Here is an 86246-nt window from a genome sequence, read left to right as displayed (position 1 = left end):
AGCGCCGTCGCTCAACGGATAAAAGGTACCCCGGGGATAACAGGCTGATCTTCCCCAAGAGTCCGTATCGACGGGATGGTTTGGCACCTCGATGTCGGCTCGTCGCATCCTGGGGCTGGAGTTGGTCCCAAGGGTTGGGCTGTTCGCCCATTAAAGCGGTACGCGAGCTGGGTTTAGAACGTCGTGAGACAGTTCGGTCCCTATCCGCTGCGCGCGTTGGAGTCTTGAGAAGGGCTGTCCCTAGTACGAGAGGACCGGGACGGACGAACCTCTGGTGTGCCAGTTGTTCTGCCAAGGGCATGGCTGGTTGGCTACGTTCGGGAGGGATAACCGCTGAAAGCATCTAAGCGGGAAGCCTGCTTCGAGATGAGGACTCCCACCCACTTGATGGGGTAAGGCTCCCTGTAGACCACAGGGTTGATAGGCCGGAGATGGAAGCCTAGTGATAGGTGGAGTTGACCGGTACTAATAGGCCGAGGGCTTGTCCATAGATGCTCGCGTCCACTGTGAAGTTCGTTGTACGGCCACGCCTTTTAGGGTTCCGGTGGTCATGGCGAAGAGGAAACGCCCGGTTACATTCCGAACCCGGAAGCTAAGCTCTTCAGCGCCGATGGTACTGCATGGGGGACCGTGTGGGAGAGTAGGTCGCCGCCGGACAATTATTGATAAAGCAGAGGGCCTTGTCGGAATTATCCGTTCCGACAAGGCCCTCTTGCTTTCCGCTACGGTGTGCCCATGAGCGGAGAAGCGCGTCTGCTGTGGGACGAGAAGGTCACACGCTACAACTTCGGGCCCGGCCACCCCATGGATCCGGTGCGGCTGAGCCTGACCATGGCCCTGGTCGAGGCGCTCGGCCTCGACCAGCGGATCGCCGTCAGCGGGGCGTCCCCCGCGGACGAGGCCACCCTGGTGACCGTTCACCGACCGGAGTATGTGACCGCCGTTCAGCGGGCCTCCCGCCAACCCGAGGACGCCGACGAGAAGTTCGGGCTCGGCACCGCCGACAACTGGGCCTTCGCCGGAATGCACGAGGCATCAGCGCTGATCGCCGGCCAGTCCGTCGCGGGAGCCGAAACCGTCTGGCACGGCCAGGCCGCGCACGCCGTGAACTTCGCCGGCGGCCTGCACCACGCGATGCCGGCCTCCGCCTCCGGGTTCTGTGTCTACAACGACGCCGCCCTCGCCATCGCCCGCCTGCTCGAACTCGGCGCCGAACGGGTCGCCTACGTGGACCTGGACGTCCACCACGGCGACGGGGTGCAGAGCGTCTTCTGGTCCGACCCCAGAGTGCTCACCATCTCCGTCCACGAACACCCCCGCACCCTCTTCCCGCACACCGGCCACCCCGAGGAGACCGGCGCCGAACAGGCCCCGGGCAGCGCGGTCAACATCGCACTCCCGGCCGGAAGTTCCGACGAGGAATGGCTCCGCGCGCTGCACGCCGTCGTGCCCGAACTGCTGGCCGAGTTCCGCCCCCAGGCGCTGGTCTCCCAACACGGCGCCGACACCCACTTCGAAGATCCACTCGCCCATCTCACGCTCAGCCTTGACGCTCAGCGGCTGGGCGCGGAGGCTGTTCACGCGTGGGCGCACAGCTATGCGGACGGTCGGTGGCTCGCCCTCGGCGGCGGCGGATACGCCGTGGTGGACGTGGTACCGCGGATCTGGAGCCATCTCGTCGGCATCGCGGCCCACGCCCCCGTGGCGCCGGAGACGCTGGTCCCCGAGGAATGGCAACAGCGCGTCTACGCACTGACCCGAGGGATCGGGCCGCAGCGGATGACCGACGGTCGGTCTCCTCGTTGGTCGGAGTGGGGTGCGGGATACGACCCGGCGGATCGGGTGGACCAGGCCATCCTCGCCACCCGGCGCGCGGTCTTCCCCCACCACGGTCTACTCGCCTGAGCGGATCAGGAGCTACGGCATCCGGTCCCCCCGGGGTAGTTGGGGCTGCCGAGGTTTCGCTGCGTCCACCGCAGGGGGATCTATCGACAAAACGACCTGATTGGTTCTACGTCCGGTGCGTCGGTTCCGACCGGTCCCGGGGCGAGACGATCCCGTCGACGAGCCCGTCACCGCTTGGTCATGCCTTCTCCTTCACTCGTTCAAGGGGTGTTCCCGGGCGTGGAATTGACGGCGTGACGGTTGCCGCCCGCGGGGGGTGGGAAATGCCTTCCACGCAGGTCAGCGTCGAGCCGGCGGGGGTGGGGCGGCGGAGGCTCTTGGTCCCGGAGTCATGGGTCGGGAGCCGGGTGACGGCCGGGGCGGCGGCGCCCGTCGGCGCGGAGGGCGGAAGCCGAGCCGGTCGCTACGCACCGCGTACGTACTATGTGACAAAGGGGGTTCTCTGTCATGGTAAGGGCCGGCTCGTTGGATAAGGCCGGTTGAGGCACCTCTTCCCCACTCGCATCACCCGCCCCTAATCTGGGGAGGAGCGCACATGCGAGAGGGAGTCACCGGAGGGGAAGCCGGTGTCCGACATGTGCGGAAGGTCAGGTGTGACATGGCTGCTGGTGAAAGGCTTCTGAGCGAGGCCAAGTTCCTGACCGTGGCGGAGGTCGCCGCGGTGATGCGAGTCTCCAAGATGACTGTGTACCGCTTGGTGCACGCCGGTCATCTGCCTGCGATCCGAGTGGGAAGGTCCTTCCGAGTTCCCGAGCAAGCCGTTCATGAGTACCTCCGAGAGTCCTTTGTGGGCGTCGAAAGCGCCTGACAACGGACGGAGCCTCTCGATGCCCCTCGATTAACCCGCATGACCCGGTGACCGGTAGGCTGAGCCCATGTAGGTCGTGTGGGCTCGGACGCCCCGCACCGAGTAATCGAAGTGAGCGAGGGTAGTCGTGGGCTCTGTTATCAAAAAGCGGCGTAAGCGGATGGCGAAGAAGAAGCACCGCAAGTTGCTGAAGCGCACTCGCGTGCAGCGTCGCAACAAGAAGTGAGCGAACGCTGCTGACCGGCCCTCCCGCCCCCGTGGCGGGAGGGCCGACGCGCGTTTTGAGGGGGTTCGATGGGCAGGAATGTGCTGGTCACCGGGGCCGCCGGGCCTCTGGGAGGCCGGCTGCTCCGCTTTCTGCGGAGGGACAAGGGGGTGGCGCGGCTGATCGGGGTGGACAGCCGCGCACCGGTGAGCCCCGTGCCGGACACGGAGTTCGTGCGGATCGACCTCGACGGGCCGACGGTCGTCTCGGTGCTGGCGGAATGCGCCGTGGACACGGTGGTGCATCTCGATCTCCGTGAGGAGTCGGGGGCGCCGGCGGGCCGCGTTTCGGCGCGGGAGGCGAACGTGCTGGGCACGATGCGGCTGCTCGGCGCCTGCCAGCGGGTGCCGGCGGTGCGGCGGCTCGTCGTCCGTTCCAGCACCCGGATCTACGGCGGTTCGGCGCGGGAGCCGGCGGTGTTCGGCGAGGACAGTCCGCCGAGGGCGCCGAGCGGTGAGGGCTTCGCCAGGGATGTCGCCGAGGTCGAGGAGTATGTCCGGGGCTTCGCCCGGCGGCGACCCGATGTCTCCGTCACGGTGCTGCGGTTCGCGCATCTGTTGGGGCCCGGCTCGGCCGCTCCGCTGGCCGCCTACTTCAGGCTGCCCGTGCTGCCCACGGTATGGGGCTACGATCCCCGCCTCCAACTGCTCCACGAGGACGACGCGCTTGAGGTGGTGGGCCTCGCCTCGGGGGAGCCGGGGCTGGGCGAGGGCGGGTTCACGGTGTTCAATGTGGCGGGTGAGGGAGTGGTGACGCTCTCCCAGGCGGCGCGTCGGCTGGGGCGGCCCACGGTGCCCCTGATGTCGCCGTTCGCCCCCTGGTTCGGCTCGACCCTGCGGGCCATGGGGATCGCCGGCGTATCGGCGGAGCGGTTCCGTTCGCTGCTGGCCGGCAGGGTGGTGCGGACCGCGCGGCTGCGGGCGGCGATGGGGGGTCCGTTGCCGCACAGCACGGCGCGGACCATCGCGGACTTCGGCGCCGTCCATGGCCCGGGGCTGCTGCCGCCCGAGACCGTCTCACAGGCGTTCGACCGGTTCGAGGAGGCGTTGCGCCGTGGCTGATGCCAAGGTGATCCCGTTCGACGAGGGCGAGCGGCGCTCCCGGCGGGCGACGGATGTCGGGCCGGTTCCCGAGCCCGTGGAACAGGCGGAGGAAGCCGGCGGAACAGCCGGGGGGACGGCCGGCGGGGCCGGCTGGGACGCGGCGTTGGCCCGGGGACTGGCCTTTGTGCGCCGGCGGTTGTCCGGTGACTACGAGGTGGACGACTTCGGCTATGACGAGGACCTCACCGACGAGGTCCTGATGACGCTGCTGCGCCCGGTGTTCGAACGGTACTTCCGGGTCGAGGTGCGCGGGATCGAGAACGTGCCGGACGAGGGCGGCGCGCTGATCGTCGCCAACCATTCGGGCACGCTGCCATGGGACGGGCTGATGACCCAGGTCGCGGTGCGCGACCGGCATCCGGCGGGGCGCCGGCTGCGACTGCTGGCGGCCGATCTGGTCTTCCAGCTGCCGGTGGTCAACGAGCTGGCGCGCAAGGCCGGGCACACGCTGGCCTGTGCGGAGGACGCCCAGGAGCTGCTGGAGCGTGGGGAGTTGGTCGGCGTGATGCCCGAGGGCTTCAAGGGGATAGGCAAGCCCTTCGCCGAACGCTACAAGCTCCAGCGGTTCGGCCGGGGCGGGTTTGTGAGCACGGCGCTGCGCGCGCGGGCGCCGATCGTGCCGTGTTCGATCGTGGGCGCCGAGGAGATCTATCCGATGGTGGGCAACGCGCGGACGATCGCTCGGCTGTTGGGCCTGCCGTACTTTCCGGTGACGCCGACGTTCCCGTGGTTGGGGCCGTTGGGCGCGATACCCCTGCCGACCAAGTGGACCATCCAGTTCGGCGAGCCGATCGAGACGGGGGACCTGCCGCCGGAGGCGGCGGAGGACCCGATGCTGATGTTCCAACTGACCGATCAGGTCAGGGAGACCATTCAGCACACCCTCTACAAGCTGTTGGTGGCTCGTCGTTCGGTGTTCTTCTGAGCGCTCTTCCCGCCGTGAGCGCTCTTCCCACCGCCCACCCGCGGTGGCCGGCGCGGCCGTTCAGTCTCCGGTGTCGTCGGGTTTGACCTCCAGGCCGAGATCGGGCAGCAGCTCGTCCAGCAGGGGCGGGATGGTGATGTCGTTCGCCTCCTGCGGGTGCTGGGACTCCGGGGTGCTGGACGGGCTCCCCGACCGGGGCTGTTCCTCGGGGGCGATGGCGTCGAGCAGCCCCGTGTCGCCGAGCAGGCCGCCGCTCTCCGCCGGGGCCTCGGGGCTGGCCGATCCCGCCTCGGCCTCGGGGGCGGCCTCGGTGGTCGCGCCGGACAGGGCCCGGCTGGGCGAGGCCATGGGCTCGGCCTCGGCCGTGGCCGGGGGGCCCATGGAGGCGTTTCCGCGCTCGTCCGCGAGGGCGCTGCTCTGCGGCTCGGGGGGAAGCAGCGAGCGGAGCGGTGCGATGTCCTCCTGCATGGCGTCCAGCACGTCGGTGACCTCGGCCTTGACATCGCCCAGCTGGGGCGGGAGCAGCCGGCGGACCTCGTTCCAGGTGGTGCTCTGGCCCTCGAAGAAGCTGGAGAGGGACTGGATGGAGCCGATGGCGCCGTCGGTCTCGTAGGCGCGGGTGAGCAGCAGGTGGCCCTTGGCGGCGTCGTCGCGCATGTTGGAGAGCGCGCGGCGGATCTCGCCAAGCCGTTCGTGGTCGGGCGTGCCGTCGTGTCGCTCCTGGGCGAGCAGCTGTTGGGCCTCGTGGAGGCGGGTGGCGGCGTGGTCGAGATAGACCTGGCCCCGGTCGGCGTCGCCGCTGGTGAAATCGAGGCGAAGATCCTCCATGCCGCGTTTCAGGCCGTACAGGGTGTCGCCCGGCAGGGCGTCCCCCGAGGCGGCGGCGACGCCGCCGAAGGCGCCGGCGGCCACTCCGGCGGCGAGCCCACCGGCGGCGAGCCCCTTGGACAGCCGGGACCTGGGGCGCAGCCGGCCGAGCGGCCCGGCGGCGAAGCCGCCGGCGCGCTCCCTGCGCTGTTGCTGGGGGACCCGGGCCTGGCCCGGGGCGGCTTCGGCGCCGCCCTCGGCCCCGGTGTCGTTCATCGCGGTGAGCAGCGCGGCGCGCTGGGCCGCGCGTGTCTCGGCGGACAGCTCGGGCCTGGGCAGGGCGGTCAGCCGGTCCACCACGGACAACAGGGCGGACTGCTCGCCCCCTTGGGCGGAGCCGGCTTCGGGCCTGGCCGCCGCCGGGGGCACTTCGTCATGCCGGGGCTCTTCGCCGCAACGGTGCTCCTCGGGTGGGCGAGCCTCTTCGAGAAGCTGGGCGAAGGCAAGGGCGCGGCGGTTTGCCGACACGGAACCGATCACGGACGGCACCTCCTCTCGTCACACGAAGGACTCCCTAACGGGTATGGAAGTTTCGGGCTTCTGCCAGGAGCATCCGGATGAGTGAAACCCCTGGCGGAATGTGGCCGTAGGGAGTCCGCGAACTCGACAACGAGCGGACAGGCAGTCGGGTTACGGCTGAAAGATTATGTGACTGATTGACTGCTCATGCCTACACCCCGTCATCTCCGGGAGGAGGGGGTGTGCGGCGGAGGCGCGGGGGTGGTGTGGCGCCGCGCGCCCGGGGTCACCATGCCTTGAAGTGCGGTTGTGTGCCGCGGTGTTCAGCGTGCGTCGTCGGGGAGGAGCCGGGCGAGGGTGCGCACGGCGCGGTACTGCAGTGTCTTGATGGCGCCCTCGTTCTTCCCCATGACCCGGGCCGTCTCGGCGACGGAGAGCCCCTGCAGAAAGCGCAGCGTGACGCACTCCTGCTGCTGGGGGTTGAGCTTGTGCACCGCGTCCAGCAGGGCGGAGTTGGCCAGCGACTCCAGCACCGACTCCTCGGGGCTGCGCTCCACCTCGTTGGCGTCCAGCATTTCGCCGGTGGTCACTTCGAGTCGGAATCGGCTCGACTTGAAGTGGTCGGCGACCAGGTTGCGCGCGATGGTGACCAACCAGGCGCCGAAGTCGCGGCCCTGCCAGGTGAAGGTGCCGATGCGGCGCAGCGCGCGCAGGAAGGTCTCGCTGGTGAGGTCCTCGGCGGTGGCCCGACCGCCGACGCGGTAGTAGATATAGCGGTAGACCGTGTCCGAGTAGTGGTCGTAGAGGCTGCCGAACGCCTCGGACTCGCCATTCTGGGCGCGTTCGACCAGATCCATCATGCGGCGGCTGTCGCTGTCGGCGGCGGGACGCCGGGCCGTCGAGGCGCCGGCCGAGCCCGAGCGGGCGCGTCTGCCGACGGTGGTGCCGCCGGCGGCGGCTTCGGCCAGGGCGTAGGCGAACGGCCCCGCGGGGACGGGTGTGGCGAAGGCAGGGGTGGAATACGCGGCGGGGACAAGGTCGCGCAGCCGGTCGAGGACCGTCGTGCGCAGCGTAGCCAGGCCCGAGGCGACAACCCCGACGTGTGGGTACACGGGACTCCCAGAGGCAGAGCTTCCAAGACGAGCGGTACTTGGTCCGGTGCCGTCACCTGGCTGGGGACGGGTGGGGACCGGAACGCGTCTGAGGAGAATAACGCTTCGTGAAGACAGCGCTACGCCCAGTTGCGGAAATCGCCGATTCGGTTTGAAGAGTTACGCGTTGTGTTCGCCGCGCCACGGTAACGCCAGGGGGAAGTTGACAATAAGGATCATGTTCTTGATAGCGCGATGACCGATATTGATCGATGGAGCAGGGGGCACCCGTCTCGCCTGGGAGTACGTCGAAAAGAGAGATGAGCGCCGCATGTCAGCGGCGGACCGGCCGGGAGCGGGGAGCGTGGGTCAGCCAACCCAACGACCTGACCAGGGGATAGTCACACCCGACGCGTTTTCGCCGGGCGGAACGGGCGACTTCGGCACCGACGCCGGTCGGTGACGCCGGTCGGTGGCTTCGGCGGAGGCTTCAGCGACGGCGGCGGCGGTGGACCGCGACCGCCGCGGCGGCGCCGCCGACCACGGCGCCGGCGCCGGCCGCCGCCGGCACCCCGATGCGGACGGCCTTGCGGCCCCTGCGGTAGTCCCGCAGTCGCCAGCCCATCTCCCTGGCGTGGGCTCGCAGTTGGCTGTCCGGGTTGATCGCGTAGGGGTGGCCGACCAGGGACAGCAGCGGGATGTCGTTGGCGGAGTCGCTGTAGGCGGCGCAGCGGGCGAGGTCCAGGCCCTCCGCCTCGGCGAGCGCCCGGACCGCCACGGCCTTGGCCGGGCCGTGCAGCGGTTCGCCCACCAGACGGCCGGTGTAGACGCCGCCGACGGATTCGGCGACGGTGCCGAGCGCGCCGGTCAGGCCGAGCCGGCGGGCGATGATCGCCGCCGTCTCGACGGGCGCCGCCGTCACCAGCCACACGCGTTGGCCGGCGTCCAGGTGTGCCTGGGCGAGGGCCCTGGTGCCCGGCCAGATGCGGCCGGCCATGTACTCGTCGTAGATCTCCTCGCCGATGGCCATGAGATCGGCGACCCGATGGCCCTGGACGATGGAGAGGGCGCTGTCCTTGGCGTCCGCCATGTGTCCCGAGTGCTCGGAGCCGGCCAGCCGGAAGTACGCCTGCTGCCAGGCGAAGCGGACCAGTTCGCGTTTGGTGAAGAACTTCCGCTTGTAGAGGCCGCGTCCGAGGTGGAAGATCGCCGCGCCCTGCATGACCGTGTTGTCCAGGTCGAAGAAGGCGGCGGCCCTGGGGTCGCCGGGGGTGGGGAAGGCGGGCGCGTCCTCGGCCTCGTGCGCGGGGGCGTGCGCGGCCCGGCGCGCGGCCTCGGCCGCCGCCTCACCTGCCAGCACGCTGCGTTCGGTCGCCGTGCGGCGGCGTGCGGTGAGCCAGCTCCTCGGACGGGCGGCCCATGAGGTCAGCGCGGGAAGGCCGGCGGAGCCGGGGAGACCCGGAATCCATGGGAGGCCGGGGACGCCGGGGACGCCGGGGACGCCGGGGAAGCGGGGAAAGCCGGGGAAACGGAACCTGGCCATGGTGTCGAGCATAGCCACCCCGTCCGGCCGGCCCGATGGGCCCCACATGGCTCGTCGATGGCTTTCGGGTGGCGTCGGGATGGCGTCCGGGGCGTCCGTTCGGCGGCAGAATGGGCGGCATGAGTCTGCTGCGTCGTGCCTCCCGTAAGCGTCCGGTCGCCGAGCGTGTGGTGACGTTGATCGGTCGGTCGGGCTGTCATCTCTGCGATGACGCCCGGCGGGTGGTCAGCGAGGTGTGCGAGGAGCTGGGCGCCCGTTGGGAGGAGCGGGACATCGACCAGGACGCGGAGTTGCACCGCAGGTACTGGGAACAGATCCCGGTGGTGCTGGTGGACGGGGAGCAGCACGATTTCTGGCGCGTGAACGAGCAGCGGCTGCGGCGCGCTTTGGGAGCTTGACCCGATTTGGATTAGCATCCGGGGTTGATTTTTCCATTCAGGGGCGTATAGGCGAGGAGTGTGACCCGGTGTCCGTGTTGGTCCATGTGGCACCGGTCACTTTGCCGGGACAAACCGGACACAATCTTTGTGCACGCGTTCACAAAGGCATAGCCTGGGCACGGTTGAGCGGTTGTGGCGCAGGTGCCACAGGTAGCCGCCTTCCGGATGGCCCGACCGGCAGGAGCACCGTGGCAACTGGCCGAAATCACCGACCGGCGACTCGAAGCCGAGGAATTCCCGAGGCGACGGTCGCCCGGCTCCCCCTGTATCTGCGGGCGTTGACGGCGCTGTCCGAACGCTCGGTGCCCACGGTCTCGTCGGAGGAGTTGGCGAGCGCCGCCGGAGTCAACTCGGCGAAGCTGCGCAAGGACTTCTCCTATCTGGGCAGCTATGGCACCAGGGGCGTCGGCTATGACGTCGAGTACCTCGTCTACCAGATCTCGCGTGAACTCGGTCTCACCCAGGACTGGCCCGTGGTGATCGTCGGGATCGGTAACCTCGGCGCCGCGCTCGCCAACTACGGCGGATTCGCCTCCCGGGGATTCCGGGTCGCCGCGCTGATCGACGCCGACCCCGCGCTGGCCGGGCGCCAGGTGGCCGGTATTCCGGTGCGTCATGTGGACGATCTTGAGGCGATCATCGACGCCAACGGGGTTTCCATCGGTGTGATCACCACCCCGGGGGGCGCGGCCCAGCAGGTGTGCGACCGGCTGGTCGCCGCCGGGGTCACGTCCATCCTCAACTTCGCCCCCACCGTGCTGACGGTGCCCGAGGGCGTCGATGTGCGCAAGGTCGACCTCTCCATCGAACTGCAGATCCTCGCCTTCCACGAGCAGCGGAAGGCCGCCGAGGCCATGGGCGGCGAGGTGCCGGAGGCGCCGGCGCCCGGCTCGGCCGCGCGGGGGGCGGGCCGTGAGCAGGGCCCGGAGGGGGATATTCCGGCGGTGATGCCGGCATGACCCTGTTGGTCGTGGGGCTCAGCCATCGCAGCGCTCCGGTCAGCGTGCTGGAGCGCGCCGCGCTGAACGCGGAGGCGGGCGGCGGGCTGCTCCGGGAGCTGCTGGACGGCACGGCGCTGGAGGCGGCGCTGCTCTCCACCTGCAACCGCATCGAGATCTACGCCGAGGTGGACCGCTACCACCCGGGCGTCTCCGGGCTGACCACCGTGTTGGCCCGGCACACCGGGGTGTCCGTCGACGAGCTTTCTCCGTACCTCTATGTCCACTACGAGGAACGGGCGGTGCGGCATCTGCTCACCGTGGCCTCGGGGCTTGACTCGATGGTGGTCGGCGAGGGGCAGATCCTCGGCCAGATCAAGACGGCGCTCGCTTTGGCGCAGGACGAGCACACCGCGGGTCGGTTGTTGAACGACCTGTTCCAGCAGGCCCTCCGGGTCGGCAAGCGGGCCCACAGCGAGACCGGAATCGATCGAGCGGGACAGTCCCTGGTCACTTTCGGACTGCGGCAGTTGGCCGGCGCCGAGGAGGTGTCGTCCTGGGCCGCCGGGCGCCGGGTGCTGGTGATCGGCGCCGGCTCCATGTCCTCGCTGGCCGCTTCCACCCTGGCCCGGGCCGGTGTGGCCGAACTGGTGATCGCCAACCGGACCTTGAAGCGCGCCGAGCGGCTGGCCGAAGCGCTGGCGCAGAGCGGGGTCAAGGCCAGGGCGGTGCCGATCAACGCGATCTCGGTGGCGGCCGAGCTGGCCGTCGCCGATCTGGTGGTCTCCTGTACGGGGGCCACCGGTCTGGTGCTCGGCACCGAGACGGTGGCCCACGCGATGCGGGAGCGGGAACGGCCGCTGGCGGTGCTCGACCTGGCCATGCCACGCGATGTGGACGCCGGGGTGCACCGCCTCGACGGGGTGCGCCTGGTCGACATCGAGTCGCTGGCCGCGGCCTCGGCCGACGCCCCGATGGCGGCGGACGTGGACGCGGTGCGGAGCATCGTCGCGGACGAGGTGGCCGCGTTCTGCGCCGCCCGCCGCGCGGCGCACATCACGCCGACCGTGGTGGCGCTGCGGGAGATGGCGTCCGATGTGGTCGCCGCCGAACTGACCAGACTGCACGGTCGCGTCCCCGATCTGGACGACAAGCAGCGAGCGGAGATCACCAGGACGGTGCGCAGGGTGGTGGACAAGCTGCTGCACGCGCCGACCGTACGGGTCAAGGAGTTGGCCGGTGAGCCGGGCGGCGACCACTACGCGACGGCGCTGCGTCAGCTTTTCGATCTCGACCCGCGGGCGGCCGTCGCCGCTCGTAACCCGGAACAGGAGCGGTCATGAATGCCCTGCGGCTCGGAACCCGGCGCAGCCAGTTGGCGGTGGCGCAGTCACGCGGCGTCGCCGACCGGCTGACCCGGTTGACCGGGCAGCCCGTCGAGCTGGTGGAGATCACCACCTACGGGGACGTCTCACGGGAGAGCCTGGTGAGCATCGGCGGCACCGGGGTCTTCGTCTCGGCGCTGCGCGACGCGCTGCTCGACGGGGAGATCGATTTCGCGGTCCACTCCCTCAAGGACCTGCCGACCGCGCAGCCGGCGGAGTTGACGCTGGCCGCGGTCCCCCAACGGGCCGATCCCAGGGACGCGCTGATCGCCCGCGACGGCCTCGACTTCGAGCGGCTCGCGATGGCGGGCGGCTCGGAGGGGCCGGCCAGGATCGGCACCGGATCCCCGCGTCGGATGGCGCAACTCAACGCCTGGGCAAGGGCGTTGGGGCGGGACATCGAGACGGTTCCGATTCGGGGGAATGTCGATACCAGGATCGGGTACGTGCACAGCGGCGAACTCGACGCGGTCGTGCTCGCCGCCGCCGGACTGAGCCGGTTGGGCCGCAGCGCGGAGATCACGGAGTTCCTGGCTCCCGACACGGTGCTCCCGGCCCCCGGGCAGGGAGCGTTGGCGGTGGAGTGCGCCGCGTCCCGCGTGGAGCTAGCCGCCCAGCTCGCCGGGCTCGACGATCCGCACACCCGGATCGCCGTGGCCGCCGAGCGAACCCTGCTCGCCGACTTGGAGGCCGGTTGCAGCGCCCCTGTGGGTGCCTTCGCCGACCTGCTGGCCGACGGGCAGGCCGTCACCGAGCTGCGTCTGCGCGGCGTCGTCGGCACCACCGACGGCTCCCAGCTGGTGCAGCTGTCCACCACCGGTCCCCTACCGGCGTCCGTGGCGGAGGCGGTGGCCGTCGGCCGCCAACTCGCCGACGAGATGCTCGCCAAGGGCGCGGCCGGTCTGATGGGGGAGCGAGCGTCTTGAGCCCCACCACCGCGCATGTCACGCGCGCCAAGCCGACCGTCAGCGCCCTGGGACACGTCACCTTCCTCGGTGCGGGACCCGGAGATCCGGGCCTGTTGACCCTGCGCGCCGTCGAGGCGTTGGCGCAGGCCGATGTGCTGGTCGCCGACCCCGCCGCCTATGAGGTGGTCCGGGCACACGTCAAGCCGGGCACGGACACCCCGTTGCAGAACACGGCCGAGGGCGAGCCCCCGACCGCCGTGGGTGACGATGTGGCAGATCTTGTCATGCGGGCCGCGAGCGCCGGCAAGCGGGTCGTCCGTGCCGTGGTCGGCGACCCCGGCATGGACACCGACGCCACGGGGGACATGCTGGCGCTGGCCACCGCGGGCATCACCTTCGAGGTGGTGCCCGGAGTGGCGAGGGCGGTCGGCGTGGCCGCCTACGCCGGGGTGCCGCTGCGCGATCCCGAGGGCGGCGATGTGCGTTTTGTTGACGCGCGTACCGCCGACGAACGCTGTTGGACCGAGGTCGGCGGCAGCGACGCCACCGTGGTGATCAGCTGTGTGCTGGAGACGGTGGCCCAGACGGCCGCCCGGCTGATCTCCTCCGGGCGCAAGCCCGACACCCCGTTGACCGTCACCGTGGCCGGCACCACGACCAGGCAGCGCACCTGGTCGGCCACGCTGGGCACGGTGGAGCGGACGTTGAAGGCCGCCAAGGTGCTGCCGCCCGCCGAGGGGGAACGTCCGGTCATAGCCGTGGTCGGCGAGCGGAGCGCGCCCGCGCTTCGGGACCAGCTGGCCTGGTTCGAGTCCAAGCCGCTGTTCGGCTGGAACGTGCTGGTGCCCCGCACCAAGGAGCAGGCCGCCTCGCTCTCCGACCAACTGCGGTCCTATGGCGCGGTGCCGAGCGAGGTGCCGACCATCGCCGTCGAACCGCCGCGCACCCCGCAGCAGATGGACCGCGCGGTCAAGGGCCTGGTCACCGGGCGCTATGAGTGGATCGCCTTCACCTCGGTCAACGCGGTGCGGGCGATCAGGGAGAAGTTCGAGGAGTACGGCCTGGACGCCCGGGCGTTCGCCGGGATAAAGGTCGCGGCGGTGGGCGAGCAGACGGCCGCCGCGCTGGTCGAGTTCGGCGTGCGGCCCGATCTGGTGCCCAGCGGCGAGCAGTCGGCCGCCGGCCTGTTGGAGGACTGGCCGCCCTACGACCCGGTCTTCGACCCGATCGACCGGGTGTTCCTGCCGCGCGCCGATATCGCGACGGAGACCCTGGTGGCCGGCCTGGTCGAGATGGGCTGGGAGGTGGACGACGTCACCGCCTACCGCACGGTGCGGGCGTCGCCGCCGCCGGCGGAGACCAGGGAGGCGATCAAGGGCGGCGGCTTCGACGCGGTGCTCTTCACCTCCTCCAGCACGGTCCGCAACCTCGTCGGGATCGCCGGGAAGCCGCACAATGTGACGGTTATCGCGTGTATCGGCCCGGCGACGGCGGCGACCGCGCAGGAGCACGGGCTGCGGGTCGATGTGCTGGCGCCGGAGCCCTCGGTGCACCAACTGGCCGAGGCGCTGGCCGAGTACGGCGCGGAGCGGCGGGCGGCGGCGCTGCGCGCCGGCGAGGTGCTGAAGCGGCCGAGCGAGAAGCGGCCGCAGCGGCGGCGCGCGCGGACGTCCTGAGGTACCGCCCTCGCCTGTTGCGCGGACGGCGCGGGCCCGTGTCGGTGGAGACGGCGAGCGCCCTTGCCGGCGGGGACGGCGCGCGTTGCTCGGACGGCGCGCGCCTCGGTGGCGCGCGCCGGCGTCGGGGGCGTACAACCGGGGCACGGGGCGTAGAAGACGACTGAGTACGGAGCGGTTTCGTTGAGTGCAGAGAACGGCGCGTTTCCCGATGTCCGGCCGAGGCGGCTGCGTACCAGCCCGGCGATGCGCCGCATGGTGGCCGAACACCGGCCGCATCCGGCCGATCTGATCCTGCCGGCCTTTGTCCGGGAGGGCGTTGACCGGCCGGTGCCGGTGTCCAGCATGCCCGGGGTGGTCCAGCACTCGCTGGACTCGCTGCGGGCCGCCGCCGTCGAGGCCGCCGAGGCCGGGGTCAGCGGGCTGATGCTCTTCGGGGTGCCGGAGGACCACAAGAAGGACGCGATCGGCACCCCCGGGACCGATCCCGACGGCATTCTCCAGGTGGCGCTGCGCGCGGTGCGCGCCGAGGTCGGCGATGCGCTGGTGGTGATGGCCGACACCTGTCTGGACGAGGTCACCGACCATGGGCACTGCGGTGTGCTGGACGCCGAGGGCCGGGTGGACAACGATGCCACGCTGGCGCGTTACGCCGAGATGGCCGTGGTCCAGGCCGAGGCCGGCGCACGGGTGCTGGGCCCCAGCGGCATGATGGACGGTCAGATCCGGGTGATCAGGCGGGCGTTGGACGCGGCCGGGCACCAGGATGTGGCGCTGCTCGCCTACACCGTCAAGTACAGCTCGGCGTTCTACGGCCCGTTCCGGGAGGCGGTGAACTCCTCGCTGCGCGGCGACCGCCGCGGCTACCAGCAGGATCCGCCCAATGTCCGTGAGTCGCTGCGGGAGTTGGCGCTGGACCTGGCCGAGGGCGCCGACATGGTGATGGTCAAGCCGGGGCTGCCCTATCTGGATGTGCTCCGCCAGATCGCCGACCGGTCCACGGTGCCGGTGGCGGCCTACCAGATCTCGGGCGAGTACGCGATGGTCGAGGCGGCGGCGGAGAAGGGCTGGCTGGACCGGGAGCGGGCCATCGAGGAGACGCTGACCGCGTTCAAACGGGCCGGCGCCGACCTCACGTTGACGTACTGGGCGACGGAGTTCGCCCAGTGGCTGCGCGCCCGGTACTGACCGGCGGGTGAGCGGTGGCGGCGGCCGCCCGGTGACCGTTGCTGCCCATCTGGCGATCATTGCTGCCTTTTCGGCGCCGGTCTGGTGATGATGGTGGCGCCGCGTCCGTCCGACTGTTCCATCCGGTTGTTCGGTCCGGTTGTTCCGTCCAGCGTTCTCCAGGAGGCCATGTGTCCACTCCAATCGCCGTCGTCACCGGGGCCAGCAGCGGCATCGGCGCCGCCACCGCGCGACGGTTGGCCGCCGCCGGCTACCGGGTGGTGCTGACCGCGCGGCGCCGGGACCGGATCGAGGCGTTGGCGGACGAGCTGCGGACGGCCGGGCGGGAGGCCGAGGCCCATCCGCTGGATGTCACCGACCGGGCGGCCGTCGACGCGTTCGCCGGCTCGTTGGACCGCTGCGATGTGCTGGTGAACAACGCGGGTGGCGCGATCGGCCTGGAACCGGTGGCCGACGGGGACCCGGCGGACTGGCGCGCCATGTACGAGGTCAACGTCCTGGGGGTGTTGAACCTCACCCAGGCGTTGCTGCCCGCGCTGATCGCCTCGGGCGCCGGCACGGTGCTGGTGGTCACCTCGACGGCGGGGCACGGCACCTACGAGGGCGGCGGTGGCTATGCGGCGGCCAAGCACGGCGCCCATGTGCTGGCCAACACGCTGCGGTTGGAGATCGTGGACCAGCCGGTCCGGGTGATCGAGATCGCGCCGGGGATGGTGCACACCGAGGAGTTCTCGCTGACGAGGTTCCGTGGCGACGCGGAGCGGGCCGCCGCGGTGTACGAGGGCGTCGCCGAGCCGCTGACCGCTGACGATGTGGCCGACACCATCGTCTGGGCGATCACCAGGCCGCCGCATGTCAATGTCGATCTGCTGGTGTTGCGCCCGCGTGCCCAGGCGTCCAACAGCAAGGTGCACCGGGCGCCGGTGGGGCGTTCCGACTCATGAGCGGGGATCTGCGCGGGGCGCGGGTGCTGCGTTTCGGGGACGCGGGGGCGGCGGGTCTTGACCCGTCCGCGATGGAACAACTGGTGCCCTGTGTCGAGGAGTTCCTGACCGGTCCCGAGCCGGCCTTCGCCGGGTTCGCGCTGCTGGCCGCGCGGAACGGGGTGGTGGTGGCGCATGCCGCCGGGGGCCATGCCGTGCGGTACGCGGTGGCGCTCGGACGGGACGGCCGGGCCGCCGAGGAGGGCGCCGTGGTCGAGCTGCCGGAGGCGGACCGGGTGCCGGCGGCGCCGGACACGGTGTTCGATATGGCCTCGGTCTCCAAGATGTTCACCGCCCTGGTGGTGGTGTGCCTCGCCGAACGGGGCGCGTTGGGGCTGGACGACCCCGTTTCCCGCTGGCTGCCGGGGTTTCCGCCGCTCAGCGTGCGCTCGTTGCTGACCCACACCGCCGGCTGGCCGGCCGAGATCGATCTGGGGCCCTATCCGGACCGGGACGCCAGGCTGGCGGCGATCGGGGCGCGGCGCCCGGAGTACCCGCCGGGGACCGGCTACCGCTATTCGGACCTGGGGCCGATGGCGCTCGGCGCCGTGGTGGAACGGGTCGGCGACGCGCCGCTGGACGAGCTGGTCCGCCAACTCGTCACCAAACCACTGGGGTTGACGGACACCGGCTATCGGCCTTCGCCGGCGCTCCGCGAGCGCTGCGCGGCCACCGAGTACCAGCCGTGGACCGGGCGCGGCATGATCCGTGGCGAGGTGCACGACGAGAACGCGCACTATCTGGGCGGGGTGGCCGGTCATGCCGGGGTGTTCTCCACCGCCTGGGATCTGGCCGTGCTCGGCCAGACGCTGCTCAACGGGGGCTGCTACGACGGGGTGCGGCTGCTGGGCGAACGCTGGGTGCGGGAGATGCTCACCCAGCAGAACGCGGGTCTTGGCCGCGATGCCGCGCGCGGCCTGGGCTGGCAGCTCGACCAGCCCTCGATCATGGGGGAGTTGGCCTCCCCGACGGCCTTCGGGCACGGCGGCTACACCGGTACCAGCCTGGTGGCCGACCCGAGCAACGGGGTGCTGTGGGTGCTGCTGACCAACCGGGTGCATCCGAGCCGCGACCGGGGCACGGACGGTGTCTACCGCCGTGCCCCGGCCGCTGTGTTGGCGCGGGCGCTGCGCGCCGAGCGCTAGCGGGGAACAGCCCCGGGCGCTCGGCCCGGTGGGGTCAGCCCACCTGGAGCAGGTCGGCCGTGGTGGCGGCGCCCGGGTTGGAGACGGCGTCAGCCGCGGCGGCGGCCTGGATCGAGGCCAGCACGTCGTCCGGGGTGGCGCTGGTGTCGTCGGCCAGCACCAGCGCGGCCACGCCGGCCACGTGCGGGGCCGCCATGGAGGTGCCGGAGATGGTGTTCTCGGCGGTGTCGCCGGTGTTCCAGGCCGAGGTTATGGCCTCGCCGGGAGCGTAGATGTCCACCACCGAACCGATGTTGGTGAAGAAGGCGGAGCTGTCGTCGTCGCTGCTGGCGGCGACGGTGATGGCCTCGGGGACACGGGCGGGCGAGTAGTTGTCCGCGTCCGCGCCGTAGTCGTTGCCGGCGGCGATGGCGTAGGGGATGCCGGCGGCGATGGACTCGCTGACGGCCGCGTCGAGCACGCTGTCGGCGCCGCCACCCAGGCTCATGTTGGCCACGGACGGGCCGGTGGCGTTCTCGGTGACCCACTCGATGCCGTCGACCACGGTCTGGGTGGTGCCGGAGCCGCTGTCGTCGAGGACCTTCACCGAGACCAGGGTGACGTTCTTGGCCACGCCGTACTCGGCGCCGCCGACCGTGCCGGCGACATGGGTGCCGTGGCCCTGGCCGTCACTGCCGTCCCCGCCGAAGGCGTCGAAGCCGAACTCGGCCCGGCCCTCGAAGTCCTCGTGGGTGTAGTGGATGCCGGTGTCGAGGATGTAGGCCGTCACACCCTCGCCGCCGTGGTCGGGGTAGGTGTAGGAGTCGTCCAGCGGCAGAGACGGCTGGTCCAGCCGGTCCAGACCCCAGGAGGGGACGGGGGACTGGGTCTCCGCGATGGTGAACGTCTGGTTCTGGACGACCTCGGAGACGGCCGGGTCGGCGGCCAGGGCCACCGCCTGCTCCTCGGTCGCGGTGATCGCGAGGCCGTTGAACACCGTGTCGTAGGTGCTGGTGATCTCGGCGTCGTACCGGTCGGCGAGCGCCTCGGCGCCGGCCGATTCGGCCCGGATCGAGCTCTCGTCGAGCACCACCAGATAGCTGTTGTCGACCGTGCCTTCGGCGCCGGCGTTGGCGATGACGGCGGTGGCGTCGACCGTGGTGTCGTTGGCCGAGGCCATGGTGGGCAGCAGCACGCTGGCGCCGAGGCCAAGCGCGGCTGTCGCGGCGACGGCTGTGGTGCGGGTGATACGCATCCCTGCCATTGAGGGGTCCTCCTCAGAGGTGAAGCGCGAACAGTGTGGGGGAAGTGCTCTGAGTAACGGGTGTGAGCATGACAGCTCGTTCTTCGCTCATCACCTGTCAGCTCGAAAGGTTCGTCCACCAAGAGGAATTGGGCAAGGGGGCCTCGGTGTAAGAAACTTTTTTGTCATGTGACTGTAAAAGCTAGCGCGTGGCTTCAGGCGGGAACGCTCAGAAAAGGGCGAAATGCGCGTAGACGGACGTGAGTTGTGGAGGGGAGGCACGTTAGACGGAGACGGAGGGTGACGCCTCGGGCGGAGCCCGCCGGGACGATCCGGGGAGGAGGCCGCCCTCGGCGCGGTGAGTGACGGGGCGGGTGGTGCCGCCGGCGAGGGACGCGGCGCGACGGGGTGCCGTGTAACGGGGTGCGGGGGACGGTTTTCGAGGTGAAACAATGGCTCGGTCGTCAACCGCCAGAAGGAGAAGTGCCAGCCGTGGCCCAGACCCCCATGGAGACCGACTGGGTCTCCCGACTCGCTGACGAGGTCATCGCCGAGGCGGAGCGTCGTGCCCCCGGCAAACCCGTCGTCTGCGCGTCCGGGCTCAGTCCATCGGGCCCGATCCACCTGGGGAACCTCCGCGAGGTCATGGTGCCGCATCTGGTCGCCGACGAGATCAAGCGGCGTGGGGTGCCCTGCGTCCACCTGGTCTCCTGGGACGACTACGACCGCTTCCGCAAGGTGCCGGCCGGGGTGCCCGGGGTCGACGAGAGCTGGCAGGAGCACATCGGCCGCCCGCTCACCGCCGTCCCCCCGCCCGCCGGCAGCCCCTACGCCAGCTGGGCCGAGCACTTCAAGGCGCCGCTGCGGGCCGCGTTCGACGCGATGGGCATCGAGGTCCGGGAGATCAGCCAGACCGAGCAGTACACCTCGGGCGCCTACCGCGAGCAGATCCTCTTCGCGATGCGCGAGCGCCGGCGGATCGACGCGGTGTTGGAGCGCTACCGGACCAAGGGCAAGACCTCCCAGGAGGCCGCCGTCGACGCCAGCGAGGACGAGGCGGAGCGGGCGGCCGCCGAGGGCTCGGGGGCCGCGACCGAGGACGACGGCGGAGCGGGCGGCGCCGGCTACTACCCGTACAAGCCGTACTGCGGCGTCTGCGGCCGGGACACCACCACCGTGACCGCCTACGACGACGAGAGCACCGAGCTGCGGTATGTCTGCGACTGCGGCCACGAGGAGAGCGTCAAGCTCTCCGAGTTCAACCGGGGGAAGCTGGTCTGGAAGGTCGACTGGCCCATGCGCTGGGCCTACGAGGGTGTGATCTTCGAGCCCGCCGGGGTCGACCACCACTCTCCCGGCTCCTCCTGGGTGGTGGGTGGTCAGCTGGTCTCCGAGATCTTCGGCGGACTCCAGCCGATCGGGCCCATGTACGCCTTCGTCGGCATCAGCGGGATGGCGAAGATGTCCAGCTCCAAGGGCGGGGTGCCCATCCCCGCCGAGGCGTTGGAGATCATGGAGGCGCCGCTGCTGCGCTGGCTCTATGCCAGGCGCCGGCCCAACCAGTCGTTCAAGATCGCCTTCGACGGGGAGATCCAGCGCACCTACGACGAGTTCGACGCGTTGGCCCGCCGGGTGGCCGCCGGCACCGCGCAGCCGGCCGACGCGGCCGCCCACAGCCGCGCCGTGCGCACGGCCAGCGGCGAACTCCCCACCACCGAGCGGCCGTTGCCCTATCGGATGCTTGCCTCCGTGCTGGACATCACCACCGGGGACGAGGAGCAGACGCTCCGCATCCTGAGCGAGGTGGACCCGGAGCAGCCCGTGCGTTCGTTGGCGGAGGTGCGCCCCCGGCTCGACAAGGCCGCGCGGTGGGTGGAGACCCAGCTGCCGACCGAACAGCGCACCTGGGTGCGGCAGGAGCCCGACGCGGAGCTGTTGGCCTCGCTCGAAGAGGAGCAACGGGCGTCGCTGCAACTGCTGTTGGACGGCCTGGACAGCCACTGGTCGTTGGACGGCCTCACCACCCTCCTCTATGGCGTGCCCAAGGTGCGGGCCGGGCTGCCGCCGGACGCGAAGCCGACCCCCGAACTCAAGGTGGCCCAGCGGGGCTTCTTCGCTCTGCTGTACCGGCTGTTGATCGGGACCGAGACGGGCCCCCGGCTGCCCACGCTGCTGCTGGCCGTCGGCGCGGACCGCGTGCGCCGGCTGCTCGGCGGCTGACCACGGGCGCCGCGCGCCTGAGGCGCGGACCGGCCCCGGAACGGCGGCCGGCCGCGCACGCCGCCGCGCCCCCGCCCGGCTGAGGCGGGGAACGCGGCGCCGGGCGATGCCCCGGGCGGGGACCGGCCCCATCGCGAGGGCAATCGCCACAACCGCCGCCATCCCGAGGGCGAGGGTGAGAGCGGGGGCCGGCGGAGCAAGCTGCGCCGGAGCCGCCGCCAGCAGAAGCGCCGCCAGCAGAGCGGGCACCAGCAGCGACAGCGACAGGGCCAGGACCAGCGCGAGGGGCAACGCCAGAACCGGCGCGAGGACCAGGACCAGCGACGGGGACACGGCCGGCGCAGCGAAGGTGTGGGCCGCCGGGTGAGACGGGGCCCGGCGGATGGGCGGAGTCGGCGTGGATCGGGGAAGCGGCTGAGGGGACATGGCACTCTCCTCGGGCGGCGGAGCCGACGCCCATCGGCGATTACTGACAGTGCCAACTCTGCGCCATGCCGCTACCCTCTGTCATCACCCACACGAGGGAATCCCCCGGCTCAGCCGTGACGGACGTCGGATCAGACGCCCGTCCCCATCTCGGCGTTGTAGCGCTCGCGGAAGCCACGGGTGAAGGGGCGGAGGTACTGCTCGCTCAACAGAGTCCCGTCGCTGTCGGTGATGGCGAATCGTTCGTGCAGAAAGCGGGACAGCTGACGGGCGTTGGGGAAATCGCCCTGTTCGAGTATGTACTGCCGATAGGCGTCATAGAGGGGTTCGCTCTGCTGGGCACCCTCGGGAAGACGGTCCGTCGATGGCTCCACCGGGGCCGTCGGAGCGTTGCCCAGGGCGCGTCGGCGGCCCGGGGCGACCGGCACCGTCACGGCGGCCTCCTGGGAGGCGGGCGCCGCCGCGCCCACCAGATCGTCCAACTCGCGGTAGGCCGGCTCGGGCTCTTCCATCTCGGGCGCGATCCAGGTCTCGCGTACGGGAGTCCGCTCTGCCGCCGGCGTCGCCACCGGTTCCGTGGGCGCGACCGGCGCCGCCGCCACCTCCCGCGCCCCGCGCTCGGCCGGCTCGCGCTCGACCGCCGGCCCGGCCGGCCCCGCGGCCGCCGGCACCCCCGTTTCGATGCCGGACCCGATGCCGGACCCGATGCCGGCGGTGCCCGTTGTGACGCCCGCCTCCTCCGTGTCCGGCGCCCGGCCGGCGTCCGGCTCGGTCCCCTCGCGTCGTTCCACCGCGAGAGGCGCGCGGGCCGCCGCCAGTCCGGTTGCCGCGGTGTCGCGCAACGGGACGCCATAGCGCGCGAGTTTGAGCGGCATCCTGGCCTCAACCGGCGCGCGGCGGCGCCATGCGCGCCCGTACTCGGCACGCAACTGCGCCTGGTAGACCAGCCGGTCCCGCTCCATCGCGATGACCTCCTGGTAGGAGCGCAGTTCCCAGAGCTTCATCCGGCGCCAGAGCCGGAAGGTGGGGATCGGGGAGAGGAACCACCGCCACATCCGGACGCCCTCCATATGACGGTCGGCCGTGATGTCGGCCACCCGTCCGATGGCATGGCGCGCGGCCTCGACGGTGATCACAAAGAGCACCGGAATGATCGCGTGCATGCCGACGCCCAGCGGGTCGCCCCAGGCCGAGGCGCCGTTGAAGGCGATGGTGGCCGCCGTCAGCAGCCAGGCGCACTGGCGTAGCAGGGGGAAGGGGATGCGCAGCCAGGTCAGCAGCAGGTCGAGGGAGAGCAGGACGACGATGCCGGCGTCGACGCCGATGGGGAAGAAGGGGGCGAACTCGCCGAAACCCTTCCGTTCCGCGAGGTCGCGGACGGCGGCGTAGGAGCCGACGAAGCCGATGGTGGCGATGACGACGGCTCCGGCCAGCACGATGCTGACCAGGATGCGATGTGCGCGGGTCAGCTTGATCGCGGCCACTGGTGGTGCCTCCCCAGGGGTCGGCGGCGGGGTCGGTGTCGGCCCCAGCCTGGCATATGACCTAGGTCATGTACGCGCCGACCGCCGCCAACTCCCGGGCGACCCACCCGGGATGGCCCGCTCAGGAGTCGCTCTTGCCGTCCTCGCCGGATTCGCCGTCCCCGCCATCCGCGCCGTCTCCACCATCCCCACCGTCTTCATCATCCGCGCCGTCGGCACCGTCCGCGCCGTCGGCGCCTTCGTCGGCGGCGCCGGCGTCCAGGTTGGTGACGACCTCCTGGGCGGTGATGTCGGCGGCCTCCTTGATGCCGCCGGCGCCGGGCAGATCGTCGCCCTGGAAGCCGGCGCCCGAGTAGTCGACGGTGACCACGGCGTTGCCCGTGCGAACGACCACGCGCTGCTGGCGGTAGTCATGCTCGTCGCCGTCGGCCTCCTTGGTGACCGCATAGGCGATGGAGACCGCCTCGTCGCCCGTTTCCGGCAGTTCCTCGGCGGTCGGCTCGTGGTTGTCCTCGTCGCCGGTGATCTCGTCCACCATCTGCTGGAGGTAGGCGCCGGCCCGCTCGTCGCCGCTGCCCACGGCCGGATCGGAGTCGAAGCGGCGCAGCGAGACGGTGAGCGAACGGAACTGGTACTCGTCCAGGCCGCTCCACAGGCAGGCGGCCGAGGCCGAGGTGTTGCTGGACTCCAGCGCCTGGCCGTTCTCGGGGTCGGCCTCGGGGACCACGTTCTCGACGGTGTCGCCGCTCAGCAGGGAGCAGGGCTCGGGCAGCTCGGCGAACCTGACCGGCTCGGGGGTCGGCGCCGCGGACTGGGGCGCGTTGTCCTCCTCGGATCCGGAATCGTCGGACGAGGAGGAGCAGCCGACGGCGAGCAGCACGGGCACGGCGGCCAGTGCCGTCAGTCGGACAACGCGTCGCGAGGCTTTACGGACCATGGGTTCTTCGCTCCCGTTACCTGTCACCAGTTGCTTGAGCTCGCCAGTTGCCCGAGCCGTGGGCCGGCCGTCGTGGTGGCCGTGGGCCGGCCGCTGCCTCGCCACGGTACGCCCGCCGAAGGCCGGGACCCGGATGGCGCGGCTGCGTCAGCCGTCCAGACCGGCGGCGAGCTGTCGGGCCACGGTCTCGGCGTGCTGCTGGGACTCCGAGCTGTCGGGCGCGGCGTCCGGCTGGATGGTCGCGACGCTGTACACAACGGTGACGATAACGTTCGCGTTGCGGAAGGCGAGCGTCACATCCCGTCGGCTTGTGGCATCACTGCTGGTCAAACGGTCATCGAGAAAAGCGACGTGACCAATGCCATCAAGCTGTCTGGCGCTTGCCGGCCTTCCGCCCAGGTCGGGGGAGAGGGCGTTGGCACCGTCCTCGTCGGTCTGGTCGGCGTCCTCGCCGAGGGTGAGTCCGAACTCTTCCGCGCGGGTCTCGAAGTCGAACTCCGCCTGATCGTCGTCGCTCACCTCGGATTGGTACGAGATCACGCGCAGAAAGTCGACGGTCAGCCGTTGGGAGTCCGCGCCGTCGGTGTTGCGCCATTCGCAGCCGACGCGGCGGCCGGTGTCATAGGTGGCGAGCGGATCGCCCGCGTAGACCTCGGGGTCGGCGTCGGGCATGAGTTCGGCGAGGGTCTCCTGGCGGACCGAGCCGCAGGGCTCGGGGAGACCGGAGTAGCGCCCCTGCTGGGCCTGGTTCCTGGCGCCGTCGGACGGGTCGGACCCGCCGGTGTCCTCGGTGCCGCCGATATCGGCGGCACAGGCGCCGGCGCCGAGTATCAGCGCGACCGCCAGCGCCGCGCCCGCGGCCCTCGCCCTGCCCTGCACCCTGGCCTCCCTCTCGACCCCTCGGCCTCGGCCCGCTTCGGTCCTCCGCCGGCTGGTCCACGTTCGCAGGGGTCATGTCTATCGCAGGCGACCGCCAAACGGGTAACGCACGGACAAGCGACGGCTGAGCCCGGGAGCCGGGGGAGCCGGCGAAGGACCGTCGGGACAGCGCCTCGCCTCGGCACGGGCGTGGTGGGTGATCCCGCCGAACAGGGCCTACGGCCAGACCAGGCAGTACGGCTGGTGGCCGGCCTCGTGGAGGCGGCGGGAGAAGTCCTGCCATTCGTTCAGCAGCCGATAGACGCCGAACGCGTCGTTGGGGCCGCTGCGGTCGGGGACCGTGGACCAGATGAACGCGGCGGCGCCCACCGTTTCGTCGCCGATGCCGCGCAGCGGATCCACCACCGTGGTGGGCAACTTCACCACCGCGTAGTCGGGGTGCAGCACCACCAGCTCCAGCGGGGGAACGCGGTGCAGCGGTATCCCCTCGATGCCGGTGAGCACCATGGCGGCCATGGTCTCCGGCTTGATCCGGGTGAACATGCCCTGGCCCAGCTCGTCGCCGCCCAGCTCCTCCGGCCGCATGGACAGCGGGACGCGGGCCGCGGTGGCGCCGTCGGGGGCGCCGAAGTACTTGTAGGTCACGGACATCCGGCTGCCTCGGCCGCGGAACTCCAGCTCGCCGTTGTCCGTCTTGCGGCGGTGTCGGCCACGGCGGGAACGGGCTCGTGGTGAGGGCTCGGGCCCGAGGTCCCCGGTTCCCTCGCCGATTTCGCCACCGCGTTGCATGTCACCACCTGACTACTCGCGACCCCCGCCGCACAAACCCGATCATCGTTTCAGACACCTCCCCCCTCAGGCGGCTGTGAAACGCCCTGACACCGAGCTGTGAGGTGCTGATGTCACCATGGACGGCGTGACCCGATCCATCGAAGCCCCAGTCTCGCAGACGCTCTATGACCGTGCGGCCAGTGTCACCCCCGGTGGCGTGAACTCTCCGGTGCGCGCTTTCGGTGCCGTGGGCGGTACGCCCCGTTTCATGGTGTCTGGCGAAGGTCCTTACCTCACCGACGCCGATGGGAGGGAGTATGTCGATCTGGTGTGCTCCTGGGGGCCGATGATCCTCGGCCATTCCCATCCGGCGGTGCTGGACGCGGTGCGGGCAGCCGTCGGGCGCGGCACCTCGTTCGGCACCCCGACGCCGGGCGAGGTCGAGCTGGCCGAGGAGATCGTGGCGCGGATCGGCCCCGTCGAGCGGGTGCGGCTGGTCTCCTCGGGGACGGAGGCGACGATGTCGGCGCTCCGGCTGGCCCGTGGCTTCACCGGCCGGGCCAAGGTGATCAAGTTCGCCGGCTGCTACCACGGCCATGTGGACGCCCTGTTGGCCTCCGCCGGCTCCGGCGTCGCGACGTTCGGGCTGCCGGACACCCCGGGGGTGACGGGCGCCCAGGCCGGCGAGACACTGGTGCTCCCGTACAACGATCTGGGCGCGGTGCGGGCCGCGTTCGAGGCGCATCCGGCGGAGATCGCCTGTGTGATCACCGAGGCCGTGCCGGGCAACATGGGCGTGGTGCCGCCGGCGCCCGGTTTCAACGCGGGCCTCAAGGAGCTGTGTCGGAGCCATGGCGCGCTGCTGATCTCCGACGAGGTGATGACGGGCTTCCGGATCAGCCGGCAGGGCTGGTACGGGGTGGAGGGCGTCGAGGCCGATCTGTTGACCTTCGGCAAGGTGATGGGCGGCGGCTTCCCGGCGGCGGCGTTCGGCGGCCGGGCGGATGTGATGGACAAGCTGGCCCCCTCGGGCCCGGTCTACCAGGCCGGCACCCTCTCGGGGAATCCGGTGGCGACGGCCGCCGGGCTTGCCCAGCTCAGGCTGCTGGACGACGCCGCCTACGCCACGTTGGACGCCACCGCCGCGCGGCTGCGCGAGGCGGCCGGTGCGGCGCTCGCCGAGGCGGGGGTGGCGCACCGGGTGAGCGCGGCGGGCAACATGTTCTCGGTGTTCTTCACGGACGCGGAGGTCACCGACTTCGCCTCGGCCAAGGCGCAGGAGACCCACCGGTACACCGCCTTCTTCCACACCATGCTGGAGCGCGGCGTCTATCTGCCGCCGTCCGCCTTCGAGGCGTGGTTCGTCTCCACCGCGCACGACGAGCGGGCGCTGGAGCGGATCTTCGAGGCGCTGCCGGCCGCGGCGCGCGCCGCCGCCGCGGCCGAGGTTCCGGCATGAGGCGTGGCCTGCTCCCCCGGGGGGCGCGGCGCGTACGGATATCGACCCCGCCGGACACGGCGAGACAGTGAGCGGAGCGATGAGCAGCAGCGAGCGGACGACCGTGCATGTGATGCGGCACGGCGAGGTGGAGAACCCGGAGGGTGTGCTCTACGGACGGCTGCCCGGCTACCACCTCTCGGAGTTGGGCCGGCGGATGGCCGAACGGGTCGCGGAGCGGGTCGCCGAACGGGACATCGTCCATGTGGTGGCGTCCCCGCTGGAGCGGGCGCAGGAGACGGCCGCGCCGATCGCAGAGGCGTTGGATGTTCCGGTCGCCACCGACGGGCGGCTGATCGAGGCGGCCAACGCGTTCGAGGGCAAGACCTTCGGCATCGGGGACGGCGCGCTGCGCCGGCCGGCCAACTGGCGTCTGCTGCGCAACCCGTTCCGCCCGTCCTGGGGCGAGCCCTATGTGGACCAGGCGGTGCGGATGAAGGGCGCGTTGGACGCGGCGCGGGACGCCGCGCGTGGGCACGAGGCGCTCTGCGTCAGCCATCAGCTGCCGATCTGGACGCTCCGCGGCTGGGTGGAGCGCCGTCGGCTGTGGCACGACCCGCGCAACCGGCAGTGCACGCTGGCCTCGTTGACCAGCTTCACCTTCGAGGGGGACGAGATCGTCTCCGTCACCTACACCGAGCCGGCGCTCGATCTGGTGCCGGTGCATCTGCGGTCGGGCGCGAAGCGGGTCAAGGGGGCGAACGGGAGCAAGGCGTTCGGCGCCTGACGGGCGGGCCCGCGGCCCCCGGAACTCCGGGACGGTTGGGGATGAGGGGGGCGCCAAAGATCGTTCAGGGACGCATGGGAAACTTTTCACATGATCCAGCTCCGGGTTGTCAAGGGGGTCGTGGCCGTCGTCGGCCTGCTGGCCCTGACCGCGTGTTCCGGTGAATCGGCCGGCCCGTCCGGCGGCGACAGCAACATCGTCCAGGGCACGGGCCAGGTCACGACCGTGCCGGTCGCCGAGCGACAGTCGCTGCCGGAGCTGTCCGGTGAGACGCTGCAGGGCGAGGAGTTGAACGTCTCGGACTACGAGGGCCAGGTGCTGGTCCTCAATGTGTGGGGCGCCTGGTGTGCGCCGTGCATCGCGGAGGCCAAGAATCTGGTGGCCGTCGCCGAGGACACGGCGGACCAGGGCGTGCAGTTCATCGGGATCAACCTCAGGGATCCGTCGGTGGAGAACGCGCTCGCCTTCGAGGAGAACCACGAGGTGCCGTACCCGAGCATCTACGATCCGAACGGCAGGACGCTGCTCCAGTTCCCCAAGGGCAGCCTCAACCCGCAGGCCGTTCCCTCGACGTTGATCGTGGACCGGGAGGGCCGGATCGCCGTCCGGCTGCTCAAGGCGGTCACCGAGGAGGAACTGCGCGAGGCGCTCGACCCGGTGATCGCGGAGAGCTGACCCGGCATGGGCCACAACGAGACGGTACTGAGCGGGGCGCTGCTGTTGGCGCTGCCGGTCGCGGTGTTCGGCGGGTTGGTGTCGTTCTTCTCGCCCTGTGTGCTGCCGTTGGTGCCCGGCTATCTGTCCTATGTCACGGGAGCCGGCGGCGCCGATCTGGCCGAGCAGAAGCGGGGCCGGATGTTTCTGGGCGCCTCGCTCTTCGTGCTGGGCTTCACGGCGGTCTTCGTCTCGGGCGGCGCCCTCTTCGGCAGCTTCGGGTTCACGCTGCTGGAACACCGGGAGACGATCAGCCGGGTCGCCGGTGTGCTCACCATACTTCTGGGTCTGTTCTTCATCGGTGCGCTGCCCTGGCTGACCAAGCGGGAGTACCGACTGCCCGTGCGGCCGGGGATAGGGCTGGCCGGCGCGCCCATGCTGGGCGTGGTCTTCGGCGTCGGCTGGGTGCCCTGTGTCGGCCCGACGCTGGCGGCCGTCAACATGCTGGCGATCAACGAGGCGACGGCCGGCCGCGGTGCGCTCCTCGCCTTCGCCTACTGTCTTGGACTGGGGTTGCCGTTCATCGCGGCGGCCCTCGCCTTCCGCCGGATGCTGGGCGCGTTCGGCTGGGTCAAGCGGCACTACCGCTGGGTGATGCGGCTCGGCGGCGCGATGCTGATGGTCACCGGGGTGCTGCTGGTCACGGGCGCCTGGGATCGGATGGTTTACGAAATGCAGATCTGGAGCGTCCAGTTCACCCCGGGAGTCTGACCCTATGACCGACGAAGGCGCTTCCCGCACAGGCGTCGCGACCGAGCGCGGCGAGGGCGGCGAGCCGGCGGAACCCGACGCCTCGGGCGGGCGCGAGGTGCCCGAGCAGCGGGCCGAGGACCGTGGCGACGAGGTCTCGGCCGCGGTCGGCCTGTCCACCGCGCCCCTCGACGAGGCGGAGCCGACGGGCGGCACCGCCGTGCCCGGCTCGTTCGGCGGCGTGCGCGCCCCCGGCGCGGGCGGCGCGCTGCGGTGGACGGCGCGCGAGCTGGTCGGTTGGGGGCGTTGGTTCTGGCGCCAGCTGACCTCGATGCGGGTGGCGCTGCTGCTGCTCTTCCTGCTGGCGCTGGCCTCGGTGCCCGGCTCGCTGATCCCGCAGGAGCGGGTCGACGCGATGGCGGTGCAGGAGTTCAGGGAGAACAACCCCGGCCTCGGGGACTTCTACGACCGGGTGCAGCTCTTCGAGGTCTACTCCTCGGTCTGGTTCTCCGCGATCTATCTGCTGCTGTTCATCTCGCTGATCGGCTGCATCCTGCCGCGCAGTTGGCAGTTCGTCGGCCAGTTGCGCGGCCGTCCGCCGCGCGCCCCCCGGCGCCTCGACCGAATGCCGGCGTACACCACCTGGCGCACCGCGACCCCGCCCCAGCAGGTGCTGGACGCCGCCCGCGCGCGGTTGCGCAGGAGGCGGTTCCGCACCGATCTGGCGGATCAGCCGGGCCATGAGGGCCAGGTGGCCGCCGAGAAGGGCTATCTGCGCGAGGCCGGGAACCTGCTCTTCCATGTGGCGCTGATCGTGATGCTGTTGGCCTTCGCGCGGGGCCAGCTGTACCACTCCGAGGGCGGCAAGCTGGTGGTCGAGGGCAGCGGGTTCTCCAACGCGCTGCCGCAGTACGACGACTTCTCCTCCGGCCAGTTCTTCGACGTGAACGATCTGGAGCGGTTCGGCTTCACCCTCGACGACTTCGACTACCGGTACAGCAGGGACAGCGTCGACATCGGCACCCCGACCGACTTCAGGGCCGACGTCACCTACTGGACCGCCGACGGCACCGAGAAGCCCGGCGTCATCACCGTCAACAACCCGCTGAAGGTCGGCGACTCCCGGGTGCGCCTGCTGGGGCACGGCTACGCGCCGGTGATCACCGTGACCGACGGCCAGGGCAACACGGCGTTCAGCGCGCCCGTCCCGTTCCTGCCGCAGGACGCCGGGTTCACCTCGGTCGGCGTGATCAAGGTCAGCGACTATGTGGGCCCCGACGGCGAGCGCACCCAGCTGGGCTTCCAGGGCTTCTTCAACCCGACGTACAACATCGACGAGGTACGCGGCCCGCACTCGACGTTCCCCGAGCCCGACTACCCGGTGCTCACCCTCAACGCGTTCGAGGGCGATCTGGGCGTCTCCTCCGGCATCCCGCAGAACGTCTACCAGCTGAACACCGACAACATGGAGCAGCTGGAGGACGGCGAGGGGGATCTGTTCCGCTTCGATCTGCTGCCCGGGGACTCCATCGACCTCCCGGGCGGCCGGGGCACCCTCACCTTCGAGGGCTTCGAGAACTGGGCCACCTTCCAGGTCACCACCCGGGAGGGCAACAGCTGGGCGCTGGTCGGCTCGCTGGCCGCGATCCTCGGCCTGACCGGCTCCCTCTTCCTGCAGCGCCGCCGGGTGTGGGTGCGGGCCAGGACCGGGGACGACGGGGTGACGGTGGTGGAGATGGCCTCGCTGGGCCGCACCGAGTCCGCCCGGATCCCCGAGGAACTGGGCGATCTGGCGGTCGAGCTGCAGCCGGAGGCACCACCGGTGGCGGACGAGGAGCGGAGCCGGGAGCAGGACGGCCCGGACCCCGACCCCGACGCCCAGGACCACGAATCCGAGGACCACAAACCCGAGACCGACGCATCCGAGACCGACGCGTCCCGGGACGACCGACCCGAACGCCGGGACGACGACGAACCCGACTCCGCATCGCCCGAAGCCGCTGAAGGAGCGCGCCCATGATGCTCGCCGCAGACGAGGGTCTAGCCGATGTCAGCAATGTGCTGGTCTACACGGCGATGGCCATCTACGCCCTGGCCTTTCTGGCCTATGTGACCGAGTGGATCCTCGGCGGGCGCAGCAAGGTGGCCCGCACCTCGGCCGCGCTGCTCCCCGAACGGGACGCCGAGGAGGCGTCCGCCCGCGGCGGCCCGACCGTCGTGGTGCGGACCAAGGGCGGCACCGAGGTGCTGGAGCGGCCCAAGATCGTCACCCGCTCCTCGACCCCGGCGCGGGACGAGCTGCCGGACGGCCCCGGCGCCTCCGGCGGCAGCGAGCAGGGCGACATGTACGGCCGGATCGCCGTCTCGCTGACCACGCTGGCGTTCCTGCTGCACCTCGGTGCCGTGATCACCAGGGCACTCTCCGTGCAACGCGGGCCCTGGGGCAACATGTACGAGTTCTCCACGGCCTTCTCCATGGTGGTCGTGGCCGCGTTCCTCGGCTTTCTGCTGACCAGCCGCCGGGTGCGGTGGATGGGGCTGCCCCTGGTGGGCACGGTGCTGGCCGATCTCGGGCTGGCCGTGACCGTCCTCTACACCGAGACCCAGCAGCTGGTCCCGGCGCTGGACTCGATCTGGATGTGGATCCATGTCCCGCTGGCGATCATCTGCGGCGGGCTGCTCTATGTCGGGGCGCTGTCCAGCGTGCTCTTCCTGCTCAGGGACCGCTACGAGGCCAAGCTGGTGGCCGGCACCCCGATGCGGAAGCGGACCGTTTCGGTGCTGGGGCGGCTGCCGTCCTCGGTCACCCTGGACAAGTTCGCCTACCGGGTCAACGCGGCGGTCTTCCCGCTGTGGACGTTCGCCATCGTGGCCGGCGCGATCTGGGCCGAGAGCGCCTGGGGCCGCTACTGGGACTGGGACCCCAAGGAGACCTGGGCCTTCATCACCTGGATCGCCTACGCCTGCTATCTGCACGCCAGGGCCACGGTCGGCTGGAAGGGGAGGAAGGCGGCCTATCTGGCGATCGTCGGCTTCCTCTGCTTCCTGGTGAACTACTACGGAGTGAACATCTTCTTCAACAGCCTGCACGCATACGGCGGGGTGTAGCCCCCGCTCCGGGTGCCAGAGCGCCCGGGGGACCACCGTTTTCGGTGGCCTCCCGGGCGCTTTTCATGCGCTGGATCGTGACGCCCGCCACAGGCCGATCCGGCCCTACGAGCGCCGATAGGAGCGGGAAAGGACAAAGGGCCGGGGACTTTCGTCCCGGCCGTCCATGACCTGCGTCCCGGCGCCCGTGGACTTTCGGAAAGCGCGGCGCCCCGTCGTGCCGGCCCCGCCCTGTGCCGGTGGGCCGGGACGCCCCTCGGCGGGCGGGCGAAGAACGGTCGCCGGGGCCGTCCGAAACGGTTTCCGCGGTGGGCTGTAAAGGGCCGTTGGACCGCCTTTCCGGTTACGAGGGCGGCTCGTAGGAGGGGGGGTTGTCAGGCCCCGAACGGCCGGGTATCAATGAAGCTCGTTCGGTCGATTTGTCCGGATATCCCCGATTTACCGAGGTGGACTACTCATGCCGAAGATCACCACGCACCGCATCCGCGAGAACCTCCGTCCGAGCACCCGTGTCGCCACTGTCGCGGCCGCCGGTCTCGCCGCGTCGGTCGTGCTCACGGGCGCGGCGGTGGCGGCCGATGGCAACCCCGCCGAGGTCTACGCCGCGCACACCGTGTCGGAGCTGGCCTCGACCGGCCATGGCCCCACCACGGGCGAGGCGACCGCCGTCGCGAAGCAGGACGACGCCGCGAAGAACGCCGACAAGGGCGACGAGGGTAAGAACGCCGAGGACGCCGAGAACGAGGACGTCACCAACGACCCGGACGCCTGGGTCTCCCCGATCTCGGACGACTACGAGCTGTCGGCCACCTATGGCAACGCCGGTGACCGCTGGGCCGCCAAGCACAGCGGTCAGGACTTCGCCGTCCCGAGCGGCACCGAGGTGAACTCGGTGCACGAGGGCACCGTGGTGAAGGCCGGCGGCAACGGCGCCGGCGACGGCCCGGCCTACGGTAACGCCGTGGTGATCGAGCACACCGACGGCACCTTCACCCAGTACGCGCACCTCTCCGAGGTGGATGTGGCCGTGGGTGACGAGGTCGAGACCGGCGAGAAGATCGCCCTCTCCGGTAACACCGGTAACAGCAGTGGCCCGCACCTGCACTTCGAGGTCCGCACCAGCGCCGACTACGGCACCGCCATCGACCCGATGGAGTTCCTGCGCGGCGAGGACGCCAAGGTGTGACCCACCCGGTGACACGCGGCGGCACCCCGCAGCACCCGAAGGCCCCGGACGCCCTCCGCGTCCGGGGCCTTCCCCTTGCCCCGTTGACAGGAGTTACGTAATTACGTAATCTCCCGGCATGGATCTGGAGGAACGGGTCGACGCGCTGGAACGGCGGCTGGCCGAGCTGGAGCGGCGGGCCGAGGCGCCGGCCGGCGGGGACGAGCCGGCGGGCGGCGACTTCTGGGCGCTTGAGGCACTCAAGGCCAGGCTGGCCGATGAGGCGCCCGACGGGGGAGTGCTCTTCACCGGCTCGGTCACGCTGCCCACGGGCGAGCACTACGAGTGGCAGTACGGGCAGCCCCTGGAGGCCCTGCTCGACGGGGACTGGTCGCCGGCGGCCGATGCCCTGGCCGCGCTGGGGCATCCGGTACGGATGCGCCTGCTGCGGGAGATCGTCGCCGGCCGCCGCACCGCCGGCGAGCTGGCCGAACTACCCGACCTCGGTACCACGGGGCAGATCTACCACCACCTCCGCCAGCTGTCGGCGGCCGGCTGGCTGACCTCGGCCGGCCGGGGCCGCTGGACGGTGCCCCCGGTGCGGGTGGTGCCGCTGCTGGTGGTGCTCACCGCCGCCGGCCCCTGAGGGGCAGCGGACCCGGCAAGGAACAGAACCGCTCGTCCAGGAGCGGCCGGCGAGGGAGATGGCGACGATGCCCAAGCGGCGGAAGCACCCGACACACGACCCGACACACGACCCGAGGCCCCCGACGCACGATCCGTCCTGGGCCGTCGAGACGCGACCGCCCAGGACGGCGCGGAAGAGCCTGATGGTGGTCTACCGCACCTGTTGGGCGGCCTTTGTCTCCTACCTTCTGCTGGATCTGCTGGCCGGACTGCCGATGCTCGGCGGCTGGCTGCTGATCGCCGGCGCCCTGCTCGGCCAGCTGGGCGCCATGTCGCTGGCGCGGCGCGACAGAGGCGAGGAGGCCCCGCCGCTGGCGACGGCGGCGCCGGTGGCCGGGCGCTGGTCGGCGCTCAACAGCCCGGCGGACCGGGTGCCCAGCCACGGGACGCGGGCCTATGGGCAGAGCCACGCCATCGATGTGGTCGCCGAGTCGGCGGCCAGGGCCCCGGCGTCCGCGACCGCCCGGCCCACCGTCGGCTGGTGGCCGCCGGCCCGGCGCAACACGGACTTCCCCGCGTTCGACGCGCCGGTGCTCGCCGTCGCCGACGGGGTCGTGGTGCGCGCCGCCGACGGCCAGCGGGACCATCTCAGCCGAAACTCCTACCCGGCGTTTCTCTTCCTGCTGGTCGAGGGGCTGCTGCGGGACATGCGCGGCCCCGGACGGGTGATCGGCAACCATCTGATCCTGGATCTCGGCGGGGGAACGTATGCCCTCTACGCCCATCTGCGGCGCGGATCGCTCGCCGTGCGCCCCGGCGAGCGCGTGCGCGCCGGCCAGCCGGTGGCCCGCTGCGGGAACTCCGGCAACTCGTCGGAGCCGCATCTGCACTTCCAGCTGATGGACCACCCCGACCCTGATGTCGCCGACGGCCTCCCGTTCCGCTGGCACGGTGTGGGCGTACCGGCGGCGAAGGAGACGTTCACCGTTCCGGAGCCACCCGGCCGGGACGACGCGGCGGCAACAGAAACGGGCCGCTCAGTGGCCTGAGCGACCCGCTGGGGCGGTGCGGTGGGGAGGGCGTCAGCTCTTGCCGCCGCCGCCCGCCGGGGGCTCGGGCGGCGCGCCGGGGCCGTCGTCGCCGTCGCCGCGCTGGCGCAGCTCCTCCTCGCGCCGACGGAGATCCTCTTCCCAGTTCTCCAGCAGCTCCTTGTCCTGCTCGTCGCGAGCCGCCCGCTGCTCGTCGTTCAGGGAGCGCAGAAACTCGGGGTTGTCGTCGGGGGCGACCCAGCCTGCGCCCCCTCGGCGGCCGCCGACACCCGCGGTGCCCCGCTTGCGGCCCACCAGGATCCAGGCGAGCGGGCCGATCACCCAGGCCAGCACGATCAGCGCCAGCCAGACCAGCTTGGGCAGATGGCGCACCTCGTCGTCCTTGGCGCTGATGCAGTCCACCAGGGCGTAGATGGCCAGGGCCAGCGGTACCAGAAACATCAGCACCCGCAGCATGGTAGTCCCCCTGGACACGATGGCTTGGGCCTCGGTGCGGCCCCTGACTAAGGCCCAGGGTAATGCGTCCGGAATACTGAGGCCCATGGCATACGACGACCTTCGTGCTCTGCTCAAGGCCCTGGAGAAGGACGGCGACCTCAAGCGGGTCAAAGCCGAGGTCGATCCCCATCTCGAAGTGGGCGAGATCACGGACCGGGTCAACAAGGCCGGCGGTCCCGCGCTCCTCTTCGAGAACGTCAAAGGCTCGGACCTGCCGCTGGCGATGAACGTCTACGGCACCGACCGCAGGCTGCTCAAGGCGCTCGGTCTGAAGTCCTACGAGGACATCAGCGAGTCGATCGGCGGCCTGCTCAAACCCGAGCTGCCGCAGGGCTTTGTCGGATTTCGTGAGGCGTTCGGCAAACTCTCCTCGATGACCCATGTGCCGCCGAAGAAGGTCAAGAACGGCCCGGTGCGGGAAGTCGTGCTCCGTGGCGACCAGGTCGATCTCGACCGGCTGCCCGCCCTGTTCACCTGGCCGAAGGACGGTGGCTCGTTCTTCAACCTGGGCCTCACCCACACCAAGGACCCCGAATCCGGGGTGCGCAATCTCGGCCTCTATCGGCTGCAGCGGCATGACCGGCGCACCATCGGAATGCACTGGCAGATCCACAAGGACAGCCGCAATCACTACCAGGTCGCGGCGCGGCGCGGCGAGCGCCTTCCGGTGGCCATCGCCTTCGGCTGCCCCCCCGCCGTCACCTATGCGGCCACCGCGCCCCTTCCCGGGGATATCGACGAGTACCTGTTCGCCGGTTTCGTCGGCGGAAAGCGGGTCGAACTGGTGGACTGCGAGACGGTGCCGCTCCAGGTGCCGGCGCAGGCGGAAGTGGTGCTGGAGGGATGGCTGACGCCGGGCGAGACCCTGCCCGAGGGCCCCTACGGCGACCACACCGGCTTCTACACGCCGCAGGAGCCGTTCCCCGCGCTCACCATCGACTGCGTCACCATGCGTCGGAAGCCGATCTTCCAGTCGATCGTGGTGGGCCGCCCGCCGACGGAGGACGGACCGCTCGCCCGGGCCACCGAACGTTTCTTCCTGCCGCTGCTGAAGGTGATCATCCCGGATGTGGTCGACTACCACCTGCCGGAGAGCGGCGGATTCCACAACTGCGCGATCATCTCGATCGACAAGAAGTACCCCAAACACGCACAGAAGGTGATGTCGGCGGTGTGGGGTGCGCACATGATGTCGCTGACCAAGCTGGTCATCGTGGTGGACGCCGACTGCGATGTGCACGATCTCCAGGAGGTCGCCTGGCGCGCGCTGGGCAATGTCGACTACGCGCGCGACGTGCTGCTGACCGAGGGGCCGGTCGACCATCTGGACCACGCCTCCTACCAGCAGTTCTGGGGCGGCAAGGCGGGCATCGACGCCACGGCCAAATGGCCGGAGGAGGGGTACACCAGGGACGGTGGCTGGCCGGAGATGATCGTTTCCGACCCGGATGTCGCCGAGCGGGTCACCCGGCGTTGGAAGGAATACGGGCTGTGACGGTCGCGGCGAGAGCGGAACGGCCCGATTCCGGTCCGGTGCGGGCGTTTCTTCGACTGGTGATGATCGAACACTCGGTCTTCGCGTTGCCGTTCGGCTATATGGCCGCCCTGACCGCGATGTTCCTCGACGACGGCACCGTGCACTGGCTGACGTTGCTGCTGGTGACCATCGCCATGGTGGGCCTGCGCACCTTCGCCATGGCGGCCAACCGGATCATCGACCGGGAGATTGACGCGCGTAACCCGCGCACCGCGGGCCGTGAGCTGGTCACCGGGGCGGTTTCGGTGCGGACCGCCTGGGTGGGGGCGGGGATCGCGCTGGCCGTCTTCCTGGGCGCGGCCGCCCTGCTCAACCCGCTCTGCCTGGCGCTGGCGCCGCTCGCCGTGGTGCCCATGGTGGTCTACCCCTACGGCAAACGGTTCACCGACTTTCCGCACGCCATCCTGGGCCTGGCCCAGGCCATGGGCCCGGTCGGCGGCTGGCTCGCGGTGACCGGCGCCTGGTCCTGGGACGCGGTGCTGCTCGGCGCGGCCGTCGGCCTGTGGATCGGCGGCTTCGACCTGATCTACGCCTGCCAGGACGTCGCCGCCGACCGGGCGGGCGGCGTGCGTTCCGTCCCGGCCCGCTTCGGCATCGGCGGCGCGCTGCTCGGCGCCCGGCTCTGCCATCTGGTGACCACGCTGCTGTTCGCCTGGTACGCGCTGGCCACCGACGCGGGACCGCTGCTGTGGGTGGGCCTTGCCGTGGTCGCGGCGGCCTTCGTCTACGAGCACTCCATCGTCCACCCCGACGACCTCAGCCGCGTCAACCGGGCCTTCTTCACCGTCAACGGCTTTGTGGGCATCGCGCTGTTCAGCTTCGCCCTGGCCGACCTGATCGCGCGCGGCCTCACGGGGTGACCACCGATGGTCAGCTGATCCCGTACGGCTGGACGACGTCACCGATCAGAACGCGGAGCGGGCCGTCACTCGCGTCGGGGAGCACGGCGGTCGGCGCGGTCAGATCGTCGGCCAGCAGTTGCGGGGCGCCGCTGACCTCGGCGGCGCTCAGATCCAGCGGCAGCCGCCACAGGCCCTGGCCTCGGGAGGGCACCCAGAGCGAGACGGCGCCATAGGCCAGACCCACCGGATCGACCTCGCTCGCCTCCCAGGAGTGCTTCGGCGCCTCCTCGTCGTAACGCGCCTGCGGAATCACGGCGTTGACCTCCGTAACACCGTCCGGATCGACCTCGACCGACCAGAGCCTATTCACGTCGTCCCAGGCCAGGCCGCGAATGTCGCCATGGCCACTGGAGTGCACGAGGGATTCGGTGGCGATGTTCCCTCCGTCCACTGGAAGGGGGGTGTTCTGCTCGATCCGCAGGATCTTGCCGGCGCCGGATGTCGGGCTGGTGGCCAGCTCGGCATTGCCCGCGTCGCCTATGCCCACATAGAGCAGACCGTCCTCGGGGCCGAAGGTCAGCGCCCCGCCGCTGCGGCTGTCGGCGTGGGGCAGATACCGCACGATCTGCTGGTTCGTGCTGTTGACCTGGGCGCCGTCCGGCTCGGTCGGGTCATAGCCATAGGCGGCCACGCTGCTGCTGCTGGCGCCCGCGTAGTAGGCGTACAACGTGTCGGGTTCGTCGTCGGGGGGGATCGCCAGGGCGAGCAGTTCGGTCAGGGCGCCCTGAAGCTGGCCCACGTCGGTGATGTCGCCCTGCTCCGTCACCCGGCTGAGGTTGCCCCCCGTCGTGCCGACCAGCAGGTCGCCGTTCGGGAAGGCGGCCAGGCAGCAGGCGTCGGGCACGGCTGGGATGGCCGTGCCCGGATCCAACGAAACGTTGGGCTCGGCCGTCGGCAGATTCGGCGGGTCCTCGGGCGCGGACTCGGTCGGAGACTCGTTGTCCTCCTCGACACCCGGGCTCTGGCTCCCCGTCGGGGATGCCTCGTCCTCGTTGTCGGAGTGGTCCAGCCCGGCGCGGTTGGCCGCCGGGCCGCCGGCGCAGCCGGCGAGGAGGGTGCCGCCCAGTGCCATCGCGACCAACGCACGCCTCAACAGCCGTTGACGGGCGCCCCGTTCACGCATCGGCCGCCGTTCCTTCCCCGGACCGTCAGATGGCCATGCCATAGATGATGGTGAACAGCGTGCCCAGGGAACCGATGATGAAGATTCCCGTCAGCCCGGCGACGATCAGCCCCTTGCCCTGCTCGGCGCTGAAGCTGTCCCGCATCGCGGTGGACCCGATCCGTTGCTTGGCGGCGCCCCAGATGGCGATGCCCATGCAGATCAGGATGGCCAGCGCCATGATGACCTGGATCAGCGTCCTGGCCTCGGTGCCAACAGCGGAGAAAGGGCCCCAATCGGGCGCGATTCCGCCGATGATGTTGGTGATGTCGTCTTCTTCGGCCGCTAGGAGCATTCGAACTCACCGCCTCACTCGCTCTCTTGTCCCCTCCTCATCGGATTGTGCCACGGCCCACCGACAGCGTGTCCCGTAAGGTGACGAACGCTCACCGTGCCGAGTGCCCACTCTTTGGCCGGATTTCGCCGCCGGACGGCGCCGATCGGCGACCGATCAGGGCCCGTTCCCGTCCGCGATGTCCAGAACCAGTCCCGGGACTCGACGGTGAACCCCGGTCACATGCCACCATCTTCGGAGAGCCGGCGAACCGCGTCCGGCGGCTGGTCGGTTCCTGGACGGAGGGGGCGGGCGATGCGGCGGGTCGTGATGCTGGTGGGTGCCGGCTTCGGCATCATGCTGCTCTTCGTCGGCTTTCTGGTGATCGGCGTCTATGGCGCGGCGGCCGACCTGTTCGGCGGCGCCGGCCGACCGGGCGGCGGGGACGGCCAGTTGGCGCGGAACACCGTCCCGCCGGAGTACGAGGACCTGGTGCAGCAGTGGGGCAACACCTGCCCCGAGCTGTCCCCCGCGATCCTGGCCGCGCAGCTCAACCAGGAGAGCGGCTGGCGGACGGACGCCGAGAGCCATGCGGCGGCCCAGGGCATAGCCCAGTTCATCCCCGGCACCTGGGCCACCCACGGACTGGACGCCAACGGCGACGGGGTGGCCAATGTCTGGGACCCGGAGGACGCCATTCCGTCCGCCGCCGCCTATGACTGCGCGCTGGCCGGCTATGTGCGGGATGTGCCGGGCGACCCGGTGGACAACATGCTGGCCGCCTACAACGCCGGGCCGTACGCGGTGATCCAGTACAACGGGGTGCCGCCGTACGAGGAGACGCAGAACTATGTGCGGATCATCCGTGGCGCGGAGGCCAGCTTCACCGCGCCGCCCGAGGACGAACGGCTTCCGCCGCTGGAACAGGCCGCCGGCGCCGTGTCCTTCGCCCAGGAGCACCTGGGCACGCCCTATCTCTGGGGCGGCGACGGCACCCCCGAGGACGACGGAAGATTCGACTGCTCCGGACTGACCAAGGCCGCATACGAGTCCGTGGGCATCGAACTGCCCCGGGTGGCCAACGACCAGTGGATCGCCGGGCCGCACCCCACCCGGGACCAACTGCTCCCCGGCGACCTGGTCTTCTTCGCCACCGATCTGACCGACTCCCGGAGCATTCACCATGTCGGGATCTATGTCGGCGGCGGCTACATGATCAACGCGCCCTATACCGGAGCCACCATCCGCTTCGACCCGATCGACTCCCCCGACTACTTCGGCGCCACCCGCCCCACCGACGCATGAGGCCGGTCCGCCGACGAAAAACCAGCTGCTGACGGGCCAGTTGGCGTTCGTATACTCATGCGACATCAAGCAGGACGGGGAACGGGGGGCGGCCATGAAGCTGGCCGAGGCGCTGGCGGAGCGCGCGGAGGCGACGCGTCGGGTCGAGCAGTTGCGGGCACGGATCGTCAGCAGCGCGCGGTACCAGGAGGGGGAGACGCCCGCCGAGGACGCGGCGCAGCTGTTGGCGGAGACGGGCGAGGTACTGGACCAGCTGGAGACATGGATCCGGCGGATCAACCTGACCAACGCGGCGGTGGAGATGGGCCAGGACGGCACCCTCACCGACGCGCTGGCGCGCCGGGACACGCTGCGGCTCCGCCACTCGGTGATCACGGACGCGGCGGACGCGGCGGCGGGCGCGGGTGAGCGTTCCTACGGTCGTCAGCTCCGTTCCGAGCTGATGATGCTCTCGGCGCTCCCGGTCGCCGAACTGCGCGGCCAGGCCGATGCGTTGGCCCGGGAGATTCGCGAGCTCGATGTGCGCATCCAGCGCGTCAACTGGGAGGCCGATCTGTTGGACTGACCGATCCGGCGGGCGAGGGCCCGGGGACGATGACGGTATGGAGCAGGTAGTCGCTCGGAGGCGTGCACAGACCGAGGGGCCGGCGGTTTTCCGGCCCACTTAAGGTGCGTGGAGAGCAACGCTGGGGTTCGATTCCTCGATTACGGTGCAGCTCAGCACAGCCGAACAAGTAAAGGTGCACAACGCACGGCTTATCACCGCGTGCAGATCCGAGGCGACGAGGGCGGGTTCGGGGCTTTCCATATCGTGACATCCAGGCGGAAACAGCGCTTGCCGGGACGGGTGCCGAGCATCCCGGTGCGAACGCGAGGGCCTGTACTCCTTCTCGGACCACACCCGTCTGGTGACGGTCCGTTCGCTACTGGCCAGTGCCACCGGGTCGCGGTGCGGCGCGGCGTTGCTGTTCGATAACGCTGTCGCGCGCATTCGATGGACCTAGGCACTCCGGGGGAACTCATGGGCGTTACCTGTACCGGAACAGGGGCTCCTCTTCCCTGCCAGCCTTGGCAGGGTCCCCCACAGCACGAAGGGGCCACAACGGCATATGGCTGAGATCGATAATCCGGACTTCGAGCGTGACGTCCTCTTCGAGATCAACGGCCTCGCCGAGCGCCTGCCCGGCCGGATGCGAGACGCCGTCACCTTTGTCGGCGAGTACGGACTGCCGTTCGTGCTGGTGGCGTTGGTGGTTCTCGGCTGGCTGCTGGTGCGGCGTCGGTCCGACGCGCCGCAGGCGGTGGCCGGCTGCTGCTGGGCGCTGGTGGCCGCCGGGTTGGCGTGGTCGGCGAACATGCCGATCCGCGCCTTTGTCGCGCGGCCGCGTCCGTATGACAGTCATGCCGAGCTGATTCCGATGGTGGACGGCAAGGACGGCTACTCGTTCGTCAGCGATCACGCGGGGGTGGCGATGGCGATCGCGGTGGCGCTGTTCCTGGTGCACCGGGTGCTGGGTCTGGTGGCGCTGGGGTTGGCCCTGTTGCAGGGCGCGGCCCGGGTGTTGATGGGGGTGCACTATCCGACGGATGTGGTCGGCGGTTTCGCGCTCGGCATGGCGGTGGCGCTGCTGCTCGCCCCGCTGGGCATGGCGCTGCTGACCCCGCTGGTGCGGGCCGTCGCCGGCGTGGGCTGGTTCGGCTGGTTGGCCAGACCGCCCGAGGACGATCCGGAGCAGGAACGCGGCGCGGGCGAACGGCTGGCGGCTTAGCCTCCGGGATCGTCGGTGCCGTCCGAGCGGGTGTGTCCGGCGGCCTCGTCCCTGGCGAGCGGCCGGGAGCGGCGGGCCGGCCCGTACCATCCGCAGCTGCAGCGGGAGGCCAGAAACGGGCCGCGCTCGTAGAGTTCCACCTGGTGTGTCTCGCCGATGACGTCGGGTGACGTCTTCGGTATGTCCGCACCCTGCTCGTCCACCCCACCACCGTAACGGGCCCGCCAGGACCTCGTTAGGTCGGTAGTCATCCGAAGCGGCGGTTCCGGGAGGGCCAGGGGATTCATGGTGGTGTGGCGGCGAACGACCGGGCTCGGTTGGGGTGGGCTGTTGGCCCTGATGCTCGCGGTCAGCGGCTGCTCCGGCACCGGCACGGCCGCCTCCGACGGGCGGTCGTCGGACGATCCGCTGCGCGTCGTGCGGTCGGCGCCCGATCTGCTGGTGGAGTCCGGCTCGTCGCAGACCCGCACGGCCATGCGGATGGCCTCGGGCGGCACCCGGCTCACCATCCAGGGCGAGGGCGTCTTCGACTACACGAGCGGCCTCGGTGAACTGCGGGTGACCCTGCCGCCCGATCCGGGGGCGCCGGAGCGGGGCGAGCCGGTCACCGAGGTCTTCGCGCCGGGCGAGCTGTTCATGAAGAACCGCGGCGCCGGGGTGCCGGCGGACAAGTGGGTGCGGGTCGAGGTGGCCGGCGTCGCGGACGGGAACGTGGTGACCGGCGGCGCGACGGACCCGATCACCGCCGTCGAGCTGCTGCGCGGGGTGCGCAGCGCGGACGATCTGGGGGCGGCCAGCGTGGACGGGGTGCCGGTGCGGCACTACCGGGGGGTGACGGATATCGCCGTGGCCGCCGAGGCCGCGGCCACGGCGCGGCTCAGGGAGCAGCTGACGGCCGCGGTTGGCGGCTTCACCAGCACCGAGGTCCCGTTCGACGCCTATCTCGACGACCAGGGCACGCCCCGGCGGGTGCGGCACGAGTTCAGCCTGGCGCAGGGCCTGCGGGCGGTGGAGGTGACCTCCACGGTGACGCTCTTCGGCTTCGGCGTCACCGTCGACGTGGCGCTGCCGGCACCCGAGGACGTCTACTGGGGCGCCGTCGCCTGAAGCCGAGCCCCTAGCCCTGAGCGCTGAGCCCCGAGCACGGGCGGCGGTCTCTCGGGCCGTGGCGGACTCGCGGCTCCCCGGGCTCCGCCTGGGAGGCGCCCCCGGCGGGTGGGCTCCAGCCGCCGGGCCGGGGGAGTCGGTCGCGCTCCACGACGGTCTGAGGGCGGACGCCGACGGCCGGGGTCCGCGCGGCTCGGGCGCGGAGCGTTCGGCGGCTCAGGTGCGGAGCATTCGGCCGATGGCGGCCGTGGCCTCCTTGACCTTGGCGTCGATCTCGGGGCCGCCCTCCTGGGCGGCGTGGGCGACGCAGTGCCGCAGATGCTCCTCCAGCAGCTGGAGGGCGAAGGACTGGAGCGCCTTGGTGGAGGCGGAGACCTGCGTCAGTATGTCGATGCAGTAGACGTCCTCGTCGACCATGCGCTGCAGGCCACGGATCTGCCCCTCGATCCGGCGGAGCCGTTTGAGGTGGGCGTCCTTGTCCTTGCTGTAGCCGTGCGGGCCCTGACCCGGTTCGGCCGTCGGCGGCCCGGCATGGCAGGCGGGGTCCGGCGTGGGCTCGTCCGGCTGCCGCTCGTCCGGTGCGCCATGGCCGTCGATCGTCCCTAGTGTGGTCATAGTGCCGCCTTCTGCTCATATACCCCTGATGGGTATAGCGTAACGAACCGTCGGCCAACCGGGCAGTATCGTGCACCCTGCCGGCCACCTGACCGCCCTGCGTGATTCATTTGCTATTCACTTTTGACCGTAAGTCGATTCACCTGATCAACCTACTTTCAGGTGAGAACGGTTACGGGAAGGATCGAACGACAGTGAAGCTTTCGCGCACGAGCGGGCGGCAGCGGCGGGCGCTCAGCCTCGGCGCCGCGCTGGCGGCGGGCGCCCTGGCCCTCACTGCCTGTGGCACGGATGACAACTCCGGCCTTCCCGGGGCGGTGGACTTCTCCATCGAGGGCCTTGAGTGCGGCCCGGGCGGCACCCTGCTGGCCTCGGGCTCCAGCGCCCAGGCCAATGCGATGGAGGTCTGGGTGAACACCTACCAGGCCAATTGTGAAGGCAGCCAGATCAACTACAAGGCCACCGGGTCCGGCGCCGGCGTGCAGGAGTTCCTGCAGGGCACCACCGCGTTCGCCGGCTCCGACTCGCTGCTCTCGCCCGGCGAGGTGGAGGAGTCCCGGCGGGTCTGCCGCGACGGGGGCCGTGGCATCCATCTGCCGATGGCCGCCGGCCCCATCGCCCTGGGCTACAACCTCCCCGGGGTGTCGGACCTGACGCTGGACGCGGCCACGCTGGCCCGGATCTTCGACTCCCGGATCACCCGCTGGGACGATCCCGCCATCGCCGCGCTCAACCCCGACGCCGACCTCCCCGACCTCGCGATCACCCCGTTCCACCGCTCGGACGGCTCCGGCACCACGGAGAACCTCACCAGCTATCTGAACGCGAGCGCGCCGGACGACTGGCCCTACGAGCCGGACAAGAGCTGGCGCGGTCGCGGCGGGCAGTCGGCGGACGGCTCCTCGGGGCTGGTCGGCATGGTGCAGCAGAACAAGGGCGCGATCAGCTATTTCGAGCTGTCCTACGCGCACCAGAACGAGCTGGACACCGTGGCGATCGACACCGGCGCCGACGAGCCGGTGGCGGCCACCGTGGAGAACTCGTCCAACGCCATCGCCGAGGCGGAGGTGGTCGGCGAGGACGGGGACCTGGCACTCCAACTGGACTACGGGACCACGGCCGACGGCGTCTACCCGATCGTCCTGGTCACCTACGAGATCGTTTGCGACCGGGGCAACGCGCCCGGAACGCTCGATCTGACCAGGGCTTTTCTCAACTACACCGCCGGCGAAGAGGGGCAGCGGGCGCTGGCCGAGATCGACTACGCGCCCATCTCCGACGACATCGTCGAGCAGGTGCGGCAACGCGTCGAGGCGATGGACTGAGGCCGGAGATGACAGCGAAGAGCAAGGACATCGAGCCCGCCCCCCGTCCGCCCGAGGGGTCGGCCGGGGCCACCACCCGCCTGGGTGACCGGGTCTTCAGCAACCTCTCCAAGGGGTCGGGCATCGCGCTGCTGGTGATCATGGGCGCCATCGCGGTGTTCCTCACCATCCGCGCCGTGGTCGCCATCCGGGCCAACGAGGGCAACTTCCTGACCACGTTCGCCTGGGAGGCCAACGCCGATCCGCCGTACTTCGGGATCGCGGTGCTGCTCTTCGGCACCGTGGTCAGCTCGGTGATCGCGATGCTGATCGCGGTGCCGATCGCGGTGGGCATCGCGCTGTTCATCTCGCACTACGCGCCGCGCCGGCTGTCCACCCCGATCGGCTATCTGATCGATCTGCTGGCCGCCGTGCCCAGCATCATCTACGGCCTCTGGGGCGCCCTCTATCTGGTGCCCAGGATGACCGGACTGTACGACTGGCTGGACCAGTTCCTGGGCTGGACCAAGGTCTTCTCCTACGACGGCAGCCCGGCCCGTTCGCTGATGACCGTCGGCATCCTGCTGGCCATCATGATTCTGCCGATCATCACCTCGGTCGCCCGTGAGGTGTTCAAGCAGACGCCCAAGGCGCACCAGGAGGCGGCGCTGGCGCTGGGTGCCACCCGCTGGGAGGTGATCCGGGTGACCGTGCTGCCCTTCGGGCGGTCCGGGGTGATCAGCGCCTCGATGCTGGGGCTCGGCCGGGCCCTCGGCGAGACCATGGCGGTGGCCACCGTTCTCTCGCCCAGCTTCCTGATCAACGCCAGCGTGCTGGAGTCCGGCGGCGGCACCTTCGCGCAGAACATCGCCAGCCAGTTCAAGGAGGCCGGGTCGATGGGCCGGGACGCGCTGATCGCCTCGGGGCTGGTGCTCTTCCTGCTGACCCTGCTGGTCAACGGTGCCGCCCGGCTGATCATCGCCCGTCGCAAGGAGTACTCGGGGGCCAACGCATGAGCCACGACACCACGACCCCGGAGAGCCCCGAAACCACCGGCACCGTCGACGTACGCCCCAAGACGCTGCGTCCGCCCAGGCTGCCGCGCTGGTCGGTGGCGGCGCTGCTGCTCGGTTCGGTCGCGCTCGGCGTGGCCGCCGGGCTGTTGGGCGGCCTGGAGAGCCGGGTGCAGTGGGGGCTGATCGCCGCGCTGGCCTTCGTCGTCTCCCGTTTCCTGCTGACCTCGGCCGTCGAGGGCCGCCGGCAGGCCGTGGACCGGCTGGCCGCCACCCTGGTGTGGGCAAGCTTCGTCCTGGCGGTGCTGCCGCTGGCCTCGCTGATCTGGGAGACGGTCGCCCGGGGCGCGCCGGGCGTCGACTGGTACTTCCTGACCCACTCGATGAACGGGGTGCTCAGCTGGCAGGACGGCGGCGGGATCTACCACGCGCTGCTGGGCACGGTGCAGCAGGTCGCGCTGGCCTCCGTGCTGGCCATCCCGATCGGCCTGCTCACGGCCGTCTATCTGGTGGAGTACGGCTCGGGCCGGCTGGCGAAGGTGATCACCTTCTTCGTCGATGTGATGACCGGCATCCCGTCGATCGTCGCCGGCCTCTTCGTCCTCAGCCTGTGGATCATGATGCTGGACCTGGGCTACTCCGGCTTCGCCGGATCGTTGGCGCTGGCCATTCTGATGATGCCGATCGTGGTCCGCTCCACCGAGGAGATGCTCAAGCTGGTCCCGGGCGAGCTGCGCGAGGCGTCGCTGGCGCTCGGCATCCCGAAGTGGCGCACCATCCTCAAGGTGGTGCTGCCCACCGCCATCGGCGGGATCACCACCGGGGTGATGCTGGCCCTGGCCAGGATCGCCGGCGAGACCGCGCCGATCATCCTGCTGGTCTTCGGCAACAACATGATCAACGCCAATGTCTTCGAGGGCGCCCAGTCCTCGCTGCCGCTCTATGTCTACGAACAGTGGGCGTACGGCACCGAGGCCGCCTATGACCGTGCCTGGTCGGCGGCGCTGGTGCTGATCGCCTTCGTGATGATCCTCAACCTGGTCGCCCGCGGCATCGCCCGCTGGAAGGCCCCCAAGACCGGTCGTTAGGAGAGGTGCCACCATGGCCAAGCGCATCGATGTCAGCGGGCTCAATGCCTACTACGGCGCCCACCGGGCGATCGAGGACATCACCATGCATATCGAGCCGGGCGCGGTGACCGCGTTCATCGGCCCGTCCGGCTGCGGCAAGTCCACGTTTCTGCGCACCCTCAACCGGATGCACGAGGTCACCCCGGGCGGCCGGGTCGAGGGCAAGGTGATGCTGGACAACGAGGACCTCTACGGCCCGGGCGTCGACCCGGTCTCCGTGCGGCGCACCATCGGGATGGTCTTCCAGCGGCCCAACCCGTTCCCCACCATGTCGATCTACGACAATGTCGCCGCCGGCATCCGGCTCAACGGCGGCGGGCGGCGCAAGTCCGAGCTGGACGAGCTGGTGGAGCGCAACCTGCGGGCCGCCAACCTGTGGAACGAGGTGAAGGACCGGCTGGCGCGGCCCGGTTCGGGGCTCTCCGGCGGTCAGCAGCAGCGGCTCTGCATCGCCCGCGCCACGGCCGTCGAGCCCGATGTGCTGCTGATGGACGAGCCCTGCTCGGCGCTCGACCCGGTCTCCACGCTGGCGATCGAGGATCTGATCGACAAGCTGAAGTCCGAGTACACCATCGTGATCGTCACCCACAACATGCAGCAGGCGGCCCGGGTCTCGGACCGTACCGCGTTCTTCAACCTGGCGGCGATCGGCCAGCCGGGCCGGCTGATCGAGATCGACCAGACGGAGAAGATCTTCTCCAACCCGTCCGTGCAGGCCACCGAGGACTACATCTCGGGCCGTTTCGGCTGAGCGTTTCCCCTTGAATGGCGGCGGCCCGCTCCCTTCCGGCCAAGGAGGGGAGCGGGCCGCCGGTCGTGCGGGGTGGTGCTCAGGCGGTGCGGTAGGCGTCGATGATGGTCTGGGTCAGCGTGTTGCCCGCGCCGTCCTCGACCTCGGCACGCAGCGAGACGCTGCCGCCGGCCTCGGGGCTCACGATCTCCACGGCCCCGTCGACGATCTCGACCTCCTCCCAGGTCTCGCCGCCGTCGACCGAGGCCGAGACGACCAGCGAGGCCGGCTCGTCGGCCGCCGAGCCCTGGACGGTCACCGGCACGGTCAGCGTCTCACCGGCCGGGGTCGTGCTGTCCAGCGCCAGCTCGGGGGTGAACCGGACGGCGCTGAACGGCAGCGCCGTCAGCTCGTCGGTGCTCGCCGAGGTGAACGTGAACGCGGAGGTGATCTCCGTGCTGACGGTGGCGATCGACGGGCCGCGCGAGACGGTGGTCACCAGCTCGTACTCGGCCTCGTCGGCCGGCACCTCGAACTCCACCCACTCCAGCGGCTCGTTCACGACGGCGTACTCCTCGCCGTCCCGGTAGAGCGTGGTCTCGGCCGAGTCGAAGTCGCTCGAACCGATGTTGCCGGCGCCGTCGGTGAACGCGTTGGTCCAACCGAAGAGCGTGTCGCCGTCGCGGTAGATGTTCCCGTCCTCGTCGGCCGCCGGGCCGTGGACGCCCACGTTGAGCGTCAGATCGTAGACCTCACCGGCGGTGTACTCGGCGAAGTCGACGAAGCTCAGCGAGGCGTACCAGACCTCGGGGGTGTCGACGGCCAGTTCGAGGCCCCAGGCCACCCCCTCCTGGAGGTAGAGCTCCGCGGTGCGCGGCAACGCGTACGCGTAGGCCGACACGAAGAACGAGCTCTCCGGGTAGACGAAGAGCGGCCCCACGGAGTCCGCGACCGAGCTGCCGAGGCCGGCGTTGACGCGGGCCGTCTCGGACAGCTCCAGGTGCTCGGTCAGACCGGTGTAGAACGCGTCGGGGCTGGAGTGCGCGGCGTAGTACTCCTGGCCGTCGGCGCCGAGCCAGCTGGCGGTGGCGTCACCCCTGACCTGGTACGAACCGGCCTCGCCCAGCTGGGCGGTGCGCAGCCCCTCGGGCAGACCCGGGGCGCTCCACGCGCTGAGGTAGAACGCCTCGCCGTTCTCGTCGAGGAACGAGACGCTGGGCGAGAGGTCCAGCTGTTCGGCGGTCTCGTCCGCCACCGTCCACTCGATCAGCTCGGCGTCGTTGGCGTCGGCGGTGACGGATGTGTCGCCGTCGACCTGGACGCCTGGCGCGACCAGCCAGTCGACGCCGGCCAGGTCCTCGCCGGTCTCGTCCAGGTGGTAGAGCGACACCTCGACGGCGTACTCGCCCTCGGGCACCCGGATGGTGCCGCTGCCGTCGGTCCCGGCGACCTCGAAGGCCTCGTTGGAGTCCAGGTTGAAGACGGTGGCGTAGAACTCCTCGGTCGGGGCGCCCGACCGGTCCGTCGACTCGACGGTCAGGTCGAACTTCTCCGACTCACGCTCCACCGCGCCGGCCGTGGTGACCACGGTGTCGGCGCCGTCGGTCGCGGTGATGTGCAGCGAGTGCACGCCGAACAGCGTGCCCACGGAGGTGTCGGCCGTCACCTCGACGGAGGCGGTGCCCCCGGCGGGCACGGTGACCTCGTCCGCGCTCAGGCCGAACAGCCCCTCGGGGGCCTCGGCGCCCTCGGGGTCGGTGGCGTGGGTGCTCAGCTGGAGCGTGACGTCCGCATCGCCGAGGTTGGTGTAGCTCAGCTCACGGGTGACCGGCTCGGCGTCATCGTGCGGGAAGGGCACGATGCCGAAGCTCAGGTTGGCCGGCTCGGCGATCACCGTCTGGGAGATCGCGGCCGGCACATCGATCCGGCCCGAGCCCTGCTGCACCGCGCTGTAGCCCTCGGCGGTGACGGCCGAGCCGGAGAGGACCGCCTTCACCTGCTGACCGGTCAACTCCGGGTTGGCCTGGGCGACCAGCGCCGCGGCGCCCGCGACATGCGGGGTGGCCATCGAGGTGCCGGAGATCGCCACATGGCTGTCGTCCACCGGGGTGCCGTAGTCCCAGATGGCCGCGCCCTCGGCGCCGGCGGCCGCGATGTCGACGCCGGGCGCCGTGACATCGGGCTTCAGCGCGCCGTCCCTGGTCCGGGGGCCGACCGAGGAGAAGTCGGCCAGCTCGTCGTTGTCGTCGACGGCGCCCACGGTCAGCGCCGCGTCGGCGGTGCCGGGGGTGCCGATGGTGCCGGCGCCGGGGCCCTCGTTGCCGGCGGCGATCACAAAGAGCGCGTCGCTCTCGGCGGAGAGGGTGTTGACGGCCTCTTCCATCGGGTCGATCTCGTTGCCGGCGTAGCCGCCCAGGCTCATCGACACGATGTCGGCGCCCTCGTCGACGGCCCACTGCATGCCCTCGATGATGTCCGACTCCCAGCCGCTGCCGAAGTCGTCCAGCACCTTGCCGTTGATCAGCTGGGCGCCGGGCGCGACCCCGGTGTACGGGTCGCCGACGCCGGCGACGGTCGACGCCACATGGGTGCCATGGCCGTCGAGGTCGGTCACCAGCTCCGACTCGGAGAAGTTCTGTGCGGCGACCACCTTGTCGGCGCCGAGGTCCGGGTGCTCAGCGGAAATGCCGGTGTCCAGCACCGCGACCGTCACCCCGGTGCCGTCGAAGCCGGCCTCCCAGGCATCGGGGGCGCCGATCTGCGGCACGCTCACGTCGAGCGACTTGGTGACCAGACCGTCCAGCGCGACCGAACCGATGCCGGGCGCCGCCTCCAGGACGCCGACCCCCTCGGCGGGCCGGGTCAGCTCGGCCCACAGCGCGGGCAGGTCCTCGTCGGCGACGGTCAGCGCCTCGCCGTCGACCGCCTCCAGGTCGGCGTCCACCTCGGGGTCGGCGTCGGCGAACAGCTCGGCCGCGCCCTGGTCCGATCCGGTGTAGGAGACGATCAGCCGCAGCCCGTCGACCCGGCGGTACTGCTCGCGGCTCAGCTCGGTCACATCGAAGAGGCGACGGTCGAGCGTGCCGTTCTGGATCAGCGGGATCACATCGGCCGGCAGCACCTGGACGCTGTCGCCGATCCGGACGGTGCGGGTCGGGATGTTCTCCCGGCCCTCGGCGGGGATCAGGCCGGTGGCCTGACCCCCCTGGCCGACAATCACCTGGTCGCCGGTGATCAATGTGATCCGTTCGCCGACGGCGTCCCCTTCGGCGACCGTCGGGAGCCGGCCCGCCGCCCCTGCCGCACCCTCGTCCGCTCCGGCCGTGGCCGCGAGACCCGCCGTCATGGCGAGCGCCACGGCGGTGGCCGCGACCACCGTCCGGTTGCGAGTCCTCTTGGGATCTATCTTCAACTGTCCCCCTGGTGACAGAAGTTGACAGGGGGCGTCATCCATCCCCCCAAACCGATCATCGGTCGGAGGACCAGTCACTTGCCATCGGATCCGGGGCGGAATTGGTGAGGAAGCGTCGGGGGAGAAGTGACCTTCCCGTGACCATCGACGCCGGGGAGCCGGCTCAGCCGACCACCAGATGCACCAGCCAGTAGCCCAACGCGGCCACCCCGCCGGCCGCCGGCATGGTGATGAACCAGCCACGCACGATGCTCCCCGCCACCCCCCAGCGGACCGCGCTCACCCTGCGGGTGGCGCCCACGCCCATGATCGCCGAGGTGATCACATGGGTGGTCGAGATCGGCGCGTGGAAGAAGTACGACGCCGAGTACAGCACCGAGGCCGCCGTGGTCTCCGCCGCGAAACCGCGCGGCGGATCCAGCTCGATGATCCGCCGCCCCAGGGTCCGCATGATCCGCCAGCCGCCCGCATAGGTGCCGAGCGACAGCATCAGCGCACAGGACACCTTCACCCAGATCGGGATGGCGTCGCTCTCGTCCTGCACATCGGCGATCACCAGCGCCATCACCACCACACCCATGGTCTTCTGGGCGTCCTGCAGACCGTGCCCCAACGCCATCCCCGCCGCCGACACCGTCTGCGCCATCCGGAAACCCCGCTGCGCCCGGTGCGGATTGGCCTTCCGGAACGCCCACAGGATGCCGACCATCACCAGATAGCCGAGGACGAGACCGATCAGCGGCGACAGCACCATCGGGATCACGATCTTGGTGAGCACCCCGTCCCAGTGCACGGTGGAACTCCCGGCCAGCGCGGCCCCGACCAGCCCGCCGAAGAGCGCGTGCGAGGACGACGACGGCAGGCCGTAGTGCCAGGAGACCAGGTTCCAGGAGATGGCCCCCACCAGAGCGGCGAACAGGATGACCATGCCCTGTTTGCCGGTCGGGGTGGCGATCAACCCCTCGCTGACGGTCTTTGCCACGCCGGAGCCCAGAAAAGCCCCGGCCATGTTCATCAACGCGGCCATCGCCAGCGCGATACGTGGGGTCAACGCGCGGGTCGAGATCGAGGTGGCGATCGCGTTGGCCGAGTCGTGGAACCCGTTGGTGTAGGTGAAGAAGAACGCCGCACCGATGACGACGAGCAGAGCGAAGGTGTCCACAGTGGGCTCAGGACTCCTTGACCACAATCGTCTCCACCGTGTTGGCGACCGACTCGAAGGCGTCGGCCGCCTCCTCCAGCACATCCACGATCTGCTTGAGCTTCATCACCTCGATGGCCTCGAAGCCCCCGCTGAACAGCTGCGCCAACAGCTTCCGATGCACCTGGTCCGCCTGGTTCTCCAGGCGGTTGACCTCGATCCAGTACTCGTTCAACTCGCGCATCGTGCGTAGCTTCGGCATCGCCTCGGCCGTCAGCTCGGCCGCCCGGCCCAGCACCTCTATCTGGCTCTCCACGCCCTTGGGCAGTTCGTCGATCTTGTACAACACCACCAGATCGACGGCCTCTTCCATGAAATCCATGATGTCGTCGAGCAGCGAGGCCAGCCGGTAGATGTCCTCGCGGTCGAACGGGGTGACAAACGACGAGTTCAGCTGATGGAAGATGGCATGCGTCACATCATCGCCGGCGTGCTCGGCGGCGCGCATCCGCTCACCGATTTCCACCCGCGCCTCCGCGTCGGCGCCCAGCAGCTCCATCAGCAGTTTCGAGCCACTGAGCACATTGTCGGCCGCGGTGGCGAACAGCTCGTAAAAGCTGGTCTCCCTCGGCGTCAGGCGAAAGCGCACGGCAGTTCCTCTGGCATTCAGCGGCTGTTGTCCCGATGATGCTAAGGGCAGAAACCAGCCACGGCTAACCTCTCCGGGAGCGAGCTGCTCAGCGGTTGCCGTTGTAGGGGCCGTAGGGTCCGTCGCTGCTGCTCCAGCCGCCGCCATGGCCGCCGCCGCGCGTCACCGAGGTGACCGCGGGCTTCACATCCACCAGGTAGACGATGGTGGCCACTGTGCCGGCGAGCACCAGCAGCAGCATCGGGATGGCCAGCTGCACGGCGACCGTGACGCCGAGGATCACCAGCCAGAACGGCTTGGTCTGCTTGTCGGCCGCCCGGAACGCGTCCTCCCGCTGGAGCGCCGCGTGCACCAGCGCGTAGACGCTGAGGACCAGCAGCGCGAGGAAGAGATAGAACCACAGCGACATGAACTTCTCGAAAAACACGCTCGCCACCCACTATGTCCGTTTGCTGAAGGTCGCCTTCCACGCTACCGGCCGAGAGCCCACGTCGGTAATGCCTGCTCCCGGCCGGGCCCGCCAAACCTTTCCCACGGGGGGTGTCAGTTCTTCGGCGGCATCTTCTTGGGCGCGCGGGGCGCGGCCCTGCGGGGGCCGCCCGGGCGGCGCGCCGCCTTGGCCTTGCTGGCCGGGGCCTCCGTTTCGGCCTCGGCGGCCTCGGCGGCCTCGGCGGTGACGGGCTCCGGCTCGGTGACGACCGGCTTCGCCTCCGTTTCGGCCGCGACCGGCTCGGTGACCGGCTCGGTGACCGGCTCGGTGACGGGTTCGGTGACAGGCTCGGTGACGGATTCCGGCTCGGTGATGACCGGCTCGCGCTCGACGCGGACCTCGGCGTCCTGTTCGGGCGTGCGGCGTCGTTCGACGGCGCTGCGGCCGCGTTCGGCCAGCTCGTCGTAGGTCTCGCGCGCCTTCACCGCGTACTCAAGGGCGAGGCCCACTCCCGTGAACGCCACCTCCTGCGCCTTCTCGCGCAGCTTGGGCAGCCGCTCCGGGGCCTCGGCGCGCAGCCGCTCCAGCGTGGCGGGCAGCTCCCGCAGCTTCTCCGCCGCGAGATCGGCCGTGCCGGCCGCGACATAGAGCGGAGTGGACTCGCTCAGGGTCTTCCGCAGATCGTCGGTGATGGTCATGGTGTTCCTCCCCTTGGGCGTCCTGGGTGGTTCAGTCGCGCTCGCCACGGAACGAGGCGTAGATCTGGAGCAGCGCCTCCTTCTGCCGGTCGGAGAGATCCGGATCGGCGAGGATCGCCTCCCGCACCCCGACCCGCTGGGCCTCCTCGGCCTCGTTCCGCACGCGTTCGTCGAGAAAACCGGCCTGGACGTACAGCGTTTCGGCGGAGATCCGCAGCGCCTTGGCCAGCTGCTGCAGGATCTCCGCGCTCGGTCTGCGCAGGCCCCGCTCGATCTGGCTGAGATAGGGGTTGGACACCCCGGCGGCGTCGGCCAGCTGGCGCAGGGACAGCTTTGCCTGCTGCCGCTGCTCCCGCAGGAACGCCCCCAGATCTTCCACACCGAGTGAAGCCATACCCCCAGCGTGCCCGAGCTTGCTAACTATTGCAAGCGATCCGCTTGCTGTGGGCTGTCACACAGGGCGCGGTCCACCAGATCGCTGGCGGCCTGCTCCTGGCGGAGCATGTTGTCGGGGGAGTCGCCCAGCGCCGTGGTCATGGAGACGGTGACGGCACGGCCGCCGTCGTCGGTGGCGCCGTTCAGCGTGATGTAGCCGCTCTCGCCGCCCTCGTGGCTCCAGTAGCTGCCGCCGCAGGACAACGGCCGGTTGACCAGGCCGAGGCCATAGCGTCCCGACGGCCAGAACGTCAGCATCTCCTCGCTGACCGGGACCGTGTCCCGCATCTCGGCCAGCCGCTCCTCGGACAGCAGCTCGCCGCCGAGCAGGGCCTGGAAGAGACGGTTGACGTCCTCGGTGGTGGAGACATAGCCGCCGGGGTCGGGGACGATCACCTCGGTGACATCGACCAGTTCGGCTGATTCGGCGGATTCACCGGATTCGCCGGATTCTCCGGCCGGGAAGAGCTCGTAGCTGCGGGCATGCGGCTCGCGGAGCGTCGGGGTGCCGTCCGGGAGATAGGTGTGGTCCATGCCGAGCGGCACCAGGATCCGGTCCTCCACCTCCTCGTGCCAGGAGCGGTCGGTGGCCCGTTCGACGATCATCGTGAGCAGGGCGTAGCCGGTGTTGGAGTAGGCCCAGTCGGCGCCCGGCTCGAAGTAGGGGCGGTGCGCTGTCGCCCGCGCGACGATCTCCTCGGGTGTGTAGGTGTCGTACCGGTGCTCGTAGTAGTCCTCCGGGGTGGCATGGCCGGGCAGGTCGTCCGCGAGGCCGCTGGTGTGCTGGAGAAGCTGGCGGACGGTGATCAGCCGGCCGTCGTTGCCGTTGCCCTCCACCACCCCCGGCAGCCAGTGGTCCACCGTGTCGTCGAGCGTCAACGTGCCCTCGTCGACCAGCCCGAGCACCACGGTGGCCACCAGGGTTTTGCTTGTGCTGGCCATCCGGAAATAGCCGTCCTCGGGCACCGGGCGATCCGTGTCCACCTCGGCGACGCCGCTGGTGGCGACCAGATCCGGGCCGTCCCCCGTGGTCACCCGGGCCTGGACGCCGGTGATCCCCAGGGCCTGGATGGCGTCGGTGTCCCGGCGCAGTTCGTCCTGCCCGTAGGCGGGCGCGTGCTCCGCGTCGGATGGCAGCTGGGCGGCGACGACGGCGGCGATCGAGGCGACGGCGGCCGTCCCGGCGACGAGCCACCACCTGCGGTTCTTACGGTTCTCGCCGGTCTTGCGGGTGGGGGCGGTTGGGTTTCTCATGGCGGCAACGCTAGGTAGGCGAACGGTCGCGGGTCGCTACCGCAGGCTGCCGAACGAAAGCTACAGCTGGCTGTAGTGCCCCGGCACCGCCCGCTTCCTAGGCTGAACCACGTGACAAAAGTGCTAGGCGTGGTCGATGTGCTCGGCGTGATCCGTGTGTGGGCGTTCACGGCGCGGCACGGCGCGCGCTATCTGCTGGGCACCCTGGTGACCGCGACGCTGACGCTTTTCGCAGCGCCGCTGCTGTGCATTCCCTCGCTGGCGCAGCCCTGGGCCGAGTGGCACCGCCAGCGCGCCGGGGCGCTGCTGGGGCAGCCGGTCGAGCCGCGCCCGCGTGCCACCCGCCGCAATCTGCTGTGGCTCGCGACGCAGGTGGGCCTCGGCCTCCCGCTCGGCCTCCTCGCCCTGCTCATCGTGGCCAATCTGCTGTTCGTTCCCCTTATCGCCCTGTTCTGGTGGGCATTCGATCCGGCGCCCTGGCTGCCCGTGGCCAGTGTTCCGCTCACCGACTGGGACACCGCGATCACGATCGGTTCGGTGAATGTCGTGGTGCTGGTGGGCCTCGCCCTCCTCCTGCTGTCGCCGCTCGCCCACGCGCACGCCAAGTGCTGCCTGGCGATCCTGGCGCCGACCCCCGAGGAGCAGCTGGCCGAACGGGTCACCGAGCTCACCCAGACCCGTTCGGATGTGCTGCAGGCACACAGCGCGGAACTCCGCCGGATCGAGCGGGACTTGCACGACGGCACCCAGGCCCGGCTGGTGGCGATCGCGATGCGGCTCGCCGTCGTCGGCCAGCGCCTCCCCGACGATCCCGACGCCGCCGTGCCGCTGGTCCGGCAGGCCCAGGCCGAGACCGAGGAGGCGATGACCGAGCTGCGCGCCGTCATCCGCTCCATATATCCGCCGGTCCTGGCCGATCTCGGCCTCTCCGGCGCGCTCAGTACGCTCGCCACCAGAGCCGGGGTGCCGACCAGCATCGATATCGGGCCGCTCGGCGAGGTTCCGGCGGCGGTCGAGGCGGTCTCCTACTTCGCCGTCACCGAGGCGCTGGCCAATGTCGCCCGCCACAGCCGGGCCACCCGGGCGTCCGTCCAGGTCACCCGCGAAGTCGAGCTGCTGCGCGCGAAGATCACCGACGACGGCACCGGCGGGGCCGACGCCGCCCGGGGCTCGGGGCTGGACGGCATGGCCCGCCGCGCAGCCGCGCTCGACGGCACCATGACCATCAACAGCCCGCCGGGCGGGCCGACCGTCATCACCGTGGAGCTGCCGTGCGCGTAGTGATCGCCGAGGACAACGTTCTGCTGTCGTCCGGTCTTGAACTCCTGCTCAACGCCCAGGGGTTCGAGGTGGCCGCGATCGCGGCCGACGCCCCCGCCTTCCTCGCCGCCGTGGCGACTCACCGGCCCGATGTCACCATCGTGGATGTGCGGCTGCCGCCGAGCTTCCGCGACGAGGGCATCCGGGCGGCCGTCCAGGCCCGCGCCGACCATCCGGGGCTTCCGGTGCTGGTCCTGTCGCAGTATGTGGAGCAGGAGTACGCCGGCCGGCTCCTCGCCGACGCCAGGGGCGGCATCGGCTATCTGCTCAAGGACCGGGTGAGCCGGATCGCGGAGTTCACCGACGCGCTGCGCCGGGTGGCCGACGGCGGCACCGCCATGGATCCCGAGGTGGTCGCCCAACTCCTCGCCGCCCGCGTCGATCCCGTCGATTCGCTGACCGCGCGGGAGCGCGAGGTGCTGGTGCTGATGGCCGAGGGCCATGACAACGCGACCATCGCCGGCCGGCTGGTGATCACGGAGAACGCCGTGCACAAACACATCGGCAATGTCTTCCTCAAGCTCGGCCTCTCGGTCGGCGACAGCGGCCACCGCCGCGTCCGCGCCGTGCTCGCCTACCTCCGCCACCATGGCGGCACCGCCGGCGTCGAGGGACGGCTGCCCCCCAACGCCGGCGGCCGGTGAGCCCGTTGGTCGGTAGACGCGTTGGCCGGTCGGTCAGACGGGCAGGTCGGTGAGGATGGCGGCCAGTTCGGTCGGGCGGAGGACGAAGCCGGCGTGGCTGGTGGCCAGGGTGTGCACGTCGTACGGGTTGTCCGGGGTCAGCGCGTCGGCCTCGGCGATCAGCCGGTCCTGCATGGCCACCGGCAGGGAACGGTCCTCGGTGAGGCGGACATAGCTGCGCGGGATGGTGCCCCAGGTGTCGGCCTGGCCGCGCGCGTCGGCCGTCATCACCGCGATGGACTCGTCGGGTTGGAGGAGGTTGAGGACGGTGAGGAACTGCTCGTCCGTGCCGTCCGCCAGGATGGCCGCCTTGAGGGCGGTGAGCAAGGTCCGGTCCGCCGTGCGGTAGTTGGCCCGGCCGACACCGAGCGTCGCCGGGTCGCCGACGTTCAGCGCGGCCAGTTCGCCCAGCAGGCTCTCGCCGAACTCCGGCTCGGTCATGTACTCGATGGGGCTCGATTTCCGCACACAGGACCAGGCGGAGACATAGACGAGCCGGTTCACCAGCTCCGGCACCTCGTTGCCGACCCCCGTGATGGTGGCGCCGCCGAGGCTGGCGCCCACCAGCACCACGGGGCCGTTCTCGGCCACCTTCCGGACGATGTCGACGACATGGTCGACGTTGTCCCGCAGGGTGACCTCGGCCAGTGGCGACGGCACGGTCGCCCAGGCGTCGAGGTCCTGCGGGGCCTGGTAGGCGACGGGGTAGTGGGCGTCGAAGCCGTGGCCCGGCAGATCGACGGCGTAGCTGCGGTGGCCGAGCAACGTCAGTTCGCGCTGTACCGGGGCCCAGATGAACCCGTTGGAGCCGGAGCCGTGCACCAGCACAAACGTGGTGTCGGGGTGCGCCGAGGCGGGGGAAGGGGATGGCATAAGGAGGTTGTCCCATGTTTGAACGGCGACGCGGCACGCGTCGCCTGGGTGAGCGGGGAAACGGGGGCGCCCGGAACCGGGCGCGGCGCACGTCTCAGCTGGCTCGATGCCGCACAAACATGAAACACATGCCGCCGATCATACCCGCGGGGTGTCAGACGAGGGCACCCACCAGCAGATCGGCGAGCAGGGCGGCGCCGGTGCCCCCGGGGTCGAGGTCCGGATCGTAGATGGTGAGGTTGAGGCCGACGCACCGCTCCGAGCGGGTCAACGCGCCCAGCAGCGCGCGGAGTTCGTCCGGCAGCAGCCCGCCGGGGTCGGGGCTGTCCACGGCCGGCATCACCGTCGGGTCCAGCACATCCGCGTCCAGGTGTATCCAGAACCCGTCCGTCGTCGGCTGCTCCAGGGAGGCCACCACGGCCGCCAACTCGGCGGCGCCCCAGGCCCTGACCTCGCCGGCCGTCGCGTTGGCGATGCCCAGCGCGGTCAGCTCCGCGCGGTCGGCGTCGTAGTCCCGGATGCCGAAGAGCCGGATGTCCTCGTCGCGGAGATAGGGGCGAAGCCCCTCCAGATCCGTGAGATCCGACTGCCCCCGGCCGGTGCTCAGGGCAAGTTCCTCCCCGCCGGCCGCGCCGATCCGCGCCGCCTCGGTGTTGCCCGGATGCCGGAAGTCCGCCGAGCCGTCGATCGCGGCGAGCCCGTAGCGGCCGATCCGGCGCAGGGCCAGCGACGCGCCCAGCTGGATGGAGCAGTCGCCACCCAGCACCACGGGGAACTCCCCGGCCCGCACATGGCGTTCGACCCGGTCGGCGAGCCTGCGGGTGTAGTCGGCGATGGCCGCCGCGTGGAAGACGCCGTCCCCCGGCCGCCAGTCGCCCCGGTGGTAGCGGGGCGGCACGACGACGCCACCCTCCCGCGCGCCGAGCCGCGCGGGCAGCCGCTGCTCGCGGAGCGCGCCGGCGAGCTTGTAACAGCCGGGCACCGCGCCTTCGACGGGCGGGCGGAGACCCAGGTTTGACGGGGCGTCCAGAATAACGATCTTTCGCATCCGCCCATTGTCGCCGAGGGGTTGAGGGCGCGCCGGGCAATCAGGGCGATCGGGGTGATCGGGGTGATCGGGACACCGCCGGCTCTCCTCGGCGCGCCGGCCTCAGGGGCGGCCGTAGTGGGGGGAGCGGCGGTGGCGGGAGCGGGTGGGGCGTGGGTGGGCGAGGTCGGGGCGGTCCTCGGGGGCGGTGCGGGTGGCTTGGGCGTCGAGTCGGGCGAGGCCGGCGAGGAGTTCGTCCCGGTTGCCGGCCCATTTCATTCAGGCCGGGAGGCGGGCGAACATCGAGGTGGTGGGCCGCAGCGCGCCGCGTTCGCGCAGCCGGGCGCCGATATAGGCGGTCAACTCGGCAATATGCGCCTCGTTGTACGCCCACAGGACCTCGCCGACACAGCGGGTCTGGAGCCACAGCGGCCGGTGGAAGAACGGGTCCTCGGTGCCGCCGAGGCTCACGCCGATCCGGGCCGCGCCGACCCGTTCCGGCCCCCACTCGGCCACCGCGCCGCAGCCGGCACAGCTCAACCGGCGGTCGGCGACCAGGAGTTGACCGGGGTAGGCGAGTGGCGGCCGATCGGGCGAGACCGTCACCGACGCGCGTCCGCCGCAGCGCGGGCAGACCACCAGCAGCCGGTCGGTGAACCGGCCCAGCCAGCCGCCCTCGTCGCGGTGGCGGGTCGCGGCGGTGTTCTCGGCCATGACGGTCCTCTCCGGTGCCGGCGGTCCCGGTCCCCGCCTCGCCCGCCCACCCTGGCAGCCGACCGGCTCCCGGCGCCAGCGTTCATGGCCCGTCCGCGCCGGTCGGGGCGAAGGCGCCGGCGACGGCGAGGGGCGGGTGGAACCGTTCCTGCCGCCATCGCCCGGCGCTGAACCTCAGTCGACCTGGCCGGTGGGGAGCACGGTGAGCTGCTGGATGTTGACGCGTGGCGGCAGCGAGGCCAGGAAGCCGACGGTGGTGGCGATATCGTCGGCGGTCAGCCACTCCATCGTCTCCCGCGTCCCGGCCAGCCAGTCGAGGGCGCCCTGGTCGGTCACATGACCCTGCAACTCCGTTTCCACGATGCCCGGTTCGAGCGCGGCGACCCGCACGTTCCGCGGGCCCAGCTCGGCCCGGAGATGGCGGGAGAGATGGCTGACAAACGCCTTGCTCGCCGAGTAGACCGCGAACTTCGGGAACACGTTCTGCGCCGCGATGGAGGAGGTGTTGACCAGATCGGCCACCCCCCGCTCCGCCGCCGCCCGCACCAGCTGCGGGGTGAAGGCGCCGACCACGTTCATCAGTCCGGTGATGTTGAGGTCGATCTGGCGCTGCCACTGGTCGCTGGCCACGTCCTCGACCGGCGCGGCCAGCATCACCCCCGCGTTGTTGAACACCAGGTCGGTGTCGCCGAGTTCGGCGGCCACCCGGTCGGCCGCCGCCGACACGGACGCCCGGTCCGTGGCGTCGACGGCCAGGACCAGCGCCGTGCCGCCCTTCTCCCGGACCCGCTCGGCCAGCGCGTCGAGCCGGTCCGCGCGGCGGGCCAGTAGCGCGACGTCGGCGCCCAACCCCGCCAGGTGTTCGGCCGAGGCGGCGCCGATGCCGCTGGAGGCGCCGGTGATCACGGCGACCCGGCCGGCCAGCGGCTGCCGCGCGGGGACTGCTGAAGCTGTGGACACCAAGTGCCCCTTTCCAGAAGGTGGTTGTGGTTGACGGGGCCCGGCCGCAAGCGTCCGGTGCCCGTTGTCCAGCACACCACCGGGACACCGGCCCCGGACCGGCACAACGGACCCTGACCAGGCAGGTACCGCCAGGGCCACCCGGGCCCCCGCCACCCCGCGCCCGCCTCCCGCACACTGGACGGATGACCGACGCACACCGCGCGGAGCCCGCGATCGGCGCCGAACGAGGCGCCGAGATCGCCGACTTCCTGCGCACCCGCAGGGCCAGGATCACTCCCGAGGAGGCCGGGCTGCCCGCCGACGGCCGGATCCGCCGGGTGCCGGGGCTGCGCCGGGACGAGGTCGCCCGGCTGGCCGGCGTCAGCACCGAGTACTACACCCGGCTGGAACAGGGCCGCGCCCGCAACCCGTCGCCCGAGGTCAGGGCGGCGCTCGCCGGCGCGCTCCGGCTCGACGCGGCCGAACGGGAGCATCTGGCCGATCTGTTGTCCCGCCACCGGACGCGCCGCGCGCCCACCGCGCCCCAGCGGGTGCGCCCCGGGGTGCGGCTGATGGTGGAGTCGCTGGACCGGGTGCCCGCCTTTGTCCTGGGCCGCCGCACCGATGTGCTGGCCACCAACGCGCTGGCCAGGGCGGTGATGACGGACTTCGACGCGCTGCCGGCCAACCGCCGCAACGTCGCCCGTTACTACCTGCTCGACCCCCGGGCGCGGGCCACGGTCGGCGACTGGGAACGGCTGGCGGCGGAGACCGTGGCCATGCTCAGGCTGGAGGCCGGTCGCTATCCGGGGGATCGGCTCCTCGCCGATCTCATCGGCGAACTCACCCTGGGCTGCCCGGAGTTCACCACCTGGTGGAACGACCACCGGGTGGTGCGCCGCACCCATGGCAGCAAGACCTACCACCATCCGCTGGCCGGCGAGCTGAACTTCTCCTACGAGTCCTTCCTGGTGCCGGGCGACAGCGAGCAGACGCTCTGCGTCTACAACGTCGAACCCGGCTCCCGCACCGAGAAGTCCCTGGCGCTGCTGGCCAGTTGGCACGCCCCGGCGCCGGCCCGCTGAACGTTCCCCGGAAGCCGGCCCGGAAGGACCGGTGGAAGCACGGACGGAAGGGCGGAAGGCCCGAGGCCGGGTGCGCGGCGCGGTGGCGCGCCCGGCCTCGGGTGCTCATGCGGGGTCCCTCCTGATCAGAGCGCCCCGGTGGCGAAGTACGGCTTGCAGACGTCGCCGTCCCAGTCCGTCGCGATCATGAACAGCTCCCGGCCGTCGGCCGAAGGCACCAGCGGTGAACTGTAGTTGGGGCAGTAGTTGGGCACCGCGTCCGGCACCTGGACGGGTGCCGGGACGGCCCGCCAGGGGCCCGCGCCGTTCGCGTTGTTGACCAGCACGATCCGCCCGTTGTCGGCCGAGGTGCTGCCGTCGGCGTTGAGCGCCATCTGGCCGACGATCACCAACTGTCCGTTGGGGTTGCCATCGGGCGCCGGGGACCAGGCCACGGTGGGCGCGGCCCGCAGATAGGTGCCGTTCGCGGTCTCCGGACGGAACCCGAGATGCGCCGGATCGCCCCAGTTCCAGCCGTCGGGCGAGGTGCGGTAGTGCACCACGCACTGGTACTGGCCGCCCGGGTTGCAGATCTCGAAGATCATGAAGTACTCGCCGTTGGGCAGCTTGCGCACCACCGGCATTCCCGGCCGGTCGGGCTCCCAGGAGCTGGCCACGGTGTTGCGGTGGTCGACCCAGTTGACGCCGTCATAGCTGCGCGCGGCGGCCAGCTTCTGGTTGTGCGCCGGATCGGTCTCGTCCGCGTAGTGGCAGACCAGCGCGCCGTCGGCGGCCACCGAGAACTCCGGCTCCCACAGCCCGCCGGTCCCGTTGGCCACCGCGCAGCTGGACAGGTACGACCAGCTGCGGCCGATGTCGTGGCTGGCCCAGATGCGCAGCGCCATCCGCCGGTCGGCCTCGTCCTGCCCGGCCGACGAGGCCCAGAGCAGCGTGCCGGCCGGCAACGCGCCGACCTGCTGCGGGAGTTCGTAGAGCGTGGCGCAGCACAGGCCCTGGCCGCCGGACGAGTCGGGATCGGCCACCGTGCCGACCTGCTGGAACGTCCGGCCGTTGTCGGTCGACTCGTGGATGGCGCCGAGGCCGTTGTTCTCCTGGAAGGTGACGACGCCGGCCAGGATGCGGCCGTTGGCGTTGCCGTTGTGCTCCAGGCGGATGGCGCGCGGGTAGAGGCCGGTGTCGTCCCGGAGCGGGGTACCGGTCGCGGCCGGCACCGCCACTCCGGACTCGATGGCCTCCCTGGCGTCCTCGGCCACGGTGGCACGGGAGGTCTCGGTGGTCGTTTCTGTTGATTCTGCTGATTCTGCTGATTCGGTGAACGTGGCGCTGGCCGCCGGGGTTCCCAACAGCGCGGCCAGCAGCACACCGACGCCCAGCAGCGTCGTACGTCTGGCCAAGCGCGACGATATTCGGCTCATGGAGGTTTCGTCCCTGCCTAACTTTCGGTGGGGGGTACGGGAGTAGGCGCGGTCAGCGACAGGTGCTGGTGAACGTCAGCTCGGTGAGGCCCCGGCAGAACGCGTCGGTCGCCGGCCCGTATCGGGAGAGGCGTCCGTCGACGAACCAGGTGCTGTCGGGCGGGAACTCGAAGTGCTCGCCCGGGATCCCGTCCCAGCCGTAGCGGAAGTCGAGGTTGATGTAGGTGACCATCCGGATGACGTCCGACAGGTCGTGCTCGCCTTCCTGGCCCGGGACGGGGCCCACGTAGTTCAGCAGCCCGAAGAGCCGCTCGGCCCAGAGCGTGGCCCGCTCCGGTTCCAACCCCGAGGTGTCGGTGCCGTCTTCGGTGAAGTTCAGCAACCCGGCCTCGGAGATCACGATTGGTTTTGTGTGCTCCTGTGCGAACCGCGTCATTCTCAGCACGTTGGCATCGTGGTCCCAGTTCTTCCAGACGGCAGAGGGGTTGCCATTTTCGTCTTCATCGATGTAAACGTCGCGGCACTGAAGGGCGTTCACGTCGTAGTTGTCCGGAGGTGTCCCGTTGTAGAGATACCCGTTGTCATAGATCGGCAGGCACAGTTCGTGGGCGAACACGGACAGGCCGATCCAGTCCACCCGCGCGTCCCCCGGGTACAGCAGCTCATACTCGCCGCGCACCGGGTGGTAGACATACTGGACGTTCGCGCCGCCTCCGGTGTGCTGGTCGATCAACTCCGCCAACGTGTTGTAGGCGTCGCGGTAGGAGGCACAGCCGGCGTCCAGGCAGTGGAAGAAACTGGACACCTCGTAGTCCAGCCGCAGCATAAAGGTGGCCTGCGGGTTGGCCGTGATGAACGCCGCCAACGCGTCGAAGCGGTCCTGGTGTCGGCCGTCCGCCAGCTCCTGGGTGACCTCCCGGGAGCGCCGCGCGCGGGCGTCGCCGTCGCCGCCCTCGAAGCCCGGCGGGTTGTCCTTCCAACTGACGCCGATCTGGATGGTGTCGCCACGTTCCGCGAGGAACTCGGCGTATTCGCGGTGCCCTTCGCTGACCCAGGTGCCCGAGGCGACCTCGTAGTAGACCGAGCCGCCGGCCGGATCGCTGCCCACCGTCGCCCAGTCGTCCCAGGCCGCCTGCGAGGACTGCCCGATCAGCAACTCCCGCTCCATGGCGGCGGGTCGCCGGCCGTCCTCGGCCGGGCCCGGCCCGGCCACCGCGGGGGCGGCGGCCGGGACGAGCGTGGCGAGGACGGCCAGCGCGGTGATGCCAAGTGCGGTGCTACGGATGCGCATGACCGTGCCTCCTTACTGAGCGTCGCCGCTGTTGACGCCGCTGGTGCGATGGACGCCGCTGCCGCCGTTGACGAAGTGGGGTGCCCTGACCTCGTCCAGGAAGTCGGCCAGCACCTGCGGGTTGGCCTGCACCCGGCTGTCGCCCCAGTAGCCGTTGGGGCAGTCGGGCGAGCCGGGCGCGCTGCCGGCCGGGCACTGCCACATGGTCTGGCTGTCCCAGTCGGTGTTGATATAGGCGGCGGCGCGGATCACATCGCGGTTCTCCTCGATCAGCGAGAAGAAGCCCGCGTACCACTGGTCCCAGACGGCCGTGGGGTCGACGGGCGCCGGGTTGGGCCCCATGATGCAGCTGGACGTCGCCGCGCCGTTGTCGTAACCCTGCGGCGCCGCCTCGGAGATCATCGCCGGCTTGTCGTGCGCACGGGCGAAGTCGAGCACGCGTTGCTGCTGGACGATGGGGTCGATATCGGTGGCCGAGCAACCCCACTGGGTCGCCACCGATCCCGGCTGGTAGAACGTCGAGAGGCCGACCCAGTCCACATACGCGTCACCCGGGTACCACTTGTCGAAGTGGGTGGGGTCGGTGACGACGTAGTTCCACTCCGGGTGCTCCGGGTTGGTGTTCAACGGCCAGGCCGCCGTCTGCCAGACCGTGGCCACCCGGTCGGCGCCCAGCGCGTCGAGGCGGTCGCTGATGTAGCGGAACGCCTCCTTGTAGAAGTCGGTGTTGTAGCAGTTCCAGGGGCCGTCGAACTCGTAGCCCACCCGGAGGTAGACGTCCCGGTCCCAGGACTTGAACGTCTCGATCATGCCGTCGAGTTCGGCGCGGTAGCGGTCGACCAGGCTCGGGTTGCCCGCCCGCACATCGTCGTCGTCGGTGCCGATCAGGGCGCGCAGCGGCTGGTTGCCGCAGGAGGCGGCGAAGTCCGCGTCCGAGAGGTACAGCCCGATGGAGACCGCGGAGTCCGGGTACTGGGTCAGCGTGGCGGGGAAGTCGACTACGCCGGCGCCGTAGTCGACCGGCCCGTGCAGCCCGGCGCCCGGTCCGTCGCCGCCGCCGTCGGTCGGGATGACGAGGTTGGTGTAGAGGGTGACGCCGCCGGGTTCGGGGGCGTTCAGCGACGGGTTCTCCAACACGTCCCGGTGGTAGTCGGCCAGGGTGCTGCTGTCCTGGCCCATGATCATCAGAACCTGGTCGTCGGGGGGCAGGCCGGGCGCGTCGGCGAACGCGGCGGCGGACGTTCGGGCGGTTTCCGCTGGTTCGGTGGCGGGCGTCTCGGCGGCGCCGGCCGACCAGGCCAGGCCGGCCGGCAGGGCGAGGGTCGACACCAGGGCGGCCACCAACAGGGAACGCCTGGGCCGGCGTCGGCGGGGTGCGGGTTGCATTGAGGTTCCTTCCTCTCGGTGAAGGTCCCGGGGTGTGGGGGGTGGAGACCACACGCGGGGTGAACTCACCCGTGGTCACAGGACATTGGGCCCGGAGCCGGCCGCCACGTCAACAGTTGCCGCAAAACTTTCGGTAGTTCCCGGAGGGGGTGTCCGGGCGCCGACCGGCGTGTGGGGGAGGGATGCGGGCTGCGCTGCGGGCCGGCTGAGCTGCTGTCTCTCGGGTATGGGGCCGCTGACCGACCGCGACGTTCCCGGTGTTGCTACCTAAAAGTTTCTGGGAAAGTCCCGGGAAAAGTGTTGACGAAGTTCGGGAACCTGCCGCAGGGTGAACGCCGAATCCGTGGTCCGGCACTTCCCAGCCCCGGCCGCCCCGCGCCCCCTCCCGCCTGGAGCACCTGATGCGACAACACATAAGACCCAGGAGAACCGCCGCGACCGCCGCGGCGCTCGCCCTCTCCCTGCTTCCGCTCGCCGCCTGCGGCTCCGGCTCGGGCGACGGCCGAACGCAGCTCACCGTGGCCACCTTCAGCGACTTCGGCTACCAGGCGCTGGTCGAGGAGTACGAGGACGCGCACCCGGACATCAAGGTGAAGATCCAGGTGAGCCAGTTCGAACAGCACCACCAGCAGCTCACCACCCAACTCGCCGGCGGCTCGGGAGCGGCGGACATCGTCGCCGTCGAAGAGGGCTGGATGCCCCGCTTCCGCGAGTCAAGGGACGAGTTCGTGAACCTCGCGGAGCACGGTGGCGCCGAGCTGGCGGACCGCTGGCTCCCCTAAAAGTGGGAACAGGGCGTCATCGACGGCGACTTCGTCATGGGCTACGGCACCGACGTCGGCTCGCTGGCCATGTGCTACCGCCGGGACCTGCTGGAGGCGGCCGGACTGCCGGCCGACCGCGACGAGGTCGGCGCGCTCTGGCCCACCTGGGACGACTACTTCGCCGTCGGCCAGCGCTTCCTGGACTCGGGCGCGGACGCCGCCTGGTTCGACGGCGCCGACACGATCTACTCCTCCATGCTCAACCAGAGCGAGATCGGCTACTTCGAACGCGACGAGACGTTCGTCGGCGACACCAACCCGGCGATCGCCGACGCGTTCCTGGCCGTCGGCCAGGCCGTCGAGGACGGCATGTCCGCCGGCCTGGTCGGCTTCTCCCAGGAGTGGAACGTCGGCTTCAAACAGAGCTCCTTCGCCACCGCGCCCTGCCCCTCCTGGGCCCTCGGCCTGATCGAGGACGCGGCCGGCCCCGAGGCCGAGGGACTGTGGGACATCGCGTCCGTCCCCGGCGGCGGCGGCAACTGGGGCGGTTCCTTCCTCACCGTCCCGGCACAGGGCAAGAACGTCAAGGCGGCCGCGGAGCTGGCCGCGTGGCTGACCGCGCCCGAGCAGGAGAGGCGGATCTTCCAGGACGTCGGCAGCCTGCCGTCCATCCCCGAGCTGTACGAGGACCCGGCGGTCACCGAGTTCACCAACCCGTACTTCAACGACGCGCCGGTCGGCGAGATCTTCGCCGCGTCGGCGGCCGAACTGCGGCCGAACTTCCGGGGTGTTCGCGACTCCGACGTGCGGCCGGTCTTCGGCAGTGCGCTGCAGCGGGTGGAACAGGGCAAGGCGTCGCCGGAGGAGGCGCTGGAGCAGGCGGTTGAGGAGGCGCTCTCAGCGGTGGACTAGCCGTCCGGGCTTTTGCGGGGCCCGGGGCCGCCCGTCGCCCTGGCGGGCGACGAAGGCACCCCCGGACCGGGCCGCCGGGGCTGCTCCCGCTGCTCGGCCTCCGGCCATTGGCACTTGGCCTCCGGCCGGTTCCGGCGGGGTTTCGGGGTCGGGCCGGAGTTTGGTTCCGGCTGCTGGTCGGGTGTTGGTCGCCTGGTGGCGGCTGTTGGCGCCCGGACCTGGTACGTGGCCTGCGGGCGGTTCCGGTTGGGGTTGGGGATGGGGCTCGGTGGGCGGTTGGCGTCGTGGCCCGTGTGTCGGTCTTCGGGTCGGCCGGCCGGCAGGTGGGTCCGGGGTTTGGTTCCGGCTGCTGGTCGGGTGTTGGCCCGGGGTGGTGCGTGGCGGCGGTTGGAGTCCGGGCCGGGGCCTTGGCCTTCGGGCGGATGTTGGTCGCGGGTGGTGGGTTGTGGGCGAGTTCGGGCCTTCGCCGCCTGGCGGCGGCCGTTGGCGCCGAATCCTGGCACTGGGCACTTGCCCCTCGGCCGGTGGCCTCACCCGGGCCCCGTCCGGTCGGTCCCGGAAGCGGGCATCGGCCTTCGGCCGGTGGGGCCCCCACCTGGGGCGCTGGCTCGCTGGCGTCCGGTCGGCGTCCGGTCGGCGTCCGGTCGGCGTCCGGTCGGTCCCGGAGGCCGGAGCCGGTCCCGGACCGGTCCGGGACCCTGGGCCGCCGGCCCAGGCCGGCAGGTCGGAACCGGGTCCGGGGTCCTGGTCGCTGGCCCCGGACTGACGGGCCTTGGGCCTTCGGCCGGTGGTGGCTCCGCCTGGGGCGTTGGCCAGCTGGCTTCCGGTCGGCCACGGAGGTCGGAACCGGTCCTGGGCTTTGGCCCCGCTGGCCAGGTCGGCGGGTCTTCGGCCCTTGGTCGGTGCCCCATCCGGGGTGCTGGCCCGCTGGTTCCGGACGGCGGGACCGGTCTGGGGTCTTGGCTGCTGGCCCCTGGCCGGCGGGTCTTCGGTCTTCGGCCGGTGGCCCCACGCGGGCCCTCGGCCCGGGGACTTGGGCCTTCGGCTGGTGGCCCCCTGGGGGTTGCTGGCCCGCTGGTTCCGGAGAACGGGACCGGTCCGGGACTGGTCCGGGGTCTTGGCTGTCGGCCCTTGGCCGGCGGGCCTTGGGCCTTCGGCCGGTGGTGGCTCCGCCTGGGGCGTTGGCCAGCTGGCTTCCGGTCGGCCACGGAGGTCGGAACCGGTCCTGGGCCTTGGCCCCGCTGGCCAGGCCGGCGGGCCTTGGGCCCTCGGTCGGTGCCCCGCCCGGGGTGCTGGCCTGTGGTCGCAGCTGTCGGCCCTGGCCGGCAGGTTTTCGGCCTTCGGACGGTGGCCCCCTGCGGGCCCTCGGTCCGTCGGCCCTGGCTGGCAGGTGGCCCCACCTGGAGGGCTGGCGCCCGGTCGGCGACCGGCCGGCCGGCAGGGCGGAACCGGGCCGGGACCGGGTCGGGGTTTCGTCCGCCGGCTCAGGCCGGCCGGGGCCCCCGGGCCCCGGCCGGGCGGCCGACGGCCGTAGGCAGTGCGTGGAACGGCCGGGGTGCCGGCGGGAACTGTTTCTGGAAGGGGAAGTGGGTCAATGTCCAGTTCGACCGGTCGTGTCGGGGCGCGGCGCCGGCCGCGGCGCGGGTTCGCGCCGTACGCGTTTATCAGTCCGTTCTTTCTCGTCTTCGGGTTCTTCGGGCTGTTTCCGCTCGGCTACACCCTCTGGGTCTCGCTCAACGACTGGCATCTGGTCAACGGGCGGCAGGAGTTCGTCGGGCTGGAGAACTTCCGTGAGCTGGTGGCCGATCCGGACTTCAGCAACGCGTTGTTCAACACGCTCAGCATCTTCGTTCTCTCCACCGTGCCCCAGCTGCTGCTCGCGCTGGGGATCGCCTGGCTGTTGGACACCCGGCTGCGGGTCAGCACCTTCTGGCGGTCGGCGGTGTTGGTGCCCAACATCGTGTCGGTGGTCGCCGTCGGCCTCGTCTTCGCGCAGCTCTTCGGGCGCGACTTCGGGATCGTCAACTGGGCGTTGGACCTGGTCGGGTTGGCCGGCGAGGAGCCGATCGACTGGCGGGCCGGGACGTTCACCTCGCATCTGGCGCTCAGCGTCATGGTGATGTGGCGCTGGACCGGCTACAACGCGTTGATCTACCTCGCCGCCATGCAGGCGGTGCCGCGCGAGCTGTACGAGTCGGCGATGTTGGACGGCGCGTCCAAGTGGCGCACGTTCTGGAGCATCACGGTGCCGTCGATCCGGCCGACGATCGTCTTCACGGTGATCATCTCCACCATCGGTGGGCTGCAACTCTTCACCGAGCCCCTGCTGTTCGGCGGCATCAACGGCTACGAGGGCGGCTCGGACGGGCAGTTCCAGACGCTGACCCTGCTGCTCTACAAGCACGGTTTCACCAGCTTCGACTCCGGCTACGCGGCGGCGATCTCCTGGATGCTCTTCCTGCTGATCGCGCTGATCGCGGCCGTCAACTTCTTCCTCACCCGCCGCATCTCCTCGAAGGGCTGAGTGCCGTGGTCACCACCCTCGCCCCCGTGCGGGAGCCCGACCCCGCCAAGCCCGGCCGGGCAGGCCGCCGTTCCCGGCTGGGGGTGCGGCGCGCCGGGCCGCTCACCTATGCCGCCCTCGCGCTGGTCGCGCTCGCCTCGATGTTCCCGCTGTACTGGACGTTCGTCATGGCGTCGTCGGACAACTCGGTGCTCTCCGAGACGACTCCGCCGCTGGTGCCGGGCGGGCATCTCTTCGACAACATCTCCCGGGTCTTCGATTCCGTCGACTTCTGGATAGCGATCCGTAACTCCCTGATCATTTCCAGCGCCGTCGCGCTCAGCAATGTGATCTTCTCCAGCCTGGCCGGTTTCGCCTTCGCCAAGCTCCGTTTCTCGGGGCGGGACGCGCTGCTGATCGTGGTGATCGCCACCCTGATGGTGCCGACCCAGCTGGGCATCGTCCCGCTGTACATGCTGATGAGCGATTTCGGGCTCTACGGCAGCCTGTGGGCGGTGATCCTGCCGGGGATGGTCTCCGCCTTCGGGGTGTTCTGGATGCGGCAGGCCATCGACGAGGGCATCCCCGACGAACTGGTCGAGGCCGCCCGGGTCGACGGCGCCGGGCTCTTTCTGATCTGGTGGAAGGTGATCGTTCCCGGCGTTCGGAACACCGCTTCCGTACTGGGTCTGTTCGTCTTCATGACCGCCTGGAACGACTTCTTCTGGCCCCTGGTGGTGCTGCCGCCCGACAACGGGACGGTGCAGACCGCGCTCAACCAGCTGGCCGCCGGCTACTACACCGACTATGCGCTGATGCTCTCCGGCGCCGTCCTGGCCGTGATCCCGCTGCTGATCCTTTTCGCCCTGCTGGCCCGCCGGGTGATCGCCGGCGTGATGTCAGGAGCGGTCAAGGGATGACCACCAGGACGACCAGGACGACCAGGACGACCAGGGCCGCCAGGACGAGCAGGGCCGGAAAGACCGCCAGGACGACGCCCCACCCCCGCGTAGACAACCCCGAGGTGAACGTATGACCGTCGCACCCACCGGTGCCACCGAGGCCCAGCCCACCGGCATCCCGGGCCCCGGCCGTACGGCGAAGCTGCGCAACCCTGTACTGCCCGGCTTCCACCCCGATCCGTCGATCCTCCGGGTCGGCGGGGACTACTACCTGGCGACCTCCACCTTCGAATGGCATCCGGGGGTCCAACTCCACCATTCCACCGACCTGTCGCACTGGACGCCGATCGGTGGCGCCCTCACCGGGGAACGTCAGCTGCCGATGGCCGGCAACCCGGACTCCGGCGGCGTCTGGGCGCCCTGCCTCAGCCATGCCGACGGCCGCTTCCACCTGGTCTGGTCCAACGTCCGGAGTCTGGGCGGCGCGTTCAAGGACGTGCGCAACTATGTGGCCACCGCGCCCCACCCCACCGGGCCGTGGAGCGATCCGGTGGAGGTGCACGGCACCGGGTTCGACCCGTCGCTCTTCCATGACGAGGACGGCCGCAGCTGGCTGTTGGCCATGCGCTGGGACCACCGTCCCGGCCATGACCCGTTCGGCGGGATCGTCATCCAGGAGTGGGACCGCGCGGCCCGTTCGACCGTGGGACCGTTGCGCACCCTCTGGGAGACGGGACCGCTGGGCCGCACCGAGGGGCCCCATCTCTACCGGCGCGACGGCTGGTACTACCTGATGGTCGCCGAGGGCGGCACCGGCTACGAACACGCCGTCACCGTCGCTCGGTCCCGGGCGCTCACCGGCCCCTGGGAGAGTGACCCGGCCGGCGCCATGCTGACCTCCTACGGCACCGAGGCCACCCTCCAGAAGGCCGGCCACGGCAGCCTGGTGAGCACGCCGACGGGGGAGTGGTACCTGGCGCATCTGTGCGCCAGGCCGCTCACCCCCGGCGGGCGTTGCGTGTTGGGTCGCGAGACCGCCATCCAGCGGGTGGCCTGGACGGACGACGGTTGGCCGCGGCTGGCCGACGGCGGCCGGCAGCCGCACGAGTACGTCACGGTGCCGGCGGCCGAGGCCGGCACCGGGCCCGCGCACGACGCCCCGTTCGTCGACGACTTCACCGGGCCCGGGCTGCGGCCCGAGTGGGCCACCCTCCGGATCGCCCCCGACCCCGGCTGGTTCTCGCTCACCGAACGTCCGGGCGCGCTGCGGCTGCGCGGCCAGGAGTCCCCCGCGTCCACCCACCGCCAGTCGCTGGTGGCCCGCCGGCAACAGCACCACTCCTGCCGCGCCGAGGTCACCGTCGACTACGCGCCGCGCACCTCGCAGCAGATGGCCGGGCTGATCCACTTCTACAACACCAGGCTCTGGCACTACCTCCAGCTGACCGGCGACGAGGAACACGGCCGGGTGCTGCGGCTCGGCGTCTGCGACAACGGCGACTACACCGAACCGGCCGATCCCGTCGTGCTCCCCGGCCCCGGGCCCGTCCGGCTCCGCCTCGACGTGGACGGCGCGCGCGGCACGTTCTCCTGGGCGCCGGCGCCGGACGACGACAAACCGCCGGCATTCCGCCCGGTGGGGCCGCCGCTCGACGTCTCCCGGCTCTCCGACGAGTACGCCGTCACCGGGCCCGAACGGCTGCCCAGCACCTGGGGGTTCACCGGCGCCTTCATCGGACTGGGCGCCCACGATCTGCTCCGCGAGGGCCTGCCGGCCGACTTCACCCGGTTCCGCTACCGGCCGGGCGCCGCCCCCTGAGCCGGGGCGCCCCGCCCCCCGCGCGCCCACATATGCTGCAGTCCGAAGCACCGAGGAGGAACCCACCATGGCCGGCGGCTCCCGAACGTCCCGGGTCACGATCACCCAGATCGCCCGCGAGGCCGGCGTCTCCACCTCCACGGTCTCCAAGGTCCTCAACGGGCACGGCGACGTGGCCCAGGACACCCGTACCCTCGTCGAGTCCGTGATGCGCCGCAACGGATACCACCGGCGGCCGTCCCGGCAGCGCGGCGCCCTCGTCGACGTGGTGCTCAACGAGCTGGACAGCGACTGGTCGTTGGAGATCGTGCGCGGCGCAGACGAGGTGCTGCACGCGGCCGGCATGGACATGGTGCTCTCCGTGGTGCACGGGCGCAGCGAGGAGACCCGCCAGTGGCTGGACCGGCTCGCCGCCCGCCGCTCAGCCGGCGTGATGCTGGTCGTCTCCGAACTCTCCGACCGGCAACGGGAACGCCTGGGCGCGATGGGCGTCCCGCTCGTCCTGGTCGACCCGGTCGGCGGCACCACCGGCGACATCCCCACCGTTGGCGCCACCAACTGGAGCGGCGGGATGGCCGGCACCAACCATCTGATCGAGCTGGGGCACCGCCGCATCGCCCATATCGGCGGGCCCGCCGAGCTCAACTGCGCCCAGGCCAGGGCCGACGGCTTCGGCACCGCGATGCAGCGCGCCGGGCTGCCGGTGCCGCCCGACCATCTCAGCCATGGCGAGTTCAACGAACGTTCCGGCTACGCCCAGGCCCAGGCGCTGCTCGCGCTGCCCGAGCCGCCGACCGCCGTCTTCGCCGCCAGCGACCTCCAGGCGCTCGGCGCGTTCGAGGCCATGCGGGAACGGGGCCTGCGCGCCCCCGACGATCTGAGCGTCGTCGGCTTCGACGATCTGCCGCTCGCCCGACGCGTCTCCCCGCCGTTGACCACCGTCCGCCAGCCGATCCTGGAGATGTCCACGCTCGCCACCCGCACCCTGCTGCGGCTGATGGACGGCGAACCGCTGGAGAACCCCCGCGTCGAACTCGCCACCCGGCTGATCGTCCGCGAGTCGACCCGCCCCCTCGGCTGAGCCGGATCGAGCCGGCCGGCCGAGCCGCCACCGGGAAGAGGAGACGGCCATGACGGACGGACCCGGCGCGGCCCGCTGGCCGGCGAACACCCTGCTCGGCGAGCTGGCCGAACCGGCCCGCGCCCAACTCCTCGCCCTGGGCGTCCGGGTCGACTACCGGCCGTCGCGGGTGCTGATGGCGGAGGGGGAGAACACCGGCTTCGTCCTGCTCCTGCTGGACGGCATCGTCAAGGCGACGGGCCGCGCCCCCGACGGCCGGGAGACGCTGCTGGCGGTGCGGATGGGCGGCGATCTGGTGGGCGAGTTGGCGGCGTTGGACGGCAGCCCACGCTCCGCCACCGTCACCACCTGCGGCCCCGTCGTCGCCCGCCGCGTCAACGCGGCCGACTTCCGGGCCGCGATGCGGGACCGGCCGGCCGTGGCGCGGGCCGTCAACGTGGCCGTGGTGCGCAAGCTGCGCGCGGCCACCGCGCACCGCATCGACCTGACCGGCTGCGATGTCACCACCCGGCTCGCCCGGGTGCTCCACCAGATCGCCGACACCTATGGCGAACCGCGCGGGCGCGGCGTCGAGCTGCGCTGGCCCATCACCCAACCGGAGTTGGCCACCCTGGCCGCGGCGGCCGAGCCGTCGGTGCACCGCGCGCTGCGCGGACTGCGCGAGTCCGGCGTGGTCAGCACCGGATACCGCTCGATCCGCATCGAGGACCTGGCGCGGCTGCGCCGCATCGCCGTCGCCGGAAGCGAGGGCGACGAAACCATCATCTGATGGGGTGTCGACGGCGCGCCGCCCCTAGCGTGGGTCGCACCGTGGGCGAGCGCGATGCGGGGCGGTGACCCGGGGGCCCGTCGGGGGGAGCATCGCGCCGCACACGGTGCACCCGTCAGCCGACCCGTTCGGTGACGATCCGTTCGACGACGGCCCGTTCGGCGATGATCCCCGCGTCCGATGCCCGCGTCGACGCCGGCAGCGCGTCGACCAGGGGGCCGACGCCGAGGGTCAGCCAGGGCTCGGCGAGCACCGCCTGGAGGCAGCGCGCCACCCCCGACTTCCCCGCGCTGGACCCGCTGTTGAGCACGATCACCCGTGTCGTCGCCATCGGGCGATCGTACGCATCCCGCCGGCGGCGGGGCCCAGCCGCTCACTTCGGCCGGTGGCCGCAGGGCTCCCGGACGGTGATGGTCGCGGTGGCGGGCTCGGAGCGCAGCGCCCCGTCGTCGGTGCTGGCCGTCGCGGTGTTGGTGATCTCGCCGCAGTCGCCCTTGCGTTCGCCGACCCGGTAACGGCCGACACAGCTGGTGCTCTCGCCGGCCGCCAACGTGCCGCTCTCGCAGATCACCTCGGCGACCAGGTCGTCCGTCACGGCCAGCCCGGAGACCGGCCCGTCGGTGAGGTTGCGGACGGTGTACTCGTAGTCGACCCGGTCCCCGTTCCGGTAGGGTCCGGCGTCGTCCACGGTCTTCGTCAGCCCGAGGCCGACCTCGGAGCCCAGATCGAGCGTCACCCGGTCGGGCGCCGAGGTGACCACGGTGCCGCTGACCACTCCGCTGGCCACCGCCGTGTTGGTGACGGAGCCCCGACCGACGTCCTCCCGGGTGATCACATACTCGCCCGTGCAGGTCATGCTCTCGCCCGGCGACAGCCGCCTGCTGGGACAGGACACGTTCTCCGCCCGGTCGTCCAGCACGGCCAATCCAAAACGCCCCGACCCCGGGCGCCCCCTGCCCGGACGGATCGCATTCCAGCTCGAAGGCCGAGGTCCTCGCCCGTCCGTTCGGTTCGGTGGTGGCGCGGGGAGTTGGGGGCTGGGGGCCTCTGGCACACTTCGAAGGGCTGTCGGGCAGGGCAGGCGGGGGCCAAAGAGGTGCGGCGGCTCGTGAGTTGAGCAGAACGGGGAAGTGGCAGATGGTGGCACGGGGGACGGTGCTCGGGGGCCGCTACACGCTGGTCGCGCGGATCGGCGGCGGCGCCATGGGGGAGGTCTGGCGGGCCGACGACAGTGTGCTGCTCCGGCAGGTCGCCATCAAGACGCTGCTTCCCAAGCTGCTCGACGACGCCACGTTCGCCGCCCGTTTCCGCCGGGAGGCGCGGGTTCTCGCGGCGCTCAACCACCCCAATATCGTCAATGTCCACGACTATGGCGAGGGTGGCGGGCAGGCCGATGACGACGGTGACGGGGAGGATGAAGTCGCCTATATCGTCATGGAGTTGGTCGACGGTCGACCGCTGGACGCGGTGCTCGCCGAGGCCGGTCCGCTGCCGGCCGAGCGGGTGCTCGAACTGCTCGCCCACGCGTTGGACGGCCTGGCGGCCGCGCACCAACGGGAGGTGGTGCACCGCGACGTCAAGCCGTCGAACCTGATGCTCCGCGAGGACGGCCGGGTCACCGTGACCGACTTCGGCGTCGCCCGCGCCACCGCGCGGACCAAGCTCACCGAGACGCGCGCTGTGCTCGGCACGGCCCTCTATATGGCGCCCGAGCAGGCGGAGGGGCGCGGCGCGGTGCCCGCGTCGGACCTCTACTCCATTGGCATCGTCGGCTACCAACTGCTCACCGGGAAACTGCCGTTCCGGGGCGAGGCGGCGGTGGAGATCCTGCTCAAGCACATCCGGGAACCGGTGCCGACCCTGCCGGACGAGTTCCCGGAGCTGGTGCGCGCCTTTGTCGCCAGGGCGCTGGCCAAGCAGCCGGACGAACGCCACCCCGGCGCGGCGGCGATGGCCGCCGACGCGAGACGCATCGCGTCGACCCTGCGGGGCCGGGCCGGTGCCGCCGGTGCCGCCGGTGCCGCTGGCGCGGCGGCCGAGCCATCGGGCGGTGCGGCGGTAGCGGCGCCAGCGGCCGGGGGGTCTGACGGGAGGGCTGACGGGGGGTCTGACGGGGGCGAAGATGCGGCCGGCGTGGCGGCCGAAGCGGCCGAAGAGTCAGAGATATCCGGTAGGGCCGAGGGGGCTGGCGGTGCTGCCGGTGCTGGCGCGGAGGCCGAGCTGTCGCCCGAGGCCGACGGTCCGTCCGGGGAGTCGGACACGGCCGAGGATGCCGCCGGTGCCGGTGCCGGTGCCGGTGCCGCTGGGGCGGTGGCCGGCGCGGGCAAGGGCGACGTCGGTGACGTCGGTGACGTCGGCGACGCCGGTGCCGCCGGTGCCGGCGGTCACGCCGAGGGGGGTGACGCCGGTCCTGCCGTAGGCAGGTCGCGGCGGGGGTTGCTGCTGGTGGTGGCCGCGTTGCTCCTGGTGGGGGTGATCGTGGTGTGGACCCTGGATCTGTTGCCGGGTGGGGGTGGTGGGGAGGAGCCGGAGGCGTTGCCGTCCTCCGTTCCGTCGGAGGAGGTGAACTCCGGTGCGGGGGAGGGGGATTTGGTCGGTCCCGAACCCGACGGGGAGAGCGAGGCCGAGGGCGAGGACGACGACGGCGCGGACGAGGGTGCGGAGGGCGCGGAGGGTGAGGAAGAGGGCGGCGCGGAGGGGGACCCCGGGGCCGACGACGGGTCCGCGTCCGGCGGCGCGGAGCAGCCCGTCGACGGCAGCGGCGGCAGTGGCAGCAGCGGCAGCAGCGGCGGCGGCGATACCCCGGCCGACCCGCCGCCCAGTCCGGACCCGACGCACTCGGATCCCGACCCCGACCCGCAGGGCCCCCCGTCCGGCTGTGGGGGCAGCGGCTGGGGGCATATCGTCAACGTCGGCGACGGGCTCAGGATGGGGCTGGCCACCAACAGCCTGGCGACGGGCACCGGGGTGGTCATGGGCGGCCACACCGGGAACGGCTGGGTGTACGACTCGACGTTCAGCGATCTCCGCGCCTGCAACATGGAGGGCCCGAAGGTGGGTGTGAGCTCCACCATCCCGGCGACGGCCAAGCTGGGCACCAGCTACAGCAGCATGTGGCAGCTGTCGGAGGGCGAGGCCGGCGGGGTCGTGATCAAGAACTTCGCGGGGCAGTGCCTGACCAGTAACGGTCGCGACAACCTGGTGACCATGGATCCCTGCGTCGATGGCAACAGACTCCAGATGTGGCGGCTGCCCTGACAACTTCCTCGCGCTGTGAGGATGTTGGGCATCTCGGGGTAGGGGAGCGGAGAGATCATTCCGGGGACAAGGGGGACACCGTGTTGTGGAGCGCGCCGAAGCAACTGAAGCTGTTGATGAGCCACCAACTGAACAGTCGCCAGGGGCCCAGCACGATACGCACCCAGCTGCGGCAGACGAGTGTGGTGGTCGCCCGTCCCGCGCGCGGCGAGGCGCGGTTCGCCCTCGCATGCGGACACTGCGGTCGGGAAGGGGTCTTCGTCGTTCAGGATCTGGACACGACCAACCAGCTCCGACGCGTTCCGATCATCCGTTCCGTGCTCCTCGCCCTGGTGTTTCTGGCGCTCCCGGTGTCCTTTGCGATCATCGGATTCGGCGGCGGCGACATCCTCTTCCAGGTGTTGACGATTCCGGCCGGCCTGATCTTCGGCCCGTTCGGCCTCGCGCTGCTGATCGCTCCCACCGGGAAGATCGGCGTCGAGGTGCCCGAGCCGATGTTCTACGAGAGCAACACCTCCCGGCAGGGATTCACCTATGTGACCCGCAACAAGCACGCGGGCCAGGGCCTGAGTTGTGTGGGCCGGGTCGAGGTGGTCAAGTGAGCACCCGCCCCCGCCCTCGAATCACCGGCGCTCAGTCGGGGGCCACGGCGGACGGAAGCGGGTAGGCGTCGATCGCCACCGTCGATTCCAGCGCCTGCACCTTCACCGCCAGATAGAGCGTGGTGTCGGTCAGCGCATACCCCACCATATGGTCATAGTCCGACGGGAGTTGACCGACGGACGTCTCGGTGCCTTCGGTCAGGTCGAGCACGGTCAGCTCCCCGCGCTGCTGGAGGACGAGCAGCCGGCCGTCGCCCAGGTCGAGCGCCGCGTCCGGCGCGCCGGCGTAGTCGTGGCGCCAGCGGAGTTCACCGGTCTCCAGATCGTGGCCGGCGAAGCCCGAGCGGCCGTCCTCGCCGAACGCCGACTCCAGCGCCGTGTCGCCGACCAGTCTCGGATGGATGAAGTGCCCCTGGACCGAAACCCGTTGCCGCACCTCGCCGGACGAGTCGAACGTGGTCGCCTCGCCGCCGATCAGCAGCGTCAGCGGCTCGTCGGCGAGTACTTCCTCCGTCACGCCGCCCAACTCCCGCACGGGGCGCGTCCACAGCTCCTCGCCCGTCGCGCTGTCGAAGACGGTCAGCACATTGTTCTCGTTGCGCTGTTCGTCGTCGGTCTCCCCGCAGTTGTAGGAGATGGCGGAGCGTTCGACCGAGATCGCCCAGGAGTGGCCCCGGCAGTCGTCGGGCGGCCAGGGCGTGGGGAGTTGGGCGCCCGATGCGAGGTCGAGACGGTGGTAGGCGTAGGGCACCGGGGTGGTGTACTCAGGGGACACCCGGACGCCGACCCAGTCGTCGGCGAGGGTGATATCCATCCAGGAGTTGGCCAAGTTGGCGCTTTCGTCGGCCGGTTCGATATCGGAGGTGTCCACCAGCCGCTGCCGCCACACCAGTTGACCGTCCGCCGTGTCGACTATCGCCAACTCGACGCAGACGCCGTTGTGTTCGGCGTCCCGATAGGCGACGGCGGCCAGCCCGGCCGCGTTGACGGTGGCGCTCGCGGCGCAGATGCCGCCGACCTCGGCCGGCGTTTCGAGCGTCCAGGACGGCTCGCCCGTCGCCGGGTCCAATGCCTGCACCGTGTCCTCGCCGACCAGGGCCACAAGCCCCGACTCGGCCCAGAGTGTGGTGAGTTGGCCGCTCTGGATGGTGAACCCCTCGTTCGCCCGCCAGGACCGCTCCCACGGGGTCACCTCGGACGCCGCCGCCTCCTGCCCCTCGTCGTTCCCGCCGTGGCGCACCAGCACCGTCGCGGTCGCCGACACGGTGGCCAGCAGCGCGCCGACCACCATGAGGCGCCGCCGTCGTCGCTGTCTCGTCGATTCCATCCTGCCCACACCCCCGTTGCACCCGTACACCCGCGGACACGCGGCGGGAACGGCCGACGGTTCCCTGACGGGACGTCCGACGCGCGGGCTTCCCGGCCCGGGTACGTGCGGTGACCGCCGCGCGCGGGCTACGTTCGCCCGGTGATGAGCAGCGACGAGAACGAGCGCGACACCCGTGAACGCGACACCCGTGAACGCGACCCGCGCGAGCAGGACCGGCCGACGCCCAGGGAGCTGTTGGCGCGGGCGCCGCTGATGGCACGCCCACTGCCGCCGTTCGACCCCGGCCCCGCGCCCGCGTCCCCCGGCCGGCTCTTCGTGGACTGGCTCGACGAGGCGATCGACGCCGGCGTGCTGGACCCGGGCGCCGCGCTGCTCTCCACGGCCGGCGCGGACGGCCGCCCGGACGCCCGGGTTGTGGCGCTGCGGGATGTCGAACTGGCCGACGAGGGTTGGGTGTTCGCCGCCGACACGGCCAGCCCCAAGGGGGTGCAGCTGACCCAGCGGCCGGCCGCGGCGCTCACCTTCTACTGGCCGGCGCAGGGCCGGCAGATCCGGATCAGGGGGGACGTCACCCAGGCCACGGCCGAGGTCTCCGTCGCCGATTTCCGGACCCGTTCGCCCGCTTCGCAGGTGGCCGGGCTGATCGGCCGGCAGAGCACCCCGATGGAGTCGCTGACCGCGTGGGACACCGCCGCCGAGGGCGCCAGACGGCAGTTGGACAACAACCCGGACGCGCATCCGCCGGGCCACACCGTCTTCACGCTCCGCGCGCACCGGGTCGAGTTCTGGCAGGGTGACTCGGCGCGGCGCCATGTGCGGCTGGGCTACCGGCAGTCGGGCGACGGCTCCTGGCAACGGACGCTGCTCTGGCCCTGAGAGCGGGCCGCTCCCCAGGAACGGGGGCGCCGCCCCCGCCCGGGCCGGGCGAGGACGGCGCCCCCGTCATGTGTTGCGTGGTGCGGTGGTGTGGTTCAGGAACGGGACGTGACGGTGTCCCGTTCGCGTTCCTCGTCGGCCGGGGCCTCGTCCGCCTTGTCGGCCGGGGTCTTATCGTCCGGGGCCTCGGCGGCGGTCGGCAGCTGGGCCACGGCCGAGCCCTCGACGTCGACATTGGGCAGGATCCGGTCCAGCCAACGCGGCAGATACCAGGCCGAGTTGCCCAACAGCGCCAGCACCGCCGGCACGATGGCCATCCGCACCACAAAGGCGTCGAAGAGGACGGCGACCGCGAGGCCGAAGCCGATCATCTTGATCATCTGGTCGGAGGTGCCGATAAACCCGGCGAAGACCGCGATCATGATCACGGCGGCCGCCGTGACCACCCGGGCGCCGTCCCGGAAGCCGGTCACCACGGCCTGGCCCGCGGACTCCCCGTGCAACCGGGCCTCCCGCATCCGGGTCACCAGGAACACCTCGTAGTCCATGGCCAGGCCGAACACCACACCGACCATCAACAGCGGCATCATGCTCATGATCGGGCTGGTCTGCTCAACTCCGAACAGTCCGCCGAGCCAACCCCACTGGAAGACGGCCACCACGGCGCCGAGCGCCGCCAGCACCGACAACAGGAAGCCGAGCGCGGCCTTCAACGGCACCAGCAACGACCGGAACACGACCGTCAGCAGCAGAAACGCCAGCCCGACCACCAGCACCAGATACGGCACCAGCGCGTTGTTCAACTTCTCCGAGACGTCGATGTTCATCGCCGTGGAACCGGTCACCAGCACCTCGGCGCCGGTGTCGGCGGCGATGCCGTCGCCGGCCTCCCTGATGCTGTGCACCAGATCCTCGGTCTCGGTCGAACTCGGCTTGGAGGCCGGGATCACGGTGATCGTCGCCGCGTCACCGGCCTCGTTCAACACGGCCGGCGTGACCATCGCCACGCCCGGCAACTGCCCGACCTCGTCGGCCACCCGGTCCGCCGCGCCCTGCGGGTCGGCGGCGTCCTCGGTGTCCACCACGGTCAGCAGCGGACCGTTGAATCCCACGCCGAAACCGTCGGCCAGCGTGTCATATGCCTTGCGCTGGGTGGTGCTGGTCGGCTGGGTCCCGTCGTCGGGCAGGCCCATCTCCATCTGGGTCACCGGCAGCGCCATCGCGCCCAGACCGACCACCGCCGTCAACAGCACCGCCACCGGCCGGCGCAGCACGAAGTTCGCCCACCGCACGCCCATCGCGGGCTTGGCGTCCGCGTGCTCGCTCTCCTGGGAGTTGTGCGCCTTGCGGGACTTGCGGGGGTGCACCCGGTCGCCGACATAGCCGAGCAGGGCCGGGATCAGGGTGAGCGCGATCAGCACCGCGATCAGCACGGTGGCGGCCGCGGCCAGACCCATCTCGGTCAGCAGCGGAATATTCACAACGGACAGGCCCACCAGGGCGATCACCACCGTCAACCCGGCGAAGACCACGGCGGAGCCGGCGGTGCCGACCGCGCGCCCGGCCGCGTCCTCCTTCTCGCGACCGTCGCGCAGCTCGCCCCGGTAGCGGGAGACGATGAACAGCGCGTAGTCGATGCCGACCGCGAGGCCGATCATCATGGCCAGGGTCGTGGTGTTGGTGCCCAGGTCGAGCGTGCTGGCCAGGGCGGTGATGCCGCCGACGCCGGCGCCCACGCCGATCAGCGCGGTCAGCAGCGGCAGCCCGGCGGCGATCAGCGAACCAAAGGTGATCACCAGCACCACGGCGGCGACCGCCACCCCGATGATCTCCGTGGCCGCGACCTCCGGCACGGTCTGCAGCGCGTCGCCGCCGACCTCCACGGTCAGGCCGCGCTCCCGCGCGTCGTCGATGACCGACTCAAGGGCGTCGCGGCTGGAGTCCTCCATCTCCATCGACGGCACCTGGTAGGTCACCGAGGTGAAGGCCACCCGGCCGTCCTCGCTGACCGTGCCGGTGGCGAACGGGTCGGTCACCGCGGCCACTTCGGGGGAACTGTCGCCCAGGGCGGCCAGCGTCCGCTCGATCTCGGCCCGGGTCTCGGGCGCGGTGACGTCGCTGTCGGCCGGTGCCTCGAAGACCACCCGGGCGCTGGCACCGTCCGCGTTGGCCTCCGGCACCCGCTCCTCCAGCAGGTCAAAGGCCTCCTGCGCCTCGGTGCCCGGGATGGAGAAGGAACTGTTCGTCGGGGCGGGCGCGGTCGCCGCGCCGACGCCGGCGAGGGCGAGCAGGGCCAGCCAGAGAAGGGTGACTATGTGTCGTTGCCGAAAGGCGAATCGGCCCAGTTTGCTGAGGAATATGGACACGGTCGAAGAACTCCCGATCAAGATCGGAGGGCGGGGGCTGGGGGGTGAGGGTGGGGTGTGGACGCGCGGGGGGTGGCGGCCGGTGGTTCAGAGGCCGACGGCCGGGAGGATCACGGCGTCGATATAGCCGAGCAGGAACTCCCGGGTGGGCAGTTCGCCCGTGACCAGTTCCTCCATGGCCAACGCGCCGATCGCCATATGCGGGATATAACGCAGCGCCGGCCGGTCCGCCGGCACCTCGCCCCTGGCCACCGCGCGCTCCAGCAGCGCGTCGAACTCGGCGGTGGTCGGACCGATCACCAGTTCCCTGAACGCGGTCATCAGGTCGGGGTTGTTGTGGGTGGCGGTGAACAGGCTGCGCATCAGGGCCGAGTGCTCGGCCATGGCCTGGTCGTCGCCGACCATCACCAGGGCGCGAAGGTCGCCACGCAGGGTTCCGGTGTTGATCTCGGCGGGACGGACGCGGCGTTGGGCGTTCAGCGCCTTGACGACCAACTCGGGTTTGCTGCCCCACTGTCGGTAGAGCGTGGCCTTGCTGGCGTGGGTCCGGGTGGCGACGGCGTCCATGGTCAACGCGTCATAGCCGACCTCCCGCAGCAGATCGAGCACCGCCTCGTACAGCTGAGCCTCACGCTCGGGCGTGATCCGCCGCCGCGTGCCCTCGACGGTCATGAGTTGGGCCACCTCCCTTAAGTGTACGAAACCGTTTCGTACGCCTCCTTCGAAGGTAGGCCACCCGCTTAACGAAACGAAACCGTTTCGATGTGTCCTCCCTCACGGTGCGCGCACTCGCGCTGAGTCCAGCCACCCCGGGGCGGGGCCCGGGCCCGGGCAGGGCCCGGTCACCGGCCGGTACCTCGCCCCGCCGGGCGGACGGCCATCGGCCGGCCGTTACCGGCCCCGGCTGTTACGGCCAGGCACCTCGGGCAGTCCGGTTGCCGGAGGGCTGGTTCGGCCCTGTTCCCGTATGGCTACCGCCAGGTGGCGTGCAGCGCTGAGTAACCATCCGGCAACGGCTGTGGTCTTCTGGTCTTTCGCTCCGGATCTGCCTCGCCACGCTGTGGTGATCCATCTGGTCGGGCGAGGGAGCACGGGTGCGGCAGGACCGGGAGCCGGAAGACCTGATCGAGGTCTGGACGCTGCTCGAAGACGACATGAAGAAGACGACATGAAGAAGGTGCGGAACAAGTCCGGGGCGACCCCGGTCGGGCTTCGCGCTGTTGCTCAAGTTCTTCGAGGTGGAGGCCCGGTTCCCGGAGTCCGCCAGGGGGGATGCCCGCGGCGGCAGGGCTGTGCGAGGAGCGGACCGGAGAACCGGTGTCGCTTTCATACGCCCTCAGCCGGGCAGTGTGACGAGCCCCATCTCATAGGCGGTGATCACGAGCTGAACCCGGTCCCGGGCGTCCAGTTTGGTGAGCAGGCGGGACACGTGCGATTTGGCGGTGGCCACCGTGATGAACAGGTCCTCTGCGATCTCGGTGTTCGACCGGCCGCGCCCGACCAGGGTCAGGACCTCTCGTTCCCGCTCGGTGATGCCCTCGACCGGCCGTGGGGAGCGCGCCGGCGCGCTCGCGGGGCGACCGGCGAACTCGGCGATCAGGCGGCGCGTGACGCCAGGCGCGATCAGCGCGTCGCCGGAGGCGACCACGCGGACCGCGGCGAGGATCTCGTCGAGCGCCATGTCCTTGACCACGAAGCCGCTCGCTCCGGCCCGCAGCGCGCCGTAGACGTGGTCGTCCTCGTCGAAGGTGGTCAGGACGAGGACACGGGCGGCCGCAGGTCCGGCGGTGATCAGGCGCGTTGCCTCGATTCCGTCC

Annotated in this window: 78 protein-coding genes, 2 rRNA genes and 1 pseudogene (1 of these 81 running past the window's edge); 47 read left to right on the top strand and 34 right to left on the bottom strand. The window is 70.9% G+C overall.

The genetic code is table 11. The annotated features are described in order from the left end of the window. The 7 genes from AOM46_RS10315 to AOM46_RS10290 all read left to right on the top strand — a co-directional run. A 23S ribosomal RNA gene (locus tag AOM46_RS10315) occupies window positions 1-489 on the top strand; the annotation flags it as partial. Between the two features lie 51 nt (window positions 490-540). Then, window positions 541-657 (top strand): 5S ribosomal RNA (gene rrf, locus AOM46_RS10310). 78 nt (window positions 658-735) lie between these two features. Further along, window positions 736-1905: an acetoin utilization protein AcuC gene (locus tag AOM46_RS10305; RefSeq protein ID WP_062208462.1), complete on the top strand. Its 1170-nt coding sequence runs from the start codon at window positions 736-738 to the stop codon at window positions 1903-1905. Window positions 1906-2503: 598 nt separating this feature from the next. Further along, window positions 2504-2713 carry a helix-turn-helix domain-containing protein gene (locus AOM46_RS10300; protein WP_019431885.1) on the top strand — a complete coding sequence of 70 codons (210 nt, stop codon included), beginning with the start codon at window positions 2504-2506 and terminating at the stop codon, window positions 2711-2713. Window positions 2714-2840: 127 nt separating this feature from the next. Continuing rightward, window positions 2841-2939 carry a 30S ribosomal protein bS22 gene (locus AOM46_RS31810; protein WP_003948845.1) on the top strand — a complete coding sequence of 33 codons (99 nt, stop codon included), beginning with the start codon at window positions 2841-2843 and terminating at the stop codon, window positions 2937-2939. Window positions 2940-3007: 68 nt separating this feature from the next. Further along, the gene (locus AOM46_RS10295; protein ID WP_062208459.1) at window positions 3008-4039 is read left to right on the top strand and encodes an NAD-dependent epimerase/dehydratase family protein; all 1032 of its coding nucleotides are present in this window, start codon (window positions 3008-3010) and stop codon (window positions 4037-4039) included. Then, window positions 4032-5006, top strand: coding sequence for a lysophospholipid acyltransferase family protein (locus AOM46_RS10290; RefSeq protein ID WP_062208456.1), 975 nt, complete (start codon window positions 4032-4034; stop codon window positions 5004-5006). The genes AOM46_RS10295 and AOM46_RS10290 overlap by 8 nt, the downstream gene beginning before the upstream one ends. Window positions 5007-5066: 60 nt before the next feature. Here the strand turns inward: AOM46_RS10290 and AOM46_RS10285 are convergent, their stop codons facing one another. The 3 genes from AOM46_RS10285 to AOM46_RS10275 form a co-directional block, all read right to left on the bottom strand. After that, window positions 5067-6353 carry a DUF5667 domain-containing protein gene (locus AOM46_RS10285; protein ID WP_067226113.1) on the bottom strand — a complete coding sequence of 429 codons (1287 nt, stop codon included), beginning with the start codon at window positions 6351-6353 and terminating at the stop codon, window positions 5067-5069. Window positions 6354-6655: 302 nt separating this feature from the next. Next, the gene (locus AOM46_RS10280; RefSeq protein ID WP_062208450.1) at window positions 6656-7444 is read right to left on the bottom strand and encodes an ECF subfamily RNA polymerase sigma factor, BldN family; all 789 of its coding nucleotides are present in this window, start codon (window positions 7442-7444) and stop codon (window positions 6656-6658) included. A gap of 469 nt (window positions 7445-7913) precedes the next feature. Beyond that, window positions 7914-8966 carry an HAD family phosphatase gene (locus tag AOM46_RS10275; protein ID WP_158920356.1) on the bottom strand — a complete coding sequence of 351 codons (1053 nt, stop codon included), beginning with the start codon at window positions 8964-8966 and terminating at the stop codon, window positions 7914-7916. Window positions 8967-9076: 110 nt separating this feature from the next. On the opposite strand from AOM46_RS10275, the gene AOM46_RS10270 reads away from it, so the two are divergent. From AOM46_RS10270 to AOM46_RS10235, 8 genes are all read left to right on the top strand, one after another. Then, window positions 9077-9364 carry a glutaredoxin family protein gene (locus AOM46_RS10270; protein WP_062208447.1) on the top strand — a complete coding sequence of 96 codons (288 nt, stop codon included), beginning with the start codon at window positions 9077-9079 and terminating at the stop codon, window positions 9362-9364. Window positions 9365-9594: 230 nt separating this feature from the next. Beyond that, window positions 9595-10365, top strand: coding sequence for a redox-sensing transcriptional repressor Rex (locus AOM46_RS10265; RefSeq protein ID WP_062208444.1), 771 nt, complete (start codon window positions 9595-9597; stop codon window positions 10363-10365). Further along, on the top strand, window positions 10362-11687 hold the full coding sequence (locus AOM46_RS10260) for a glutamyl-tRNA reductase (protein WP_062208441.1): 1326 nt from the start codon (window positions 10362-10364) through the stop codon (window positions 11685-11687). The genes AOM46_RS10265 and AOM46_RS10260 overlap by 4 nt, the downstream gene beginning before the upstream one ends. Then, window positions 11684-12655, top strand: coding sequence for a hydroxymethylbilane synthase (hemC, locus tag AOM46_RS10255; RefSeq protein ID WP_062208438.1), 972 nt, complete (start codon window positions 11684-11686; stop codon window positions 12653-12655). Before AOM46_RS10260 ends, hemC begins: the two co-directional genes overlap by 4 nt. Beyond that, a complete protein-coding gene (locus AOM46_RS10250; RefSeq protein WP_062208435.1) occupies window positions 12652-14313 on the top strand; it encodes a uroporphyrinogen-III synthase in 1662 nt (553 codons plus the stop codon). The genes hemC and AOM46_RS10250 overlap by 4 nt, the downstream gene beginning before the upstream one ends. Before the next feature lie 183 nt (window positions 14314-14496). Further along, window positions 14497-15501 (top strand): porphobilinogen synthase, encoded by a 1005-nt coding sequence (gene hemB, locus AOM46_RS10245; protein WP_062208433.1) that lies wholly within the window; start codon window positions 14497-14499, stop codon window positions 15499-15501. A gap of 170 nt (window positions 15502-15671) precedes the next feature. Further along, the gene (locus tag AOM46_RS10240) at window positions 15672-16445 is read left to right on the top strand and encodes an SDR family NAD(P)-dependent oxidoreductase (protein WP_062208430.1); all 774 of its coding nucleotides are present in this window, start codon (window positions 15672-15674) and stop codon (window positions 16443-16445) included. Continuing rightward, window positions 16442-17629: a serine hydrolase gene (locus AOM46_RS10235; protein WP_062208428.1), complete on the top strand. Its 1188-nt coding sequence runs from the start codon at window positions 16442-16444 to the stop codon at window positions 17627-17629. Before AOM46_RS10240 ends, AOM46_RS10235 begins: the two co-directional genes overlap by 4 nt. 34 nt (window positions 17630-17663) lie before the next feature. Here AOM46_RS10235 and AOM46_RS10230 read toward each other — a convergent pair whose 3' ends face one another. Further along, window positions 17664-18872 carry a S8 family peptidase gene (locus AOM46_RS10230; RefSeq protein ID WP_234313703.1) on the bottom strand — a complete coding sequence of 403 codons (1209 nt, stop codon included), beginning with the start codon at window positions 18870-18872 and terminating at the stop codon, window positions 17664-17666. A gap of 486 nt (window positions 18873-19358) precedes the next feature. On the opposite strand from AOM46_RS10230, the gene lysS reads away from it, so the two are divergent. After that, window positions 19359-21071 carry a lysine--tRNA ligase gene (gene lysS, locus AOM46_RS10225; protein WP_199823952.1) on the top strand — a complete coding sequence of 571 codons (1713 nt, stop codon included), beginning with the start codon at window positions 19359-19361 and terminating at the stop codon, window positions 21069-21071. Between the two features lie 557 nt (window positions 21072-21628). Here lysS and AOM46_RS10220 read toward each other — a convergent pair. From AOM46_RS10220 to AOM46_RS10205, 4 genes are all read right to left on the bottom strand, one after another. Further along, window positions 21629-22981 (bottom strand): DUF2637 domain-containing protein, encoded by a 1353-nt coding sequence (locus AOM46_RS10220; RefSeq protein WP_078856653.1) that lies wholly within the window; start codon window positions 22979-22981, stop codon window positions 21629-21631. Between the two features lie 121 nt (window positions 22982-23102). Next, window positions 23103-23918 carry a DUF3558 domain-containing protein gene (locus AOM46_RS10215; RefSeq protein WP_158920353.1) on the bottom strand — a complete coding sequence of 272 codons (816 nt, stop codon included), beginning with the start codon at window positions 23916-23918 and terminating at the stop codon, window positions 23103-23105. A gap of 147 nt (window positions 23919-24065) precedes the next feature. Continuing rightward, the gene (locus AOM46_RS10210; protein ID WP_062208416.1) at window positions 24066-24797 is read right to left on the bottom strand and encodes a hypothetical protein; all 732 of its coding nucleotides are present in this window, start codon (window positions 24795-24797) and stop codon (window positions 24066-24068) included. A 216-nt stretch (window positions 24798-25013) separates the two neighbouring features. Then, on the bottom strand, window positions 25014-25586 hold the full coding sequence (locus AOM46_RS10205; protein WP_078856652.1) for a hypothetical protein: 573 nt from the start codon (window positions 25584-25586) through the stop codon (window positions 25014-25016). Between the two features lie 118 nt (window positions 25587-25704). Here AOM46_RS10205 and hemL point away from each other — a divergent pair, with 118 nt between their 5' ends. From hemL to AOM46_RS10160, 9 genes are all read left to right on the top strand, one after another. Then, on the top strand, window positions 25705-27027 hold the full coding sequence (gene hemL / locus AOM46_RS10200; protein ID WP_078856651.1) for a glutamate-1-semialdehyde 2,1-aminomutase: 1323 nt from the start codon (window positions 25705-25707) through the stop codon (window positions 27025-27027). A 79-nt stretch (window positions 27028-27106) separates the two neighbouring features. Further along, window positions 27107-27793, top strand: a complete 687-nt coding sequence (locus tag AOM46_RS10195; RefSeq protein WP_107080026.1) for a histidine phosphatase family protein — start codon at window positions 27107-27109, stop codon at window positions 27791-27793. 90 nt (window positions 27794-27883) lie between these two features. Beyond that, a complete protein-coding gene (locus tag AOM46_RS10190) occupies window positions 27884-28468 on the top strand; it encodes a TlpA disulfide reductase family protein (protein WP_062208410.1) in 585 nt (194 codons plus the stop codon). Window positions 28469-28474: 6 nt separating this feature from the next. Next, the gene (locus AOM46_RS10185; RefSeq protein WP_062208407.1) at window positions 28475-29218 is read left to right on the top strand and encodes a cytochrome c biogenesis CcdA family protein; all 744 of its coding nucleotides are present in this window, start codon (window positions 28475-28477) and stop codon (window positions 29216-29218) included. A gap of 4 nt (window positions 29219-29222) precedes the next feature. Then, the gene (locus AOM46_RS10180; protein WP_067226025.1) at window positions 29223-31217 is read left to right on the top strand and encodes a cytochrome c biogenesis protein ResB; all 1995 of its coding nucleotides are present in this window, start codon (window positions 29223-29225) and stop codon (window positions 31215-31217) included. Continuing rightward, window positions 31214-32305: a c-type cytochrome biogenesis protein CcsB gene (gene ccsB / locus AOM46_RS10175; RefSeq protein WP_062208404.1), complete on the top strand. Its 1092-nt coding sequence runs from the start codon at window positions 31214-31216 to the stop codon at window positions 32303-32305. The genes AOM46_RS10180 and ccsB overlap by 4 nt, the downstream gene beginning before the upstream one ends. A 457-nt stretch (window positions 32306-32762) precedes the next feature. After that, window positions 32763-33491 carry a M23 family metallopeptidase gene (locus AOM46_RS10170; protein WP_062208401.1) on the top strand — a complete coding sequence of 243 codons (729 nt, stop codon included), beginning with the start codon at window positions 32763-32765 and terminating at the stop codon, window positions 33489-33491. Between the two features lie 118 nt (window positions 33492-33609). Next, the gene (locus AOM46_RS10165; RefSeq protein WP_062208398.1) at window positions 33610-34116 is read left to right on the top strand and encodes a helix-turn-helix domain-containing protein; all 507 of its coding nucleotides are present in this window, start codon (window positions 33610-33612) and stop codon (window positions 34114-34116) included. 184 nt (window positions 34117-34300) lie between these two features. After that, on the top strand, window positions 34301-35146 hold the full coding sequence (locus tag AOM46_RS10160) for a M23 family metallopeptidase (protein ID WP_062208395.1): 846 nt from the start codon (window positions 34301-34303) through the stop codon (window positions 35144-35146). A 33-nt stretch (window positions 35147-35179) separates the two neighbouring features. Here the strand turns inward: AOM46_RS10160 and AOM46_RS10155 are convergent, their stop codons facing one another. Continuing rightward, window positions 35180-35602 carry a PLD nuclease N-terminal domain-containing protein gene (locus tag AOM46_RS10155; protein ID WP_062208392.1) on the bottom strand — a complete coding sequence of 141 codons (423 nt, stop codon included), beginning with the start codon at window positions 35600-35602 and terminating at the stop codon, window positions 35180-35182. 85 nt (window positions 35603-35687) lie between these two features. Between AOM46_RS10155 and AOM46_RS10150 the strand changes: the two genes are divergently transcribed. Together AOM46_RS10150 and mqnP are read left to right on the top strand one after the other, a co-directional pair. After that, a complete protein-coding gene (locus AOM46_RS10150; protein WP_062208389.1) occupies window positions 35688-37139 on the top strand; it encodes a menaquinone biosynthesis decarboxylase in 1452 nt (483 codons plus the stop codon). Then, the gene (gene mqnP, locus AOM46_RS10145) at window positions 37127-38041 is read left to right on the top strand and encodes a menaquinone biosynthesis prenyltransferase MqnP (RefSeq protein WP_370592675.1); all 915 of its coding nucleotides are present in this window, start codon (window positions 37127-37129) and stop codon (window positions 38039-38041) included. The genes AOM46_RS10150 and mqnP overlap by 13 nt, the downstream gene beginning before the upstream one ends. Before the next feature lie 10 nt (window positions 38042-38051). Here mqnP and AOM46_RS10140 read toward each other — a convergent pair whose 3' ends face one another. Then, window positions 38052-39206, bottom strand: coding sequence for a sorbosone dehydrogenase family protein (locus AOM46_RS10140; RefSeq protein ID WP_062208383.1), 1155 nt, complete (start codon window positions 39204-39206; stop codon window positions 38052-38054). Window positions 39207-39231: 25 nt separating this feature from the next. Continuing rightward, a complete protein-coding gene (locus tag AOM46_RS10135; RefSeq protein ID WP_062208380.1) occupies window positions 39232-39540 on the bottom strand; it encodes a hypothetical protein in 309 nt (102 codons plus the stop codon). A 294-nt stretch (window positions 39541-39834) separates the two neighbouring features. On the opposite strand from AOM46_RS10135, the gene AOM46_RS10130 reads away from it, so the two are divergent. The 3 genes from AOM46_RS10130 to AOM46_RS10120 all read left to right on the top strand — a co-directional run bounded on the left by AOM46_RS10130 (window position 39835) and on the right by AOM46_RS10120 (window position 42593). After that, window positions 39835-40824 carry a bifunctional lytic transglycosylase/C40 family peptidase gene (locus AOM46_RS10130; RefSeq protein WP_062208377.1) on the top strand — a complete coding sequence of 330 codons (990 nt, stop codon included), beginning with the start codon at window positions 39835-39837 and terminating at the stop codon, window positions 40822-40824. Between the two features lie 94 nt (window positions 40825-40918). Beyond that, on the top strand, window positions 40919-41389 hold the full coding sequence (locus tag AOM46_RS10125) for a DIP1984 family protein (protein WP_062208374.1): 471 nt from the start codon (window positions 40919-40921) through the stop codon (window positions 41387-41389). A 544-nt stretch (window positions 41390-41933) separates the two neighbouring features. After that, entirely contained in the window at window positions 41934-42593 is a 660-nt protein-coding gene (locus AOM46_RS10120; protein WP_062208371.1) for a phosphatase PAP2 family protein, read from the top strand. On the opposite strand, the gene AOM46_RS10115 is transcribed toward AOM46_RS10120, so the two are convergent. Next, window positions 42590-42796: a hypothetical protein gene (locus AOM46_RS10115; RefSeq protein ID WP_078856648.1), complete on the bottom strand. Its 207-nt coding sequence runs from the start codon at window positions 42794-42796 to the stop codon at window positions 42590-42592. The two genes, AOM46_RS10120 and AOM46_RS10115, sit on opposite strands and share 4 nt — an antisense overlap. Window positions 42797-42878: 82 nt before the next feature. Between AOM46_RS10115 and AOM46_RS10110 the strand changes: the two genes are divergently transcribed. Next, complete coding sequence (locus AOM46_RS10110; protein ID WP_062208368.1) at window positions 42879-43700, top strand: hypothetical protein; 822 nt, start codon at window positions 42879-42881, stop codon at window positions 43698-43700. Between the two features lie 216 nt (window positions 43701-43916). Here AOM46_RS10110 and AOM46_RS10105 read toward each other — a convergent pair whose 3' ends face one another. Continuing rightward, window positions 43917-44315, bottom strand: a complete 399-nt coding sequence (locus AOM46_RS10105; RefSeq protein WP_078856647.1) for a metal-sensitive transcriptional regulator — start codon at window positions 44313-44315, stop codon at window positions 43917-43919. Between the two features lie 194 nt (window positions 44316-44509). Between AOM46_RS10105 and pstS the strand changes: the two genes are divergently transcribed. From pstS to pstB, 4 genes are read left to right on the top strand one after another with little or no spacing between them, the layout of a single operon-like run. Beyond that, window positions 44510-45640 (top strand): phosphate ABC transporter substrate-binding protein PstS, encoded by a 1131-nt coding sequence (gene pstS, locus AOM46_RS10100; protein WP_062208365.1) that lies wholly within the window; start codon window positions 44510-44512, stop codon window positions 45638-45640. Between the two features lie 8 nt (window positions 45641-45648). Next, window positions 45649-46635 (top strand): phosphate ABC transporter permease subunit PstC, encoded by a 987-nt coding sequence (pstC, locus tag AOM46_RS10095; RefSeq protein WP_062208362.1) that lies wholly within the window; start codon window positions 45649-45651, stop codon window positions 46633-46635. After that, window positions 46632-47720 carry a phosphate ABC transporter permease PstA gene (gene pstA, locus AOM46_RS10090; RefSeq protein ID WP_062208359.1) on the top strand — a complete coding sequence of 363 codons (1089 nt, stop codon included), beginning with the start codon at window positions 46632-46634 and terminating at the stop codon, window positions 47718-47720. Before pstC ends, pstA begins: the two co-directional genes overlap by 4 nt. 13 nt (window positions 47721-47733) lie before the next feature. Further along, window positions 47734-48513, top strand: a complete 780-nt coding sequence (gene pstB / locus AOM46_RS10085) for a phosphate ABC transporter ATP-binding protein PstB (protein ID WP_062208356.1) — start codon at window positions 47734-47736, stop codon at window positions 48511-48513. Between the two features lie 79 nt (window positions 48514-48592). Here the strand turns inward: pstB and AOM46_RS10080 are convergent, their stop codons facing one another. The 7 genes from AOM46_RS10080 to AOM46_RS10050 all read right to left on the bottom strand — a co-directional run bounded on the left by AOM46_RS10080 (window position 48593) and on the right by AOM46_RS10050 (window position 56511). Then, window positions 48593-51904, bottom strand: coding sequence for a S8 family serine peptidase (locus AOM46_RS10080; RefSeq protein ID WP_234313701.1), 3312 nt, complete (start codon window positions 51902-51904; stop codon window positions 48593-48595). Between the two features lie 163 nt (window positions 51905-52067). After that, complete coding sequence (locus AOM46_RS10075) at window positions 52068-53066, bottom strand: inorganic phosphate transporter (RefSeq protein ID WP_062208349.1); 999 nt, start codon at window positions 53064-53066, stop codon at window positions 52068-52070. A 7-nt stretch (window positions 53067-53073) separates the two neighbouring features. Further along, window positions 53074-53694, bottom strand: coding sequence for a DUF47 domain-containing protein (locus AOM46_RS10070; RefSeq protein ID WP_062208346.1), 621 nt, complete (start codon window positions 53692-53694; stop codon window positions 53074-53076). An 88-nt stretch (window positions 53695-53782) separates the two neighbouring features. Beyond that, on the bottom strand, window positions 53783-54103 hold the full coding sequence (locus AOM46_RS10065) for a DUF2516 family protein (RefSeq protein ID WP_062208806.1): 321 nt from the start codon (window positions 54101-54103) through the stop codon (window positions 53783-53785). Window positions 54104-54237: 134 nt separating this feature from the next. Further along, window positions 54238-54822 (bottom strand): hypothetical protein, encoded by a 585-nt coding sequence (locus AOM46_RS10060; protein ID WP_062208343.1) that lies wholly within the window; start codon window positions 54820-54822, stop codon window positions 54238-54240. 31 nt (window positions 54823-54853) lie between these two features. Beyond that, window positions 54854-55216: a helix-turn-helix domain-containing protein gene (locus tag AOM46_RS10055; RefSeq protein WP_062208340.1), complete on the bottom strand. Its 363-nt coding sequence runs from the start codon at window positions 55214-55216 to the stop codon at window positions 54854-54856. Between the two features lie 26 nt (window positions 55217-55242). Further along, on the bottom strand, window positions 55243-56511 hold the full coding sequence (locus AOM46_RS10050; protein WP_062208337.1) for a serine hydrolase: 1269 nt from the start codon (window positions 56509-56511) through the stop codon (window positions 55243-55245). 111 nt (window positions 56512-56622) lie between these two features. Between AOM46_RS10050 and AOM46_RS10045 the strand changes: the two genes are divergently transcribed. Both AOM46_RS10045 and AOM46_RS10040 read left to right on the top strand, forming a co-directional pair. Then, window positions 56623-57792: a sensor histidine kinase gene (locus tag AOM46_RS10045; protein ID WP_234313700.1), complete on the top strand. Its 1170-nt coding sequence runs from the start codon at window positions 56623-56625 to the stop codon at window positions 57790-57792. Next, window positions 57783-58475, top strand: coding sequence for a response regulator transcription factor (locus tag AOM46_RS10040; RefSeq protein WP_062208334.1), 693 nt, complete (start codon window positions 57783-57785; stop codon window positions 58473-58475). The genes AOM46_RS10045 and AOM46_RS10040 overlap by 10 nt, the downstream gene beginning before the upstream one ends. A gap of 33 nt (window positions 58476-58508) precedes the next feature. Here the strand turns inward: AOM46_RS10040 and AOM46_RS10035 are convergent, their stop codons facing one another. From AOM46_RS10035 to AOM46_RS10020, 5 genes are all read right to left on the bottom strand, one after another. Beyond that, window positions 58509-59387, bottom strand: a complete 879-nt coding sequence (locus AOM46_RS10035) for an alpha/beta fold hydrolase (protein ID WP_062208331.1) — start codon at window positions 59385-59387, stop codon at window positions 58509-58511. Between the two features lie 154 nt (window positions 59388-59541). Next, a complete protein-coding gene (locus AOM46_RS10030; RefSeq protein WP_062208328.1) occupies window positions 59542-60435 on the bottom strand; it encodes an arginase family protein in 894 nt (297 codons plus the stop codon). A 102-nt stretch (window positions 60436-60537) separates the two neighbouring features. Further along, window positions 60538-60693, bottom strand: coding sequence for a hypothetical protein (locus AOM46_RS35240; protein ID WP_234313699.1), 156 nt, complete (start codon window positions 60691-60693; stop codon window positions 60538-60540). Next, window positions 60694-61128, bottom strand: coding sequence for a hypothetical protein (locus AOM46_RS10025; protein WP_234313698.1), 435 nt, complete (start codon window positions 61126-61128; stop codon window positions 60694-60696). Between the two features lie 174 nt (window positions 61129-61302). Continuing rightward, a complete protein-coding gene (locus tag AOM46_RS10020) occupies window positions 61303-62088 on the bottom strand; it encodes an SDR family oxidoreductase (protein ID WP_062208801.1) in 786 nt (261 codons plus the stop codon). A gap of 185 nt (window positions 62089-62273) precedes the next feature. Here AOM46_RS10020 and AOM46_RS10015 point away from each other — a divergent pair, with 185 nt between their 5' ends. After that, window positions 62274-63155, top strand: a complete 882-nt coding sequence (locus tag AOM46_RS10015; protein ID WP_062208325.1) for a helix-turn-helix domain-containing protein — start codon at window positions 62274-62276, stop codon at window positions 63153-63155. Between the two features lie 125 nt (window positions 63156-63280). Here AOM46_RS10015 and AOM46_RS10010 read toward each other — a convergent pair whose 3' ends face one another. From AOM46_RS10010 to AOM46_RS10000, 3 genes are all read right to left on the bottom strand, one after another. Continuing rightward, window positions 63281-64549, bottom strand: a complete 1269-nt coding sequence (locus AOM46_RS10010; RefSeq protein WP_234313697.1) for a sialidase family protein — start codon at window positions 64547-64549, stop codon at window positions 63281-63283. Between the two features lie 73 nt (window positions 64550-64622). Next, window positions 64623-65861, bottom strand: coding sequence for a hypothetical protein (locus AOM46_RS10005; protein WP_062208319.1), 1239 nt, complete (start codon window positions 65859-65861; stop codon window positions 64623-64625). A gap of 12 nt (window positions 65862-65873) precedes the next feature. Then, window positions 65874-67247: a hypothetical protein gene (locus AOM46_RS10000; RefSeq protein ID WP_062208316.1), complete on the bottom strand. Its 1374-nt coding sequence runs from the start codon at window positions 67245-67247 to the stop codon at window positions 65874-65876. 401 nt (window positions 67248-67648) lie between these two features. On the opposite strand from AOM46_RS10000, the pseudogene AOM46_RS09995 reads away from it, so the two are divergent. From AOM46_RS09995 to AOM46_RS09970, 6 genes and pseudogenes are all read left to right on the top strand, one after another. Further along, window positions 67649-68923: pseudogene (locus AOM46_RS09995) on the top strand (extracellular solute-binding protein). Window positions 68924-70517: 1594 nt separating this feature from the next. Beyond that, on the top strand, window positions 70518-71447 hold the full coding sequence (locus tag AOM46_RS09990; protein WP_062208313.1) for a carbohydrate ABC transporter permease: 930 nt from the start codon (window positions 70518-70520) through the stop codon (window positions 71445-71447). 5 nt (window positions 71448-71452) lie between these two features. After that, window positions 71453-72346 (top strand): carbohydrate ABC transporter permease, encoded by an 894-nt coding sequence (locus tag AOM46_RS09985; protein WP_370592669.1) that lies wholly within the window; start codon window positions 71453-71455, stop codon window positions 72344-72346. A gap of 112 nt (window positions 72347-72458) precedes the next feature. Continuing rightward, window positions 72459-74147, top strand: a complete 1689-nt coding sequence (locus AOM46_RS09980; protein ID WP_078856646.1) for a glycoside hydrolase family 43 protein — start codon at window positions 72459-72461, stop codon at window positions 74145-74147. A gap of 67 nt (window positions 74148-74214) precedes the next feature. Further along, window positions 74215-75228: a LacI family DNA-binding transcriptional regulator gene (locus tag AOM46_RS09975; protein WP_062208310.1), complete on the top strand. Its 1014-nt coding sequence runs from the start codon at window positions 74215-74217 to the stop codon at window positions 75226-75228. A 49-nt stretch (window positions 75229-75277) separates the two neighbouring features. Beyond that, window positions 75278-75997 carry a Crp/Fnr family transcriptional regulator gene (locus tag AOM46_RS09970; protein ID WP_067226022.1) on the top strand — a complete coding sequence of 240 codons (720 nt, stop codon included), beginning with the start codon at window positions 75278-75280 and terminating at the stop codon, window positions 75995-75997. 115 nt (window positions 75998-76112) lie between these two features. Here the strand turns inward: AOM46_RS09970 and AOM46_RS09965 are convergent, their stop codons facing one another. Beyond that, complete coding sequence (locus AOM46_RS09965; RefSeq protein WP_062208307.1) at window positions 76113-76328, bottom strand: hypothetical protein; 216 nt, start codon at window positions 76326-76328, stop codon at window positions 76113-76115. 42 nt (window positions 76329-76370) lie between these two features. After that, window positions 76371-76916 carry a DUF11 domain-containing protein gene (locus AOM46_RS09960; protein WP_062208304.1) on the bottom strand — a complete coding sequence of 182 codons (546 nt, stop codon included), beginning with the start codon at window positions 76914-76916 and terminating at the stop codon, window positions 76371-76373. Between the two features lie 218 nt (window positions 76917-77134). Here AOM46_RS09960 and AOM46_RS09955 point away from each other — a divergent pair, with 218 nt between their 5' ends. Next, the gene (locus AOM46_RS09955; protein WP_062208302.1) at window positions 77135-79255 is read left to right on the top strand and encodes a serine/threonine-protein kinase; all 2121 of its coding nucleotides are present in this window, start codon (window positions 77135-77137) and stop codon (window positions 79253-79255) included. A gap of 116 nt (window positions 79256-79371) precedes the next feature. Beyond that, window positions 79372-79857, top strand: a complete 486-nt coding sequence (locus AOM46_RS09950) for a hypothetical protein (RefSeq protein ID WP_062208299.1) — start codon at window positions 79372-79374, stop codon at window positions 79855-79857. Between the two features lie 31 nt (window positions 79858-79888). On the opposite strand, the gene AOM46_RS09945 is transcribed toward AOM46_RS09950, so the two are convergent. After that, a complete protein-coding gene (locus AOM46_RS09945; RefSeq protein WP_158920351.1) occupies window positions 79889-81184 on the bottom strand; it encodes a PQQ-binding-like beta-propeller repeat protein in 1296 nt (431 codons plus the stop codon). A gap of 144 nt (window positions 81185-81328) precedes the next feature. Here AOM46_RS09945 and AOM46_RS09940 point away from each other — a divergent pair, with 144 nt between their 5' ends. Then, entirely contained in the window at window positions 81329-82063 is a 735-nt protein-coding gene (locus tag AOM46_RS09940) for a pyridoxal 5'-phosphate synthase (protein ID WP_078856644.1), read from the top strand. A 95-nt stretch (window positions 82064-82158) separates the two neighbouring features. On the opposite strand, the gene AOM46_RS09935 is transcribed toward AOM46_RS09940, so the two are convergent. The 3 genes from AOM46_RS09935 to AOM46_RS09925 all read right to left on the bottom strand — a co-directional run. Continuing rightward, a complete protein-coding gene (locus AOM46_RS09935) occupies window positions 82159-84429 on the bottom strand; it encodes an efflux RND transporter permease subunit (protein ID WP_062208294.1) in 2271 nt (756 codons plus the stop codon). Between the two features lie 87 nt (window positions 84430-84516). After that, entirely contained in the window at window positions 84517-85101 is a 585-nt protein-coding gene (locus tag AOM46_RS09930; RefSeq protein WP_062208785.1) for a TetR/AcrR family transcriptional regulator, read from the bottom strand. A gap of 664 nt (window positions 85102-85765) precedes the next feature. Further along, window positions 85766-86246 carry the 3' portion of a response regulator transcription factor gene (locus AOM46_RS09925; protein WP_062208290.1) on the bottom strand. 191 nt of this gene lie beyond the right edge of the window, so 481 of the gene's 672 nt are visible here — the last part of the coding sequence; its start codon lies beyond the right edge, outside the window; it ends in the stop codon at window positions 85766-85768.

Source organism: Streptomyces sp. NBRC 109706, from assembly GCF_000974485.1.
In the GTDB taxonomy this organism is placed as follows: Bacteria; Actinomycetota; Actinomycetes; order Streptomycetales; family Streptomycetaceae; genus Streptomyces.
This window is presented reverse-complemented; position numbering and strand designations above follow the sequence as displayed.

Bases quoted from the DNA above. Each gene is read 5' to 3' on its own strand.
- AOM46_RS10305 (WP_062208462.1), top strand. From the start codon at position 736: ATGAGCGGAGAAGCGCGTCTGCTGTGGGACGAGAAGGTCACACGCTAC.
- AOM46_RS10300 (WP_019431885.1), top strand. From the start codon at position 2,504: ATGGCTGCTGGTGAAAGGCTTCTGAGCGAGGCCAAGTTCCTGACCGTG.
- AOM46_RS10295 (WP_062208459.1), top strand. From the start codon at position 3,008: ATGGGCAGGAATGTGCTGGTCACCGGGGCCGCCGGGCCTCTGGGAGGC.
- AOM46_RS10275 (WP_158920356.1), bottom strand. From the start codon at position 8,966: ATGGCCAGGTTCCGTTTCCCCGGCTTTCCCCGCTTCCCCGGCGTCCCC.
- AOM46_RS10270 (WP_062208447.1), top strand. From the start codon at position 9,077: ATGGGCGGCATGAGTCTGCTGCGTCGTGCCTCCCGTAAGCGTCCGGTC.
- AOM46_RS10260 (WP_062208441.1), top strand. From the start codon at position 10,362: ATGACCCTGTTGGTCGTGGGGCTCAGCCATCGCAGCGCTCCGGTCAGC.
- hemC (WP_062208438.1), top strand. From the start codon at position 11,684: ATGAATGCCCTGCGGCTCGGAACCCGGCGCAGCCAGTTGGCGGTGGCG.
- AOM46_RS10235 (WP_062208428.1), top strand. From the start codon at position 16,442: ATGAGCGGGGATCTGCGCGGGGCGCGGGTGCTGCGTTTCGGGGACGCG.
- AOM46_RS10230 (WP_234313703.1), bottom strand. From the start codon at position 18,872: ATGGCAGGGATGCGTATCACCCGCACCACAGCCGTCGCCGCGACAGCC.
- lysS (WP_199823952.1), top strand. From the start codon at position 19,359: ATGGAGACCGACTGGGTCTCCCGACTCGCTGACGAGGTCATCGCCGAG.
- AOM46_RS10215 (WP_158920353.1), bottom strand. From the start codon at position 23,918: ATGGTCCGTAAAGCCTCGCGACGCGTTGTCCGACTGACGGCACTGGCC.
- AOM46_RS10205 (WP_078856652.1), bottom strand. From the start codon at position 25,586: ATGCAACGCGGTGGCGAAATCGGCGAGGGAACCGGGGACCTCGGGCCC.
- hemL (WP_078856651.1), top strand. From the start codon at position 25,705: ATGGACGGCGTGACCCGATCCATCGAAGCCCCAGTCTCGCAGACGCTC.
- AOM46_RS10195 (WP_107080026.1), top strand. From the start codon at position 27,107: ATGAGCAGCAGCGAGCGGACGACCGTGCATGTGATGCGGCACGGCGAG.
- AOM46_RS10190 (WP_062208410.1), top strand. From the start codon at position 27,884: ATGATCCAGCTCCGGGTTGTCAAGGGGGTCGTGGCCGTCGTCGGCCTG.
- AOM46_RS10185 (WP_062208407.1), top strand. From the start codon at position 28,475: ATGGGCCACAACGAGACGGTACTGAGCGGGGCGCTGCTGTTGGCGCTG.
- AOM46_RS10180 (WP_067226025.1), top strand. From the start codon at position 29,223: ATGACCGACGAAGGCGCTTCCCGCACAGGCGTCGCGACCGAGCGCGGC.
- ccsB (WP_062208404.1), top strand. From the start codon at position 31,214: ATGATGCTCGCCGCAGACGAGGGTCTAGCCGATGTCAGCAATGTGCTG.
- AOM46_RS10170 (WP_062208401.1), top strand. From the start codon at position 32,763: ATGCCGAAGATCACCACGCACCGCATCCGCGAGAACCTCCGTCCGAGC.
- AOM46_RS10165 (WP_062208398.1), top strand. From the start codon at position 33,610: ATGGATCTGGAGGAACGGGTCGACGCGCTGGAACGGCGGCTGGCCGAG.
- AOM46_RS10160 (WP_062208395.1), top strand. From the start codon at position 34,301: ATGGTGGTCTACCGCACCTGTTGGGCGGCCTTTGTCTCCTACCTTCTG.
- AOM46_RS10155 (WP_062208392.1), bottom strand. From the start codon at position 35,602: ATGCTGCGGGTGCTGATGTTTCTGGTACCGCTGGCCCTGGCCATCTAC.
- AOM46_RS10150 (WP_062208389.1), top strand. From the start codon at position 35,688: ATGGCATACGACGACCTTCGTGCTCTGCTCAAGGCCCTGGAGAAGGAC.
- AOM46_RS10140 (WP_062208383.1), bottom strand. From the start codon at position 39,206: ATGCGTGAACGGGGCGCCCGTCAACGGCTGTTGAGGCGTGCGTTGGTC.
- AOM46_RS10135 (WP_062208380.1), bottom strand. From the start codon at position 39,540: ATGCTCCTAGCGGCCGAAGAAGACGACATCACCAACATCATCGGCGGA.
- AOM46_RS10130 (WP_062208377.1), top strand. From the start codon at position 39,835: ATGCGGCGGGTCGTGATGCTGGTGGGTGCCGGCTTCGGCATCATGCTG.
- AOM46_RS10125 (WP_062208374.1), top strand. From the start codon at position 40,919: ATGAAGCTGGCCGAGGCGCTGGCGGAGCGCGCGGAGGCGACGCGTCGG.
- AOM46_RS10120 (WP_062208371.1), top strand. From the start codon at position 41,934: ATGGCTGAGATCGATAATCCGGACTTCGAGCGTGACGTCCTCTTCGAG.
- AOM46_RS10110 (WP_062208368.1), top strand. From the start codon at position 42,879: ATGGTGGTGTGGCGGCGAACGACCGGGCTCGGTTGGGGTGGGCTGTTG.
- AOM46_RS10105 (WP_078856647.1), bottom strand. From the start codon at position 44,315: ATGACCACACTAGGGACGATCGACGGCCATGGCGCACCGGACGAGCGG.
- pstC (WP_062208362.1), top strand. From the start codon at position 45,649: ATGACAGCGAAGAGCAAGGACATCGAGCCCGCCCCCCGTCCGCCCGAG.
- pstA (WP_062208359.1), top strand. From the start codon at position 46,632: ATGAGCCACGACACCACGACCCCGGAGAGCCCCGAAACCACCGGCACC.
- pstB (WP_062208356.1), top strand. From the start codon at position 47,734: ATGGCCAAGCGCATCGATGTCAGCGGGCTCAATGCCTACTACGGCGCC.
- AOM46_RS10065 (WP_062208806.1), bottom strand. From the start codon at position 54,103: ATGTCGCTGTGGTTCTATCTCTTCCTCGCGCTGCTGGTCCTCAGCGTC.
- AOM46_RS10060 (WP_062208343.1), bottom strand. From the start codon at position 54,822: ATGACCATCACCGACGATCTGCGGAAGACCCTGAGCGAGTCCACTCCG.
- AOM46_RS10055 (WP_062208340.1), bottom strand. From the start codon at position 55,216: ATGGCTTCACTCGGTGTGGAAGATCTGGGGGCGTTCCTGCGGGAGCAG.
- AOM46_RS10050 (WP_062208337.1), bottom strand. From the start codon at position 56,511: ATGAGAAACCCAACCGCCCCCACCCGCAAGACCGGCGAGAACCGTAAG.
- AOM46_RS10035 (WP_062208331.1), bottom strand. From the start codon at position 59,387: ATGCCATCCCCTTCCCCCGCCTCGGCGCACCCCGACACCACGTTTGTG.
- AOM46_RS10030 (WP_062208328.1), bottom strand. From the start codon at position 60,435: ATGCGAAAGATCGTTATTCTGGACGCCCCGTCAAACCTGGGTCTCCGC.
- AOM46_RS35240 (WP_234313699.1), bottom strand. From the start codon at position 60,693: ATGAAATGGGCCGGCAACCGGGACGAACTCCTCGCCGGCCTCGCCCGA.
- AOM46_RS10025 (WP_234313698.1), bottom strand. From the start codon at position 61,128: ATGGCCGAGAACACCGCCGCGACCCGCCACCGCGACGAGGGCGGCTGG.
- AOM46_RS10015 (WP_062208325.1), top strand. From the start codon at position 62,274: ATGACCGACGCACACCGCGCGGAGCCCGCGATCGGCGCCGAACGAGGC.
- AOM46_RS10005 (WP_062208319.1), bottom strand. From the start codon at position 65,861: ATGCGCATCCGTAGCACCGCACTTGGCATCACCGCGCTGGCCGTCCTC.
- AOM46_RS10000 (WP_062208316.1), bottom strand. From the start codon at position 67,247: ATGCAACCCGCACCCCGCCGACGCCGGCCCAGGCGTTCCCTGTTGGTG.
- AOM46_RS09990 (WP_062208313.1), top strand. From the start codon at position 70,518: ATGTCCAGTTCGACCGGTCGTGTCGGGGCGCGGCGCCGGCCGCGGCGC.
- AOM46_RS09980 (WP_078856646.1), top strand. From the start codon at position 72,459: ATGACCGTCGCACCCACCGGTGCCACCGAGGCCCAGCCCACCGGCATC.
- AOM46_RS09975 (WP_062208310.1), top strand. From the start codon at position 74,215: ATGGCCGGCGGCTCCCGAACGTCCCGGGTCACGATCACCCAGATCGCC.
- AOM46_RS09970 (WP_067226022.1), top strand. From the start codon at position 75,278: ATGACGGACGGACCCGGCGCGGCCCGCTGGCCGGCGAACACCCTGCTC.
- AOM46_RS09965 (WP_062208307.1), bottom strand. From the start codon at position 76,328: ATGGCGACGACACGGGTGATCGTGCTCAACAGCGGGTCCAGCGCGGGG.
- AOM46_RS09955 (WP_062208302.1), top strand. From the start codon at position 77,135: ATGGTGGCACGGGGGACGGTGCTCGGGGGCCGCTACACGCTGGTCGCG.
- AOM46_RS09950 (WP_062208299.1), top strand. From the start codon at position 79,372: ATGAGCCACCAACTGAACAGTCGCCAGGGGCCCAGCACGATACGCACC.
- AOM46_RS09945 (WP_158920351.1), bottom strand. From the start codon at position 81,184: ATGGAATCGACGAGACAGCGACGACGGCGGCGCCTCATGGTGGTCGGC.
- AOM46_RS09940 (WP_078856644.1), top strand. From the start codon at position 81,329: ATGAGCAGCGACGAGAACGAGCGCGACACCCGTGAACGCGACACCCGT.
- AOM46_RS09930 (WP_062208785.1), bottom strand. From the start codon at position 85,101: ATGACCGTCGAGGGCACGCGGCGGCGGATCACGCCCGAGCGTGAGGCT.